A 113943-nucleotide genomic window follows, 5' to 3' on the forward strand; every position below is an offset into this window, starting at 1 on the left:
GCCCGCTCCCACAGTTGATTGCATTTCAAATTTCTAGCTGATTAAGCCAGCTTTTCGAACTTCAAATCCCACACCCCATGCCCGAGTCGCTCGCCGCGACGTTCGAACTTGGTGATCGGCCGCTCGGCCGGGCGTGGCACGCATTTGCCGTCTTCGGCCAGGTTGCGGTAGCCAGGCGCTACATCCATCACTTCCAGCATGTATTCGGCATACGGTTCCCAGTCGGTGGCCATGTGCAGGATGCCGCCCACTTTCAGCTTGCTGCGCACCAGTTCCGCGAAGGAGGCCTGGACGATGCGGCGCTTGTGGTGACGGGATTTGTGCCATGGGTCCGGAAAGAACAGCATCAGGCGGTCAAGGCTGTTGTCGGCGATGCAGCGGTTGAGCACTTCAATCGCGTCGCAGTCGTAGACCCGCAGGTTGGTCAGGCCTTGCGTCAGCACGCCATTGAGCAGCGCACCTACACCGGGACGGTGCACTTCAACGCCGATGAAATCCTGCTCCGGCGAGGCCGCAGCCATTTCCAGCAGGGAGTGGCCCATGCCGAAGCCGATTTCCAGGGAACGCGGGGCCGAACGGCCGAACACCTGGTCGTAGTCCACCGGCGTATCCGCCAGCGGCAACACGAACAGCGGCGTACCTTGCTCCAGGCCCTTTTGCTGGCCTTCGGTCATGCGACCGGCGCGCATCACAAAACTCTTGATGCGGCGGTGCTTGGACTCGTCGCCCTCTTCCACGGTGTTCGGCGTTTCGTTTGATTCAGTCATCATGGCTCTTACTTGATCAGACCATCCAGCGGCGAAGAGGCGCTGGCGTAGAGTTTTTTCGGCATGCGCCCGGCGAGGTAGGCCAGGCGGCCTGCGACGATCGCATGTTGCATGGCTTCAGCCATCATGATCGGTTGCTGGGCGTGGGCGATGGCCGAGTTCATCAGCACCGCGTCGCAGCCCAACTCCATGGCAATGGTCGCGTCGGAGGCAGTGCCCACGCCCGCATCCACCAGCACCGGGATCTTGGCTTCTTCAAGGATGATCTGCAGGTTGTACGGGTTGCAGATCCCCAGGCCGGAACCGATCAGGCCGGCCAGCGGCATCACGGCGATGCAGCCGATTTCGGCCAGTTGGCGGGCGATGATCGGGTCGTCGCTGGTGTAGACCATCACGTCGAAGCCTTCCTTGACCAGCGTCTCGGCGGCCTTGAGGGTTTCGATCACGTTGGGGAACAGGGTTTTCTGGTCGGCCAGCACTTCCAGCTTCACCAGGTTGTGGCCGTCGAGCAGCTCACGGGCCAGGCGGCAGGTGCGCACGGCTTCGATGGCGTCGTAGCAGCCGGCGGTGTTCGGCAGGAAGGTGTAGCGATCCGGCGACAGCACTTCGAGCAGGTTCGGTTCGCCTTCGATCTGGCCCAGGTTGGTGCGGCGCACGGCGAAGGTGACGATCTCGGCGCCCGAGGCTTCGATGGCCAGGCGGGTTTCTTCCATGTCGCGGTACTTGCCGGTGCCGACCAGCAGACGGGACTGGTAGGTACGACCGGCCAGGACGAAGGGCTTGTCGCTACGAACGATGCTCATGGGAAATCCTCGGAATGGGGTGAGGTTCTGCAGAATTCAGGAAGTTGCGCGACTAGCCGCCGCCAATGGCGTGGACCACTTCGATCTGGTCACCTTCGTTGAGCGCGGTCTCGGCGTGCAGGCTGCGCGGGACGATATCCAGGTTGAGCTCCACTGCGACGCGACGCCCGGTCAGGTCCAGGCGGGTCAGCAGGGCCGCAACGGTTTCGCCGTCGGGCAGTTCAAAGGGTTCGCCGTTCAACTGAATGCGCATGCCGCGGGCCGCCATCGTTTTTAGGGGCCAGCATTCTAGCCCGATCAACGTGGCTGACCCAAGTCCCTTGGTCAGGCGGCTTGCAAGCGGAACGCCGCCAGGCCCAGCAGGAACCAGCCGAGCAGGAACGCCAACCCACCAAACGGGGTGATGATGCCGAGCTTGCTGATGCCGGTCATGGTCAGCACATACAGGCTGCCGGAGAACAACAGGATGCCGACGGCAAACGAGACACCCGCCCAGGTGACCAGTCGCCCCGGCAGGTGCGCCGCCAGCAGAGCCACGCCGAACAGGGCCAGGGTGTGCACCAGTTGGTAGGTGACGCCGGTGTGGAAGATCGCCAGGTATTCGGCGCTCAGGCGGTTTTTCAGGCCATGGGCGGCGAAGGCGCCAAGGGCGACACCGGTGAAGCCGAAAAAGGCCGCCAACATCAGAAAGCCACGCAGCATGAGGAACTCCAGTCACAAGGGGCAGGGTCTGTATAATGGCCCGCTCAACGGGTTCGGCCAAGCCATCTCTATGCTGCGTCTCCTCTTCAGTCGTTTTCTCAAAGTCGTGAAATGGTTTGCCGTCGGCAGTGTCCTGCTGGCGCTGCTGTTGCGTGTCGTGCCGCCGCCGTTCACCGCGCTGATGGTGGAGCGCAAGATCGAATCCTGGTTCGACGGCGAGCCCATTGACCTGCAACGCACCTGGGTGCCGTGGGATGAGATCTCCGACGAGCTGAAAGTGGCGGTGATGGCCGGCGAAGACCAGCGCTTCCCGCAGCATTGGGGCTTTGACTTCGGCGCGATCCAGGCGGCGATCCTGCACAACGAGCGCGGCGGTTCGATTCGCGGCGCCAGTACCTTGAGCCAGCAGGTGTCGAAAAACCTGTTCCTGTGGGCCGGCCGCAGTTATCTGCGCAAAGGCCTGGAGGCCTGGTTTACCGGGTTGACCGAAATCCTGTGGCCCAAGCAGCGGATTCTTGAGGTGTACCTCAACAGTGTGGAATGGGATGAAGGCGTGTTTGGCGCAGAAGCGGCGGCGCGGCACCACTTTGGCGTAAGTGCCAAGGCGCTGTCCCGCCAGCAGGCCAGCTATCTGGCGGCGGTGTTGCCCAACCCAAGGGTGTGGAGTGCCAGCCATCCGACGGCGTATGTGGCACGGCGGGCGGCGTGGATTCGCCAGCAGATGAGTCAGTTGGGGGGTGATGGCTACCTGCTCGAACTCAACAACACTCGCAAAGCCCCTTGGTCCGACTGACACAACACAGAAACAACTGTGGGAGCTGGCTTGCCTGCGATAGCGGTCTATCAGCCAGCACATCTGTATCTGACAGACCGCTATCGCAGGCAAGCCAGCTCCCACAGGGACCGCGTGAAGACAAACAAAAATGCCCCGATCTTTCGATCGGGGCATTTTTTTGGTTTATCGCAGCGCTTTAGGCAGCGATCGACAGTTTCAGCTTGTTCATCGCGCTTTTCTCAAGCTGACGAATCCGCTCGGCCGAGACGTTGTACTTCTGCGCCAGGTCGTGCAGCGTGGCTTTGTCTTCTGCCAGCCAGCGCTGGTAGAGGATGTCGCGGCTGCGGTCGTCCAGCACTTCCAGCGCTTCGTGCAGGTTGTGGTTGGAGTTGTCGCTCCAGTCCGCATCCTCCAGTTGCCGCGCCGGGTCGTAGCGGTGGTCTTCCAGGTAGTTGGCCGGCGATTGGAAGGCGCTGTCGTCATCCGCTTCGGCGGCTGGGTCGAAGGCCATGTCATGGCCGGTCAGGCGGCTTTCCATCTCGCGCACTTCACGGGGCTCCACGCCGAGGCTTTCGGCCACGCGGTGGACTTCCTCGTTGTTCAGCCACGCCAGGCGTTTTTTCTGACTGCGCAGGTTGAAGAACAGTTTGCGCTGGGCCTTGGTGGTCGCGACTTTCACGATGCGCCAGTTGCGCAGGATGAACTCGTGGATTTCCGCCTTGATCCAGTGCACGGCAAACGACACCAGACGCACACCCATCTCAGGGTTGAAGCGTTTCACCGCCTTCATCAGGCCAACGTTGCCTTCCTGGATCAGGTCAGCCTGCGCCAGGCCGTAGCCGCTATAGCTACGGGCGATATGTACGACAAAACGCAGGTGGGCGAGCACCATCTGCCGAGCCGCCCCCAAATCCTGCTCATAGTAGAGACTCTCGGCCAGTTCACGCTCCTGCTCGGGCGTCAGCAATGGAATGCTGTTGACCGTGTGCACATACGCCTCCAGGTTCGCACCTGGGACCAGAGCATAAGCAGGTTGCAAAGAAGTGGTCATACGAAACCTCCGACTTACATAACTCGTGCAGTTCAGCACTGCGAAAATTGACCGGGAACCGTAGGACAAGTTCCCTAAACCGCTGATACGGTCAATACAAACGAAACCACATTAATCTGACATTAACTACTTCGGTGCCAGCTCGCGTAAATGACGAGCGACCGCAATCCAAGCACCGATATACCCCAACAGCACCGCGCCAAGCAAGAGACTCAGACCATCGGCTACCGGCACGCCCGCCAGGGCGAAATCACTGCCGTACAAGCCAGCCAGCCCGACAACCGCGTCGTTCAGCCAGTCCAAGCCAAATGCCAGCACGCCCCAGGACAAAATCCCGGCGCCGAAGCCATAAAGCGCGCCCATGTACAGAAAAGGCCGACGCACATAGCTGTCCGTGCCGCCGACCAGTTTAATCACTTCTATCTCGGTGCGACGGTTTTCAATATGAAGACGAATGGTATTACCTATCACCAAAAGTAATGCAGACACCAACAGCACCGTCAGGCCGAACACAAAGCGGTCACCCAGCTTGAGGATCGCTGCCAGGCGCTCCACCCAGACTAGATCAAGTTGCGCCTGTTGCACCTTGGGCATCTCTGCGAGTTTTTGTCGCAGGGCTTCCAATGCGGGCTTGTCGACTTCATTCGGCGTCACCAGCACCACGCCCGGCAGCGGGTTCTGCGGCAGCTCCTTGAGCGCCTCGCCCAGGCCGGATTGTTGCTGGAACTCCTCAAGGGCCTGGTCGCGGCTGATGTACTCGGCATCCGCTACGCCCGGCAGGTTCTTGATGTCGTCACGCAGGCCTTCGCCTTCCTTGGTGCTCGCATCGATATTGAGGTACAGCGAAATCTGCGCCGCACGCTGCCAGGAACCGCCCAGGCGCTCCACATTGTTCAGCAGCAGCGACAAGCCCATCGGCAGGCTCAAGGCCACGGCCATCACCAGGCAGGTGAAAAAGCTGCCGATCGGCTGCTTGCCCAGGCGACGCAGGCTGTCCAGCAGGCTGGCGCGGTGGCTTTCGATCCAGGCGCGCAGCAGCGTGCCGAAATCCGGGCCGTCATCTTCGTCGTGCTTTTTCTTTTTCTGCGGTTGCGGGTCGGCCGGTTTCGGCGCCACGCGTTCGGAGACTTTAGGGCTGCGGGTAGCACTCATACGCCAGCCTCCCCGTCACCGATCAGGCGGCCGCGTTGCAGGGTCAGCATGCGGTGGCGCATGCGAGCGATCAGTGCCAGGTCGTGACTGGCGATCAATACGCTGGTGCCCAGGCGGTTGATGTCTTCGAATACGCCCATGATTTCTGCGGCCAAACGCGGGTCGAGGTTACCGGTGGGTTCGTCCGCCAGCAGCAAGGCCGGGCGGTGGACGATGGCGCGGGCAATGCCGACGCGCTGTTGCTGGCCGGTGGACAGGTCGCCGGGGTAGAGGTCGGTCTTGTCCGACAGCGCCACGCGCTCCAGGGCCGAATCCACGCGTTTGACGATCTCGGCCTTGGACAGCCCGAGGATCTGCAATGGCAGGGCAATGTTGTTGAACACCGTGCGATCGAACAGCAGCTGGTGGTTCTGGAACACCACGCCAATCTGGCGGCGCAGGTACGGAATCTGCGCATTGCTGATGGTGGCCAGGTCCTGGCCGGCCAGCAGCAGTTTGCCGGTGGTCGGGCGTTCCATGGCCAGCAGCAGGCGCAACAAGGTGCTTTTACCGGCGCCAGAGTGCCCGGTGACAAACAAGAATTCGCCGCGACGCACTCGAAAGCTCAGCTCATGCAAGCCCACATGCCCGTTGGCATAGCGTTTACCGACCTGTTCGAATCGAATCATGAACGCTCCCGCTCGGCGAAAAGTGCCTGGACAAAGGGTTCGGCTTCAAAGGTACGCAGGTCGTCGATACCTTCACCGACGCCGATATAACGAATGGGCAGGCCGAACTGCTTGGCCAGGGCGAAGATCACGCCGCCCTTGGCCGTGCCGTCGAGCTTAGTCAATGCCAGGCCGGTCAGTTGCACCGTCTGGTTGAATTGTTTGGCCTGGCTGATGGCGTTCTGCCCGGTGCCGGCGTCGAGCACCAGCAATACTTCGTGCGGGGCGTCTGCGTCGAGCTTGCCGATCACGCGGCGGACTTTCTTCAGTTCTTCCATCAAATTGTCTTTGGTGTGCAGGCGACCGGCGGTATCGGCGATCAGCACATCAATGTTGCGCGCCTTGGCGGCTTGCACGGCATCGAAGATCACCGAAGCGGAATCGGCGCCCGTGTGCTGGGCAATCACCGGGATCTTGTTGCGCTCGCCCCACACTTGCAGCTGTTCTACCGCAGCGGCGCGGAAGGTGTCGCCCGCCGCCAGCATGACTTTCTTGCCTTCGGACTGCAGTTTCTTCGCCAGCTTGCCGATGGTGGTGGTCTTGCCGGCGCCGTTGACACCCACCACCAGGATCACGAACGGCTTGTTCGGGGTGATCACCAGCGGTGCTTCCACCGGCTTGAGCATCGCAGCCAGCTCGGCTTGCAGGGATTTGTAGAGGGCATCGGCGTCAGTCAGCTGCTTGCGCGCGACCTTCTGCGTCAGGCTCTGGATGATCACGGCGGTGGCTTCGACGCCCACGTCGGCGGTGAGCAGACGGGTTTCGATGTCTTCCAGCAGCTCGTCATCAATGACCTTTTTGCCGAGGAACAGGCTAGCCATGCCTTCGCCGATGCTGGCGCTGGTCTTGCTCAGGCCTTGCTTGAGACGGGCGAAGAAGCCGGTCTTGCTGGCTTCGGCGACAACGGGTTCGGGCTCGACCACAGCAGGAACGGCTGTTTCGACGACTGGCGCCGCTTCAACCACCACGGCCACCGGTTCAACCACGGCAGGGATCGGTGGTGCGACGTGTTCAGCCTGTACATCTTCAACCAGCGCCACTGGCTCTTCTGCCACTGGCAGCTCGGGCCAAGGCTTGTGCTCTGGCTCTGGCTCTGGCTCTGGCTCTGGCTCTGGCTCTGGCTCAACGACTGGCGCTGGCTCAGCCTCGACCACCGGCTGCAACACCGGTTCAACCAGCGGCAACACCACCGGCGCCGGGGTCTCTACGACCGGTTCGGCTTCTACGATAGGCTCTGGGATAGGCTCAGGTTGAACCTGTGGCTGTTCGACGACGGTTTCCTGCGGCTTTTTGCGCAGCCATCCGAACAGGCCTTTCTTCTCGCCAGCCGCAGCTGGGGTCTTCTTGTCGTCGTTGGAACCAAACATGGAGGACGGCTATCTCAAGGTAGCGACGCGCCAGAGGGGCGCGTCGGTAAATAAAATTCGATGCGTAACAGACTGTTTTTTAGCCAGCTCGTTCATGCGCAACATCTTGTAAGGCCTAAATCGGGCCTTAACAGGACTGCCGCAGTGGCCGTCCGTAAATCCGACCAGTATCCTAGCACCTCCTCGCCCGCCGACGCTAAGACCAAGCGGGCAGCCCAACAGGTTTAAAAACGAATGAATGCTCTAGCCCGCCGCGCCGCAGGCCTGCTGTTCAGCACAGTTTGTCTGCCTCTTTCAGCCTTGGCTGCCGATCCACAACCCACCCATGAATTCACCCTGGATAACGGCCTCAAGGTCGTCGTACGCGAAGACCATCGCGCGCCAGTGGTGGTTTCCCAGGTCTGGTACAAGGTCGGTTCCAGCTACGAAACCCCGGGCCAGACCGGTTTGTCCCACGCCCTGGAACACATGATGTTCAAGGGCAGCGCCAAGGTCGGCCCAGGCGAAGCCTCGCTGATCCTGCGCGACCTGGGCGCCGAAGAGAACGCCTTTACCAGCGACGACTACACCGCCTACTACCAGGTGCTGGCCCGCGACCGCCTGGGCGTCGCCTTCGAACTCGAAGCCGACCGCATGGCCAGCCTGCGCCTGCCGGCCGACGAGTTCAGCCGCGAAATCGAGGTCATTAAAGAAGAACGCCGTCTGCGCACCGACGACAACCCGATGTCCAAGGCCTTCGAGCGTTTCAAGGCCATGGCCTTCCCGGCCAGTGGCTACCACACGCCAACCATCGGCTGGATGGCTGACCTGGAGCGCATGAAGGTCGAAGAGCTGCGCCACTGGTACCAAGCCTGGTACGTGCCGAACAACGCCACCCTGGTGGTGGTCGGCGACGTCACCCCGGACGAGGTGAAGAACCTGGCCCAGCGCTACTTCGGCCCGATCCCCAAGCGTGACGTGCCACCGGCCAAGGTGCCGATGGAGCTGGCCGAGCCTGGCGAACGCCTGCTGACCATGCGTGTACAGACCCAACTGCCCAGCGTGATCCTCGGTTTCAACGTGCCCGGCCTGGTCACCGCCGAAGACAAACGCTCGGTCCAGGCCCTGCGCCTGATCTCCGCCCTGCTGGATGGCGGCTACAGCGCACGTATCTCCGAGCAGCTGGAGCGCGGTGAAGAGCTGGTTTCCGCCGCCTCCACCAACTACGACGCCTACACCCGTGGTGACACCTTGTTCACCCTGTCGGCCACGCCGAACCAGCAGAAGAAAAAGACCATCGCCCAAGCCGAAGCCGGCCTGTGGCGCCTGCTGGACGAACTCAAGGCCAAGCCACCGACCGCCGCCGAGCTGGAACGCATCCGCGCCCAGGTCATTGCCGGCCTGGTCTATCAGCGTGATTCCATCACCAGCCAGGCCACGGCCATCGGCTCCTTGGAAACCGTCGGCCTGTCCTGGAAGCTGATGGACACCGAGCTTGCCGACCTGCAAAGCGTGACCCCGGAAGATATCCAGAAAGCCGCGCGCACCTACTTCACCCGCGAACGCCTCAGCGTCGCCCATGTCCTGCCTGAGGAGACCGCTCATGAGTGATCGCAAAAGCAGCCGCCTGATCTTCCCCGGCCTGATCGCCGTCACCCTGATCGCCGCCGGCGCCGTGTACTTCCTGCGCCCGAGCGAATCCATCGCCAGCCCGGCGCTGGAAAAGGCCCAGTCGGCCAATAAGCTGCAATCCTTGGCCGAGCTGGACGGCAAGGCGCCGACCAACCGCAAGCTCGACGTGCAAACCTGGACCACCGCCGAAGGCGCCAAGGTGCTGTTCGTCGAAGCCCATGAACTGCCGATGTTCGACCTGCGTATCCTGTTCGCCGCCGGCAGCAGCCAGGACGGCAACGTGCCGGGCCTGGCGCTGATGACCAACGCCATGCTCAACGAAGGCGTGCCGGGCAAGGATGTTAGCCAGATCGCCCGCGACTTCGAAGGCCTGGGCGCCGACTTTGGCAATGGTGCCTACCGCGACATGGCGCTGGTGTCCCTGCGCAGTCTGAGCGCCGGCGACAAGCGTGATGCGGCCCTGTCGCTGTTTGATGACGTGATCGGCAAGCCGACCTTCCCGGCCGACTCCCTGGCGCGCATCAAGAACCAGATTCTCGCCGGCTTCGAATACCAGAAGCAGAACCCGGCCAAGCTGGCCAGCCTGGAGTTGTTCAAGCGCCTGTACGGCGACCACCCTTACGCGCATCCAAGTGAAGGCACGCCCGAGAGCGTGCCGAAGATCAACCTTGCGCAGTTGCAGGGCTTCCACGCCAAGGCCTATGCCGCTGGCAATGCGGTGATTGCGGTGGTCGGCGACCTGACCCGCGCCGAAGCCGAAGCCATGACGGCCAAGGTGTCGGCGTCGCTGCCCAAAGGCCCGGCACTGGCGAAGATCGCCCAGCCCACCGAGCCTAAAGCCGGCCTGAGCCATATCGAGTTTCCGTCCAAGCAGACGCACTTGCTGTTCGCCCAACTCGGCATCGACCGCGCCGATCCGGACTACGCGGCCTTGTCCCTGGGCAACCAGATCCTCGGCGGCGGTGGCTTCGGTACGCGCTTGATGAGTGAAGTGCGCGAGAAACGCGGCCTGACCTACGGCGTGTACTCCGGTTTCTCACCGATGCAGGTGCGCGGCCCGTTCATGATCAACCTGCAGACCCGCGCCGAAATGAGCGGCGGCACCCTGCGCCTGGTTGAGGAGGTGGTGGCTGACTACCTGAAGACCGGCCCGACCCAAAAGGAACTGGATGACGCCAAGCGCGAGCTGGCCGGCAGCTTCCCGCTGTCTACCGCGAGCAACGCCGATATCGTCGGACAGCTGGGCGCGATGGGTTTCTACAACCTGCCGCTGAGCTATCTGGAAGATTTCATGAAACAATCCCAGGCCCTGACCGTAGAGCAGGTCAAGGCTGCAATGAACAAACACTTGAGCGCCGACAAGATGGTCATCGTGACCGCCGGCCCGACCACTGCGCAAAAGCCACTACCGCCCCCCACTGATAAACCCGCCGAGCAGCCGCTCGGGGTTCCGGAGCATTAATGGCCAGTTCATCTCGCCCGAAAAAACCCGTCCACAACGTCCACAACGGTGTGGGCCAACTGCGCATCATTGGCGGTGAATGGGGCAGCCGCAAGCTGAGCTTCCCCGATGTCGTGGGCCTGCGCCCAACGCCAGACCGCGTGCGTGAAACCCTGTTCAACTGGCTCGCGCCGTACATCGGCGGGGCCAAGGTGCTGGACCCGTTCGCCGGCAGCGGCGCGCTGTTCCTCGAGGCGCTGTCCCGTGGCGCGGCCCAGGCCCAGGCGCTGGATGCAAGCAACGTGGCGGTGTCCAGCCTCAAGGAACACTTGGGCACCCTGCGCTGCACCAACGGCCAGGTGCAAACCGCCGATGCCCTGCGCTACCTGGAAACCCAGCCGGCCAGCGAGTACGACGTGGTGTTTCTCGACCCGCCGTTCAACCAGAACCTGCTGCCGACCGTGTGCGCACTGCTGGAAGAGCGCCAATGGCTGGCGCCGGATGCGTGGATCTACACTGAAAGCGAGACCGCGCCTTCCACCCTCGGCCTGCCGGGTGCCTGGCGCCTGCACCGGGAACAGAAGTCCGGTCGGGTGTATTACGCGTTGTGGCACCGCTTAGTCGAAAGCGCCGCCTAACCCTGTGGCGAGGGAGCTTGCTCCCGCTGGGGTGCGAAGCAGCCCTAAAACCGGCAACAGTGTTCTGACTGAATACATGCGGTGTTCTTGATGGGGCTGCTACGCAGCCCAGCGGGAGCAAGCTCCCTCGCCACAGTGAGTTCACTTGCCATCGAGAGTGTCATGCAGCCTTCTTCTGACCTGTTCACCCCCGCCTTCGGCCTCGGCAACCCCCACCTGCAAACGCTGTGGGGCCCGCTGTGGCGCCCCACCACCCACATCGAACGCCAACGCGAGCGCCTGTGGCTGGAAGACGGTGACTTCCTCGACCTCGACTGGCACGGCCCCCACGACGCGCAAGCGCCGTTGGTGCTGGTGTTGCACGGGCTGACCGGTTCATCCAACTCGCCCTACGTGGCCGGCCTGCAAAAAGCCCTCGCCAGCCGCGGCTGGGCGAGCGCCGCGCTGAACTGGCGTGGCTGTTCGGGGGAGCCGAATCTGTTGGCGCGCAGCTATCACTCCGGCGCCAGCGAAGACCTGGCAGCGGCGATTGCCCATCTGCGGGCCAAACGACCGTTGGCGCCGCTGTATGCGGTGGGTTATTCGCTGGGGGGCAATGTGTTGCTCAAACACCTGGGTGAAACCGGCGGGGCCTCGGGCTTGCAGGGCGCGGCGGCGGTGTCGGTGCCGTTTCGCCTGGATCAATGCGCGGATCGTATCGGCCTGGGCTTTTCGCGGGTTTATCAGAAGCACTTCATGCGTGAAATGCTGGCGTACATCCGCGTCAAGCAGCACCGGTTCTTGCAGGACGGCCGCGCGGACGGGCTGAAGACCCTGGAGGCCTTGGGTTCGCTGGAGAAGATGCGCACGTTCTGGGATTTCGATGGGCGGGTGACCGCGCCGTTGCATGGGTTCCTCAGTGCCGAGGATTACTATCGCCGCGCGTCGAGTCGCTATTACCTGGGTGAGATTCGTACGCCGACGCTGATAATTCATGCGGCGGATGATCCGTTTGTGTTTGCTCACAGCTTGCCGGAGGCTGGTGAGCTGTCGGATTGCACGGAGTTTGAATTACTGGAAAAAGGCGGCCACGTGGGTTTTGTCGGCGGATCGCTCAAGCGCCCAAGCTACTACCTTGAACACCGCATCCCCCAATGGCTACTGACACAACACGGTTAAAAATGTGGGAGCTGGCTTGCCTGCGATGGCAGACTGTCAGTTGATACATGTGTAGCTGACCCACCGCTATCGCAGGCAAGCCAGCTCCCACAGTTTGATTGGGTTTTCACCCTGGGGTTTTAGTCGCCTGTAGCGATTTCCCGCTGGGGGTCAGTAATCCACTCACTCCAAGACCCCGCATACAACTTGCCCAACGGATACCCCGCCAGGCTCAGGGCGAACAGGTTATGACACGCCGTCACCCCCGAACCGCAATAGGCCACCAGCTCATCCGGTGAACGGCCTTTCAACTGATCAGCAAACCGTTGCTTGAGCTGCTCAACCGGCAAGAAACGCCCATCGCTGCCCAGGTTTTCACTGAACGCCGCACACTGCGCCCCCGGAATATGCCCGGCGACCGGGTCGATAGGCTCCACCTCACCGCGAAAGCGCGGCTGGGCGCGGGCATCGATCAAGGTCAGGCCCGGCTGGCCCAGGCGCTTTTGCAGGTGTTCGGCGTCCAGCAACAAATGGTTATCCGGCGTGCCGGCAAACGTCCCGGGCTGGATCACCGGCGCATCCAGGCTCAATGGGAAGCCCGCGGCATGCCAGGCCTTGAGGCCGCCATCGAGGATAAACACACCGTCACGCTTGCCCAACCACGCCAGCAACCACCACGCCCGGGCGGCAAACGCGCCGGGGCCGTCGTCATACAGCACCACGTCGGTGTCGGCATTGATGCCCCAGGCCCGCAGTTGCTGCGCCAGCGTGTCCGCGACTGGCAACGGGTGACGACCGGTCACGCCCTTGGTCACCGGCCCGCTGAGGTGGCGCTCCAGGTCGGCGTATTGCGCGCCCTCGATATGCCCTTCGGCGTAGCTGCAACGCCCGTAATCCGGGTCTTCAAGGGCAAAGCGGCAATCAAGGATCACCAGCCCGGGCGACTGTTGGCGCTCGGCCAATGGCTGGGGGCTGATCAGTTGGGCAAGCGGCATGACGGACTCCTGTGGACAGATTCGGGAAAGGTCCTACTTCACTTCTTCCAGTGCCTGATTCAACGGCACGTAAAACTCTTTGAACAACGCGTCTACCGCGTCCTTGGCCTCGGGCGTGACAAACCCGGCCTCCAGCACCAGCACCTGGTACACCCCGCGCTTGATCGCCTCGGCGCTCAAGTGCGCGGAATTTTCGTTGGTGGTGCACAGGAAGCGTACCCACGACGTGAGGATGATCCACGCGTTGAGGGTCAGGGCTTCGGTCTGGATCGGGTCCATATTGAGGATGCCGGCATCGACAAACCCCCGGTAGATCGCATTGCCCTGGATCAGGCAGCGCTGAGAGAAACGCCGGTAGCCGGTGGCCAGTTCCGGGTCGCTTTCCAGCAGGTGTTCAAGGTCGCGGTGCAAGAAACGATAGCGCCACATGCCCGCCAGCAAGGCCTGCAAGTAGAAGCGTTTGTCCTGAACGGTGGCGGCGCGCCCCTGGGGCGGACGCAGGAAACTGTCCACCAGGGCTTCGTATTCGCGAAACAGCACGGCGATGATCGCCTGCTTGTTGGGGAAGTGGTAGTACAGGTTGCCCGGGGAAATTTCCATGTGGGCAGCAATATGGTTGGTGCTGATACTGCGCTCGCCCTGCTGGTTAAAAAGCTCCAGGCTGGTTTGCACAATGCGCTCGCTGGTCTTTACTCGTGGTGCCATAGGGGAATCAGCTTCTATACACGTGATGGGGCATCTTACGGCCTATCCAGGCCGGGATAAAACTGCATGTTGCTGCAATGTTATTTGACAATTTAGAGCAATGACTCTAAAAATCCAGGCAGACCTATAACAACCGGGAACTGCGCCATGTCTGCCAACGTTGCCTACCTGCAAGATTCCCAGGCGCTGGAACACCTCCAGGACCTGTTCGACGCCCAACAACGCGCCTACGCGGCCAACCCGATGCCGCCGGCAGGTCAACGCCAGCAATGGCTCAAGGCCCTGCGTGACCTGCTGAGCGACGAACGCCAGGCGTTGATCAACGCCATCAGCCAGGATTTCAGCCACCGCAGCGCCGACGAAACCCTGTTCGCCGAATTGATGCCCAGCCTGCATGGCATTCACTACGCCAGCAAACACCTCAAGGGCTGGATGAAACCTTCGCGCCGCGCCGTAGGCATTGCCTTCCAGCCCGCGTCCGCCAAAGTCATCTACCAACCGCTGGGCGTGGTCGGGGTGATCGTGCCGTGGAACTACCCGCTGTACCTGGCCATTGGCCCGCTGGTCGGTGCATTGGCGGCGGGTAACCGGGTGATGCTCAAGCTCAGCGAATCCACCCCCGCCACCGGCGAATTGCTCAAAACGCTGCTGGCGAAGATCTTCCCCGAAGACCTGGTGTGCGTGGTGCTCGGCGAGGCCGATATGGGCATCGCGTTTTCCAGGCTGCGCTTCGACCACCTGCTGTTCACCGGCGCCACCAGCATCGGCAAGCATGTGATGCGCGCGGCGGCCGAACACCTCACGCCGGTCACCCTGGAGCTGGGCGGCAAGTCGCCCGCCATCGTCTCTGCCGATGTACCGCTCAAGGACGCCGCCGAACGCATCGCCTTCGGCAAGGCCTTGAACGCCGGGCAAACCTGCGTGGCGCCGGACTACGTGCTGGTGCCGGAAGATCGCGTGGAGGGCTTCGTCGAGGCCTACACCCAAGCGATTCGCGGGTTTTACCCGACCCTGGCCGACAACCCGGACTACACCGCCATCATCAACGAACGGCAATTGGCGCGGCTCAACGCCTATGCCAAGGACGCCACCGACAAGGGCGCCACCCTGATCCCGCTGTTTGATCAGGGCCAGGCCCGGCGCATGGCCCACAGCCTGTTGCTGAATGTCAGCGATGACATGACGGTGATGCAGGACGAAATTTTCGGCCCGCTGCTGCCGATCGTGCCGTATCGCGGCCTTGACCAGGCGTTTGCCTACATCAACCAGCGCCCTCGCCCGCTGGCCCTGTATTACTTCGGCTACAACAAGGGTGAACAGAACCGCGTACTCCACGAGACCCATTCCGGCGGCGTGTGCCTGAACGACACCCTGCTGCACGTGGCCCAGGACGACATGCCGTTCGGCGGCATCGGCCCCTCGGGCATGGGCCACTACCACGGCCACGAAGGTTTCCTAACGTTCAGCAAAGCCAAGGGTGTGCTGGTGAAACAACGCCTGAACGCGGCGAAATTGATCTACCCGCCTTATGGCAAGGCGATCCAGACGTTGATCCAGAAGCTGTTTATCCGCTGATAACACCACTCTCGGGATAACAATAAAAATGAACCCCAGCCTGACTGAAACACCCGCGCTGTCACGGCGCGGCGTCTTGAAAATCGGCCTGTGCGCCAGCGCTTTCCTGGCCACCGCCGGGCTCGGCGCCAGCCTCAGCGGCTGCTCCAGCAGCACGCCCGCCAGCGGCTTTGTGATGTTGCGCAGCAGTGACCTGCCGTTCCTGCGCGCCGTGATCCCAGTGCTGCTCGAAGGCGTGGCCAGCGCCGAGGCCGTCGCCAGCGGCATCGAGGACACACTGAAAAAGCTCGATTTCAGCCTGCAACGCCTGTCGCCGGAGATGTTCAAGCTCACCCAGCAACTGTTTGACGTGCTGGGCATGGGCATCACCCGTGGGCCGCTGACCGGGATCTGGGGCAGTTGGGAAAACGCCAGCAGCGAACAGATCCGCAACTTTCTGCATCGCTGGGAGAACAGCTACCTGAACCTGCTGCGCATGGGCCAGGGTTCGTTGCTCAAGCTGGTGATCATGGCGTGGTATTTTCAGCCGGCGTCCTGGGCCCATTGCGGCTATCCCGGGCCTCCAAAGATCTAGCCTTGATAACCCAATCAAAACTGTGGGAGCGGGCTTGCTCGCGAAAGCGGTGGGTCAGTCAAATAATCCGTCACTGATACACCGCTTTCGCGAGCAAGCCCGCTCCCACATTTAGATCGCAACTTCGTAGCGACCGACACCTATAACAACAAGAGTGCACGCCCATGCCCGTACCCGATCTGTTCCGTGATGGCCTCGCCCGTGGCTGGAAAACCCACAACGGCGCCGCCCTCGACAGCGACCTGACCCTGGAAGCCGACGTCGCCATCATCGGCAGTGGCGCCGGCGGCGGCACCACCGCCGAGATCCTCAGCGCCGCCGGCTACAAGGTGCTGCTGATCGAAGAAGGCCCGCTCAAGACCAGCAGCGATTTCAAGCTGCTCGAGGACGAGGCCTACACCAGCCTGTACCAGGAAGGCATCGGCCGTATGAGCAAGGACGGCGCGATCACCATCCTGCAAGGCCGGGCGGTGGGTGGCACCACGTTGATCAACTGGACGTCGAGCTTTCGCACGCCGGACGCCACCCTTTCCCACTGGGCCAGCGAATACGCGGTGAAGGGCCACAGCAGCGCCGAGATGGCGCCGTGGTTCGAAAAAATGGAGCAACGCCTGGGCATCGCGCCGTGGGCTATGCCGCCCAACCCCAATAACGACGTGATCCGCAAAGGCTGCGAAAAGCTTGGCTACAGCTGGCATGTCATCCCGCGCAATGTGCGTGGCTGCTTCAACCTGGGGTATTGCGGCATGGGTTGCCCGGTCAACGCCAAGCAGTCGATGTTGGTGACCACCATCCCGTCCACCCTGGAAGCCGGCGGCGAGCTGCTCTACCTGGCCCGCGCTGAACGCCTGAAGTACAGCGGCGACACCATCAGCAGCCTGGAATGCGTGGCCATGGACGATCTGTGCGTGGCACCGACCGGTCGCAAGATTACGGTGAAAGCCAAGCACTACGTGCTCTCCGGCGGCGGTATCAACAGCCCGGCGCTGCTGATGCGCTCGGATGCCCCCGACCCGCATTCGCGGGTGGGCAAACGCACTTTTCTGCACCTGGTGAATTTCTCTGCGGGGCTGTTCGACGAAGTGATCAACCCGTTCTATGGCGCGCCGCAGTCGATCTATTCCGACCATTTCCAATGGCAGGACGGCACCACCGGCAAAATGTCGTACAAGCTCGAAGCGCCGCCCTTACATCCGGCGCTGGCCAGCACCCTGCTGGGCGGCTACGGCGAGCAGAACGCCCTGGACATGAGCCAATTGCCCAACACCCACGCCATGCTCGCGCTGTTGCGGGACGGTTTTCACCCCGACAGCCCCGGTGGCACCGTGGATTTGCGCGGTGATGGCACGCCGGTGCTCGACTATCAGGTTTCGGACTACGCCTGGGACGGCCTGCGCCGGGCCTTCCACAGCATGGCCGAGATCCAGTTCGCGGCGGGCGCCAAGTCGGTCAAGCCGCTGCACCACGATGCGCGCTACGTGAAAACCCTGGGCGAAGCCCGCGCAATGATCGACGACCTCAACCTGGAACTGCACCGCACCTGCCTGGGCAGCGCCCATGTGATGGGCGGTTGCGCCATGGGCGAAGACCCGAAAAACGCGGTGGCCGACAGCCTCGGGCGCCATCATCAATTGCGCAACCTGTCGATCCACGACGGTTCGCTGTTCCCCACCAGCATTGGGGCCAACCCGCAATTATCGGTGTATGGATTGACCGCGCAACTGGCGACCGCGTTGGCCGAACGTCTGAAAACGGCGTGAAAAAACACGGTCTATCGTGGTTTCTTCTACATAAGTTGACTTGGCCGACCGGGATGGCTGCGATACCATCCGGTTCCCCAACGGACTCCGCCAGGACGACGCGATGAACCGAGTGTTGTACCCAGGTACCTTCGACCCGATTACCAAAGGCCATGGCGATCTGGTCGAACGCGCCTCGCGCTTGTTCGACCATGTGATCATCGCGGTCGCAGCCAGCCCCAAGAAAAACCCGCTGTTTCCCCTGGAACAGCGCGTGGAACTGGCGCGCGAGGTCACCAAGCACCTGCCCAACGTGGAAGTGGTGGGTTTTTCCACGCTGCTTGCGCACTTCGCCAAAGAGCAGAACGCCAATGTGTTCCTGCGCGGCCTGCGCGCGGTGTCGGACTTCGAATACGAATTCCAGCTGGCCAACATGAACCGCCAACTGGCGCCGGACGTGGAAAGCCTGTTCCTCACGCCGTCGGAACGTTATTCGTTCATTTCCTCGACGTTGGTCCGTGAAATCGCCGCTTTGGGCGGAGATATCACCAAGTTCGTCCACCCCGCCGTGGCTGATGCGCTGACGTTGCGCTTCAAGAAGTAAGACTCACTGTGGCGAGGGAGCTTGCTCCCGCTGGAGTGCGCAGCGCTCCCAAGATTTTGGGGCCGCTTCGCAGCCCAGCGGGAGCAAGCTCCCTCGCCACAGGGACTGCGCTCGTCGCTAGGGTTTGCCACAGGCTCGCACTGCGGGCGCCAATGCGGCACAATTGCGCGCATTAGTTTTCAGATGCCCTGGCTGACAGCCCTGGCAGGAGTTTCCATGTCCCTGATCATCACCGACGATTGCATCAATTGCGACGTCTGCGAACCCGAGTGCCCGAACGCTGCCATTTCCCAAGGTGAAGAGATCTACGTGATCGACCCGAACCTGTGCACGCAGTGTGTCGGCCACTATGACGAACCTCAGTGCCAGCAGGTCTGCCCGGTGGATTGCATTCCGTTGGATGGGGCTCATCCGGAGACGGAAGAGCAGTTGATGGACAAGTACCGCAAGATTACCGGTAAGGCCTGAGGTTCTTTAGCGCCTGCCAGGGCCTCTTCGCGAGCAAGCCCGCTCCCACAGTTGACCGAGTTCCAACATGGGAATGCGGTCGAATGTGGGAGCGGGCTTGCTCGCGAAGGCGTCATCAGCCATCACCTAGCAATCAGCTCTGGCACCTAGGGCAAAACACACTCGCCCGCTGCCCCAGCATCACATTGCGCAACTCCGTCCCACAGACCTTGCACGCCTCGTTCCCCCGGCCATAAACAAACAGCTCCTGCTGGAAATACCCCGGCTGCCCATCCCCACCGATAAAGTCGCGCAATGTCGTACCGCCCCGCTCGATCGCGGCGGCCAGGATGCGCTTGATCTCGATCGCCAGCTTCAAATAGCGCCCACGGGAAATACCGCCCGCCTCACGCCGCGGGTCGATCCCCGCCGCAAACAGCGCTTCCGTCGCATAGATATTGCCCACGCCCACCACCACCGCGTTGTCCATGATGAAAGGCTTCACCGCCATCGAACGGCCACGGGACAGTTTGAACAGGCGCTCGCCATCAAACAGGTCGGTCAACGGCTCGGGCCCCAGGCGCAGCAGCAGTTCGTGGTTGTGCGGGTCCTGGCTCCAGAGCATGGCGCCAAAACGCCGTGGGTCGGTATAGCGCAGGGCCAGGCCGGATTCGAGTTCGATATCCACATGCTCATGCTTGAGCGCCGGCAGCCCGACTTCCACCAGCCGCAGGTTGCCTGACATGCCCAAATGGCTGATCAGCGTGCCCACTTCGGCGTTGATCAACAGGTACTTGGCCCGCCGCTCCACCAACACGATGCGCTGCCCGGACAGGCGCACATCAAGGTCTTCCGGGATCGGCCAGCGCAGGCGCCGCTCGCGCACGATCACGCGGCTGACGCGCTGGCCTTCCAGGTGCGGCGCAATCCCGCGCCGGGTGGTTTCGACTTCGGGCAACTCGGGCATAGGTACCTCGTAAACGGAAGGGTCAGTGCGCGCCCAGTTCGCGGATCGACAACTTCATGCTTTCGAAGTCGTAGTCCGACAGGCCCACGTAGTCCAGCACCAGATGGCTGATGGCATTCCACTCGTGATCCACCGCCTGGTTACCCAGCACGCGGTAGGACGAGCAGATGTGCTCGGCCATCTTGAGGATTGCCAGCAGGTTTTTCAGCTGCGGATTGCGCGACGATTCATCGCTGAAAATCGCCAGGGCGTTGTGGTGGTTGGCTATGGCGTCGGTCACATGCTGCGGCAGGCGCCAGGACTTGGCGGTGTAGTAGCCGACCACGGCATGGTTGGTGTTGAACGCGTTGTTCTCGGTATCCACCACGCGGCAGTCCGGGCCGGCGCTGGCATAGGCCTCTTCGAGCACCGCCATGTAATTGGGGAAACGCTTGAGCATCAGCGGCACGCCGCAATCGTGGAACAGGCCGAGGGCGTAGGCTTCGTCCACCGCCTGGGCGCCGGTGCGCTTGGCCAGGGTCAGGCAGGTCATGGCCACGTCCTGGGCGGTGTCCCAGAAGCGGTTGAGGGTGACGATGGTGTCGTCGCTCATCTCGCCCTTGATCGACAGCGCGTTGATCAGGTTGATGACCGAACGGCTGCCCAGCAGGTTCACGGCGCGCTGGATCGAGGCGATCTTGTTGCTCAGGCCGAAGTACGACGAGTTGACGACCTTCAGCAATGCGCCGGACAGGCCCGGGTCCTGGGCGATCAGCCGGGCGATCACTTCCAGGTCCGGGTCAGGCATGTACTGCTCCATCTGCAGATCTACCATGATCTGCGGCTGGGGCGGCACACTGATGCCTTGCAGGGCCTGTTGGATCTGTTCGGCGGATAGCTCTTGGGACATAAGTACTTACTCTGGACTAGGCGGGGATTCTAACCTCTATGGGAACCTGACCGACACCTCAAAAACCTGAACGGAAACCCGATCAAAGGGGGGAGCTGGCTTGTGTGGGAGCGGGCTTGCTCGCGAATGCGGTGGGTCAGCTTGCATATGTATTGACTGACCCACCGCGTTCGCGAGCAAGCCCGCTCCCACACAAGCCCGCCCCCACATGTCCGGCGGCACCGCCAATTCCTACACAACACGGTATACTCCCGCTCTTTTTTCCGGAGCGACGTCATGTCCCTGCCAAGCCTGCGTCTCAAAGCCAACGCCGATCGTCGTTTGCGCAACGGCCACCTGTGGGTCTACAGCAACGAAATCGACGTGGCCGCCACCCCACTTCACGGCTTCCAGGCAGGCGACCAGGCTATCCTGGAAGCGGCCGGCGGCAAGACCCTGGGCATCGTGGCCATGAGCCCGAACAACCTGATCTGCGCGCGCCTGCTGTCGCGCGACATCAAGTTGCCGCTGGACAAGTCGCTGCTGGTGCACCGCATCAACGTCGCCCTGTCCCTGCGTGACCGCCTGTTCGACAAGCCGTTCTACCGCCTGGTCTACGGCGACTCCGACCTGTTGCCAGGCCTGGTGGTTGACCGTTTCGGCGACATCCTCGTGGTGCAGATCGCTTCGGCGACCATGGAAGCCCATAAAGCAGACGTGATCGCCGCACTGACCCAAGTGCTCAAGCCAAGCGGCATTCTGTTCAAGAACGACTCCGCCGCCCGCGACGCCGAAGGCCTCAACCGCTACGTCGAAACCGTGTTCGGCCTGGTGCCAGAGTGGGTGGCGCTGGAAGAAAACGGCGTGAAATTCGAAGCCCCGGTGATTCAGGGCCAGAAAACCGGCTGGTTCTACGACCACCGCATGAACCGTGCGCGCCTGGCTCCGTATGCCAAAGGCAAACGCGTGCTCGACCTGTACAGCTACATCGGCGGCTGGGGCGTGCAAGCCGCGGCCTTTGGCGCCAGTGAAGTGTTCTGCGTCGACGCCTCCGCCTTCGCCCTCGACGGCGTGGAGCGCAACGCCGCGCTGAACGGTGTTGCCGAGAAGATGACCTGCATCGAAGGCGACGTGTTTGAAGCGTTGAAAGAACTGAAAGCCAGCGAAGAACGCTTCGACGTGATCGTCGCCGACCCACCGGCCTTCATCAAACGCAAAAAAGACATGAAGAACGGCGAAGGCGCCTACCGTCGCCTGAACGAGCAAGCCATGCGCCTGCTCAGCAAGGACGGCATCCTGGTCAGCGCTTCGTGCTCCATGCATTTGCCGGAAGACGACCTGCAAAACATCCTGCTGACCAGCGCCCGCCACCTGGACCGCAATATCCAGATGCTGGAACGTGGCGGCCAGGGCCCGGACCATCCGGTGCACCCGGCGATTGCCGAGACGCGCTACATCAAGAGCATTACGTGCCGCCTGCTGCCTAACAGCTAAGTAGAGTTAGAACGCAGATCAAAATGTGGGAGCGGGCCCGCTCCCACATTGTTTTGCGGCGCACGGAAGATCTCCTCACGGTTTTGATTGAATTCCATTTTCCGCAGACTAGTATCGGTTTCTGGTTCAACTCCGGAAAACAAAAACAATGTCTGGGCCCACCCTCTCGCGCTTCATCCTCATCACCTGCATCTCCCTGATCAGCTTCTTCCCGATCAATATCCTGCTGCCCTCCTTCCCCGCCCTGTCCGCCCATTTCGATACACCCACCGCCGACGTCGCGCTGTCCATCAGCCTGTTCACCCTGGTCTTTGCGATCTCCCAACTGGTCGCCGGCCCGCTGTCGGACAAATGGGAACGCAAGGAAGTGCTGATCGGCTGCATCAGCCTGTCGATCCTCGGCGCCATCGGTTGCGCACTGGCGCCGGATTACCTGAGCTTCCTGCTGTTTCGCTGTGTCCAGGCCATGGGCTGTGGATTTTTCGTGCTGGGCCACGCGTTGGTGGAGGACCTGTTCGATGAACAAGACCGTGCCCGCGTACGCCTGTACTACATGACCTTGAGCGGCTCGTTTGTCGCGCTGTCACCGCTGATCGGCTCCTGGCTGCAAACCACCTTCGACTGGCAAGGCAGCTTCTATGGGTTCGCGCTGATGGCCCTGGGCATGTTGATCCACGCGGCCTGCATCCTGCCGTCCAAGTCTGCCAGCCCGCACCGTGCCGCCGTTTCCATCATCGGCACGCTGAAAGCCGTCGGCAAAAACCGTGATTTCCTACGTTACTGGTGGATTGCCGCGCTGGTGTTCGCCTGCTACTTCGCGCTGATCAGCGTGACACCGCTGATCTTCATGGACACGCTGCAGCTCTCCGAATACCAATACGCGCTGGTGCTGATGGTGTACGGCGTGGCCTACCTGCTCGGCGGCGTCGCGGCGTCGTATTTGCAGAAGCGCATCACGCTGTCCCGGCAGATCAACATCGGCCTCGGCTTGCTGAGCATTGCCGGGTTACTGCTGACATTGATGGTCAGCCTGCACGCCATCACCACGGTGACCTTGCTGATCCCGATGCTGATCAGCGCGCTGGCCGTGACCCTGGTGCGACCCGCAGCCATTTCCGCAGCGATGCTGTTGTTTTCCAGCAGCGCCGGCACGGCGGCGTCGGCGGGCAACAGCATCATGTTCCTCACCGCCGCCGTCAGCAGCGCGGCGCTGGCCCAGGCGGGCGAACATCTGCTGCTGACCATCGCCCTCAGTTTTATCGTACTCAGCCTCTGGGGGCTGCTGACCAACCGGCAGACTACGGCTCACGCACTACCGGCGTGAGCAGCATGTCACTGGTCTGCAATTGCCGATAACGCGGCTTGACCAGCTCGATCCGGCCTATGCGGATGTCGTGGATCAGCGTCTCGGTGTCCACATAACCGTCCGGCAGTTGCGTCCAGACCAACGGGCCGCGATCGTCCCATTTGCCCTTCTCGTCCAGGGCAAAGATGCGCGGTGGCTTGAAGTCGTGGCGGTAGCCGGTGTTCGGAATCGCCAGCACTTCGGACTGGCCGTCCAGGTCGAGATCCACCGCCCACAACACACAGTTGGACTCGCACGGTGAGTCGGTATCCAGGCTCAGTTCGGCAAACTGTTCGCTGCCCTTGGGCTTGGGGCCGATCCATTCCAGTTCGGCCTTGGGCCGCTGGGCGCGCTCCTTGGCGTATTGCTCGCTGAAACTCAGCGCCGTGTCGTCCATCCGTTCACGCAAGACGCGACGGGAGTCCGCGTCGAGAATGCGCTCTTTATCCAGATCCTCCTGCAACCGGGCGTAAGCCTCCTCGCCGGCCTTCTCCAGGCCAAAACGCAGGTAGCGCGCGTCAAAGGCCTCAGCCTTGGTGCGTCCGTCGAGCAAGCGTTGCACCTGATCATTCACACTGATCTGTACCGGGTTGAGCAGTGGCGTGTTGATCAACACCACCAGCGCACAAAACAGCAACGCCAGTGCCGGGTTGGTCACGCGCAAGTTGCCCAGCCACACAGGCTTACGCAGCACCACCGCCCACACCGCCGCCAGGCCATACAAACCACACAGCAACGCCGCCGCCAGCGCGATGAAACGTTGCGGCGACAAGGCATATTGCTCGACCCGCAGCCAGCTCGAATAAAACGCCAGCGCCGCAAGGACCGGCAGGCACAACAGGCTCAACTCGATAAACCGCGTCAGCCACTGGGGATAGGGCCGCGGCTGCCGGCCATCCTGGAACACCCCATTGAGCAGGAACAACTGTGCACCGGCCAACACCAGCAAAATCGGCGTGGAGTAGCCCGTGGCCCAGATCCGCCCGAGCCCGGTAAACGGCAGGGCCAGGGTAAACAGCACACTGATCAGCGCGATCAACGGCAGCAGCAAACCGCAGGCGCTAAGCAGCATGCTGCGCATCTGGCCGATGACCTTCTCGCTGCGCGCCGCCAAATACATGCCGAGTGCGAACACCAGCGGCAGGGCGAAACACAGGAACAACTCACTCCAGAAGTGCCGCTCGAAAAACTCGATGCCCAGCATCAGGAACAGGCGGCTCCACAGCTTGAGCAACGCCATGAACAGCCCCACCAGGATCAGCGCGTAGAGCACGATAAACACGCTGTTCCAGGCTTGCTGGAACAGGTCTTCATAGCGCCAGCGCTGGCCTTTGGCCGAGGGCCAGGCAAACAGGAAACTGGCGCAGACGTAGCTCAGCACCACCACGCTGATAAACCACGAGTTGATCGCCCAACGCTTGTCGCCGATATGCTCGACGCCATAACACACCCACAGCGTCATGCCGCCCATCAGCAGGGTGAACACCAGCGTCGGCAACAGCGAACGCCAGTGTCGGACTTTTTCCCCGAGCAACTGCAACGTGGTGCCGCCTACCAGGACCAGGGTGTAGGTGACAAAAAACAGCGCTTCGTTTACGCGATAAAGCTGGTCGGAGTAATAGAAGGCGATTCCCTGGACCAGGCCGATCAGCAGATAGAACCCAAGAAAACGATTGAGACCGGGCATTCCAGTTCCTTTGGAGTGGGGAGGGACAAAAAAGGCCGCCAGTCTAAACAAAGCCGCAGGCCCTGTATTGCCCCGTTCCCTCCAGCCGCCAGCGGTGTAGAATCGGCCCTATTCATCGCCAGTCATCCCCCGGCGGGTTTATGAGCTCGAGGCCCAAGCAAGCGGCGATCCCGCGACGCGAGTGGCAACTTCCGGACACACGGCCATTTTTCGGGTGTTCCAGACGTCAATAGAAGCTCACTCCCTTTTGATACCGATTAGCCGCCCGGAGTGCTCCATGCCAGATTACCGCTCGAAAACATCCACCCACGGCCGCAACATGGCCGGCGCCCGCGCACTGTGGCGTGCCACGGGGATGAAGGATGACGACTTCAAGAAGCCGATCATCGCGATTGCCAACTCGTTCACCCAATTCGTACCGGGCCACGTCCACCTCAAGGACCTGGGCCAACTGGTCGCCCGCGAAATCGAACGCGCTGGCGGTGTAGCCAAGGAATTCAACACCATCGCCGTGGACGACGGCATCGCCATGGGCCATGACGGCATGCTGTATTCCCTGCCGAGCCGCGAGATCATCGCCGACTCCGTGGAATACATGGTCAACGCCCACTGCGCCGACGCCATCGTCTGCATCTCCAACTGCGACAAGATCACCCCCGGCATGCTGATGGCCTCCCTGCGCCTGAACATCCCGGTGATCTTCGTGTCCGGCGGCCCGATGGAAGCCGGCAAGACCAAACTGGCCTCCCACGGCCTCGACCTGGTGGACGCCATGGTCATCGCCGCCGATTCCAGCGCTTCTGACGAGAAAGTCGCGGAATACGAGCGCAGCGCGTGCCCAACCTGCGGTTCGTGCTCCGGCATGTTCACCGCCAACTCGATGAACTGCCTGGTGGAAGCCCTGGGTCTGGCCTTGCCGGGCAACGGTTCCACCCTCGCCACCCACAGCGACCGCGAGCAGCTGTTCCTGCAGGCCGGCCGCACCATCGTCGAGCTGTGCAAGCGTTACTACACCGAGAACGATGAGTCCGTGTTGCCGCGCAACATCGCCAACTTCAAGGCGTTCGAAAACGCCATGACCCTGGATATCGCCATGGGCGGTTCCACCAACACCATCCTGCACTTGCTGGCTGCGGCCCAGGAAGCCGAGATCGATTTCGACCTGCGCGACATCGACCGCCTGTCCCGCAACGTGCCGCAACTGTGCAAAGTCGCGCCAAACATCCAGAAGTACCACATGGAAGACGTGCACCGCGCCGGCGGGATCTTCTCGATCCTCGGCTCCCTGGCCCGTGGCGGCCTGCTGCACACCGACCTGCCAACCGTGCACAGCAAGACCCTCGCTGAAGGCATCGCCAAATGGGACATCACCCAGACTGACGACGAAGCCGTGCATCATTTCTTCAAGGCAGGCCCGGCCGGCATCCCGACGCAAACCGCGTTCAGCCAGTCGACCCGTTGGGACACCCTGGACGACGACCGTGAAAACGGCTGCATCCGCAGTGTCGAGCACGCCTACTCGCAAGAAGGCGGCCTGGCCGTGCTGTACGGCAACATCGCCCTCGACGGCTGTGTGGTGAAAACCGCCGGTGTGGATGAATCCATCCACGTCTTCGAAGGCCGCGCCAAGATCTACGAAAGCCAGGACAGCTCGGTTCGCGGCATCCTCGCCGACGAAGTGAAAGAAGGCGACATCGTGATCATCCGCTACGAAGGCCCGAAAGGCGGCCCGGGTATGCAGGAGATGCTCTACCCGACGTCGTACCTGAAGTCCAAGGGCCTGGGCAAAGCCTGCGCCTTGCTCACCGACGGCCGTTTCTCCGGCGGCACCTCGGGCCTGTCCATCGGCCACGCTTCGCCAGAAGCCGCTGCCGGCGGCGCGATTGGCCTGGTGCAAGATGGCGACAAGGTGCTGATCGACATTCCAAACCGTTCGATCAACCTGTTGATCAGCGACGAAGAACTGGCCGCGCGCCGGGTCGAGCAGGACAAGAAGGGTTGGAAGCCGGTGGAAAAGCGTCCGCGCAAAGTCACCACCGCGCTGAAGGCCTACGCCCTGCTGGCCACCAGTGCCGACAAGGGTGCTGTGCGTAACAAGGCGATGCTTGACGGCCTGTAAGCCCCGCCCATAAAAAATGCCCCGCCAAGTGCGGGGCATTTTTTTTCCCGATACAAATCCTCCAGAACACTGGAGATCAAAATGTGGGAGCGGGCTTGTGTGGGAGCGGGCTTGCTCGCGAATGCGGTACATCAGTCATGCATGTGTTGACTGACACTCCGCCTTCGCGAGCAAGCCCGCTCCCACACAAGCCAGCTCCCACAGGGGTTGTGGTGTAAGGCTTTAGAACTGCGGTGTGTAGGTCATGGTGAACATCACATTACGCGGGTCGCCATAGTAGTTACTGCCCCAATTCGCGTTATACGCCGGGATGTAATACTTCTTGTCGAACATATTGTTCAGGTTCGCCGCCACGGTGAATTCCTGGTTGATCTTGTACGCCACCCGCGAATCCCACAGCGCATTGCCCGGCACGCTGAACGTGCGGTCGTAGGCCTCGGTGCTGCTTTGCGCGGTCACGCCGGCGCCGACGCTGAATTTCTGCCAGTCACCCGGCAACTGGTAATCACCCCAGACCTTGAGCAAATGCTTGGGCGTCCAAGTGCTGAAGATCTTGCCTTCGTAGTCGTCGTCCTTGAGGAATTTGGTGGTGTTGTAGGTGTAGCTGGAATTGAGCTGCAACCCCGGCAGTACTTCGCCGCTCAACGTGGCTTCAAAACCCTGGCTGCGGACTTTGCCCGAGGCCACCGAGCAGTACCAACCGTTGCAGTTCATCGGCCCTTGCAGGTCCTGGGCGGCGCGGTTTTCCTGGTCGTAGCGGAAGATCGCAAACGAGGTGTTGAGGCGGCCATCGGCCAATTCGCCCTTGATCCCCAGCTCATAGTTCTTGCCTTCGATGGGCTTGAGGATCGCGTGGGACGTGGTTTGGTTGGTCTGTGGTTCAAACGCGTCGGCGTAGCTGGCGTAGGCCGACCATTGTTCATTCAGTTCATAGACCAGGCCGGTGTACGGCGTGACCTTGCCGTTGGTTTGGGTGGTGCTGGCTTCAGGCGCGCCATAAGTCCCCTTGATACCGCTCTGGCCGATATAGGAGAAGTCATACCAGCTGGTGCGCGCGCCGACGATCAGGGTCAACGGGTCCAGCAGCTTCACGCGCCAGGTGCCATAGATGCCTTTCTGGCGAACGTCATACCAGCTCTTGGACCCCCAACCGTCCCTGAACAGTTGGTATTTGTCGCGCTGCGGACGGTTGTGGTCGATGTTGAAGATATCCGCACCCGGCGTTGCCGCCCGCGCCCACAGGTCGTCGGTGGTGAGTTTGGAATAGTTGGCGCCCAGGATCATTTCCTGCTGGAAACCCAGGCCGTCGAACTTGCCATCGACGTACACATCTGCGCCGCGGCTCTTGGTGTTGAAGTCGGTGACCCAATCGATATAACGCACGCTGCCGCCGCCGTTGGGGATTGTGTCCCACGTCGCCTGGTAGGTTGCGTCGTTGTGCTCGTCCATGGCCACCAACGCGGCCTTCACCTTCCAATCATCGTTGAAGCGATGCTCCAAGTCAGCGAAGACTTGGGTCTGGTTGTTGACGTTGCGGTTCCAGCTGGCGCCGACAAAGGTCGAGCGCGGCAGGCCGATGTCGCTGCCGTCAGCGTAACGCGGCAACGACATGAAGTTAGGGCGCGAATGGCCTTTCTGGTTGCTGATGCCAACCCCGACGGTGGTGTCTGCCGTGAAGTCGTAGTCCACCGCCGCGTAGACCGTCTGATTCCAGCCGCCGGCGTAGTCGACAAAGGAGTTGGTGGTGTCGTAATCCGCCACAAAGCGGCCGCGCAAGGTGCCTTCGGCATTCATCGGGCCGCCGACGTCGACTTGAGTGCCGTAGTGGTCCCACGAACCGGCCTTGGCGGTGATGGTCACCGTGGGCGCCTGCTGGCCGCGTTTGCGCACCAGGTTCATGGTGCCGCCGGGGCTGTTGGCGCCTTGCAGCAACGCGGCCGGGCCACGCAGGGTTTCGACGCGGTCGTAGATCGCCATGTTTTCGGTGAGGTAACTGCCCAGGGTGTAGGTGTTACGCGGGATGCCGACGCCATCGTATTGCAGGGTGCCGATCTCGAAACCCCGGGAGAAGATAAACATGCCGGGACCGGGGGATTTGGTCGCCGTCAGGCCGGGGGTGCGCTTGACCACTTCGGACAGTTTGGTGGTGTTCTGGTCATCCATTTGCTTGCGGGTCATGACGCTGACCGATTGCGGGATGTCCTTGAGTTTCTGCTCGCCCTTGCCCAGGGTCACCGCGCCGGTGGTGTAGGAACCCGTACCTTCAGTGGTAGCCCCGAGGCGTTCGGCGCTGATAGTGGTGGCGCCGACTTCAAGGGCACCGCCGCTGGCCACGGGTTTTTCCAGGGTCACGGTATCGGCATTGATAAACGCCGCGTTCAACCCTGTGCCGCCCAACAGCAAGCCAAGGGCCTCGCGTTGGCCCAAGTTGCCGCGCACACCTGGGGATGTCACACCTTGGGTCAACTCACCGGACACCAACACCTGAATCCGCGTCACCGCCGAAAACGCCGCCAACGCGCCGTCCAGGCTTTGCCCTGGGATATCGAAGCGGTAAGTCTGGGCCTGGGTGGTCTCAGCGGCCTGCAAGTACAGCGGTGCAATGCCGCTGGCCATGGAAATGGCCAGTGCCAGCAAGGGCCGTGCGGCGTATCGGTGTGCCATGGATGGTGCTCCCCGGTGCAAAAAAAGTCGGTGATCGGCGCCGCACTACTTGAGAGTGCTTACTATTTACGCCTCAGTGATCAAGGACGATGCCCTGTGGGAAAACCCTGAAAATATTTTGAGAAAGTTGCACTCAGGACGCTTTGCCTTCGCGCAACACCAGTAAATACGGGGTGTAATGCTCGGCGCGCAGGTTGAGGGTGTATTCCAGCGCCTTGATCACCGCGTCGGGCTTGTCGATTTCAAACACGCCGGAGACCACGCGATTGCGCAGCGCATCGCCGAGCACCAGGGTCTTGCCAGGCCAGTAGCGGTTCAACTCGCTGACCACCTCCGACAGCGGTTGCTGGCGGAATACCAACTGCCGCTGGCGCCAGGCAAAACCGCTGGCCGGGTCGAAGCCGTGGACTTCGGCAAGGTGCTGACCCTGATACTCCACCGCCCGCCCTGGCTCCAGATACACCGCCGTGCCGCTACCCGCACTGACCTGCACCTTGCCCTGGGCCACTTGCACCCGCGTCTGCGCATCGCGCCGCGCCACGCTGAACTGGGTGCCGACCACCTTGACCCAGCCATCACCGGACTGCACCACGAAGGGCCGAGCCGGATCTTTGGTCACGCTGAAAAAACCTTCGCCCCTCAGCAGACGAATCTGACGCTCACCGCCGCTCATGCGCACTTGAATCGCGCTGTCGGTGTTGAGTTGCAGCTGGGAGCCATCGGCCAATTCCACCGTGCGCGACTCGCCGGTGCCGGTGGCGTAGTCCGCGCGCAGGCGGTCGAGCCAGGGCGTGTTTTGCACGGTCAGCCCAACCGCCAGCAACACAGCGGCGGCACAGGCCCAACGTCGCAGCGGTTTGCGCCAGGCGGCCTGTTCGGCGCGGCGGATCACCCGGGCCGGCTCACGCAGGCCGCCGAGCAGCGCCTGCACTTCCTGCCAGGCGTCATCCTGGGCCGGACCTTGCCCGAGCCAAGCGGCGAAGGCGTCCATTTCAGCCGGTGTCACGTCCTCGGCCTGTAGGCGGAAATACCAGCCGGACGCCTGTTCAAACAGCGCGTCGGCAGTGGGTGTGGCGGTCATGTCCGACGTCCTTGTGCATCGCAGGCAAGCCGCGTCTTGATGTACGCGCGGCATTCAATCAAGGCGCGACGCAATTGGTATTCCACACTGCGCGGGGTGATCGACAGACGTTCACCAATCTCGCGGTAGGAAAGTTCGTCGACATGATAGAGCAGGAAGATCTGCCGAGTCGCTTCGGGCAAGGCCAGGATCGCGTCCTGCATCAGTTGTTCCTGTTGGTAGGCGGCCAGTTGTTCGTCGGCACCGGGGTTGCTGCACGGCAGTTCTTCGCTGGGCTCGCCGGCGTCCAGGCGCTCACGGCGGATGGCCTGGCGCTGGTGATCGCGCACCAGGTTGCTGGCGATGGTGAAGAGAAAGGCTGGGAGGTTGTCGATCTTCTCGCCGGAGTCCAGGCGCGCCAGGCGCAGGAAGGATTCCTGGGTCAGGTCCGCGGCCACCTGGGCACTGCCGGTACGGCGGGTGACGAAGGCTTCGAGGGCTTTCTTCTGCTCCGCGAACAGGCGCGCGATCTGCGAATTCCAGGAGAGCACGGCACTACCTTGAGAGGAACGGGGGGGTTCAGGAGGTGTGCACGCTAGCAGAGGATGAGATTGGTTCGCAATTGATATCTATTTTTTACTGTGGGTTATGCGGTGTTTTTGAGGCCGTCTTCGCGAGCAAGCCCGCTCCCACAGTTGACCGCATTCTCATGTTGAAACGCGGTCAAAATGTGGGAGCGGGCTTGCTCGCGAATGCAGGCGACTCGGTCTTACTGAATGTCGTCAGGCTTCACAATCACCCAATTCTTGTCCGCCGTCACCGCCAACCCTTCCTTGGCCTGCGCCGCCGCATGCTTGGCGATCATGCCATTGAGTTGGGTCATGTATTTGTCCTTGCGGTTGATCCACAAATGCACGCCCCCCTTGGCCACGTCCACATCGTGAAACAGCATGTAGCCATCGCTCGTTGGCGTGTCGCCGCCCACCAGCACCGGTTTTTTCCATTCGTCGATGTAGGTGAGGATCGCCGCATGCTTGCCGGCCATCCAGGTCGCTGGAGTCCACAGGTAAGGCGTGAGTTCCAGGCCAAGGTTGGCCTTCTCGTCGTATTTACCGGCGCTGATCTGTTTGCGTGCGGTGGTCAGCTCGCCGGTCTTGCGGTCCTTGAGCAAGGTAGTCACGCCGATGACGTTCTCGGGTTTGACGTTGTAGCCGTACTTCGGATCAGCCGCGACCATGCGCACCAGCTCTTCGGAGGCGGCGGTCATCACGTACACGTCGATGCCGTTTTCCATCAGCTTGTTGTACAGCTCCTGCTGGCCGGTGAAGATTTTTGGCGGCTGCACTTCGGATTTTTTCACCACATCGCCTTCGAAATAGCTGACCGGCACCGGTTTGCCGGAGGCCATCAGCTCGTCGACCTGGACCTTGAGTTCCTTGAGGGTGAAGCCGGAAAACACCTGGGCGACCCACGGGTAGCAGACCATGTCGTCCACTTCGCAGAGGCGATAGTAGTAACTGAACAGGCTCTCTTTATGTTCGGCAGTGTCTTTGAACGGCATCAACTTGAGCGACGGATCGAGGCTGTCGCGGGTGATCAGGCCCTTGTTTTCCATGTAGGGCAACAGGGATTCTTCAAGGTCGTAGCGGTAACTGGTGTTGTCCATGTCGAACACCGCGAAGTTACCCTTGTTGGCGTTGGCGGCGATCATCTCGTCTAGTTGCTTGGCCGCCGGGGCAGGCCAGTGTTTCAACTCGGTGGCGGCCATGGCGTGGCCGGCGAGGCCCAGGCACAGTGCGGCGGCAAACAGTCTCGAAGCGAGCTTCATATGCGTTTTCTCCCTGAGTGAAAGACATCGACGCTAACAAATCCGTGTGACAGCCATCACCCGAGCACGACCGCCTGCATCGCAATTGCGCCAACGCCATATGCCTGAGCGTCAAATGCTTATTCCAAAAACGACAGTCACCATTCCATATCGGTATTAAATCAATATATTTCAAGCTGTTAGGCTTTCCGGTTCGCAATCGCAGGCTCACGCGATTGGCAGCCTCTGACGGAGCTTCAATGAATCTGCCCCTGATTCTCAACTTACTGGTGTTCGTGGCCCTGTTACTGGGCCTGGCACAAACCCGCCGCACAAACTGGAGCCTCGCCAAGAAGGTGTTGTTCGCCCTGGCCCTGGGCGTGGCGTTTGGTGTGGCGCTTCATACCATTTACGGCGCCGGCAACCCGGTGCTCAAGGCGTCCATCGGCTGGTTTGACCTGGTCGGCAATGGCTACGTGCAATTGCTGCAAATGATCGTGATTCCGCTGGTATTTGCCTCGATCCTCAGCGCTGTGGCCCGCCTGCACAACGCCGCGTCCCTGGGCAAGATCAGCTTCCTGACCATCGGCACCCTGCTGTTCACCACTGCGATTGCGGCGTTGATCGGTATCGGCCTGACCAACCTGTTCGGCCTCACCGCCGAAGGTCTGGTGGCCGGCACCCAGGAAATGGCGCGCCTGCAAGTGATCCAGAGCGATTACGCGGGCAAGGTCGCTGACCTGAATATCCCGCAGTTGCTGCTGTCGTTCGTGCCGTCCAACCCGTTCGCCGACCTGGCGCGGGCCAAGCCGACGTCGATCATCAGCGTGGTGATTTTCGCTGCATTCCTGGGGGTTGCCGCGCTGCAACTGCTCAAGGATGACGTGGAAAAAGGCCAGAAAGTCCTCAACGCCATCGACACCCTGCAAGCCTGGGTGATGCGCCTGGTGCGCCTGGTGATGAAACTCACGCCCTACGGCGTATTGGCGCTGATGACCAAGGTGGTCGCCGGCTCCAACCTGCAAGACATCATCAAGCTCGGCAGTTTCGTCGTGGTGTCGTACCTGGCCCTGGGCCTGATGTTTGTGGTGCACGGCCTGCTGCTGTCCCTGGCCGGGATCAACCCGCTGCGCTTCTTCCGTAAAGTGTGGCCGGTGCTGACGTTTGCCTTCACCAGCCGCTCCAGCGCGGCGGCGATCCCGTTGAGCATCGAGGCGCAGACCCGTCGCCTGGGCATCCCGCAGTCCATCGCCGGCTTTGCCGCCTCGTTTGGCGCGACCATCGGCCAGAACGGTTGCGCGGGTCTTTATCCGGCGATGTTGGCGGTGATGGTAGCGCCTACCGTCGGCATCAACCCGCTGGACCCGCTGTGGATCGCGACCCTGGTGGCGATTGTGACCTTGAGCTCGGCCGGTGTGGCCGGCGTGGGCGGCGGTGCGACGTTTGCCGCGCTGATCGTGCTACCGGCGATGGGCTTGCCGGTGTCACTGGTGGCGTTGCTGATTTCCGTGGAGCCGCTGATCGACATGGGCCGCACGGCGCTGAACGTGAACGGTTCGATGACGGCGGGGGCGATTACCAGCCAGATCATGGGGCAGACGGATAAGGCGTTGTTGGATGCGGATGAGCATGCTGAGTTAGTGCAGGTCTGATGGACCGCATTCGCGAGCAAGCCCGCTCCCACATTTTGACCACATTCTCATGTTAGAACTCGGTCAAATGTGGGAGCGGGCTTGCTCGCGAAGCTCTTAAGCTCTTTCCCAAACCTCAAAGTTGTAAGCAGGCTTATCACCTTCAGCCGGGTTCTCCTGATTGGAGACCAGTTTCCACTGGCCCTGATCAAACTCCGGAAACCAAGCATCCCCTTCCGGGCTCAACCCCACCCGCGTCAAATACAGGCGATCCGCCTGCTCCAGCCCCTGCGCATACAACTGCGCCCCACCGATCAGCATCAGCTCATCCACGCCCTGAGCCAACGCCCATTCTTCGGCACGCTCCACCGCCGCTTCCAGCGACGGAAAAACTTCCGCACCTTCAAGCGCCAGATCGGTCTGACGGCTGACCACAATGTTCAAGCGCCCCGGCAACGGTCGACCGAGGGAGTCCCAGGTCTTGCGCCCCATAATGATCGGCTTGCCGAGGGTCGTGGCCTTGAAATATTTGAAATCCCCCGGCAAATGCCAGGGCATGCTGTTGTCGACGCCGATCACGCGGTTTTCACCGAGGGCTGCGATCAGGCTTAAAGGGAGAGTTTTTTTCATGGCGACGAGAATACCAGAGCCACGAGCCAGGGGTTATGCTCCAGGCTCACCAACACAACAGGACGGCGCGTGACTCCCCTGCACACACTCTGGCTGACGGAAACAGTGCGCCTGCGTGAAGAACACGCCGGCCCCCTGGAAGACCAGGAAGCCAACCGCCTGGCCCGCGCGGCCGGTGGCGACCTGCCGACGCGCATCCAGCAGCGCGCCCTGCACCTGGCCGAGCGCGATGGCCTGACCGTCGCCCTGACCCGCTGGCTGCAAGGCGCACGCCTGGCGCTGGTGTTGCTGGCAATCGTCGCGGTGATCAGCGGCGCCGGGCTGGCGTTTGCGGCATTGGGCAACGGCCTGACGCCGGTCAACGTGTTCTGGGCGCTGGGCAGCTTGCTCGGGTTGAATCTCATCTTGTTGATCAGTTGGGCCCTGGGCTTGCTGTTTGCCGGCGAACACGGCGCCAGCCTCGGGCGCTTGTGGTTGTGGCTCAGCGAAAAGCTCGCCCGCGACGCCAAGGCCGCGCAACTGGCGCCGGCGCTGCTGTTGCTGCTGCAACGCCAGAAACTCAATCGCTGGGCCGTGGGCGTGCTGGTCAACGGCCTGTGGCTGCTGGCATTGCTCAGTGCGCTGGTGATTCTGCTGACGCTGCTCGCCACCCGCCGCTACGGTTTCGTGTGGGAAACCACCATCCTCAGTGCCGACACCTTCGTCGCCGCGACCCAGGCCCTGGGCAGCCTGCCCGCCCTGCTCGGCTTCAACGTGCCCACTGTCGAGATGATCCGCGCCAGCGGCGATTCCGCCCTGAACATCGAAAGCGCCCGCCAAGCCTGGGCCGCGTGGCTGGTCGGCGTGTTGCTGGTCTACGGCCTGCTGCCGCGCCTGATCCTCGCCCTGCTCTGCCTGTGGCGCTGGAAACGCGGGCGCGCCGCCCTGCGCCTGGACCTCAACCTGCCCGGCTACAGCCAACTGCGCGAACGCCTGATGCCCAGCAGTGAGCGCCTCGGCGTCAATGACGCCGCCCCGGACCAACTGCACCAGGTCAGCAGCGGCGTCAGCGAACTGGAAAGCGACGGCGCCCTGCTAGTGGCCATCGAACTGGACGATCAACACCCGTGGCCGCCCAAGCTGCCGGCCAACGTGAAAGATGCCGGCATCCTCGACAGCCGCGAATCGCGGCACAAACTGCTGGAGCAACTCACACGCTTCCCGCCCGCGCGCCTGGCCATCGCCTGCGACCCACGGCGCTCGCCGGATCGCGGCAGCCTGGCGTTGATCGCCGAGCTTGCGCGCAGCGCCAGCGCAACCCGCGTATGGTTGCTGCAAGCCCCGCCCGGCCAGGCGCTGGACGCCGAACGCCTGGGCGACTGGCACACCGCGCTGCAACAGCTGGAACTGCCCTTCGCCGACTGCGTACCGCTGAACTGGTTGGAGACCGGGCATGACTAAACCGCTGAAACTCGCCGTGGTCGGCCACACCAATGTCGGCAAGACCTCGCTGCTGCGCACGCTGACCCGCGACGTGGGCTTTGGCGAAGTGTCCCATCGCCCCAGCACCACGCGGCATGTCGAAGGTGCGCGCTTGTCGGTGGACGGCGAAGCGCTGCTGGAGCTGTACGACACTCCCGGCCTGGAAGATGCCATCGCCCTGCTCGACTACCTGGAACGCCTGGATCGCCCGGGCGAACGCCTCGACGGCCCGGCGCGCCTGGCCCGGTTCCTCGACGGCAGCGAAGCGCGCCAACGTTTCGAACAGGAAGCCAAGGTGCTGCGCCAACTGCTGGCCTCGGACGCCGGCCTGTATGTGATCGACGCCCGCGAGCCGGTGCTGGCCAAGTACCGCGACGAGCTGCAAGTGCTGGCCAGTTGCGGCAAGCCATTGCTGCCGGTGCTCAACTTCGTCAGCAGCAGCGACCACCGCGAGCCGGACTGGCGCGAAGCCCTGGCCCGCCTGGGCCTGCATGCGCTGGTGCGTTTCGACAGTGTGGCGCCACCGGAAGACGGCGAACGGCGCCTGTATGAAAGCCTCGCCCTGCTGCTGGAAAGCGCACGGCCGCAACTGGAACGCTTGATTCTCGACCAGGAAGCCCAGCGCCAGGCCCGTCAGCAAAGCGCTGCACGCTTGATCGCCGAACTGCTGATCGACTGCGCCGCGTGCCGGCGCAGCGTGGTGCCCGCAGACGAACCGCAAGCCATCAACGACCTGCGCAAAGCCGTGCGCCAACGTGAACAGAAGTGTGTGGAGGCCCTGCTCAAACTGTTCGGTTTCCGCCCGCAGGACGCCGCCGCCAGCGACTTGCCGCTGCTGGATGGCCGCTGGGGCGATGACCTGTTCAACCCGGAAACCCTCAAGCAACTCGGCGTGCGCGTCGGCGGCGGGATCGCCGCAGGCGCGGCCGCCGGGGCCGGTGTAGATCTGCTGGTCGGCGGCTTGACCCTGGGCGCCGCGGCCTTGGCCGGGGCGATTGCCGGTGGTGCGCTGCAAACCGCGCGCAGCTACGGCGGCCGCCTGCTGGGCAAGATCAAGGGCCAGCGCGAACTGACCGTGGACGACGGTGTGCTGCGCCTGCTCGCCCTGCGCCAACGCCAGTTGCTCAAGGCCTTGAACCAGCGCGGGCATGCGGCGATGCACAGCATCAAGGTCGACACGCCCCAGGACAAAAGCTGGCGCGAAGGCAAGTTGCCGGACGCACTGCACAAGGCTCGTGCCCACCCGCAATGGTCGTCCCTCAACCCTCATGCCAAGCTCAGCCAGGCCGAACGCCAGGAGCAGGTCGAAGCCTTGGCCCAGCGCCTCGACGAAACCTAAGCCGCCAGCACTTGCCGCGCCTTGGCCTTGAGCAGTTCAAGGTCGAGCACCGGGACGTGCATTGCCTTGGCCTGCTCATCCCAATAACGCATGCGCAGGCTGACGGCGCAGAGCGGGTCTTGTTCGAACGCATGGGCTTCTTCGGCGCTCATCACACCGCCTTGATAGCCCAACGTGCGGCGGCTGGCTTCGCTCAGGCGCGCGTAGTAATCCGGCTGGCTGAACGTCAGATAACGCTTGGCCTGCACGTGGTATTCCACCAGCTTGGCCAGGCGCTCGCTGAACCCTGCGCGGCGCAGGTAATCCGCCCCCAGTCGTTCATGGCTGACCACGCCGTAGCCGCCCATGTTCTCGCCGCCTTGGCCGCAGAGATGGCCGATGTCGTGGAAAAACGCCGCCAGCACCACTTCATCGTCAAAGCCTTCGGCCATCGCCCACTGCGCGGCCTGGGACATGTGCTCGATCTGCGACACCGGCTCGCCGATGTAATCCGCCGTGCCGTGCCTCTCATACAAGCCGAAGACCTCGGCAATCGCCTGTTCCGGGCTCATCACGCTGCGCCCCACAACAGGCTGATATTGCGCTCGGCCAGCGCCGGCCCGACGCTCATGCCCACACCGGTGTGCATCAACGCCGCGTTCACCCCGGATGCCGCCCGCAGGAACGAAAACGGCCCCGGCCCGCGTGAGCCGTACACGCCCTGCCAGCGCTCGACCACCTGGATCTTGCACCCCAGGGTCTGTTCCGCCAGTTCGATCATCCAGTCATCCACCTGCTCGGCATTGAACGGCGAGGCATCGCTGCCATAGTCGTGGGAGTCGCCGATGATGAGTTCGCCATGGGGCGTGGGGCTGATCAGCAAGTGGATGCCGTGTTCATGCAGCTGCGGTGCTTCACGCAGGATTTGCGCCTGCACGGCGGCGGCCTCGGGCAGGTCGGCGAAAGCGCCGTAGTGCACGCAACTCAAACCGGTGAGCAACGCATGTTGCAGGTTCAAGTTCGCCGCTGGCCGCGCGCGCAGCATTTGCAGGCGGCAGATGCTCGGGTTGAGCTCTGCCATCGCGTCGGCCAGCAGGGTTTGGTAGTCATGCCCGGAGCACACGATGATCTGCTCACCGCGAAAGCTGCCCGCCGTGGTGTGCACCAGGCCGGGTTCGACATCGCGCACCAGGGTGGAAAAATGAAACTCCACCTGCAGTTCGTTGCGCAGGTAGTGGATCAACGCCGGGATCGCTTCGCGCGAATACAGTTGCTGATCGTCCCGGCCATGCAGCGCGGCGCGGTGATGGCGGAACTGGCCGCCGTACAGGTCATTCAGCGCGGCGCCTTGCAGCAGTTCGACGTGGTAGCCGTGCTCCTTGGCGCGACCGGTGCAGAAGGCTTCCAGCAGATGCTCTTCGGCCTCGGTACGGGCGAACAGGTACGAGCCGTTGCACTTGAGTTGCAGGCCGGCGACCTGGGCCCAGTGCCCCCAGATTTCGCGGCTTTCCCGCGCCAGGTCAAGCATCGGGCCAGGCGGTTGGCCGGTGACCAGGGCCTGGCCGAAGTTGCGCACCGAGGCGCCCAGCGGGGTGGCGCTGCGTTCGAAGACCTTGACCTTGAGGCCGCGTTTGGCGGCGGCATAGGCGTGGGACAGGCCGAGGATGCCGGCGCCGACAATTAGCAGGTCGGTGGGGTGTGTCATGGAGTGATGTCCTGAATTCAAGGCCGCCTTCGCGAGCAAGCCCGCTCCCACATTTTGATTTGTGAACACATTCAAATGTGGGAGCGGGCTTGCTCGCGAAGAGGCCAGCAGCCCTAACGAAAAAATTACTGACCAGCAACCTTCTCCGACTTGCCGTCATAGCGCTTACGCCATTCGGTCAGGATGCTGTCGCGATTCTTCGACGCCCAGGCAAAGTCATTCTTGATCAGGCGCTGCTCATAGTCCGCTGGCAACTCGGTCTGCGGCTTGGCGATCCCCGGCTGGGCGAGGACGGCGAAGTTGTCCTTGTACAAATCCATTGCAGCGGCGCTTGCCGAGAAGTCAGCGAGCTTTTTCGCCGCGTCCGCATGGGCGGTGCCCTTCATCACTGCCGTGGCTTCGATGTCCCAACCCAGGCCCTCTTTCGGCAGGATGATGTCCAGCGGCGCGCCCTGGCGTTTCAGCTGCACCGCCGGGTATTCAAAGGAAATCCCAATCGGGAATTCACCCGACGCCGCCAACTTGCACGGCTTGGAGCCGGAGTGAACGTATTGGCCGATGTTCTGGTGCAGGTCGTCCATGTACTGCCAGCCTTGCTTCTCGCCGTAGGTCTGCAACCACGCGCTCACATCCAGGAAGCCGGTGCCGGACGACGCCGGGTTGGGCATGACGATCTTGCCCTTGTACTCAGGCTTGGTCAGGTCCTGCCAGCTCACGGGTTTGCTCAGGCCTTGCTTCTCGGCTTCGACGGTGTTGAAGCAGATGGTCGCGGCCCAGACGTCCATGCCCACCCAGGCCGGAGGGTTGGCAGGGTCGCGGTAGTTCTTGCCGATCTTGTCCAGGTCCTTGGGTGCGTAGTTGTCCAGCATGCCTTGCTGGTCGAGGATCGCCAGGCTGGACGCCGCCAGGCCCCAGACCGCGTCGGCCTGCGGGCGGTCTTTCTCGGCCAGCAGCTTGGCGGTGATGATGCCGGTGGAGTCGCGCACCCACTTGATCTCGATGTCCGGGTTGGCCTTTTCGAAGGCCTGCTTGTAGGTCTTCAACTGCTCGGCTTCGAGGGCCGTGTACACAGTGAGGTCGGTCTTGGCGAAGGCATTCAGGCTGAATGCAGACAGTACGGCAGCGACCAGCGCCAGGGGCTTGAACATGGAACACCTCCTATCGGGATTATTGGCCGGGCGCGGTCTGGCGCCAGGCTTGGGAGCGACGCAGGGCGCCACGGGAAGCCCACGCCAGCAGCAGCGAGACGCCGGCCGAGGTGAGCAGGATCAGGGTGGACATGGCCGCCGCACCGCCCACGTTGCCGGCGTCGTCCATGTTCAACACGGCGACGGCGGCGAGGATGGTGTCGGGGCTGTAGAGAAAGATCGCAGCAGACACCGTGGTCATCGCCGACACAAACAGGTAGCGCACGATGTCCAGCAACGCCGGCAGGCAGATCGGCACCGTGACTTTCAGGTAATGGCGGTACAGCGGCGCCTTGAGGGACAGCGCGGCGGCTTCGAACTCGGCGTCCAGTTGGCGCAACGCGGTGGTGGCGGTCATCTGTGCGGTGGTCAGATAGTGCGCAATGGTGCACACCACCAGCAGGGTCATGGTCCCGTAGAACACATGCAGCGGGTTGCCGTTGAGGTTGAAAAAGAACACGTAGCCCAGGCCCAGCACCAACCCCGGCACGGCCATCGGCACAAAGCTGAGCATGCGCAGCGCGAGGTTGAGGCCCTTCTGGCCCTTGGTCTTTTCCATCAGGTAGGCGCCGGTGAAGATCAGCACGCTGCCGATCAACGCGGTGCACAAGGCCATGGTCAGGCTGTTGCGGTAGGCCAGCCAGCCGCCGCCGGCGGTGTCTTCGAACTGGTAGTGGTTCAGCGACAGCGACAGGTTGTACGGCCAGAATTTCACCAGCGAGGAGTACACCGCCATGCCGAACACCAGCAGCAATATGGCGCAGATCAGCAGGACGATGGCCAGGTAGCAGCCGTCCCTCAAGCGCGATGGCACCGGCTGGAACACTTGGGCGCGGCCGCTCATCGCATCGCCGTGACGGCGGCGCAGCCACGCATCCACGCCAAAGCTGAACAGCGCCGGCAGCAGCAACACCATGCCGATCAACGCGCCGCGACCGAACTGCTGCTGGCCGACCACTGCCTTGTAGGCTTCCAGTGCCAGCACTTGATAATCACCGCCCACCACCACGGGCACGCCGAAGTCGGTGATGGTCAGGGTAAACACCAGGCAGAACGCGGCGAACACGGCCTGGCGCGTGGCCGGCCAGGTGATGCTGCGAAACGCCCGGGCCGGGCTGGCGCCCATGCTGGAGGCAGCGTCGAACAGGCGCGCATCCGCCAGGGACAGCGCCGACAGCAGGATCATCAGAGCGTGTGGGAAGGTGTAGATCACTTCGCCGAGAACGATGCCCCAGAAGCCGTAGATATTTTCCGAGAGCAGCCCAAGCAGCATGCCTTGGTTGCCGAACAGATAAACCAGCGCAATCCCCGGCAGCATCGACGGCGCCATCAAGGGCAGCAGGGACAGGCCGCGCCAGATCGCCTTGCCGGGAATCAGCGTGCGTTGCAGCGCGTAGGCAAACAGGTAGGCCAGCGGTACGACAATGGCCGCGACGCTGAGGGAAACTTTCAGACTATTGCCGAGCAGCCAGTGGAAGTTGGCGCTGCTGATCAATGCTTGAGCAGCGACGAGGCCGCCGCCCTGCCCGGCTTCGCTGCTGAAACCGCGCCAGAAGATCGCCAGCAACGGTAGCAAGACGGCGACGCCCAGCAAGCACAGCCAGAGCAGTTTGCCGCCGACCACAAACAGGCGGTCGCCGAGTTCGGCACGGGAAGCCTGGCGCGCGGCCGGCAAGGTCATGACAGCCCCCATCTCAGGCAAACACCTGCAGGCTGCGCGGCGGCAAGGCCACCCAGATGTCCTGGGCGCCCAGGCGTGGCATGGCTTCCGGCGCCAGTTCGGCGAGCAATGCGTGGCCGGGAAGTTGCTCCAGTTCGAAGCTCATGCGGCAGCGATTGCCGAGAAAGGTGATCTCGCGAACCTTGGCCGGGAACAGGTTTTCTTCATGCACCGGCGGGTTGACGCTGATGGCTTCCGGGCGGCAGAACAGACGCCCGGACCTGGCCACGCCGGCATCATCGGCCAGGCGCATGTTCATCCCGCCGACCTGGGCATGGCTGGCGCTGTTGCGGCTGAAGGGCAGCCAGTTGCCCTGGCCGACAAACTCCGCCACAAACGGCGTGGCCGGGCGGTCGTAGATTTCCTGGGGCGTGGCGTATTGCTCGACCTTGCCGTTGTTCATCACGGCGATGCGATCGGCCATCAACATGGCCTCGTCCTGGTTGTGGGTGACCATCAGCGTGGTGATGCCCAGGCGCCGTTGCAGTTGGCGCAGCTCGGTACACAGATGCTCACGCACGCGGGCGTCGAGGGCCGACATTGGCTCATCCAGCAGCAACAACGAAGGGGCCGGCGCCAAGGCGCGGGCCAGGGCGACACGTTGTTGCTGGCCGCCGGAGAGTTGGCCGGGGTATTTCTTTTCGCTGCCCAGCAGGCCGACCAGCTCCAGCATCTGCCCGACGCGCTGGCGCACTTCGTCGCGGCCGCTGCCGGTGAGGCCGTAGCCGATGTTCGCTTCGACGGTCAGGTTGGGAAACAGCGCGTAGGACTGGAACAAGATGCCGTAGTCCCGCGCCTGGGGCGGCAGCAGGGAAACGTCGCGGTTGCCCAGGTAAAGTTCACCGCTGTCCTGGCGCTCCAGGCCGGCGATGCAGCGCAGCAAGGTGGTCTTGCCACAGCCGGACGGGCCCAGCAGGCACACCAGCTCACCGGCGGCGACATCCAGGGACACGTTGTCCAGCGCAGTGAAAGCGCCGAAGCGTTTCTGGACATTGCGCACCTTCATCGGTGCGCCGGGTTGGGTCAGGGCAGTGTTCATGCAAGGCACCTCATCAAACGGATGAAGGCCATGCTAGGCAGGGAATGCGTCGCTGGTGTGGCAGGAAGGCAAAAGGTGGTGATAGTGGTATTGGTGGATTTGGGTAGGGGTCAAAGAGATGTGGCGGCTGGTCTACCGCTTTCGCGAGCAAGCCCGCTCCCACATTTTGACCGCATTCTCATGTTGGAACTCGGCCAAGTGTGGGAGCGGGCTTGCTCGCGAAGAGGCCCTCACAGCCACCGCAAAAACTCAGAGGGGCGACATTTCCTGCGCCAACCCCAGAAACGCCGCCGGCAACCGCGCGCCCTTGCGTTCCTTGAGGCAGTACAAATACTCCGGGATCTGCGGCGCATTCTCGATGGTCAGCACGCGCAACTGCGGGTCATGGGGCACTTCCTGGCGCGCAATGATGCTGATGCCGATATTGCGTAACACCGCCTCGCGGATCGATTCGCGGCTGCCGATTTCCAGCAACGGCCCGTAGCTCACATTGGCACCATGCAACATCGCTTCCGTCAGCCGCCGTGTGGTCGAGCCCGCTTCGCGCATCAACAAGGTGTGCCCGGCCAGTGCGCTGAGGGGCACATGGTCGAGCTTGGCCAGGGGATGGTCGCGATGTACGGCCAGCACCAGCGGGTCGGTGCCGAGCACGCGGCGGACCAGGCGCGGGTCTTCGAGCAGTTGCGAGGATGCAGCGACATCGACGCGGTAATCGTCCAGCGCTTCCAGCACCTGCTGGGAGTTGCCGATTTCCACCGACACTTCCACTTGCGGCAAGCGTTCGCGAAAGGCTTTGACCAAATCGAGGATGTAGTACGGCGCCGTCGCGGCGATGCGCAAGGCACCCTGGACCTGGCCGTTGTTGCGCAGGAAAAACTCGATGTCCGCTTCCTGTTGCAACAGGGCCTTGACCATCGGCAGCAGCCGCGCGCCCTCGTCGCTGACGGTGAGGCGGCGCCCGCCTCGGTAGAACAGCTCGACGCCGTACTGGCTTTCCAGGTTGCGGATCTGCGTGGTGACGGTGGGCTGGCTGAGGCCGAGTTTTTTCGCCGCCTGGGTAATGCTGCCCAATCGCGCGACCATGAAAAACGCCTTTAGCTCAGCACTCAGCACACCACCCTCACATCATCTATTTGCGCAGCAGGCGCAGGCCATTGAACACCACCAGCAGGCTCACGCCCATGTCGGCGAACACCGCCATCCACATGGTGGCCATGCCCAGGAAGGTCACGGCCAGGAAGATCGCCTTGATCACCAGCGCCAGGGCGATGTTCTGCTTGAGGATACTCGACGTTTGCCTGGAGAGCCGAATGAATGCCGGGATCTTGCGCAAATCATCGTCCATCAGCGCCACGTCGGCGGTCTCGATAGCCGTGTCGGTGCCCGCTGCGGCCATGGCAAAACCGATCTCGGCGCGGGCCAGGGCCGGGGCGTCGTTGATGCCGTCGCCGACCATGCCGACGCGATGGCCTTGGCCGTAGAGGGTTTCGATGGCTTGCAGTTTGTCGGTGGGCAGCAGGTCGCCACGGGCCTGATCGATGCCGACCTGGGCACCAATCGCCTGGGCCGTGTGGGTGTTGTCGCCGGTGAGCATCAGGGTCTTGATGCCCAGTTCGTGCAACTGCTGGATGGCTTCGCGGCTGCTGTCCTTGACCGTGTCGGCCACCGCGAACAGCGCCAGCGGGCCGGACTTGTCGAGCAGCAGCACCACGGACTTGCCTTGTTTTTCCAGGGCGAAGAGTTTTTCTTCCAGCTCCGGCGAGCACAGGCCGAGGTCTTCCACCAGGCGGTGGTTGCCCAGGTGGTAGGTTTCGCCGTTGATATCACCGCGCACACCGCGACCGGCCAGGGCCGCAAAGTTATCCACAACGTGGCTCGGCAGGTTTTTATCCACAGCCGCATTGGCGATGGCCAGGGACACCGGGTGGTCGGAACGCCCGGCCAAACTGGCGGCCAGGGCGGGAGCGCTGTCTTCGACGTTGGGGAACAACGCCAGGTAATCGGTTTGCACCGGCTTGCCGTGGGTGATGGTGCCGGTCTTGTCGAGGGCCAGGTAGTCGAGCTTGTAACCGCCCTCCAGGTACACGCCGCCCTTGATCAGGATGCCTTTGCGCGCCGCTGCCGCGAGGCCGCTGACGATGGTCACCGGGGTGGAGATCACCAGCGCACACGGGCAGGCCACCACCAGCAGCACGAGGGCGCGGTAGATCCAGTCGAACCACGCACCGGCCATGAACAGTGGCGGAATCAGCGCCACACCGAGAGCAAACAGGAACACCGCCGGGGTGTAGATTTTCGAGAAACTGTCGACAAAACGCTGGGTCGGCGCGCGGGCGCCCTGGGCCTGTTCCACGGCGTGGATGATGCGCGCCAGGGTGGAATTGTCGGCCGCTGCGGTGACCTTGTACTCCAAGGCGCCGGCCTGGTTGATGGTGCCGGCGAAGACTTTGTCGCCGACGGTCTTTTCAATCGGCAAGCTTTCACCGGTGATCGGCGCCTGGTCGATGGTGGATTGGCCGGCGGTGACTTCACCGTCCAGACCAATGCGCTCACCTGGTTTTACCCGCACGATGGCGCCCAATTCAATGCTTTTGACCTCTTGTTCAACCCACGAACCGTCCGCCTGCTGCACCGTGGCCTGTTCCGGGGTCATCTGCATCAAGCCGCTGATGGCATTGCGCGCACGGTCCAGGGACTTGGCTTCGATCAACTCGGCAACGGTGAACAGGAACATCACCATCGCCGCTTCCGGCCACTGGCCAATCAGCACCGCGCCGGTGACGGCGATGCTCATCAACGCGTTGATGTTCAGGTTGAGGTTCTTCAGGGCAATCCAGCCCTTTTTATAGGTGGTGAGGCCGCCGCTGAGGATCGACACCAGCGCCACCAGCGCAATCACCCACGTCGGGGCGGCGTCTGTGAAGTGCAGCACTTCGGCGCCTAACGCACCCACGCCGGACAACGCCAGCGGCCACCAGTGCTTCTTGGCGGGCGGCGCGGCAGCCGGGGTACCTTCTTCGATGGGGTCGGCCTGCATGCCGATGGCCTTGATCGCATCGATGATCGGCGCGGTGCTCGGCAGGTCGTGGGTGACGCCGAGGATGCGGTTGATCAGGTTGAATTCCAGCTGCTGCACACCGGCGAGCTTGCCCAGTTTGTTCTGGATCAGCGTTTGCTCGGTGGGGCAGTCCATGGCTTCGATGCGGAACGTGCTCAGGCGCGAGCCGGCGGTGGGCGCTTCGTTGAGCGTCACCTTGGCCGGGGCCGGGCTGCCGGAACAGCAGGAGCCACCGTGGTTATGCACAGGCGTGAGTTTTTTCTCGCCATGATCGTGGTCGTGTTTGTGCGGGGTGTGGATGGAATCGCTCATTCTGTCGCGTCCGTAGAGGTGCCTGTTGCCAAGTAAAGACCCTGTAGCCACTATAGGGTCAAGCACCCATTTGGAGATTGCTGCGATGAAGATCGGCGAACTGGCCAAACTGACCGACTGCCCGGTGGAAACCATCCGTTATTACGAGAAGGAAGGCCTGCTGCCGCCTCCGGCACGTACCCACGCCAATTACCGCGTGTACACCCAGGCGCACACCGAGCGGCTGGTCTTTATCCGCAACTGCCGCAGTCTGGACATGACCCTGGAAGAAATCCGCAGTTTGCTGGGGCTGCGCGATAGCCCGCAGGACCAGTGTGAAAGCGTGAATGCGCTGATCGACGAGCATATCCACCATGTGAAAGCGCGGATTGATGGGTTGCTGGCGTTACAGGAGCAGTTGCTGGACTTGCGTCAGCGCTGCGGCGGTGGGGAACAGTGCGGGATTTTGCAGCGGTTGGAGGTCAGTGGGAGTGTGGCGGCCAGTGAGGCCGAGCCTTCCCATGTGGGCAGAAGCCACGGCCACTAAATCAAGTGAGCACGGACTAAATGTGGGAGCGGGCTTGCTCGCGAAAACGGTGTGTCAGTCAAAGATGTTCCAACTGAACCACCGCATTCGCGAGCAAGCCCGCTCCCACACAAGCTCGATCCCACATTGATCAGATGGCGACGTCAGCCTTGATGCTCGGATCGGCGTCATACCCCACAATCTCGAAGTCTTCAAACTTGTACTCATAGATCGACGCAGGCTTACGCTTGATCACCAGCTCCGGCAGCTTTTTCGGCGTACGCGCCAGCTGGGTCTGGATCTGTTCCATATGGTTGCTGTACGCGTGGGTGTCGCCGGTGGTGACGATGATCTCGTGGGGGATCAGGTCGCACTGCTGGGCCAGCATATGGGTGAGCAGCGCCAGCGCGGCGGTGTTGTACGGCAGGCCGAGGAACACGTCGGAACTGCGGATATACAGCTGCATCGACAGGTGACCGTCGTGCACGAAGGCCTGGTACAGCAGGTGGCACGGAGGCAGGGCTTGCTTGCCGTTGCGCGCGTTTTCCTGGGGGCTCTTGGTTTCGTCGGGCAGGTACTCGACGTTCCAGCCGTGGAACAGGATGCGGCGGCTGTTGGGGTTGGTCTTCAACGTCTCGACCATGTAGTCGATCTGGTTGATCTTGCCGCCGTCCTTGGTGGGCCAGGCGGTCCACTGCTCGCCGTACACCGGGCCGAGGTCACCGTCTTCGGTGGCCCATTCGTCCCAGATCTTCACGCCGTTTTCGTTCAGCCACTTGATGTTGGTGTTGCCGCTCAACATCCAGATCAGTTCGTTGGCGATGCTCTTGAAGTGAAGCTTCTTGGTGGTCAACAGCGGGAAGCCGTCGGCCAAGTTATGCCGATACTGACGGGCGAACACGGCTTTGGTGCCGGTGCCGGTGCGGTCGCCCTTGGTCAGGCCATTGGTCACGACGTCGTTCAGTAGTTCGAGATATTGCTTCATTTAAGTACCCGTATCGTTGAAGCCGAGGCTGCTCGACAGCCTCGGCATTCGAATTTAAAGCGTCGCGTTCTTCAGCGGTTGCGGACGGTTGTACGCCCACCACAGCAGGCCCAGGCCGGCGAGGATCATCGGAATGCTGAGGATCTGCCCCATGGTCACCCAGCCCCACGCCAGGTAGCCCAGTTGTGCATCCGGCACCCGCACGAACTCGACGATGAAACGGAAGATCCCGTAGAACAACGCGAACATGCCCGACACCGCCATGGTTGGGCGTGGCTTGCGCGAGAAGATGTAGAGGATAAGGAACAGCGCCACACCTTCCAACGCAAACTGGTAGAGCTGCGACGGATGGCGCGGCAGTTGCGCCGGGTCGCTGAACGGTGGGAACACCATCGCCCATGGCACGTCGGTCGGCTTGCCCCACAACTCGGCGTTGATGAAGTTGCCGATGCGCCCAGCGCCCAGGCCGATCGGCACCAGCGGCGCGACGAAGTCCATCAGTTGGAAGAACGATTTGCCGTTGCGACGGCCGAACCACCAGGCAGCGATCATCACGCCGATAAACCCGCCGTGGAAGGCCATGCCGCCCTTCCAAACCTCGAAGATCAGCGTCGGATTGGCGATGTACGCCGACAGATCGTAGAACAACACATAACCGAGTCGCCCGCCGACGATCACCCCCATCGACAGCCAGAAGACCATGTCGGAGAGTTTCTCCTTGGTCCAGGTCGGGTCGAAACGGTTCAGGCGCCGGGAGGCCAGCAGCCAGGCGCCGCCGATGCCGATCAGGTACATCAACCCGTACCAGTGGATTTTCAGCGGACCGATGGCCAGGGCCACCGGGTCGATCTGCGGGTAAGGCAGCATTGCGACTCCTCGTTAATCATTCGTTATAGCGCCCGGACCATGCCGGGCTGCGATTAAGCCTGCGTTACAGCAAAAAATTCAAACCGACGCAAAACAGCAAAGCGGCGAACAGCCGCTTGAGCAAACGCGGCGACAACTTATGCGCCAGGCGCGCGCCGAAGCGGGCAAACACCATGCTGGTCAGGGCAATGCCCAGCAGCGCCGGCAAATACACGAACCCTAGACTATGAGCGGGCAGCAGCGGGTCATGCCAGCCCAGAATCATGAAACTTAATGCACTTGCCAAGGCGATCGGCAGGCCGCACGCCGAGGACGTCGCCACCGCCTGTTGCATCGGCACGCTGCGCCAGGTCAAAAACGGCACGGTCAGCGAACCGCCGCCAATCCCGAAAATCGCCGAAGCCCAGCCGATCACCGTGCCGGCCAGGGTCAAGCCGAGCTTACCGGGCACCGTGCGGCTGGCCTTGGGCTTGACCTCCAGGGCCAGTTGCAGGGCGATCACCAGGGCAAACACACCGATAACCTTCTGCAAGTGCGGGCCGGAGATCGCCTCGGCGGTCAGCGCGCCGAAACCGGCACCGATCAGGATGCCCACGGTCATCCACACAAAGATCGGCCAACGCACCGCGCCACGCCGGTGGTGCTCACGCACGGCGTTGATCGAGGTAAAGATGATGGTCGCCAGGGACGTGCCCACGGCCAGGTGGGTCAGCACCTGCGGGTCGAAGCCCTGCAAGGTGAAGCTGAACACCAGCACCGGCACGATGATGATGCCGCCGCCCACGCCAAACAGCCCGGCGAGTACGCCTGCACAGGCGCCCAGCGCCAAATACAGCAAAAATTCCATGGGAGCCCCCCAAACAAGTCCGGCATGTTAACGGATGGAAGGCATGCGACCCAACTGGTGACGATGGAACGCCTGCGCTTGAGTGCGTAGAGTGGCAAAAAACACAAAAGGGATCGCCTGATGTGCCTGATTGTTTTCGCCTGGCGGCCAGGGCATGCCCAACCGCTGATCGTCGCGGCCAACCGTGATGAGTTCTACGCCCGCCCCAGCCTGCCGCTGGCCCAGTGGCCGGATGCGCCCGAGGTCTACGCCGGGCGTGATCAGGAAGCCGGCGGTACCTGGCTGGGGGTGAATGCCGATGGGCGCTTTGCCGCCCTGACCAACATCCGCGACCCGCACCAGCCGCCAGCCCGCAAGTCCCGCGGGGAACTGGTGGCGCGTTTTCTCAATGGAACCCTGCCGATTGACGACTATTTAGCCGACGTTAACGGCCGTTCGATTGAATATGCCGGGTTTAACCTGTTGGTAGGTACGCCGGATGAGTTGTGGCATTACAACGCCAATCACACCGAGCCGACGCGCTTGCAGGCCGGCGTGTATGGGTTATCCAACGCCGGGCTGGATACGCCGTGGCCCAAGTTGCTCAAGGCCAAGGCGGCGTTGAGTGCGGTGCTGGATGACCCGCAGCCGGAGGCGTTGCTGGAGATTTTGAGTGATCCGCTGACAGCGCCGTTTGCCGATTTGCCGGATACCGGGGTGGGGTTGGCGACGGAGAGTCTGTTATCCAGCGTGTTTATTGCCAGCCCCAGTTATGGGACGCGGGCGAGTACGGCGTTGATTGTGAATGCGGATGGGACGCGAAGGATGGTGGAACGCAGTTTTGGGCCTCATGGGGGGCGGCTGGGTGAGGTAGAACTGGAGATTTAGCGGTGTTTGGGCTGGCGCTATCGCAGCGATGCGGCGACCCGACAAGCCAGCTCCCACAGGGGAATGCATTCCAAATGTGGGAGCTGGCTTGCCTGCGATGGCCGCGCCTCGGTCTAGAGGGTTTTGGCCGAGGCCGGGTTGATCATCCGCGTCAGCCCCAGGTTCTTCAGCGCCAATTGCAACGAGCTGTGGATAACTTGCGGGTTATCAATGGTCATCAACTCCGCCAGCAGGTCCTTGGCCATGCCCAGGTCAACCTGGCGCAGCATCCACTTCACCTTTGGCAAGTTGGTGGCGTTCATCGACAGGCTGTCAAAGCCCATCGCCATCAACAGCACCGCTGCCGCCGGATCGCCGGCCATCTCACCGCAGATGCTTACCGGCTTGCCTTCGGCATGGGCGTCGCGCACCACGTGTTGCAAGGCTTGCAGCACCGCCGGGTGCAGGTAGTCATAGAGATCGGCCACCCGTGGGTTGTTACGGTCCACGGCCAGCAGGTATTGGGTCAGGTCGTTGGAGCCCACCGAGAGGAAGTCCACCTGGCGCGCCAATTCCTTGGCCTGGTACACCGCTGCCGGAATTTCGATCATCACGCCAATCGGCGGCATCGGTACGTCGGCGCCTTCGTCGCGTACTTCGCCCCAGGCGCGGTGAATGAGGTGCAGCGCCTCCTCCAGCTCATGGGTGCCGGAGATCATCGGCAGCAGGATGCGCAGGTTGTTCAGGCCTTCGCTGGCCTTGAGCATGGCGCGGGTTTGGACGAGGAAAATTTCAGGGTGGTCGAGGGTCACGCGGATACCGCGCCAGCCGAGGAAGGGGTTGTCTTCCTTGATCGGGAAATACGACAGTGACTTGTCGCCGCCGATATCCAGGCTGCGCATGGTCACCGGTAACGGGTGGAAGGCCTGCAGTTGCTCGCGATAAATCGCCAGCTGCTCCTTCTCGCTCGGGAAACGCTGGTTGATCATGAACGGCACTTCGGTGCGGTACAGCCCCACCCCTTCAGCGCCACGCTGTTGCGCGCGGGCCACATCGGCCAGCAGGCCGGTGTTGACCAGCAGCGGTACGCGATGGCCGTCGGTGGTCACGCATGGCAGTTCGCGCAAGGAATCGAGGCCCAGCGCCAGTTGTTTCTCTTCTTCCACCACTTCGGCGTATTGCTTGCGCAGCACGTCGCTGGGGTTGGTAAACACTTCGCCGCGATGGCCATCGACGATCATGTCGATGCCGTCGACCTTGGCGTACGGCAGGTCCACCAGGCCCATCACCGTCGGGATACCCATGGCCCGAGCCAGGATCGCAACGTGGGAGTTGCCCGAACCCAATACGGAGACCAGGCCCACCAGCTTGCCTTCCGGCACTTCGCCCAGCTGGGTGGCCGTCAGTTCTTCACTGACCAGGATGGTGTTGTCGGGGAAGACCATGTTGGTAGAGCGGTCTTCCTGCAAGTAGGCCAGCAGACGGCGACCCAGGTCGCGCACATCCGAGGCGCGCTCGCGCAGGTAGTCGTCGTCCATCATTTCGAAGCGGGTGACGTGATCGCTGACCACTTGGCGCAGCGCGCCCTGGGCCCACTGGCCGGTCTTGATCACGGTCTTGACTTCGTTACCCAGGGACGCGTCGTCGAGCATCATCTGGTACACGTCGAACAGCGCGCGCTCTTCGGGGCGCAGCTGGGTGGCCAGCTTGTTCGACAGGTTGCGCATGTCGGCGCGCACGCCTTCCAGGGCGGTCTTGAACAGTTTGATTTCGGCGTCGATGTCTTTGACGGTCTTGTCCGGCACCACATCCAGGTCTGCTGGCGGCAACATGACCACCGCCGTACCGACCGCAGCGCCCGGCGAACCGGGTACGCCGACGAACTTGGCTTCCTGGATGCCCTTGCCCTCGCGCCCCAGGCCGCGAATCGAGCCGGTGGCCTCGGCGTGGGCGATTACGCCGGCGAGCTGCGCGCTCATGGTCACGAGGAAGGCTTCTTCACCTTCGTCGAACTGGCGGCGTTCTTTCTGCTGGATGACCAACACGCCGACAACGCGGCGGTGGTGAATGATCGGCGCACCGAGGAACGAGGCGTAACGCTCTTCACCGGTTTCGGCAAAGTAGCGGTAACGCGGGTGATCGGCCGCGTTTTCAAGGTTCAGGGGTTCTTCACGCGTCCCCACCAAGCCCACCAGACCTTCATTGGGCGCCATGCTGACCTTGCCGATGGAGCGCTTGTTCAAGCCCTCGGTGGCCATCAGCACAAAACGGTTGGTCTCGGGGTCCAGCAGGTAAACCGAGCAGACCTGGCTGCCCATGGCTTCCTTGACGCGCAACACAATAATCCCCAACGCCGCCTTGAGATCCTTGGCGGAGTTAACTTCCTGGACGATCTTGCGCAGCGTATTGAGCATGGCTCGGGGTCGAACTCCGTCGTCAGTCGCGCGCTAAAAGGCGCGGGGCAAGCTCTTTGAGAGCGCGACGGTAAACCTCGCGCTTGAATGTCACCACCTGGCCCAACGGGTACCAATAGCTGACCCAGCGCCAGCCATCGAACTCCGGTTTACCGGTCAAATCCATCCGCACCCGCTGCTCGTTGGAGATCAGGCGCAGGAGAAACCATTTCTGCTTCTGGCCGATACACAGCGGTTGGCTGTGGGTACGCACCAGGCGTTGCGGTAAACGATAACGCAACCAGCCACGGGTACAGGCCAGAATCTGTACATCTTCGCGCTCAAGGCCGACTTCTTCGTTCAACTCACGGTACAAGGCGTCTTCAGGGGTTTCGTCGGGGTTGATCCCACCTTGAGGAAACTGCCAGGCATCTTGGTTGATTCGGCGAGCCCATAGCACCTGTCCGGCATCATTCGTAAGAATAATCCCGACATTAGGACGGAAACCATCGGGGTCGATCACGGCAACAACCTCGCAAACGCATGTCGCCGCATTGTTCCACAAAGGTTGTTGCAGCGGCAACGAGGCTTCTTACCTTATGTGCACTCTTGTGAAAAGACCGTATTCTGGACGCCTTTTTACAGACTTTTCAGCGAGTAACTGCAATGCGCCTGGCTTTATTCGACTTGGACAACACCCTTCTCGGCGGTGACAGCGATCACGCGTGGGGCGATTACCTCTGTGAACGCGGGATTCTCGACCCCATCGCCTACAAGGCCCGCAACGACGAGTTCTACCAGGATTACCTGGCCGGCAAGCTGGACAACGCCGCTTATCTGAACTTCAGTCTGGAAATCCTCGGCCGCACCGAGATGGCCCAACTCGACGAGTGGCATCGTGACTTCATGCGCGACTGCATCGAACCGCTGATGCTGCCAAAGGCCGTGGAATTGCTGGCCAAGCACCGCGCTGCCGGTGACACGCTGGTGATCATCACCGCCACCAACCGTTTCGTCACCGCGCCGATTGCCGCACGCCTGGGCGTGGAAAACCTGATTGCTACCGAATGCGAGATGGAAAACGGCCGCTATACCGGGCGCAGCACGGATGTGCCGTGCTTCCGTGAGGGCAAGGTGACGCGTTTGAATCGTTGGTTGGAAGAGACTGGGTTCAGCCTGGAAGACAGCTATTTCTATAGCGATTCGATGAATGACCTGCCGCTGTTGGAGCAGGTGACGCATGCGGTGGCGGTGGATCCGGACCCGAATTTGCGGGCTGAGGCTGAGAAGCGTGGGTGGCCGGTGGTTACATTGCGCAGCTGATGGCCCCTTCGCGAGCAAGCCCGCTCCCACATTTTGACCGCCTTCTCATGTTGGAACTCGGTCGAGTGTGGGAGCGGGCTTGCTCGCGAATGCAGACGACTCGGTCTTGAGCCCTAAACCGGCTTGGCGCCCATGAGCCCCGCAATCGCCACAAACCCCACCAGGCTGACCACCGCCAGCACCAGGGTGAAATTCAGGCTACCGCCCTCGCCTTTACGCAGGCGGTTAAGCCGCGCCACCAGCCAGAACCACGCCAGCGCCGCCACAGTGTAGAGAATGCTGGAACCCAGGATCCACGTCTGCCCCAGCGGCCAGCCAACCAAATGCACCAGCCACCAGCCGGTAAACGGCATGCTGACCACGCAAATCCCCATCAACAACCACACAAACACCCACGGGCGCTGCACGGTGACCGCCGGGCCGGCGCTGCGTTTGCGCCAGGCCAGCAGCGCCAGGCCCAGGCCGCTGAGCAGCAGCAACACCGTCGCCGCAATGTGGATAACTTTCAGGGTGATCAGGGTTTCCATCTCTCGTATTCCTTAAAGGCCGCCCCAATCAGCGTAGTCGCTCAACCGAGGAACAGTTTGTAGGCCGGGTTATCGCTTTCATCCCAGTACGGGTAGCCGATGGCTTCGAGGGCTGCCGGTACCAAGTGACGCTCGTTCGCCGGCACTTGTAGGCCAGCGACCACACGGCCGTCAGCTGCGCCGTGGTTGCGATAGTGGAACATCGAGATGTTCCAGCGCCCGCCTAATTTGTTAAGAAAGTTGAACAAGGCTCCCGGACGCTCCGGGAACTCAAAGCGAAACACCACTTCATTGCTGACGTGCGCCGCATGGCCGCCAACCATATGGCGGATGTGCAGCTTGGCCAGTTCGTTCTCGGTCAGGTCCAGCACCGGAAAACCCTGGCCGGTCAGGCTGGCGATCAGCGCGCTGCGGGGGTCGGTGTCGGGGTGGGTCTGCACGCCAACAAAGATGTGCGCCTCGCTGCCGGAGTGGAAGCGGTAGTTGAATTCGGTGATCTGGCGCTTGCCCACGGCCTCGCAGAACGCCTTGAAGCTGCCCGGCTTCTCGGGAATGGTCACGGCGATGATCGCTTCGCGGCCTTCACCCAGCTCGGCGCGCTCGGCCACATGGCGCAGGCGGTCGAAGTTGACGTTGGCGCCGGAGTCGATGGCCACCAGGGTCTGCCCGGTGACGCCACGGGTTTCCACGTATTTCTTGATGCCCGCCACGCCCAGCGCGCCCGCAGGCTCGGTGATGGAACGGGTGTCGTCGTAGATGTCCTTGATCGCCGCACAGATTTCATCGGTGCTCACGGTGATCACTTCGTCGACATAGTCTTTGCAGATATCAAACGTGTGCTGGCCGATCTGCGCCACCGCCACGCCGTCGGCAAAGATCCCCACCGTCGGCAGCACCACGCGCTCACCCGCCGCCATGGCGGCTTGCAGGCAGTTGGAGTCGTCCGGCTCGACGCCGATGATCTTGATCTCCGGGCGCAGGTATTTCACGTACGCCGCAATCCCGGCGATCAGCCCGCCGCCGCCCACCGGGACAAAAATCGCGTCCAAAGGCCCCGGATGCTGGCGCAGGATTTCCATCGCCACGGTGCCCTGCCCGGCAATGGTGTGCGGATCATCGTAGGGATGAATGTAGACGTAGCCTTTTTCGTCGACCAGTTTCAGCGAGTAGGCCAGGGCTTCCGGGAAGGAATCGCCATGCAGCACCACTTTGCCGCCACGGGAACGCACGCCTTCGACCTTGATCTCCGGGGTGGTCTTGGGCATCACGATGGTGGCTTTCACCCCCAGCACCTTGGCCGCCAGGGCCAGGCCCTGGGCGTGGTTGCCCGCCGAGGCCGTGACCACGCCGCGCGCACGCTCTTCAGCAGTGAGCTGGGTCAGCTTGTTATAGGCGCCGCGAATCTTGAACGAGAACACCGGCTGCAAGTCTTCGCGCTTGAGCCAGACCGTATTGCCCAGCCGCTCGGAGAGCTGGCGCGCGGTCTGCAAGGGGGTTTCTACGGCAACGTCGTAAACGCGCGAGGTGAGGATCTTTTTGACGTACTGTTCAAGCATCGGCGGGCTTCTACTTTCACGGTTTGGCAGGGCCAAGGAGTCTAACCCGGCTTTTGGCCGGGCGACCACACGAATCCCGAGGTTTTGTTGGGTTATACTCGCGCCCCTCGATAACTCCCCGCCCGTTCCGGAGCCCGCATGACCCAGGATCAACTCAAACAGGCAGTGGCCCAGGCCGCCGTCGATTTAATCCTTCCCAAACTCGACGACAAAAGCATCGTCGGCGTCGGCACCGGCTCCACCGCCAACTGCTTCATCGATGCACTGGCCCAGCACAAGGGCGCATTCGACGGCGCCGTGGCCAGCTCCGAAGCCACCGCCGCGCGCCTCAAAGGCCATGGCATTCCGGTGTATGAGCTCAACACCGTGAGCGACCTGGAGTTCTACGTCGACGGCGCCGATGAAAGCGACGCGCACCTGAACCTCATCAAAGGCGGCGGCGCGGCCCTGACCCGCGAGAAGATCGTCGCGGCCGTGGCCAAGACCTTTATCTGCATCGCCGACGCCAGCAAGCTGGTGCCGGTACTCGGCGCGTTCCCGCTGCCGGTGGAAGTGATCCCGATGGCCCGCAGCCACGTGGCCCGCGAGCTGGTGAAACTGGGCGGCGACCCGGTATACCGCGAGGGCGTGTTGACCGATAACGGCAACATCATTCTCGACGTGTTCAACATGCAGATCACCAACCCGGTGGAGCTGGAAACCCAGATCAATGCCATCGTCGGCGTGGTCACCAACGGTTTGTTCGCTGCGCGTCCGGCGGATGTACTACTGCTGGGCACCGCTGAAGGTGTGAAAACCCTCAAGGCATAAGGCTTAACCCCTTGCTGTGAATGTGGGAGCTGACCAGCTCCCACATTTATTTCCATTGTCCAAAAGTTCTGTGTAACAAAAACGCTACTTTTCGCAGCACCCCTCGCCAAAATCGTGCGCCAAGTCACGACACTCAACACCGCCGCTGGTATCAAATCCGTTACAAATTACAGCCAGGCGACTCCCCCGTTTAACAATGCGCCAAATCACAATCGCCCAGGGAATGAGGCGCACATTGTGCAAAGGGTCTCGGCTTGAAAATCCCCATCACCTCAAGGAAGACCTTGTGATAAAGCCCCTAGCCCTTGCTATCAGCGCGGCCTGCGCCCTACTGCCGACCCACCTCCTGGCCTACGACTACGGCGAACACGCCAACACCACCCTGGAAAAACTGATCAACGACTACCCCGGCCGTTATCGCGGCACAGCCAACTTCGCCGGTGCCGCCGATTGGATGCAGAACCAGATGGGCACGGCCTACAGCATCAGCCGCCAGGACTTCACCTGGAACAACGGCAGTCGCGCGTCGCAAAACGTGGTGGCCTACGCCGCCGGCACCAAACCGCAGTACGTGGTGATTGGCGCACACTTCGACACCTTCTTCGGCCGCCCAACCCTGCAAGGCCTGGACGACAACGGCTCCGGCGCCAGCGTGCTGACCGAGGTGGCGAAGAACCTCGGCGGCCTGCAACTGGAAAACGGCTTGCAGATCGTCGGCTTTGGCGCCGAAGAGGAAGGCCTGCGTGGTTCCCGGGCCTTCGTCGACTCGCTGAGCGCCAGCCAGCGCGCGAACATGCTGGCGATGATCAATCTCGACAGCCTGATCACCGGCGACATGATGTACGCCCATGCTGGCCAGAACAGCACCGCCAACCCGGCCTTGGCGTCGTTGCGCGAGCACACCTTCCAGATCGCCAAGGAGTTGAACATCCCGCTGTTCACCAACCCCGGCCTGGACCCGCAATACCCGATAGGCACCGGCTGCTGCAGCGATGGCGAGCCCTTCGAGCCGCTGAACATCCCGATCCTGTATATAGAAGCCACCAACTGGGAACTCGGCGACCTCGACGGCTACACCCAGACCGACAACCCGAAGATCCCCGGGGGCTCGACCTGGCACGATCCCGCCGAAGACAACAAGGCCGTGCTCACCGACGCTTTCGGCCAGGCGCGCATCGACCAGCGCCTGCGCGACTATTCGCGCCTGCTCAGCCGCCTGGTGCTGGAATTGACCAACGCCGACCTGATGGCCTCCACCGCCTCAGGCGGCGCTGTTGCGCGCAATATGCAGGACAACCTGCAACGCCAGCACCAAGCCATGGTGCGCCTGCATGACCGGCGCTGGCTGACCTTGCAGTCGGCCAGCCGCGAGGTTGGCAGCTTTGATGGCGAGATCGGCGTGGATGGCGAATACAACCCGGACAGCGGCTTCGACACGGCCCCCAACCCCGAAGCGCGACGCGTGGGCTTGCATGCGCTGGGCGACTATCAGCTCACCCCGAGCCTGAACATCGGCGCCAGCCTCAGCTACCTCAACGGCAGCGACAAGCTGGAACACCGTGGCAAGCTGGACAGCGACACCTGGCAAGCGGCGGCCTATGCCCTGCTCAACGATGGCGGGCCAAGCTGGCTGGCCGGCGACCTGAGCATCGGCCACAGCCGCTTCGAGTCCAAGCGCAACCTGCTGATCCAGGCGAATGGCGGACCGGTCCTGCTCAACCAGCAACTGACCAGCAACACCGACGCCCTGACCCTGGGTGCGCGCGTGCTGGGCGGCTACGACTTTGACTTCGGCGCCATCAAGAGCGGGCCTTTTGCGGGCCTGGACTACAGCCACTCGCGTATCGATAAATTCCGCGAAAAGCAGGACCTGCGCACGGCCCTGACGTACGAAGAACAGTCTTTCGATTCCCTGGAAGCCAGCCTCGGCTGGCGCGTGCGTGGCGCTGTCGCCCTGCCCTACGGCCTCAACCTGATGCCTTACGGCGACATCGCCTGGGTCAAGGAACTGGGCGACGGCCGCCTGGACGACCTGCAACTGACCGCCCGCGCCGACGGCCAGGCGCGCACCGCCAAGCTGGGCTCAGCCGATAAGAGCTTTGGTCGCGCGCAAGTCGGCAGCCAATTGGCGATCACCCCGCAGCTGGGGGTATTTGCCGAGGTCAACGGCCGCCTGGGCCACAGCGAAGGCAGCCAGACCGGCTACTCGCTGGGTGTGCAATGGATGTTCTGATCAGGGCTTCTTGAACACGTAGAACAGGTTCGGCTCACTGGTCAGGTACAACGTACCGTCATCGTCCATGGCGATCCCTTCGGCCTGAGGCACGCGTTTTTTCAGGCCATGGCGCCCGTTGAGCAGCGACAAACTGCTCAACGGGCGACCATCGATATCCAGTTCCAACACCAGGAACGACTCATCCGACAGCGCCAGCAGATGGCCGCTGCGCTCATCGTATTGCAAGCTCGACAGGTCACGCACAAACAACCCGGCATCCCGCTTGGGGTTGTTGACCACGTGCACCGAGTAGGTTTTTTCCGGTTTGAAATGGGGGAACCCATGGATCTCATAGATCAGCATCGGGTCGCGCTCCTTGGCCACGAACAGGCGCTTGCCCACCGAGTCATAGGCCAGGCCTTCAAAGCCCTTGTTGCTGCCGACATGCAAGCCCAAGGTCATCTGTTCCGCATCCGCAGCATCGAGGAATTGGGTATCGTCGTCCACGCGCACCTTGATCAGCCGCTGCTCGCGCTCATCGCTGATCACATAGATGCCTTCGCTGATGAACTCGACCGCCTCGGCATCGCCAAAGCCCACCAGGGCAATGCGCCGCAGGATCTTGCCGTCCAGTGACAGCTCGATCAGCTCGGGGTTTTTATTGGTGACGGTAAACAGGCTTTTGCGCACCGGGTCGAAGGTCAAGGCCGACACGTCGCTATCAAGGCCTTCGATGACCTGGGCTTCAAGGACTACGCGGTAGTCGGCCAGGCCAATGGAGGCCTCACCGACAGGCTGGCGCAACGCCTGGAGGTTGAACCAGGCGCGCTCGAACAGGCGAAAGTGTTGCGCAACCACCCCGGCGCTGACCAAGGCGATCAGCACAAGCATGAAAAGAACGGGTTTGGGGCGGACAAGTCGGCGCATCGGGCGTGCTCAAAGTCAAAAGTGGCGTATGAATATCACGCCCGTCTGAATTTAAACTTAAACACGCCCTATTGTCTGGCGAACGCCGTTCTTAGAGAACTATCCGACGTAACCAGTGTGCTATTTCTGCTTTTCGAAGCGATAGAACAGGTTTGGCTCACTGACCATGTACAGGTTGCCCTCCTCGTCCATGGTCACGCCTTCCGCCCGTGGAATGGTGTCCTTGAGCCCGTTGAAACCACCCAGCAGGGTCATGAAGCTGACTTGCTCGCCCTTTTCATCCAGTTCCAGCAGCAGATGGGAATCGGCCGACAGCACCAGCAAGTGCCCGGTGCGTGGGTCCACCGCCAGGGCCGACAGGTTGCGCATGTCCAATTCGGTGCTGGTCAGCTTTTGTTTGTCGCCCACCAGGGTCTGGCTGCCGTCGCTTTTCCAGGTGAACAGCGCCGGTGGACGCTCTTCGCCCAGCACGATCTGCTGGTTGCGCTTGTCCCAGGTGATGCCTTCAAAGGCTTTGTTCTGGTTTTTCGACGGGCCCAGGTCATAGCTCGGGAAATCGGCCTTGTTCAACTGGGTGGTACTGGCATCGAGCTTGACGATGGTCAGGCTGTGTTCGCGCTCATCGACCACGGCCATCAAACCGTTTTCCAGCACCGTCAAGCCTTCCGGGTTGCTCCAGCCGTTCAGCGGCATTTTGCGCAGCACGTCGCCTTGCAGGCTCAACTCGACGAGAAACGGGTTTTTGCCCATGACAGAAAACAGGGTTTTGGTCTGCGGATTGTAAGAGACGTCCGACGCTTCATCCTTCTCCATCCCCGGCAACAGCTTGCCATCGATCACCGCGTGATAGTCCGGCAGCCACACACTCTGTTGGCGTTCGGCGGGGGTTTCAAAGCGTTCCAGCACCCACAGCACACCGCGATCGTCCCAGTGCATGGCCCAGGCCACGCCGTAGGAAATCACACCCACCAATAGCAGCCAGGAATACCAGCGCAGGGCAAAGCGGGAACGCGGCTTGGAGGTACTGCTGGGCAGGGTGACGGCCATGGGGCGCTTATTCCGGAAAGTCAGCGTTAGGTGATAGCACAGGATCAGGAAGCCCGCGCGCAAGAGGCTGAGGATTATCCGGATGGGGTGTGAAAAAAATGCAAAGAACTGGAGATTACCGATACACAGAGAATCCATGTGGGAGCGAGCCCGCTCCCACACAAGCCCGCTCCCACATTTTGACCTCACCGGTCTTGGGTCAGCGAACCACGCTTTCGAAGCGATTCACACCCGACAACTCCAGCACCAGCTCATCGCCCACATTCAGCGGGCCCACGCCGACCGGGGTGCCGGTGAGGATCACGTCGCCCGCTTGCAGCGAGAAGCAGCCGGCCATGTACTGGATCATCGGCACGATCGGGTTGAGCATGATCGCGCTGTTGCCGTCCTGGCGCACTTCGCCATTGATGGTCAGGCGAATGCCGATGTCGGTGACGTCCGGGAAGGTGCTGCTGACCACGAACGGTGCGATCACCGCCGCGCCATCAAAGGACTTGGCGACTTCCCACGGCAGGCCCTTGGCTTTCAGCTCGGCTTGCTTGTCACGCAGGGTCAGGTCCAGCGCCGGGGCGAAGCCGGAGATGGCATCCAGCACTTCTTCACGGCTCGGCTTGGTCGACAACGGCTTGCCGATCAGTACCGCGATTTCCGCTTCGTAGTGCACCGAACCGCGCTCGGTAGGGATGGCAAAACCGCCTTCCAAAGCCACCACGCAGCTGCCTGGCTTGATGAACAGCAACGGTTCGGTAGGCACCGGGTTGTCCAGTTCCTTGGCATGTTCGGCGTAGTTACGCCCGATGCACACCACTTTGCCCACCGGGAAGTGGATGTTGGTGCCGTCGACATACTTGTGCTGGTAGCTCATGGAACGACTCCTTCAGGGGCGATTAAACAGCGAAGATCTTGCCAGGGTTCATGATCCCGTTCGGGTCGAACACGGCTTTGACGGCTTTCATGTACTCGATTTCAACCGGCGAACGGCTGTACGTCAGGTAATCGCGCTTGGTCATGCCCACGCCGTGTTCGGCAGAGATCGAACCGTTGTACTTCTCGACGGTTTCAAACACCCACTTGTTCACGGTGGCGCACTTGGCGAAGAACTCGTCCTTGCTCAGGTTTTCTGGCTTGAGGATGTTCAAGTGCAGGTTGCCGTCGCCGATGTGGCCGAACCAGACGATTTCGAAGTCCGGATAGTGTTCGCCGACGATCGCGTCGATTTCCTTCAAGAACGCCGGCACTTTCGACACAGTGACCGAGATGTCGTTCTTGTACGGGGTCCAGTGGGAAATGGTCTCGGAGATGTACTCGCGCAGTTTCCACAGGTTGTGCAGCTGGGTTTCGCTCTGGCTCATCACGCCATCCAGCACCCAGCCCTGCTCCACGCAATGCTCGAAGGTTTCCAGGGCGTGGTTGGCGACTTCTTCGGTGGTGGCTTCGAATTCCAGCAGGGCGTAGAACGGGCACTCGGTTTCGAACGGCGCCGGCACATCGCCACGGCCAAGGACTTTGGCCAGGGCCTTGTCGGAGAAGAACTCAAAGGCAGTCAGGTCGAGCTTGCTCTGGAACGCGTGCAGCACCGGCATGATCGAGTCGAAGTCGGTGGTGCCGAGGACCATGGCGGTGAGGTTTTTCGGCGCACGGTCCAGGCGCATGGTGGCTTCCACCACAAAGCCCAGGGTGCCTTCCGCGCCGATAAACAGCTGGCGCATGTCGTAGCCGGTGGCGTTCTTGATCAGGTCGCGGTTCAGTTCCAGCACGTCGCCCTTGCCGGTGACGACTTTCATGCCGGCCACCCAGTTGCGGGTCATGCCGTAGCGAATCACCTTGATCCCGCCGGCATTGGTGCCGATATTGCCGCCAATCTGGCTGGAACCGGACGACGCGAAGTCCACCGGGTAGTACAGGCCGTTTTCTTCGGCGACGTTCTGCAATTGCTTGGTGACCACGCCCGGCTGGCACACGGCGGTGCGGTCGGTGAGGTTCACATCGAGTATCTGGTTCATATAGTCGAACGACACGACCACTTCGCCATTAGCGGCCACGGCGGCGGCGGACAGGCCGGTACGGCCACCGGATGGCACCAGTGCCACCTTGTGCTCGTTGGCCCAACGCACAATGGCCTGGACCTGCTCGATGGTCTTGGGGAAGACAATGGCGGTCGGCGCAGGTGCGAAGTGCTTGGTCCAATCCTTGCCGTAAGCCTCCAGGGAGTCTGCATCGGTCAGCACTTTGCCAGGCTCAACCAGGGTCTTCAGCTCATCAATCAGGGCAGGATGGGTCATCGACAGAACTCTCGAACAATTCATGGTCATCCTGAGAACGCTTCACGTCGCAGGAATAGGTGTTTAGCGGGGCGCGTATGCTAGCATACCGCCCCCGCAGGACAGAGCCCAAGGGCGTTTCTGCGGTGACGGCTTTCCTGCCGTCCGGGTCAGCTTGTGCTGCTCGATTCCCTGCCATTTTTCTCCGGGATACAGGTTTACGCAGATGAGCAAGACTTCTCTCGATAAGAGCAAGATCAAGTTCCTTCTTCTGGAAGGCGTCCACCCATCGGCTGTCGACGTTCTGAAAGCCGCCGGGTACACCAGCATTGAGTACATCACCAGTTCTCTGCCGGAAGCCCAACTCAAGGAAAAGATCGCCGACGCGCACTTCATCGGCATTCGCTCCCGCACTCAGCTGACCGAAGAAATCTTCGATCACGCCAAGAAACTCGTGGCAGTCGGCTGTTTCTGCATCGGCACCAACCAGGTCGACCTCAACGCAGCGCGCGAGCGCGGCATCGCGGTGTTCAACGCACCGTACTCCAACACCCGTTCCGTTGCGGAGCTGGTGCTGGCCGAGGCGATCCTGCTGTTGCGCGGCATTCCTGAGAAGAACGCTTCCTGCCACCGTGGCGGCTGGATCAAAAGCGCAGCCAACTCCTTCGAAATCCGCGGCAAGAAGCTGGGTATCGTCGGTTACGGCTCGATCGGCACTCAACTGTCGGTCCTGGCTGAAGGCCTGGGCATGCAGGTGTTCTTCTACGACACCCTGACCAAGCTGCCATTGGGCAACGCCACGCAAGTGGCCAGCCTGACTGAGCTTTTGGGCATGTCCGACATCGTCACCCTGCACGTCCCGGAAACCGCTGAGACCCAGTGGATGATCGGCGAGAAGGAAATCCGCGCCATCAAGAAAGGCGGCATCCTGATCAACGCTGCCCGTGGCACCGTGGTCGAGCTGGACGCCCTGGCCGACGCGATCAAGGACAAGCACCTGATCGGCGCGGCCATCGACGTGTTCCCGGTGGAGCCACGCTCCAACGACGACATCTTCGAAAGCCCGCTGCGTGGCCTGGACAACGTGATCCTGACCCCGCACATCGGCGGTTCCACTGCCGAAGCCCAAGCCAACATCGGCCTGGAAGTGTCGGAGAAGCTGGTCAAGTACAGCGACAACGGTACCTCGGTATCGTCGGTGAACTTCCCGGAAGTGGCCCTGCCGGCTCACCCTGGCAAGCACCGTCTGCTGCACATCCACCAGAACATCCCTGGCGTGATGATGGAGATCAACAAGGTCTTCGCGGAAAACGGCATCAACATCTCCGGTCAGTTCCTGCAGACCAACGAGAAGGTCGGCTACGTGGTAATCGACGTCGACGCCGAGTACTCGGACCTGGCGCAAGAGAAGCTGCAGCACATCAAAGGCACGATTCGTAGCCGCGTGTTGTTCTAAGGTTTCAACGGCACCACAAAAAAGGGAGCCCCTCGGGGCTCCCTTTTTTTGCATCTGAACAAATCTTACTTAACGTTAACCGTGATCACTTTCGAGGCTACAGTAGGCTCGAACTGGCGGTGTACGTTATCGCCTGCCACCAGCTGCAGGGTGTGCTTGCCTGGGGTGAGGGTCAGTTCGGTTTCGGTTTGGGCCTTGCCGAAGTGGATCGAGGTGGCATCGGCCGGAATGGGCTCATCGGCCTTGAGCGACTGCACATCGCGATCTACCAGCAGGTGATGGTGACCAGCGCCATGCACTTGCTTGTCGATGGGCTCCAGGTCCAGCCCCTTGACGCCGAATTTGACGGTGAAGGTCTTGTCGACAGTCGCGCCGTCTTTAGGCGAGACGATAAACACTTCAGCACCTGCAGGCGCAGGGGTACGCGGCAGGTCTGCGGCGCTGGCCATCATCGAGGCACCCAGCAGCAGGCTGGCAATCGTTGCACGGGACAAAAGGGTCTTCATTCACTTCTCCAGTTTTTCGGTGAAATCTGTAGGGTTATGACAACTTCGCGACAAATTGCTGTCCAAGGCACTCAACACCATAGCAAAGCGATGCTGAACGGCGCCTCGCACATAAAAATTCTCTAGGAGTGACCATGCGCTTTTCGCCTGGCCTGTTACTTGTGCTGCCCCTGATGAGCCCCTTGGCTCACGCCGAACTGGTCGATGACGTATTTGACCGTGGCGAACTGCGTATCGCCCTTGAAGCCAACACCCCGCCGTTCAACTTCAAGGAAGGCGACAAACTCACCGGGTTTGAAGTGGAACTGGGTGAGCAACTGGCCAAGGAGATGGACGTACGCCCTTCGTTTATCACCACCGATGACGCCGATCTGCTGCCAGGGGTGGAAACCGGCAAGTACGACGTGGCCATCAACCATATCGCTATGACTGCCCTATTGCAGGATCGGTTCGATTTCAGTGAGGCGTACAACGAGAAGCCGGAGCTGGCGATACCGTTCCAGAAGGGCAACCCGGCGTTCAAGGCGAGTTTGGACAAGGCGTTGCAGCGGGTGAAGGAGGATGGGCGGTTGAAGGCGTTGGCTAAGAAGTGGCTTGAAGGTGAGACATCGGCAGTCCAGGCACAGTGAATCAACTGTGGGAGCGGGCTTGCTCGCGAAAGCGGTGTGTCAGTCACCGGATGAGTTGGCTGAACCACCGCTTTCGCGAGCAAGCCCGCTCCCACATTTTTGATCTACGTAAGGCTTGAGAGATGGGCCAGGGCCACTGCAGCTTCTGGCAACTCCAGCTCGCTGAAGACCTGTACCCCATGACGCTTTAGCAACGCCGCTGTTACGCCTTCGCCAGTGACCTTCACACCAGAGAAAGTCCCGTCATACGTCAGCAAATTCCCACAAGACGGGCTATTCGCCTTCAGCACAGCAATGCGGATACCGTGACGCCGCACCAACGCCAACGCCTGCCGTGCACCGTCAAGAAAGGCCGCGCTAAAATCCTCGCCCTCCGCCGTCAACACCTGCGCACGCCCTTCCCACACCTCCACGCCCTGCCCGCCTGGAATTTCGGCGGGCGGACGCGGCGTCGGCAAGCCACCAGACACTTCCGGGCAGATCGCAACCACCCGCCCTTCGGCCTGCCATGCCGCCAATTGATCGAACGGCCCGCTGGCGCCACCGTCGTAGCGCACCTTGTGCCCGAGCAGACAGCGGCTGATCAGAATCTTTTCCATGCTTAAAATGGCTCGTTGCCGCGCCGGCGGAACCAGCCGGTGAGGGACAGGCGTTCGCGCGTGGCGGGCATGACTTCGTGGGGCACCTCACCGGACAGGAACACCACCAGGCAACCACCGGTGGGCACCACGTCGTATTCGACGGCGTCCTTGAGGTACATGCGCAACTGGCCGCCATGCTCGGGCAGCCAGGCGTCGTTCAAGTAGATCACCGCCGAGACCATGCGCCGATCATCGTCGCGGAAACGGTCCAGGTGCTTGAGGTAAAACGCCCCCGGTGGGTACATCGCGAAGTGGCTTTCGAAGTCTTCCAGGCCGAGGAACAGGCTGCGGTTCATCGCCAGGCGCAGGCTGTCCATCAAGGCCATGTAAGTGCCGCAGACAGCCGCGTCGCCCTCTTCCAGCCACTGGATATGGTCACCGCGAATGCCTTCGCGAATCTCCTGGGTTGGTCCGCGTCCTACCGCCGCTGGAGCCAATTCACCTTCGGCTGCACGTTTACGGCACTCAGCCGCCAGTTCCAGGGTCAGAGCCTGGGGCAGGAAGCCGTCCTGACGCGACCAGCCCTTCTCGGCGAGGTCGTCGACAATACGTTGCAACAGCGGGTGATCGAAGGGTATTTGCATGGCGCGCATAGTATCCATACGCCTGTGAATCCGACAGAGCCGCCGAGCGTCTGAATACACTTTAGTCAGGTGACCGATAGGACTTCTCGACAAATCCTACGCCCGACACGGACAATAGTGGCCGACTGACAGGAGTCCCTAATGCGTCGTTTGTTTTTATCCTTGCTGATGTTCTGCGTTTTGCCCGCCTGGGCAGACGGCCATGACCAGTTGTACAAGGTCGCCGGCTGGGCCGAACAACGTGCGCATTTCAACGACGCCCTCAGCGCCGCCCAACAACGCTACCGCAATAGCTTGCCGCCGGCGGTGTACCAGGCGCTGGTGGACAACAGCAATAAACGTTTCGCCGCCCAGGCCATGGACCAACGTGCCGAAGCTCAATTGCGCAAGAACCTGGCGGACCCGGCACCGGCCCTGGCCTTTTTCCAATCGCCGTTGGGCCGCAAGATCGTCGCCGCCGAGTTGCTGGCCACGCGCCGCGACCAGTTGGCGAAAAACGCCCAGGGCCTGCCGAAAATCGAAGCCGACGCTACGCGTAGCCTGATCATTGGTCATTTGGCGCAAGCGTTGCCCGCCCGTGAAGCCGGTGCGGAAGTCAGCCTGGCGATTGCCGGCGTGGCGGCCGACAGCCTGAGCCAGATGATTCCCGGCCTGCTCGGCGGCGGTCAGGCGCAAGGCATGCTGAATGGCCAGCGTGAGCGGTTGATGCAGCAGATTGGCAATGATCTGAACAATACGTTGCTGTACGTCTATCGGGATTTGTCTGACCCGGAGCTGGAAGAATTCGCCACGTTTGCGGAGTCGGCGGAGGGGAAGGCGTATTACCAGGCTGCATTAGCCGCGATCCGCGCCGGACTTGCTGTGGGCCAAAGCACCTCCAGCCTGACGCAATAACCAATGTGAAATGGGCTTATGTGGGAGCGGGCTTGCTCGCGAATGCGGCGGATCAGTCGAAACATCTGTGACTGACACACCGTATTCGCGAGCAAGCCCGCTCCCACATTTTGAACTGCATTACTTCAGTTGGTCCGTGAGAAAACTGAAGTACTCCTCGCGAATCTCCGAAATTTCATTCGCCAAATGATGCCTGCCCCGCGCCAGCATCAACACTTCGGGCTGATCGAACTTACCCCGCAGCACCTGCAAGTTGTGCTGCCAGTCCACCGTCATATCTTCCTCACCTTGCACGATCACCGGCCGCCGTGGGCTGCGTGGTGCGGCTTCGATGTGTTTGATCCAGCGCGCCAAGGCGCCGACCCAGGCGGTGGGCAATTGGCGGGGCTGCAATGGGTCGGCTTCGAGGAACGGCCTGAATGCCGGGTCGTGGGTGTTGTCGCTGAACCGCCGCGCGATGCCTTTGACGAACGGCCGCAGCAGGTAATAGCTGAGTTGTGACCAACCCCACGCCCGTGGCCGTACCAGCGGCGACAGCAGGAACGTCTTGCCCTGGGCCGGGCTGTCCGCGCCCTGGTTGAGCAGGTGATCCACCACCACGGCGCCGCCGGTGCTCTGCCCGAACAAGTGCCAGGGTTGCGGCAGTTGCAGCGCTTTCGCCTCGGCAAACAGCGCCTGCACGACCTGCTGGTACACCGCAAAATCGTCGATGCTGGCGCGCACGCCGCTGGATAGCCCGTGGCCCGGCAGATCGCAGGCGATCACCACAAAGCCCTGGTCCAGCGCCCACCTCACCACATGGCGATACAGCCCCATGTGGTCGTAAAAGCCGTGGTACATGAACATCGTCGCCACTGGAACAGCCGGCCACCACACTTGCGCAACCACCTGAAACCCCGCCACCTCGAAACGCCCCAGGCGACTCACGGCCTGATCAAGCCCGTAGAAACGCTGGTAGACCCGCGCCTCGGCGGACAGCGCTTGCGCCGCCATCAGGGGCTGCAAGCTTTCGCGCAGATGATCGGGGTCAAAGGTGACGGGCATAAAGGCTTCCAGACTACGGCGCGGATGAATATCGAGCTGCGATATTCATCTGTCAGGACAAGCATGGCAAGCTACGCGACCTTCGAGGATACATCTGAATGCGACCGCCCTACCGTTCCGCCCTGTTCGCCAGCCTGCTCCTGGTCCTCTGCGCCGGCGTGCTGTGGGCGGCGTATGACTGGTTCCAGGGCCGCTACCTGCGCGCCTTCAGCGAACACACGGCGGTGTTTTCCGGTGACCCGTTGAAGCTGCCCGCCGACCTCGCCGGCCCCGGCCCGATCCGCCTGGTGCACTTCTGGGACCCGGCCTGCCCGTGCAACGTCGGCAACCAGCAACACCTGGGCGAGTTGATCGAACACTACGCACCCCAGGGCGTCGAGTTCTATGCCCTGCAAAAACCCGGCAGCCACGGCCAACTGCCCGACAACCTGCGCCAGATGAAAATCCTCACCGCCCTGCCCGGCGCCGATCAGGTGCCGGCCAGCCCTGCCGTGGGGATCTGGGATCGCACGGGCAAACTCGCGTATTTCGGGCCCTACAGCGAAGGGCTGACGTGCAATTCCAGCAACAGTTTTATCGAGCCGATCCTGCAGGCGCTGGAAGACGGCCGCGAGGTGAATGCCACGCACACCCTGGCGGTGGGCTGCTATTGTTCGTGGCCTAAAGAGCAGTAGTCCGTTACCCATTCTGGCTAAGGAAAGTTCATGAAGCGCGTCTTGCAGGTTCTCGCGGTTCTGCTGGTGTTGGTCGCCGTTGGCGCCGGCGTGTACCTCTACAGCAAGCAGCCGACCCGCCAGGGCACGGTGACGCTGGCCAACCTGCAGGGTTCGGTCACGGTGCGTTATGACGACCGTGGCGTGCCGCATATCCGCGCCGAGAACGAGACCGACCTGTATCGCGCCCTGGGCTTCGTGCATGCCCAGGACCGTCTGTTCCAGATGGAGATCATGCGGCGCCTGGCCCGTGGCGAGCTGGCCGAAGTGCTCGGGCCCAAGGTGCTGGAGACCGACAAGCTGTTCCGCAGCCTGCGCATTCGCGACCGCGCCGCCACTTACGTCGCGCAGCTGGACCATGAGTCCGCGCACTGGAAGGCCCTGCAAGCCTATCTGGACGGGATCAATCAATATCAGGACAGCCACGCCAGCCCGGTGGAGTTCGACGTGCTGGGCATCCCCAAGCGGCCGTTTACCGCCGAAGACACCATCAGCGTCGCCGGGTACATGGCCTACAGCTTTGCCGCCGCCTTTCGTACAGAGCCCTTGCTGACTTACGTACGCGACCAACTGGGCAGCGACTACCTCAAAGTCTTCGACCTCGACTGGCAACCCAAGGGCGCGCTCAACCTGGCCGCCAGCGATTGGCAGACCCTCGGCGCCCTCGCATCCCTGAGCGAACAGGCCCTGGCCGACAACGGCCTGCCGCAGTTCGAAGGCAGCAACGCCTGGGCCGTCAGCGGCAACCGCACCAAGAGCGGCAAACCGTTGCTGGCGGGCGACCCGCATATCCGCTTCTCGGTGCCGTCGGTGTGGTACGAGGCGCAGTTGTCGGCGCCGGGCTTTGAGTTGTATGGCTATCACAACGCGCTGGTGCCGGTGGCGTTCCTGGGGCACAACCTGGACTTCGGCTGGAGCCTGACCATGTTCCAGAACGATGACCTCGACCTGATCGCCGAAAAGGTCAACCCGGACAATCCCAACCAGGTCTGGTATCACGACGCCTGGGTCGACATGACCAGTACCGAGCAACAGATCGCGGTCAAGGGCCAGGCCCCGGTCAGCCTCACCCTGCGCCAATCGCCCCACGGCCCGATCATCAATGACGTGCTCGGCGACAACGCCGGCAAGACCCCGATTGCGATGTGGTGGGCGTTCCTCGATACGCAGAACCCGATCCTCGAAGGTTTCTACCAGCTCAACCGCGCCGACACCCTGGCCAAGGCCCGCGCGGCGGCGGCCAAGGTCTCGGCGCCGGGCTTGAACATCGTGTGGGCCAATGCCAAGGGCGACATCGGCTGGTGGGCGGCGGCGCAGTTGCCGATCCGCCCGGCCGGGGCCAACGCCGGGTTTATCCTCGATGGCAGTACGGCCCAGGCCGACAAGCTGGGTTTCTACCCGTTCAGCGCCAACCCGCAGGAAGAGAACCCGGCGCGCGGTTATGTGGTGTCGGCGAATGCCCAGCCGGTGTCGCCCATCGGCCTGGAGATCCCCGGCTATTACAACCTGGCCGACCGCGGCCAGCAGTTGAACGCGCAGTTGAGCGACAACAGCGTGAAGTGGGAAGTCACCAACAGCCAGGCCTTGCAACTGGGTACTACCACGGCCTTTGGCCCACGCCTGCTGGCGCCGCTGTTGCCGGTGCTGCGCGGGGTGGTCAAGGACCCGGCGCAATTGCAGCTGGTTGAACAACTGGCCGCCTGGAAAGGCGATTACCCGCTGGATTCCACCAGCGCCACACTGTTCAACCAGTTCCTGTTCAACCTCGCCGACGCGGCGTTCCACCCCAAGCTCGGCGACGGCATGTTCAAGACCCTGCTCAGCACCCGCGTGATCGACGCCGCGCTGCCACGCCTGGCGGCAGCCCCGGACTCACCGTGGTGGAACGGCCAGCGCGCCGAGACCGTCAAGCGCGCCTGGGACAACAGCCTCGCCCACCTCAAGCGCACCTTCGGCGATGACCCGAGCCAGTGGCAATGGGGCAAGGCCCACACCCTGACCCACGGCCATCCATTGGGCATGCAGAAGCCATTGGACCTCGTATTCAACGTCGGCCCGTTCCCGGCACCGGGCAGCCATGAGGTGCCGAACAACCAATCGGCGAATATCGGCCCGGCGCCATGGCCGGTGACCTACGGGCCCTCCACCCGCCGCCTGATCGACTTTGCCGACGTGGCCCACGCCCTGACCATCAACCCGGTGGGGCAAAGCGGTGTACCGTTTGACCGGCATTATGGGGATCAGGCGGAGACCTATATCGAGGGTGGTTATGAGCAGGCGCACTTCACCGATGAAGAAGTCACGGCCAATACCCGTGGCACCTTGAAACTGCTGCCAGCCCGCTAGCTGCTTGGAACTCGGTCAAAATGTGGGAGCGGGCTTGCTCGCGAATGCGGTGGATCAGTAGAAACATCTGTAACTGACACACCGCATTCGCGAGCAAGCCCGCTCCCACAAAAGCCAGCTCCCACAGTTGGTCCGAGTACAGCTTCAGACCGGTGCCGCAAAATTGAGCCGGAACTGCTGTGGCGTCACCCCAAGCCGGCGGTTGAACACACTGCGCATATGCTGGGCATCACGAAAACCGCACTGATAAGCCACGGTCTTGAGCGGTGCGTGGCTGCTTTCAAGCATCACCCGCGCCGCATCCACCCGCGCCCGTTCGACAAATTCCGCCGGGGTGATACGCGCCTCACGGGCAAACACCCGGGAGAAATTGCGCGCGCTCATATTGGCCGCCTTGGCCAGGTCGGCGATGGTCAGATCCCCAGTCAGGTTCGCCAACACATACAGCTGCACCAACGCCACCGCCGAGGTGGTTTCGGCGTGGGGCGTGAGAAACGGGCTGAACTGCGACTGCCCGCCCGCGCGCTGGGTAAACACCACCAGGCGCTTGGCCACGCTCAGCGCGACTTCCGGGCCATGGTCCTGGGCCAGCAAATACAGGGACAAGTCGATACCCGCCGTGACCCCCGCCGAGGTGTAGAGGTTGCCGTCCTGCACGTAGAGACGGTCGGCCTCGACCTGGGCCGTGGAGCACAGGCGCGCCAGGTCGACGGCGTCGTTCCAGTGAGTGGTGACGGTTTTGCCATCCAGCAAACCGGCGCGGGCGAGCATGAAGGCACCGTTGCAGATGGAACCGAAGCGGTGTGCCCTTTCGGTGGCGTCGCGCAGCCAAGCATCGAACGCCGGGCCGAAATCCTCAAAGGGCAACTGCGGGCCACCGGCGACCAGCAGCAGGTCATAGGCTTGCAGGGCTTCACTGAAATGCCGGTGGGCCTGCAATGACAGGCCGTTGGAGGCGGCCATGTTGCCGTGCGCGAGGCCGATGACTTCCAGCTGGTAATGGTCCTGGGTGGGCAGGAAGCGGTTGGCCTCGCAGAACACATCCATGGGCCCGGTGACATCCAGCGACTGGACGCCGGGGAAGATCAGGATGGCGACGGTTTTGCTCATGAATGGTTAGCCTTGGTTAACTGAATGAACACAGATCCCCTGTGGGAGCGGGCTTGCTCGCGAATGCGGTCTGTCAGTTGATACATGCATTAACTGACAGACCGCATTCGCGAGCAAGCCCGCTCCCACATTTGATCTTCTCAGGCCTCAAGAGAGTATCCCTTCTGGCATGAAGTGACGGCACATTGGCCGGGATCGCACCCTCGCAACGATGGCCCCGCCACGGGCACGCGACCAGACTGGAATCCTTCCACAGGAGAACCACCATGACCACCATCGCCGGCATCCAGATCCCCGACAGCGCCCTCGCCAAGGCCACCACCGAATACATCCGCGACGTCGAATCCGACCTGCTCTACCACCACTCCCGCCGGGTATTCCTGTTCGGCGCGTTGAGCGGTGAGCGCAAGCAACTGGCCTACAACCCGGAGCTGCTCTACGTGGGCGCGATGTTCCACGACCTCGGCCTGGTGGCCGGCCATCGCAGTGACAACGAGCGTTTTGAAGTGGACGGCGCCAATGCAGCGGCGGCCTTCCTCAAGCCTTACGGGCTGAGCGATGACGATATCGAACAGGTGTGGTTGTCCATCGCCCTGCACACCACGCCGGGCGTGCCGCAGCATCTGCGCCCGACTGTAGCCTTGGTGACGGCGGGTGTGGAGATGGACGTGCTGGGCATGGACTACGCGGCCTTTTCCACCGTGCAGCGCGAAGCGGTGGTGCATGCGCATCCACGGGGTGAAGGGTTCAAGGAGTGCATCATCTGCGCGTTTGCCGACGGCTTGCGCCATCGTCCGCAGACTACGTTCGGGAATGTGAAGACGGATGTGCTGGTGGATCAGGAGCCAGGGTTCAGGCCGATGAATTTTGTCGAGGTCATCCGCAAATCCCCCTGGACTGCCTGAAACACTCCCTGACAAACACCACAAAACCACTGTGGGAGCTGGCTTGCCTGCGATAGCGGTGTATCAGTAAACAAATCAGTCACTGATACACCGCTATCGCAGGCAAGCCAGCTCCCACATTTTGACCCCGTTCCGGCCTTTAGACCGGTGCGGGTGCTCTACGCTTATCCGGCTGTTGCCAGCCATCTGCCGCCGCTTCTTCAATCGCTTGCTGGATCGCCTTCTTGCGCTTCTCTTCGGCACGACGGCTGAAGAACCACACCAGGAAGGTCACCAGCGACACCGCCAACAGAATCAAGCTGGCCACGGCGTTGATCTCGGGTTTAACCCCCAGGCGCACCGCCGAGAACACTTCCATCGGCAACGTGGTCGAACCCGGCCCCGACACGAAACTGGCAAGTACCAGGTCATCGAGAGACAGCGCAAACGACATCATGCCGCCCGCCGCCAACGACGGCGCGATCATCGGGATGGTGATCAGGAAGAACACCTTCCACGGCCGCGCACCGAGGTCCATCGCCGCTTCTTCGATCGACAGGTCCAGTTCACGCAAACGCGCCGACACCACCACCGCCACATACGCCGCGCAGAACGTGGTGTGGGCGATCCAGATGGTGACGATGCCACGCTCTTGCGGCCAGCCGATCATCTGCGCCATCGCCACGAACAGCAGCAACAGCGACAGGCCGGTGATCACTTCCGGCATCACCAGCGGCGCCGTCACCAGGCCGCCGAACAGCGTGCGGCCCTTGAACTGGCTGATACGGGTCAGCACGAATGCCGCCAACGTACCCAGCGCTACCGCCGCCACCGCCGTGTAGCAGGCGATTTCCAGGGAGCGCATCACCGAGCCCATCAACTGGGTGTTGTCCAGCAAGCCCACGTACCACTTGATCGACCAACCGCCCCACACCGTCACCAGCTTGGATTCGTTGAACGAGTAGATCACCAGGATCAGCATCGGCAGGTAGATGAACACCAACCCCGCCACCAGCATGAAGCTTGAGAAACTGACGCGCTTCATATCTTGCCCTCCATCTCTTTGGCTTGGCTGCGGTTGAACAGGATGATCGGCACGATCAGGATCGCCAGCATCACCACCGCCAGGGCAGAGGCCACCGGCCAGTCACGGTTGTTGAAGAATTCTTGCCACAACACTTTACCGATCATCAGGGTTTCCGGGCCGCCCAGCAGTTCCGGGATCACGAACTCGCCCACCACCGGGATAAACACCAGCATGCAGCCGGCGATGATGCCGTTCTTGGACAGCGGCACGGTGATCTTCCAGAAGCTGTTGAAGGTGCTCGACCCCAGATCGGACGCGGCTTCCAGCAGGCTCTGGTCGTGCTTCACCAGGTTGGCGTACAGCGGCAGGATCATGAACGGCAGGTACGAATAGACCACGCCGATATACACCGCGATGTTGGTGTTGAGGATCTGCAGCGGCTCGTTGATCAACCCCATGGACATCAGGAAGCCGTTGAGCAGACCGTTGTTGCTGAGGATGCCCATCCACGCATACACGCGGATCAGGATCGCGGTCCAGGTCGGCATCATGATCAGCAGCACCAGCACGGTCTGCATCTCTTTGCGCGCGGTGGCAATGGCGTAGGCCATCGGGTAGCCGATCAGCAGGCACAACAGCGTGCTGAAGAACGCCATTTTCAGCGAGCCCAGGTACGCGGCGATGTACAGCTCGTCGCCCGCCAGCAAGCTGTAGTTCGCCAGGTTCAGCACCACTTGCAGCTTCTGCTCAACGTAGGTGTAGATCTCGGTGTACGGCGGGATCGCTACGTCGGCTTCGGCAAAGCTGATTTTCAGAACGATGAAAAACGGCAAGGCGAAGAACAGGAACAGCCACAGGAACGGAATCCCGATGACCACCTGCTTGCCGCTGGGGACGAGGCGGTTCAAGCGCCGCTTGAGTTTTTTTGTGTTCATGAGCGCAGTACCACGCCGCTGTCGTCTTCCCACCACACGTACACCTGGTCACCCCAGGTTGGGCGCTGGCCACGGCGTTCGGCGTTGGCGACGAAAGACTGCACCAGCTTGCCGCTTGGCAGCTCCACGTAGAACACCGAGTGGCCGCCGAGGTAAGCGATGTCGTGCACCTTGCCACTGGACCAGTTGTGCTCGCAGGTCGGCATTTCGGTGGTGACCAGCAGCTTTTCCGGGCGGATGGCGTAGGTCACCGACTTGTCTTCCACCGCAGTAGCGATGCCGTAGCCCACGTAGATATCGCGGTCCAGGTCCGGGCACTTGAGCACCGCGTGGCCTTCGGCGTCGTCCACCACCTGGGTGTCGAAGATGTTGACGTTGCCGATGAACTCGCACACCAGGCGGCTGGTCGGGGTTTCGTAGATGTCGATCGGGCTGCCGATCTGGGCGATCCAGCCCAGGTGCATGATCGCGATGCGCTCGGCCATGGTCATGGCCTCTTCCTGGTCGTGGGTCACCATCACGCAGGTCACGCCGACGCGCTCGATGATTTCCACCAGCTCCAGTTGCATCTGCGAGCGCAGCTTCTTGTCGAGGGCGCCCATCGGCTCATCGAGCAGCAGCAGTTTCGGGCGCTTGGCAAGGGAACGAGCCAGGGCCACACGCTGACGCTGGCCGCCGGACAACTGGTGCGGCTTGCGCTTGGCGTACTGGCTCATCTGCACCAGCTTGAGCATCTCGGCCACGCGGGCGTCGACCTCGGCCTTGGGGATCTTGTCCTGTTGCAGGCCGAAGGCGATGTTCTGCGCCACGGTCATGTGTGGGAACAAGGCGTAGGACTGGAACATCATGTTGATCGGCCGCTCGTAGGGCGGCATATCGGTGATGTCCACGCCGTCGAGGTAGATGCGGCCCTCGGTCGGGCGCTCAAAACCTGCGAGCATGCGCAGCAAGGTGGACTTGCCCGAACCCGAACCGCCGAGCAAGGCGAAGATCTCGCCTTTCTTGATTTCCAGGGACACATCGTCCACGGCAATCGTCTCGTCGAACTTCTTCGTGACCCGGTCGATTTTGACCAGCACCTTTTTCGGTGTCTGGTCGCCCTCGAGGGCTTTCTTATAGGCGCCGGAGGCAACTGCCATTTACGAAACTCCCAACAAAAATGTCTGTTCGCCCGAAGCAGGCAAACCTTGGATAGTTTGGGCTTTACTTGCCCGTCTTGACCTTGGTCCAGCTACGGGTCATTAAACGCTGCACTTTCGGGGGTAGCTCGAAGTTGACAAATGTCCGGTCGAGAACCGCCTGCGGTGGGTAAACCGCTTCGTCGGTGCGTATCGATTGCTCCATCAGTTTGTCCGCCCCTGGATTAGGGTTGGCATAACCGACGTAATCACTGACCTGAGCGATCACCTCAGGCTGCAGCAAATAGTTTATGAAGGCGTGGGCTTCCTTGACGTTGGTGGCATCCTTGGGGATCGCCAGCACGTCAAACCACAGGTTGCCGCCTTCTTTCGGAATCGCGTAGGCGATGTTCACGCCTTTGCCAGCCTCGGCCGCGCGGGCCTTGGCCTGGAACACATCGCCGGAGAACCCGGCGGCCACGCAGATATTGCCGTTGGCCAGGTCGGAGATGTATTTCGAAGAATGGAAATAGGTCACGTAGGGCCGCACTTTCAGCAGCTTTTCTTCGGCCTTCTTGTAGTCGTCCGGGTTGGTGCTGTTCGGGTCCAGCCCCATGTAGTTGAGCACTGCCGGCAGCATTTCATCCGCCGAATCCATGAACGACACACCACAGGTGGCCAACTTCTTCATGTTTTCCGGCTCGAACAGCACGGCCCAGGAGTCGATCTTGTCCACGCCCAGTACTTCCTTCACTTTATCGACGTTGTAACCGATGCCGTTGGTGCCCCACAGGTACGGCACGGCGTACTGGTTGCCCGGGTCGTTCTTTTCCAGGCGCTTGAGCAGCGCCGGGTCGAGGTTGGCGTAGTTGCTCAACTGCGCCTTGTCGATCTTCTGGAACGCGCCCGCCTTGATCTGCTTGCCCAGGAAGTGGTTGGACGGCACGACCACGTCATAGCCGGTGCGCCCGGCCAGCAACTTGCCTTCCAGGGTTTCGTTGGAATCAAACACGTCATACACGGGCTTGATACCGCTGGCCTTTTCGAAGTTGGCCAGGGTGTCGGTGCCGATGTAGTCCGACCAGTTATAAATATGCACCGTCGGTGCGGCCTGCACGCTCAGCGTCAGCGTGATACCTGCACCCACCAGCATGGCTTGGCGAAATAAAGAAATTGGCAAGTGGAGGTCCTCTTAAATAGTTGGGCCTTGAAGTTGTTGCCCGGCAACAAAACCGGCGCGCAACTTACCCTCGATAAACCGATCCGGCAAAACTTTCTGTCATTTAATGTGTTGGCGCTGGTTTATGTGGGAGCGGGCTTGCTCGCGAAGGCGGTGTATCAGTTGATACATGCACCGGCTGACACACCGTCTTCGCGAGCAAGCCCGCTCCCACACAAGCTCACTCCTACAGGTCCTACGGGTTATTTACCCGACTTGATCTTGGTCCAGCTGCGCGTCATGTCACGCTGAGTAGCGGCTGGCAGGTCGGCAATCGCGTAGAGCTTGGCTTGCACCTCTGCCGACGGATAGATGCCCGGGTCGCTGGTGATGTCTTTGTCGACCAGAGCGGTGGCTTTCTCGTTACCGTTCGGGAAGCGCACGCTGTTGGTGATCGAAGCCATGACTTCCGGCTTGAGCAGGTAGTTCATGAACTTGTAGGCGGCGTCGACGTTTTCGGCATCTTTAGGGATGGCGACCATGTCGAAGAAGCTACCGGCGCCTTCTTTCGGAATGTCGTAGGCCACCTTGACCTTGCCACCGGCTTCAGCCGCGCGGGACTTGGCCTGCTGGATGTCACCCGAGTAACCCACGGCGACGCAGATGTTGCCGTTGGCCAGGTCGGAAATGTACTTGGACGAGTGGAAGTAGCCGATCGAAGGACGGATCTTGAGGAACAGGTCCTCAGCTTGCTTGAGGTCCGGTTTCTTTTGGCTGTCGGTCGGCAGACCGAGGTAATGCAGGGCGATCGGCAACATTTCGGTTGGCGAATCGAGGAAGCTCACGCCGCAGCTTTTCAGCTTGGCGATATTCTCAGGCTTGAGCAGCACGTCCCACGAGTCGATCTTGTCCACGCCCAGCGCGGCCTTGACCTTCTCCGGGTTGTAGCCGATGCCGATCGAACCCCACATGTACGGGAAGGCGTGCTTGTTGTCCGGGTCGCTGACCGACACGGCTTTAAGCAGGGACTTGTTCAGGTTGTCGTAGTTGGACAGCTTGGACTTGTCCAGCTCCTGGTAAACACCAGCCTTGATCTGCTTGGCGAGGAAGTTGTTCGACGGCACGACGATGTCGTAGCCGGACTTGCCTGCCAGCAACTTGGCTTCCAGGGTTTCGTTGCTGTCAAAAACGTCGTACACCACTTTGATGCCCGACTCTTTTTCAAAGTTGGCAATGGTGTCCGGTGCAATGTAGTCGGACCAGTTGTAGACGTGCAGCACTTTATCGTCGGCCTGGGCCGCGCCCGCCATTGCGCCCATCAGGGACAAGGCGAGGAGGGTCTTGCCAGCGTTCTTCAAACCTAATGCCTTCATTTGGTGATGCTCCAATTTTTCTTTTTTGGGCCACGTTCTTACTAAGTCCTGCGGCCCGTCTAAAGGGCAACAAAACAGGGCGACAGTCTGGCAAGTTCAGGGGCCGGCTTTCAACCAAAGCCCCTACATTTATAACCGCCCGGAAGCAGCGCCTAGGGCCACTGCTTCCTGAGCCTAGCACTTAGCCCTGCAATGCCGCCAAAGTCAGGTCCAGGCACTGGCGAGCCTTGGTGACCAGCTCGTCGATTTCCGCTTCGCTGATCACCAGCGGTGGCGAAATGATCATGGTGTCGCCCACGGCGCGCATGATCAGGCCATTTTCGAAGCAGAACGTGCGGCAGATCATGCCAGCGCCGCGGCCTTCGTAGCGCTTGCGCGTGGCCTTGTCCTGCACCAGCTCGATTGCGCCCAACATGCCCACACCGCGCACTTCACCCACCAGCGGGTGATCCGCCAGTTCCCTCAGACGTTTCTGCAAATACGGTGCCGTTTCGTCGTGCACGCGCTTAACGATTTTTTCATCACGCATGATGCGGATGTTTTCCAGGGCCACCGCTGCGGCCACCGGGTGACCGGAATAAGTGAAGCCGTGGTTGAAATCGCCGCCTTCATTGAGCACGGCCACCACTTCATCGCGCACGATCAGGCCGCCCATAGGGATGTAGCCGGAGGTCAGGCCCTTGGCGATGGTCATCATGTCGGGCTTGAGGTCGTAGAAATCGCTACCGAACCACTCACCGGTACGGCCGAAACCGCAGATCACTTCGTCCGCCACAAACAGGATGTCGTACTTGGCGAGGATTTCCTTGATGCGCGGCCAGTAGCTGGCGGGCGGCACGATCACGCCACCGGCGCCCTGGATCGGCTCGGCAATAAAGGCACCGACGTTGTCCACGCCCAGTTCGAGGATCTTCTCTTCCAACTGGTTGGCGGCCCACACGCCGAATTCTTCCGGGCTCATGTCGCCGCCTTCGCCAAACCAGTACGGCTGGGCGATGTGGCTGATGCCTGGGATCGGCAGGTCGCCCTGCTCATGCATATAGGTCATGCCGCCCAGGCTGGCGCCGGCCACGGTGCTGCCGTGGTAGCCATTCTTGCGGCTGATGATGGTTTTCTTGTTCGGCTGGCCTTTGATCGCCCAGTAGTGGCGGACCATGCGCAACATGGTGTCGTTGCCTTCGGAGCCGGAACCGGTGAAGAACACGTGGTTCATGCCGGCAGGCGCGATGTCGGAAATGGCCTTGGCCAGTTCCAGCACCGGCGGGTGAGCGGTCTGGAAGAACAGGTTGTAGTACGGCAGTTCTTTCATTTGCCTGGCGGCGGCGTCAGCCAGTTCATCGCGACCGTAGCCGATCGCCACGCACCACAGGCCGGCCATGCCGTCGAGGATCTTGTTGCCTTCGCTGTCCCACAGGTAAACGCCGTGGGCTTTGGTAATGATGCGCGGGCCTTTCTCTTTCAATTGCTTGAAGTCGCTGAACGGCGCCAGGTGGTGCTCACTGCTCAAGGCTTGCCATTCACGGGTTTGCGGGTTGTTGCTGGACATACCAATCTCCTAGACTTTTCAGTGAAGGGCGCGCCGTTTAAAGGGCGCGCCCGGCGCATCAGACGGCGAAGAGCAGGAATTCCCGCTCCCACGAACTGATCACGCGCTTGAAGTTTTCATGCTCGGCCCGCTTGACCGCGACGTAGCCTGTGATGAATTTCTGACCCAGGTATTTCTCGATGGTCTTGCTGTTTTCCATGCGTTCCAGGGCGTCTTCGATGGTCAACGGCAGGCGCAGGTTGCGTCGCTCGTAACCACGACCGACGACCGGCGCGCTCGGGTTATGGCCTTCGACCATGCCGATGTAGCCGCACAACAAGCTGGCGGCAATCGCCAGGTACGGGTTGGCATCGGCGCCCGGCAGGCGGTTTTCCACACGACGGTTCTGCGGGCCGGCATCCGGTACGCGCAGGCCGACGGTGCGGTTTTCTTCGCCCCATTCCACGTTGACCGGCGCCGAGGTATCGGGCAGGAAGCGGCGGAACGAGTTCACGTTGGGGGCAAACAGCGGCAGCAATTCCGGGATGAATTTCTGCAAGCCACCAATGTGGTTGAGGAACAGTTGACTCATGGTCCCGTCTTCATTGGAGAAGACGTTCTTGCCGGTGGCGATGTCGATGATGCTCTGGTGCAGGTGCATTGCGCTGCCGGGCTCGCCGGTCATCGGCTTGGCCATGAAGGTGGCCGCCACGTTGTGCTTGAGCGCGGCTTCACGCATGGTGCGCTTGAACACCAGGATCTGGTCGGCCAGGGACAGTGCATCGCCGTGACGGAAGTTGATTTCCATCTGCGCGGTGCCGTCCTCGTGGATCAGGGTGTCGAGGTCCAGCTCCTGCAATTCGCACCAGTCGTAGACATCTTCGAACAACGGGTCGAACTCGTTCGCGGCTTCTATAGAGAAGGACTGGCGACCGGTCTCCGGGCGCCCGGAACGGCCGATCGGCGGTTGCAGCGGGAAATCCGGGTCTTCGCAGCGCTTGGTCAGGTAGAACTCCATCTCCGGCGCCACGATGGGCTGCCAGCCTCTGTCGGCGTAGAGCTGCAGGACTTTCTTGAGCACGTTGCGCGGCGACAGCTCGATGGGGTTGCCTTGCTTGTCGTAGGTGTCGTGGATCACCTGGGCGGTCGGCTCGATGGCCCACGGCACCAGGTATACCGCGTTCTGGTCGGGGCGGCAGATCATGTCGATGTCGGCCGGGTCGAGCAATTCGTAATAGATGTCGTCTTCGACATAGTCGCCGGTCACGGTCTGCAACAGAACGCTCTCGGGCAGGCGCATGCCTTTTTCGGCGATGAACTTGTTGGTCGGCGAGATCTTGCCCCGGGTGATGCCCGTGAGGTCGCCAATCATGCATTCGACTTCTGTGATCTTGTGGTCTTTCAACCAATCGGTGAGCTGGTCGAGGTTGTTACTCATAAATGCCTCTGGGCTGGGTTTCCTGACATCCATTAAAGGTCAGGCGTTGGTTGACGCAGCATCCGCGTCGCGTTGCATCGCCCGCTTTCGACAGGCGGTGCCAAATGCCTGGAAGATCGCGAGATAGTGCGGGTTAGAGCTTACCTGCCATTCGGGGTGCCATTGCACTCCTAAAGCAAAAGCCTTGCCCGCTGTAACAGAAAAAGCCTCGATCAAGCCATCCGGCGCGGTGGCTTCGACTTGCAAACCGGGCGCCAGGCGGTCAACGCCCTGGCTGTGGATCGAGTTGACCTGAATCGTCGACGGCAAGCCCAGGCTGGCCAATACGCCGTTCGGCGCGATCGCCACGGCATGTGCCGGGCCGTACTGGACTGCCAGCGGCTGGGTGTCGTCTTCGCGGTGGTCCATCATGCCCGGCACTTCATGAACCTTCTGGTGCAGGCTGCCGCCAAAGGCCACGTTCATCTCCTGGAAGCCCCGGCAGATGCCCAGCACCGGCACGCCCGCCGCAATCGCGGCACGCAGCAGCGGCAGCGTGGTTTGGTCCCGTGCAGAATCATGAGCAGTCCCGGGCGCGCTGGCCGGACCGTCGTAGTGAAAGGGTTCGATATTGGAGGGGGAGCCGGTAAATAGAATGCCGTCCAGACCGTCAAGAATATTGGCCGGTTCGAGCACATCCCCAAGGGACGGAATAATCAATGGCAAGCCCTTGGCAGCGGTGGCCACTGCACGGACGTATTTGTCGCCACTGATGTGATAAGCATGCAGACCGACCTGTTTGGAGCAGGCGGTGACGCCGATTAACGGCAGGCGAGACATGAAGCACCCCGGTATTATTGCTGTTATGGGTTTGAATCGAGCTTAGCCTTGTTCATTTTTTTACACAACACCCCCGTAAAAAATACAACACGGCCCGCTCAAGCCCGCGAGTCCTACTCGCTTCAAACCGATAAAACCGCCCCAAAACGCCGCAAAAATGCCCTCGTGGCGCTTTTTTAGGGCAAAAAAGGCCTCGCTTGACTTCGGCATGCCGTTCGGGTTGACTGAAACCAGAAAAGATCAATGATTGATATTTTTAACAACAAAGGTGTTGCATCATGTCGGTACCCCCGCGTGCCGTTCAGCTTAACGAAGCGAACGCGTTCCTTAAGGATCATCCTGAGGTTCTGTACGTAGACCTTCTAATTGCGGATATGAATGGTGTGGTGCGCGGCAAGCGCATCGAACGCACCAGCCTCCACAAGGTTTACGAGAAGGGCATTAACCTGCCTGCCTCTTTATTTGCCCTGGATATCAACGGCTCGACGGTGGAAAGCACCGGCCTGGGTCTGGACATCGGTGATGCTGACCGAATCTGTTATCCGATCCCTGACACCCTGTGCAATGAACCCTGGCAAAAGCGCCCAACCGCGCAACTGCTGATGACCATGCACGAACTTGAAGGTGAACCTTTCTTCGCCGATCCGCGCGAAGTGCTCCGCCAAGTTGTAAGCAAATTTGACGACCTCGGTCTGACCATCTGCGCCGCCTTCGAGCTTGAGTTCTACCTGATCGACCAGGAGAACGTGAACGGCCGCCCACAACCGCCCCGCTCGCCGATCTCCGGCAAACGCCCGCACTCGACACAGGTCTACCTGATCGACGACCTCGACGAATACGTCGATTGCCTCCAGGACATCCTGGAAGGTGCCAAAGAGCAAGGCATCCCGGCCGACGCCATCGTCAAGGAAAGTGCCCCGGCGCAGTTCGAAGTGAACCTGCACCACGTCGCCGATCCGATCAAGGCCTGCGACTACGCGGTACTGCTCAAGCGCCTGATCAAGAACATCGCCTACGACCATGAGATGGACACCACCTTCATGGCCAAGCCTTACCCAGGCCAGGCAGGCAACGGTTTGCACGTGCACATCTCCATTCTGGACAAGGACGGCAAGAACATTTTTGCCAGCGAGGATCCCGAGCAGAACGCCGCATTGCGTCACGCAATCGGCGGTGTGCTGGAGACCCTACCCGCCCAAATGGCGTTCCTGTGCCCCAACGTCAACTCCTACCGTCGTTTCGGCGCACAGTTCTACGTGCCGAACTCGCCGTGCTGGGGCCTGGACAACCGCACCGTGGCGATTCGCGTACCGACCGGCTCGTCCGACGCCGTACGTATCGAACACCGTGTCGCCGGCGCCGACGCCAACCCTTACCTGCTGATGGCTTCGGTGTTGGCAGGCGTGCACCACGGCCTGACCAACCAGATCGAGCCAGGCGCACCGGTGGAAGGCAACAGCTACGAGCAGAACGAACAAAGCCTGCCAAACAACCTGCGCGATGCATTGCGCGAGCTGGATGACAGCGAGGTGATGGCCAAGTACATCGATCCTAAATACATCGATATCTTCGTCGCCTGTAAGGAAAGTGAGCTGGAAGAGTTTGAACACTCCATCTCCGACCTTGAGTACAACTGGTACCTGCATACCGTCTAAACGGCGGCTGCATTAAAGAACGCCGCAGGCTTTTGGTCTGGGGCGTTTTTTTATGGGTTTCTTCCAAGGGACCGAGGTGGCCTCTTCGCGAGCAAGCCCGCTCCCACATTTGACTGCATTCCAAAGTTGGAACTCGGTTAAATGTGGGAGCGGGCTTGCTCGCGAAGGCGGCCTTAAAGACAACACAGATTCCTGCTCATACAATGCCCGCTGCCTTGTAGGAGACATCCATGACCACCCGCCCCGCCACCCCTCGCAAACCCCGCGCCCGCAGCCAGGCGCGGATCGACGCGATCCTCGACGCCGCCCGCACCTTGCTGGCCGCCGAAGGCGTGGCCAGTTTGTCGATCTACAGCGTGGCCGAGCGCGCGCAGATTCCGCCGTCGTCGGTGTATCACTTTTTCGCCAGCGTGCCGGCGCTGCTGGAAGCATTGACTGCGGATGTCCACGCCGCCTTTCGCGCGGCGATTCAGGCGCCCATCGACCATGCTTCACTCAAGCATTGGCGGGACCTGTCCTACATCGTTGAACAACGCATGCTGACGATCTACGACCACGACGCTGCCGCGCGCCAGTTGATCCTGGCGCAGCATGGGCTGACAGAAGTGACCCAGGCGGATCGTCAGCATGATCTGGAATTAGGCGACCTGATGCTGACCGTGTTCAACCGCCACTTTGACGTGCCGACACTGCCAAGCGATGTGGATGTGTTTGCGCTGGCGCTGGAGCTGAGCGACCGCGTGTATGCGCGCTCGGTGCATCAGCATGGGCTGATTACGCCGCGCATGGCGGAGGAAGGGATGCGGGTGTTTGATGCTTACGTGGGGCTGTATTTGCCGGCTTACCTGCCTAAGCGTTGAGTTTTTTGGTGGCTGGGCTGGCCTCTTCGCGAGCAAGCCCGCTCCCACACTTGACCGAGTTCCAACTTTGGAATGCAGTCAAATGTGGGAGCGGGCTTGCTCGCGAAGACGGCCTACAGAGCACCGCTAATCTCAGTCACAACTTGGCAATCGACACCTCAGTCGATTTCACAAACGCAATCACCTCACTGCCAATCACCAATTCCAGCTCTTTGACCGAGCGAGTGGTGATCACAGAAGTCACGATGCCAGACGCCGTCTGCACATCGATTTCCGACAGTACGTCGCCTTCGACGATTTCCTTGATGGTGCCTTTGAACTGGTTACGTACGTTGATCGCTTTAATAGTCATGTCGTTCTCTCTTCGTGGGACGCGTGAGTTATTGAGCCCAACGCAATTGCGTCGGCAGCGGTGAAACAGGTTCGGGTTCCGGGGGCGTGCCGGGCAGCGACAGCACACGGTTGAGCACTTCGGCTTCCAGCGCCGCCAGGCGGTACGAGCCACGGGCCCGTGGGCGTGGCAGGTCAACCAGCAGGTCGAGGCCGATTTCGCCGTCTTCGATCAGGATCACCCGGTCGGCAATGGCCACGGCTTCGCTGACGTCGTGGGTCACCAGCAACACGGTGAAACCGTGCTTGAGCCAGAGGTTTTCGATCAGTTGCTGCATCTCGATACGGGTCAAGGCATCCAGTGCGCCCAACGGTTCGTCGAGCAACAGCAGGCGCGGCTGGTGAATCAACGCGCGGGCCAGAGCCACGCGTTGCTTCTGGCCACCGGACAAGGCCGCCGGCCATTCATCGGCACGCTCGGCCAGGCCCACCGCTTCCAGGGCTTCCAAGGCCTTGGGCCGCCAGTTGCCCTTGAGGCCCAGGCCGACGTTGTCGATGATCTTTTTCCACGGCAGCAGGCGCGCTTCCTGGAACATCAACCGCGTGTCTTCCAGCGCTTCGCTCAACGGCGCGGAGCCGGCCAGCAACTCGCCGCCGCTGGCTTTGTCCAAACCGGCCAACAGGCGCAGCAAGGTACTTTTGCCGCACCCGCTACGGCCGACCACGGCCACGAACTGGCCAGCCGGAATATGCAGATCAATCTCTTTGAGCACTTCCCGCGCACCAAAGGCTTTGCGCAGTTTGCGCACCGCCAACGGGATGCCCTTGAGCAGGCGCGGAGGTTGTTGAGCGGTCATGCCGCACCTCCTTTATTCACTTGATACGCCGGATGCCAGCGCAACCACACACGTTCCAGGCCGCGGGCAGCGAGGTCGGCGAGCTTGCCGAGGATGGCGTACATGACAATCGCCAGCACCACCACGTCGGTCTGCAGGAATTCCCGGGCGTTCATCGCCAGGTAACCGATACCGGAGCTGGCCGAAATGGTTTCCGCCACGATCAGCGTCAGCCACATAAAGCCCAGGGCAAAGCGCACGCCCACGAGGATCGACGGCAGCGCGCCCGGCAGGATCACCTGGCGGAACAGGCTGAAGCCGGACAAGCCGTAGCTGCGCGACATCTCCACCAACGCCGGGTCGACGTTGCGGATGCCGTGGTAGGTGTTCAGGTAGATCGGGAAGAGCGTGCCGAGGGCCACCAGGAAAATCTTCGCCGTCTCATCAATGCCGAACCACAGAATCACCAACGGGATCAGTGCCAAATGCGGCACGTTGCGGATCATCTGCACCGAGCTGTCCAGCAGGCGCTCGCCCCACTTCGACAGGCCGGTGATAAAGCCCAGGGCCAGGCCGATGCTGCCGCCAATCACAAAACCCAGGCCCGCGCGCCAGCCACTGATGGCCAGGTGCGTCCAGATCTCGCCGCTGGCCACCAAGTGAACGCCAGCTGCGATCACCGCACTCGGCGCCGGCAAAATGCGCGTGGACAACCAACCGGCCGACACCGACAACTGCCAGATCGCCAGCAACAGAATCGGCAGCACCCAAGGCGCCACGCGATGGCTCAATTTTTCATAGTTCATGGGCTGCCTCAGCTCGCCGACGCAGCTTTGGGAAGGATGTCGTTGGCGACCATCTCGCCGAACGGGCTCACATACCCGGCGCCTTTGGGCAGCTCGGGACGCTCGATATCCAAGTGGGGGAACAGCAATTCGGCGACGCGGTACGACTCTTCCAGGTGCGGATAACCGGAGAAGATAAAGGTGTCGATGCCCAGCGCCGCGTATTCATTCACCCGCGCCGCCACGGTTGGGCCATCGCCCACCAGCGCGGTGCCGGCACCGCCACGCACCAGGCCGACGCCGGCCCACAGGTTGGGGCTGACTTCGAGGTTGTCGCGGCTGCCGCCGTGCAAGGCGGCCATGCGCTGCTGGCCCACGGAGTCGAAGCGCGACAGCGAGGCCTGGGCGCGGGCGATGGTGTCGTCGTCCACGTGGGAGATCAGTTTGTCGGCGGCTTGCCACGCCTCTTCGTTGGTTTCGCGCACGATCACATGCAGGCGGATACCGAAGCGCAGGGTGCGTCCGAGGTTCTCGGCCTTGGCCCGCACCTGGGCGATTTTTTCTGCGACGGCTGCTGGCGGCTCGCCCCAGGTCAGTACCATTTCCACCTGTTCAGCCGCCAGATCCTGGGCCGCTTCGGAAGAACCGCCAAAGTACAGTGGCGGACGTGGTTGCTGGATCGGCGGATAGAGCAACTTGGCGCCTTTGACGCTGATGTGCTCACCGTCGTAATCCACGGTTTCGCCTTCCAGCACGCGGCGCCAGATGCGGGTGAATTCCACGGAGGCCTGATAACGCTCTTCGTGGCTGAGGAACAAGCCATCGCCCGCCAGTTCTTCCGGGTCACCGCCGGTGACCAGGTTGAACAACGCACGGCCACCGGACAGGCGGTCGAGGGTTGCGGCCTGACGCGCGGCCACCGTCGGGGAAATGATCCCGGGACGCAGGGCAACCAGGAATTTCAAGCGCTGGGTCACCGGGATCAGCGACGCAGCCACCAGCCACGAGTCTTCGCAGGAGCGCCCGGTGGGGATCAGCACCCCACCGAAGCCCAGGCGATCAGCGGCCTGGGCCACTTGCTGCAAATAACCGTGATCAACGGCGCGAGCGCCTTCGGCGGTGCCAAGGTAATGGCCGTCGCCGTGGGTAGGCAGGAACCAGAAAATATTGAGGCTCATGGAGTTGTCTCCTGAAGTAGTCGGATTACGGCGCTTTGGCAACGGCGGCGGGTGGTGTCCAGATCACGTCCTTGATGCTCAAGGGTTTGGGGATCAATTTGAGTTGGTAGAAGGTGTCGGCGATTTTCTGCTGGGCAGCGACCACGGCCGGGGTCAGGAACAGCGCGCCGTAGCCCTGGCGTTTCACCGAGGTCAGGGTGATGTCAGCCGGCAGGCCGAGCAGCGGTGCGACTTGATCGGTGACTTCCTGCGGGTTGGCCTTGGACCATTCGCCCACGGCGCGCACTTCCTCGATCAGGGCCTTGACCACTTCCGGGTGTTTTTCGGCATAGGGCTTGGTGGCCAGGTAGAACTGATGGTTGTCGGCGATGCCGGTGCCATCACGCAGGGTGCGCGCTTGCAGTTGTTTCTCGGCGGCTGCCTGGTACGGGTCCCAGATCACCCAGGCGTCCACGCTGCCACGTTCGAACGCGGCGCGGGCATCGGCGGGCGGCAGGAATACGGTCTGCACGTCGGTGTATTTGAGGCCGGCATCTTCCAGAGCACGTACCAGCAGGTAGTGCACGTTGGAGCCTTTGTTGAGCACGATTTTCTTGCCCTTGAGCTCGGCCACCGATTTGATCGGCGAGTCTTTCGGCACCAGGATCGCTTCGCTGGTCGGCGCAGGCGGCTCGTAGGCGACGTAGAGCAGATCGGCGCCAGCCGCCTGGGCAAACACCGGTGGGGTTTCGCCGGTGACGCCAAAGTCGATGGAGCCGACGTTGAGGCCTTCGAGCAATTGCGGGCCGCCTGGGAACTCGGTCCACTGCACGTTCACGCCCTGGGCGGCGAGCCGCTTCTCCAGCGTGCCCTTGGCCTTGAGCAGCACCAGCGTGCCGTATTTCTGATAACCGATCCGCAGGGTTTCGGCGGCTTGGGCTTGAACAATGGCGCCGAAGGACACAGCCGCAGCAAACAGTGCGACCAGACCACGACGCAAGATGACAGTGCGCATGGCGCGCTCTCCAATCAATGCGTTTAGGGGGTTGGCTGCACCTGCTTGGCCGTTGGCGGCTGAGTAAGGTGAGTACTTCCAGGTTTCGATGTGGCTTAAATGCTCCAGCGAGCACTCAACAAACGTTCATTCAACACATGGGGGTCCAGCGGTTTCGGGCGGCGGGCCATGGCGCCGTAAAGCGTTTCCAGGGCTTCGTGCAAACGGTGTTCGAGCACCGGCACCAACTGCGCCTGGGCGCTGCCTTCGGCGTAGGCGATCTGGCTGTCTTCGGCAAAGATGCCGTGGAGCAACTCCTGGGCCTTGAGCGCCGACAGCACCGGCTTCAAGGCGTAATCCACCGCGAGCATGTGGGCGATGCTGCCGCCCGTGGCCATCGGCAATACGATCTTGTGGGCCAGGGCGCGCTCGGGCAGCAGGTCGAGTACGGTCTTGAGCGCGCCGGAGAACGACGCCTTGTACACCGGCGTGGCGATCACCAGGCCGTCGGCGTTGGCGACTTGCTGCAACAGGTCGATGACCTTGGGGCTGTCGAAGCGGGCGTGCAGCAAGTCTTCAGCCGGGAAGTCCCGTATCTGGTAACTCACCACTTCCACGCCTTTGTCTTGTAGCCACTGACGGGTTTTTTCCAGCAAGACCCCGGAGCGGGAACGCTGGCTGGGACTGCCTCCAAGTGTTACGACCAACATGCAGGAATTCCTTGAGCTAGTGCCGGCGGTTCGCTGTGTGGCGATGGCGCCAAGATGGAACAGACCATATCAGCAGATTTATATATCTTTAAATCTTATTTTTTCATGTGTTTATTCTTTAAATGCATATGGGCTTTATGAAACGCCGGGCGAAAAAAAAGGCCGTGAAAACGGCCTGAAAACCCCTGCATTGTGAGCCTTGAAATGCGATCTAAATGTGAGAGATGGCTTGTGTGGGAGCGGGCTTGCTCGCGAATACGGTGTGTCAGTCACAAATTCTTCAACTGATCCACCGCCTTCGCGAGCAAGCCCGCTCCCACACAAGCCCGCTCCCACATTGGTTCTGCGTTAGCGGTTGGGTTGTGGGGTCAGGCGCAGGTACGGTTTCACTGCACGATACCCCTTCGGAAAGCGCTTCTTGATCTCGTCCTCATCCTTGAGCGACGGCACGATCACCACTTCATCTCCATCCTGCCAGTTGGCCGGCGTGGCGACTTTGTAGTTGTCGGTCAGCTGCAACGAGTCGATGACCCGCAGGATTTCATGGAAGTTACGGCCAGTGCTCGCCGGGTAGGTAATGGTCAGGCGGATCTTCTTGTTCGGATCAATCACGAACAGGGAACGCACGGTGAGGGTGTCACTGGCGTTCGGGTGGATCAGGTCGTACAGGTCCGACACTTTGCGATCGGCATCGGCCAGGATCGGGAAGTTGACGGTAGTGTTCTGGGTTTCGTTGATGTCTTCGATCCACTTATGGTGCGAATCCACCGGGTCGACGGACAGGGCGATGGCCTTGACGCCGCGCTTGGCGAACTCGTCCTTGAGCTTGGCGGTGAAGCCCAGCTCAGTGGTGCACACCGGGGTGAAGTCCGCCGGATGGGAAAACAGCACGCCCCAGCTATCGCCCAGCCATTCGTGGAAACGAATCTTGCCGGCGCTGGAATCCTGTTCGAAGTCGGGGGCGATGTCGCCCAGTCTTAGGCTCATGGTGTGGCTCCTGGTGAGTGCTTATGGAGCCTACTGTGCATGGATTGCAGATTATTTAAAAAGAATAAATATCGATTTATCTAGACGATAAAGGAATATTAAAAATCTGTTCATTGGACGCCACAACGGGCGAGGAGCACCATCCGCTTCAAGGTTCGAGAAGGCCTTGAGACGCTGTACAAAGAGGGGTTCAGGAAGGGCTTGCGGGGGTTTAGCCCGACTTGAAAGTAAAACGCCTTGCCCGGCGTCGCGCCGGGCAAGGTTTTACAACCAGTCTTACAGGATCGGCAGGGTGTAGCTGACGATCAGACGGTTTTCGTCTTGGTTACGCTGGGAAGCTACGTCGGAACGCAGCGAAGCGTTTTTCCAGGCAACGCCCAGACCTTTGAAAGTGCCTTCCGGTACTACGTAGCCCAGGTTGAAGTCACGTTCCCACTCGCCTTTGTCACCGGTCGCAGTGGCAACGTTGTCGCCCTTGAGGTACATGACGGAAGTGGTCAGGCCTGGCAGGCCGACAGCAGCGAAGTCATAGGCGTACTGGGCCAACCAGGTGCGCTCGCCGGCACGTTGGAACTTGCCGATCTGCACGTCGGTGATCAGGTACGAAGAAGCACCGTCACCCTGGTTGAGGAACGGGAAGTCGCTCGTGCCGTTTACGCGCTGGTAGCCGGCGCTGATCGCGTGGCCTTGCAGGGCGTAGGTGAACTTGGCGCTCCAGGTGCGGTTATCGACTTCACCGTTGTTCTGGTAGCCAGAAGCGCGGTAGCCGGCAACACGACCTTCCTGGCTGGCGTTCTTGCCATCGGAGTCACTGTTGAAGTAACGCAGGTCGGTCTTGAACACGCCCACTGGCAGTGCCCAGTTGTGGGACAGGCCCAGGAAGTGCTGCTTGTAGAAGTCGGACAGGTTGCCGTAGTAGTACTGGGCAGTCAGGTCCTTGGTGATCTTGTAGTCACCACCGGCGTAGTAGAACTCGTTGCTGCGGGCGTTGGCGGTGGCGGTGCGGGTAGCGCCGTTGGAGCCAGCGATGGTCAGCGAGTCGTTGTTCGACGAGTTACGGCCTTTGGCGTGTTCCAACTTACCGCCAACCAGGGTCAGGTTGTCGATGTCGTTGGAGGTGATCTGGCCACCTTCAAAGGTTTGTGGCAGCAGACGACCGTCGTTGGAGGTCACAACCGGCAGTTTTGGCTGCAGGGTGCCCAGCTTCAATTCAGTCTTGGAGATCTTGACCTTGCCGGTCAGGCCAATGCTGCCGAAATCGTTCACCGCACGACCGTCGCTGTCGCTTGGGAACACAATACCGCCCTTGTTGGCGCTATTGTTGTTGTAGGCAGTGCCTTTACCGGAGTCCAGACGCACGCCGTACAGGCCAATGGCGTCAACACCAAAACCAACGGTGCCTTGGGTGTAGCCGGAAGCGAAGTTGAAGATGAAGCCTTGGCCCCATTCTTCTTGCTTGTTCGGCTTGGCGGTGCCGTCACGGTTGTCTTGGTTGATGTAGAAGTTGCGCGCAGTAACGCTCGCCTTGCTGTCTTCGATGAAACCGGCAGCGCCTGCTTGCTGGGCGATTGCGCCCAAAGCTACAGCCAAAGCCAAGGTGGACTTATTCATGTACCGCTCCTCTCATTTCTAATTTTTGTATTTCTTTGGTCTCGGGTCTGACGCCCTCGATCCACAGATGCGCGATTAGCACCGGATAGTGACTGACAAGTCAATCGTAACCTTGTGTGTCTACTACCTTCGTCTAACAGCAGTTAGATTTGGTCCTTGCAGGGTAATGAGTTTTTCATACACCCAAAAAGAATTGTTTCATCCTTTTTCATACGATTTGGGAATAAGCCTTTGCATGGCACGAATGGGTCAGGGTAGACGCCCCGCTCCGCAAGCTAATTCCTAAAGGGTATTTTTTTGCGCTTTTTTAGATCGCCTAGTGTGGCCGTAGGGCTTCATACGTCACCCACGATCAAAAAGGCGACGCCATCATGGCCAAACGCGCATCCTCCCGTCAATTTGTTACAGTTTTTGTATCGCTTATATTTTATTTTGCTGTCCAAGCCGCCGATTTGACGATGGACCGCGAGTTGTAACCGCTGGGCGCAATCTACCCGTCGTCGCGTTTATCGTATCGGCGCAGATCAATACTTCTGAAGCATTGGCAAGGCGATTGGACGGACGGCGACGTTCTTGAAGGAACAGGGGAAAGTTGATGCGGTGTGGCCGGATTATTCGGCGTTTGTGAGCGACACATTTATAACTGAATAAATGCAATCAAATGTGGGAGCGGGCTTGCTCGCGAAAGCGGTGGCTCAGACAACACATCAGTGACTGAAAGACCGCATTCGCGAGCAAGCCCGCTCCCACATTTTTAGATCTGCTTCGTTGCCAAAACCGGATTACAGGGCCTTTTCGAAGATCTTCGAATTGCGCTGGTAGTTATACAGCGACGCCCGCGCCGACGGCAGGCGGTCCACGCTGCTCGGCACAAAACCACGCTCACGGAACCAGTGCGCAGTGCGCGTCGTCAGCACGAACAAAGTCTTCAAGCCTTGCGCCCGTGCACGGGTCTCGATGCGTTCCAGCAACACATCGCCGCGCGCGCCGTGGCGGTATTCCGGGTTCACTGCCAGGCATGCCAACTCGCCGGCGTCCGAATCGGCGATCTGATACAGCGCCGCACAGGCGATGATCATGCCTTCACGCTCGACCACGCTGAACTGCTCGATCTCGCGCTCCAGCACTTCCCGCGAACGGCGCACCAGAATGCCCTGCTCTTCCAGCGGGCTGATCAAATCGAGCAAGCCGCCGACGTCTTCAATCGCCGCTTCACGCACCTGCTCGAATTGCTCCTGGGCTACCAGCGTACCGCCGCCATCCCGGGTAAACAGTTCGGTGAGCAACGCGCCATCTTCGGCGTAACTGACGATATGGCTGCGCCCTACCCCACCACGGCACGCTTCGGCGGCGGCATCGAGCAGTTCGGCCTGGTAGTTGCTGCCCAGGCGTTGCAGATGCGCCGGCACTTGTTGCGGGCGCAACTCACGCACCAGGCGACCGTTTTCATCGATCAGGCCCTTGTCCGCGCCAAACAGCAGCAGCTTGTCGGCGCCCAGGTCGATGGCGGCGCGGGTGGCGACGTCTTCGCAGGCCAGGTTGAAGATTTCACCGGTGGGCGAATAGCCCAGCGGCGACAGCAGCACGATGGAGCGCTCGTCCAGCAGGCGGCCGATACCCTTGCGGTCAACCCGGCGCACTTCGCCGGTGTGGTGGTAGTCCACGCCTTCCAGCACGCCAATCGGCCGTGCCGTCACCAGGTTGCCGCTGGCCACCCGCAGGCGCGAGCCCTGCATCGGCGACGAGGCCATGTCCATCGACAAGCGTGCTTCGATGGCGATACGCAGATGGCCGACCGCGTCGATCACACACTCAAGCGTCGCTGCATCGGTGATGCGCAGGCCTTCGTGGTAAGCCGGGGTCAGGCCACGGGCTTCAAGACGGGTTTCGATTTGCGGGCGCGAACCGTGGACCAGCACCAGCCGCACGCCCAGGCTGTGGAGCAGCACCAGGTCGTGGACGATATTGCCGAAGTTGGGATGTTCCACGCCGTCGCCGGGCAACATGACCACAAAGGTGCAGTCGCGGTGGGCGTTGACGTAAGGAGAAGCGTGACGAAGCCAATTAACGTAGTCGGGCATAACACCTGGGCCTGTAATAAAAAGCAGCCGAAAAAGGATCAATCATGAAAGCGCACAGCGGGCTGATGGTTATCGTCGGAACAGGCTTGGCGACACGCTCACTCTCCTTCATATGTACGAACAGGCAGGGGTTAATTTATGCGGGTTTCAGGCAGTAGTGTTCGATCAGTTCCCGCAATAGACGCACTGTAGGCGTCAAGCGTGACATTTCGAGGTACTCGCCCGGCTGGTGGGCGCAGGCGATATCGCCAGGGCCGAGCACCAGGGTTTCACAACCAAGGCGCTGAAGATAAGGCGCTTCGGTGCCGAACGCTACTGCTTCGGCACGATGACCGGTCAAACGTTCCGCAACCCGCACCAGTTCGGCGTCTTCAGGCTGTTCGAACGGCGGCACTTCGGGGAACAGCGGCGCGTAGTCGATCTGCACCTGATGGCGCTCGGCAAGAGGTTCGAGCTTCTGGCGGATGGCGGCGCGCAACACCTCCGGATCCATGCCCGGCAGCGGACGCAGGTCGAACTCCAGGGAGCACTGGCCGCAGATGCGGTTGGGGTTGTCGCCACCATGGATGCAGCCGAAGTTCATCGTTGGCTGCGGCACGCTGAATTGCGGGTTGCGGTACTGGCCCTGCCACACCTGGCGCAAGCCGCGCAGCTCGCTGATGGCATCGTGCATGGCTTCCAGGGCGCTGTGGCCCAGGCTCGGGTCCGACGAATGGCCGCTGCGACCGAGGATGTCGATGCGCTCCATCATCACGCCTTTATGCAGGCGGATCGGCTTGAGGCCGGTGGGCTCGCCGATCACCGCCGCACGCCCCAGCGGGCGCCCGGCTTCGGCCAGCGCGCGGGCGCCGGACATGGAGCTTTCTTCATCGCAGGTGGCGAGGATCAGCAACGGTTGCTTGAACGGCTGATCCAGCAGCGGCAGCACGGCTTCAATCACCAGCGCGAAAAAGCCCTTCATGTCGCAACTGCCCAATCCTACCCAGCGGCCGTCAACCTCCGTCAGCTTGAGCGGATCGGTCTTCCACAGCGCCGCGTCGTAAGGCACGGTATCGCTATGCCCCGCGAGCACCAGGCCGCCGGGGCCGCTGCCAAAGCTGGCGAGCAGGTTGAACTTGCCGGGGCTGACCTGCTGGATGTCGATGGCGAAACCCAGATCCCCCAGCCAACTGGCGAGCAAGTCGATCACCGGGCGGTTGGTCTGGTCGAGAGACGCCTGGGTGCAACTGACCGACGGCGCGGCAATCAACGCGGCGAACTGCTCTTTCATGGACGGTAATGGCATGCGCGGTCTCTCAACTTCCCGGATGAAGCCCACTATAGAGCCATCTGCACGACACAATAAACCGTTGCGGCGCGTTGCCGGGCTCAGTCCTGTACACTGCACGGCCTTGGCAGCCACTCTTTTTCCCGGCTGCGCTCCCGATCCTGGATTTTCCGGCCATGCAGAAAGAAACCGAAATCAAGCTCCGCGTCAGCCGCGAAACCCTCGCCGCGCTGCGTGAGCACCCGCTACTGAAAAAACGCAACAAAAGTGGCTGGGAACGCCGTGAGTTGATGAACCAGTATTTCGACACCCCCGAGCGCGACCTGGCCCAGGCCAAAGTCGCCCTGCGCCTGCGCAAGGACGGTGACGAGATCATCCAGACCCTCAAGACCCGTGGCCAGAGCGTCGCCGGCTTGTCGGAACGCAACGAGTACAACTGGGACCTGCCCAAAGCCAAGCTCGATGTGAAGAAGCTCGACGGCGAATGCTGGCCCGAGCAACTGGCCGAACTGGACAAAAAGACCCTCAAGCCGATCTTCACCACCGACTTCGTGCGTGAACGCGCCGAAATCGCCTGGGGCCGTGGCAAGGCCAAGGTGGTGATCGAAGCCGCCCTGGATCTGGGCCACGTCGTGGTCGGCAAGCAGAAAGAAGAAATCTGCGAACTGGAACTGGAGCTGCGCGAAGGTGAACCGGCCGCCCTGCTGGAACTGGCCGCCGAATTGGCCGCGACCCTGGCGTTGATGCCGTGTGACATCAGCAAGGCCGAGCGCGGCTACCGTCTGTATGACGCCAGCAGCTACTCCCTGAGCCTGCCAGCGCCGCAGATCCACGCCGAAATGCCGCTGGACGACGCCTTCGCCGCGATCATGTGGCACCTGCTCGGCAGCAGCCAGCGCCTGGCCGAGCAATACCGTTTCAATGGCCACTGGCGCCTGCTGCAAGACTGGGTCGAGAACCTCGGCGAACTGCGCGCCCTGATCGGCAGCCTCGGCCAGGCCGCCCCGCGCCAATCCACCAGCGAACTGCGCAGCGCACTGGATGCCCTGCTGGAAGACTGGCGCCCACTGGTACAAGCCGGTGATGACGACGAAGACATCCGCAAAGCCGCACCCGAGCAATTCATTGAAGAATTGGACGACGTGCGCTGGGGTCTGTTCTCACTGAACACCTCGCGTTGGTTGCTGGCCCGCGCCTGGACCGCCGAGCGTAACGTGCGTGGCAACCGCCAGGGCGCCGCGCAAATCACCAACTGGCTGCCGCGCCTGCTGGCCGACGACGCCGTTGCCCTGCAACTGCCGCGCTACCAGCAACAGCCGGAAGACCTGGCCGAGCAACTGCCGCGCATCGAACGCATCCAGGCGTGGCTGCACCATGCCCGCCATGTGGTGGACATCCCGGAAATGGACCGTCTGTACGGCGAGCTGAACAAGCTGGCGCAACTGGCCAACCAGCCGATCACCGATGAGTCGCTGGATGCGCGCATGCACCAGGCGATTGCGGTGTATCAGAACCGGGCGTGGAAGACCTTGTTGCGTCTGTAATCCAAATGTGGGAGCGGGCTTGCTCGCGAAAGCGGTGTGTCAGTCACAAGTTTTACAACTGATCCACCGCCTTCGCGAGCAAGCCCGCTCCCACACAAGCCCGCTCCCACAGGGTCAGCGCAACACTGGCAAGCTGGTAGTGGACTTGATCTCCGACAACGCCACAATCGAATTGACCTCCTGAATCCCCGGCACCATCGACAACTTCTCAAAGAAAAACCGCTCGTACGCCTCGATATCCGCTGTAACGATGCGCAGCAGAAAATCCACCGCCCCCATCAGCACATAACACTCCAAGACTTCTGGAAACCCGCGAATCGCGTCGGTGAACTCAGTGAAGTTGGAGCGCCCGTGAGCGTTGAGTTTGACCTCGGCGAAAATCTGCGTATTGAGGCCGATCTTCTTGCGGTCCAGCAGTGTCACCTGCGCGCGAATCACGCCCTCCTCCTTGAGCCGCTGAATGCGCCGCCAGCACGGCGACTGGGACAGGCCGACCTGTTCGGCAATCTGCGCGCTGGAGAGCGAGGCGTCCTCTTGCAGCAAGGCCAGGATGCGACGGTCGTAGGCGTCCAGCTCACTGTGCATATAAATACCTTCTATGGCGCTTATCTTGAATTGGATGATTCGAAATATCGAAATATCGGCTCATCTTAGATAAGAAATCTCCGTTGGCGAATGTAAAAATTTCTCCAGTCGAATCTGGAGAATTCCCATGCACGCCGTCGAAACCAGCCACTCTGTTACCCGCGCCGATGTGTGGGCCGTCAACAGCGCCCACTGCCAGGCGCATTACCAGATCGTCGCCGAAGCGGAACCGGATGTGCTGTGCCGGGTGCTCAACTATTTCGCCCTGCAATTCCTCACGCCACAGCAGGTGACGGTGAACCGCGAACACGACCTGCTGACGATCGACATCACCCTGGACGGCCTGAGCTGGCACCGTGCCCAGGTGATCGGTGAAAAGATTCGAAACCTTATCAGCGTGTGTTCGCTGGAACTGTGGCCGACTGATGCGGTGCGGGCTGCGGCGCTGGTGGCGGCGGCTCAGTAAAAGTCTGCAATACACCCTGGGAGGCAGATTGGCAGGGGCTGGCTAGCCTGGGATTACGCCCACCACCCCCCAGGAAACCCTTGATGCCTGCTGATCAACGCTTGGAATTGCTGCCGTTGTTGCCGCCCTTGATCGACGCGGGGCTGGTGACCGCCGACATGGCAAAGCGCCTGTCTGCGCTTGCGACCAGCAACACCCTGCATCCCCTGGAAAGCATCGCCGCCCTGGGGCCATCGCTGGAGAGTCTGACCCAGTGGCTGGCCGGCCATGCCGGGCAACCGTATTGGCGTATCGACCCGCTGAAGATCGACGTCGCCGCCGTCGTCCCCTTGATGTCCCACGCCTTCGCCCAACGCCACGCCATTCTTGCCGTGGCGGTGGATGCGCACACCGTCACCATCGCCAGTGCCCAGCCGTTCGTCACCAGTTGGGAAGCAGGGTTGGCCCAGGTCCTCAAGCGCTCGATCAAACGCGTGGTGGCCAACCCCCAGGACATCCAACGCTGCATGGGCGAGTTTTTCCGGCTGGCAAAGTCCGTCAGCGGTGCCGATCAAAAGATGACGGCACCGGGCCCTTTCGAGCTGCTCAACCTCAACGCCAGCGACCAGGAGCCCGATGCCAACGACGCCCATATCGTCAATATCGTCGACTGGCTGTTGCAGTACGCCTTTGCCCAGCGCGCCAGCGATATCCATATAGAACCGGGCCGAGAACAGGGCCGCGTACGCTTTCGCATCGATGGGCTGCTGCACGACGTCTACCAATTTCCGCACCAGGTGACGATGGCGGTCGTCAGCCGCCTCAAAAGCCTGGGACGGATGAACGTGGCGGAGAAACGCAAACCTCAGGACGGCCGGGTCAAGACCAAAAGCCCAACAGGCACCGAAGTGGAATTACGCCTTTCAACCCTGCCCACCGCGTTTGGCGAAAAACTGGTGATGCGCGTTTTCGACCCGCAGGTCCTGCTCAAGGATTTCGACCAGTTGGGCTTATCCGCCGAGGACCAGCGACGCTGGCACACCATGACGTGCCAGGCCCACGGCATCATCCTGGTCACCGGCCCTACCGGTTCCGGCAAGACCAGCACGCTCTACACCACGCTCAAGCAACTGGCGACCCGCGAGGTCAACCTGTGCACGGTGGAAGACCCTATCGAGATGGTCGAACCGGCGTTCAACCAGATGCAGGTCCAGCACAACATCGACCTGACCTTCGCCAGCGGCATCCGCGCACTGCTGCGCCAGGACCCGGACATCATCATGATCGGCGAGATCCGCGATCAGGAGACCGCAGAAATGGCGATCCAGGCGGCACTGACCGGGCACTTGGTGCTGGCCACCCTGCACACCAACGACGCACCCAGCGCGGTCGCCCGATTACAGGAACTGGGGATTGCTCATTATTTGATCAGGGCTACCCTTATAGGGGTGATGGCGCAACGCTTGGTGCGACTGTTGTGCCCGCACTGCAAACGAATGCGCGAAGACGCCCATGAGGCCGTTGGCTGCGGGGAATGTCGAAACAGCGGTTACCGGGGCCGTGCCGGCGTCTATGAAATCATGGTGCTGGACGAACACCTCAAGGCGTTGATCACCCCCGGCACCGACGTGCAGGCCCTGCGCCGGAGCGCGATAGCCCAAGGCATGTGCAGCCTGCGCATGGCCGCCACGGAAAAGGCCGGCGCCGGCCTGACAACCATGACCGAAGTATTGCGGGTCACACCCGGGGATTCAGAAACAAATCCTTTGTATTGTTACGGCGTGAAACCGTTTTTATCAGTGGCAACATCGTTACACTCCGCTCACTGACAACATCGGATAGGGAATCGCTATGCAGATCGGAACCGTACTGCTTATTTTCGTGGGCTTGGCCGTGGCCTTGCTCATCATGGGCTTCAAGGTGGTGCCCCAGGGCTACCAATGGACGGTCGAGCGTTTCGGCCGCTACACCAACACCCTCAAGCCCGGCCTGAACATCATCATCCCGGTCATGGACCGCATCGGTCGCAAGATCAACGTGATGGAAAGCGTGCTGGATATCCCGCCACAGGAAGTCATCACCGCCGATAACGCCACCGTGCAGATCGACGCCGTGTGCTTCTTCCAGGTGGTCAATACCGCCCAGGCCGCCTACGAGGTCAACAACCTCGAACACGCCATCCGCAACCTGCTGCAAACCAACATCCGTACCGTCCTCGGCTCCATGGAGCTGGATGCGATGCTCAGCCAGCGTGACGGCATCAACGAAAAGCTGCTGCGTACCGTCGATGAAGCCACCGCGCCATGGGGCATCAAGATCACCCGTATCGAGATCAAGGACATCAGCCCGCCAGCTGACCTGATGGCCGCCATGTCCGGCCAGATGAAAGCCGAGCGGATCAAGCGTGCACAGATCCTTGAAGCCGAAGGCCTGCGGGCATCGGCGATCCTGACTGCCGAAGGCAAGAAGCAGGCGCAGATCCTGGAGGCCGAAGGTAGCCGCCAGGCAGCGTTCCTCGAATCCGAAGCCCGTGAGCGTCAGGCCGAAGCGGAAGCGCGCGCAACACAAGTGGTGTCGGAAGCGATCGCCTCGGGCAACGTGCAGGCGGTCAACTATTTCGTCGCGCAAAAATACATCGACGCCCTCGGCAAACTGGCCTCGGCCAACAACAGCAAGGTGATCCTGATGCCGCTGGAAGCCAGCCAGGTGATCGGCGCGGTCGGCGGCATCGGCGAGATCGTCAAGGCGACCTTCGACAGCAAGAAAGGCTGAGGCAATCACCATGTGGGATTTCCTGCAGCATCTGTCGTTCTGGGATTGGCTGGCACTGGGCACGGTGCTGCTGATTCTTGAGGTCTTCGGTGCCGGCGGTTACCTGTTGTGGATGGGTATCGCAGCGGCTGCCGTGGGTGTGATCAAGTTTCTGGTGCCGTCCCTGGGGCTGGAATGGCAACTGCTGCTGTTTGCGGTGCTGTCGCTGCTGACGGCGCTGGCGTGGTGGAAACGCCTGCGCAGCAGCGCCAAGCCCAGCGACCAACCCGGGCTCAATGAACGGGGTTCGGAGCTGGTTGGGCGCATCTTCGTGGTGCATCAGCCGATTATCGATGGCCGGGGCAAGGTCAAAGTCGGCGATGGCGTCTGGATGGTGACCGGTCCTGACAGCCCTGCGGGCGCTCAAGTCCGGGTGATTGGCCAGGATGGGGTGATTTTGAAGGTTGAAACTGTTTAGTCACTGATGGAACTCGGGAGGCCTGACTACAATCATAAAGTACAGATAACCACCCGGAGTCACCCATCATGCGTCTCAAATATGCTGTCGCAACCCTCGCTGTGCTTTCCCTCCCTGTCGGTTCAGCCATGGCCGACAGTTTCTGGCGCAATGTCATCTCGTCGGGCGCCACTACCGGCTCGACGTACCTGACCTTCAAGGACCACAAGCTGGTGGTCGCTGCGCAAGATGACGCGGGCAGCTTTGTTGCCAGCGACGGCGGCATCCGCGGTCCGTACCTGGAAGCCGCAATGCAGAAAGTCCGCGCCGACAACCCTGGCCTGCAGGCCACGGACATGGAGCTGGCCAACGCCATCCTCGCGAAAAATGCCGTCACCGAGTAACACTCGGCCCATAAAAAATGCCGCTTTTAAGCGGCATTTTTGTATTCGTTCTTACAGCAGTCAGTGCTGATAACTACACATACATTCTGCTTTTCCCCAGTAGATCGGGATAGGTCCTGTCGTGACGAGCGTGGGCCAGATCACAAGCTATGGATTCCTTTTATACAAAGCGAATCACCGCCCATGCAAAAGCTCGTCTACGCGATACTTCTCGCTGCATTCACAACCTCCCACGCTCAAGCAGAAAGCTGGTACGGGTCGGCCAAACTCAATAACGCTCGCCAAAACCTTTCGAGTGCGTTGCTGACCAGCCCCCGTGTCACCGAGCGAGTGCAAGCCCCCGATAGCACCAAGTCACTCGTCGCCTCGTTTGCAGTGGGTTATGCCTTTACCGATGGCTGGCGCGTGGAAGGGGAATACACGATGCCAAACAGCTCTGCGTTCAAATCCTACTGGGCGCCCTTCAATGCCAACGTCAACAACCTGCAGGTCAACAGCCAGCGCTTGATGCTCAATGGCTACAAGGACATCCCGATCAACCATTGGCTGTCGTTTTACGGCATGGCTGGGATGGGGGTTGCACGGGTTGAAGCCGAGGGCTACCAAACCGTTGATACCCGCCGCTTCGCCAATAACCGCCAGCATAATTTCGCCTACAGTGTGGGCATGGGCCTGGAAGCCAAGGCCACCGAACAACTCACCCTGGGCGCCGGATACCGATACGTCGCCATGGGCGATGTAGAAACCGGCTACAACACCTTCGCCAACCGAATAAATGCCCGGGATGAACAGCTCAAAGGCAAACTCAAGGAGCAAAATGTATTTCTGGAGGCGCGTTTGTCTTTCTGATTTGCCACAAGGAATGCCGCTCATAAAGCGGCATTTTCGCCGTCATCATGACGATTCATTCACGGGCGACAGGCTATATTCAGTCGAGCCGTGCAACCATGCCGGTTCTGATAAGCCTTTTCTCATCGCCAATCTGAAACGGATGCCTTCGTCGTCATGAGCCAACAGCCCTTCCTGCCGTTCTCCAAACCCACCATCGACGAAGCCACTATCTCGGCAGTCGGCGATGTACTGCGCTCGGGCTGGATCACCAGCGGGCCGAAAGTGCAGGCATTCGAAGCCCAGCTGTCGGAATATTTTGGCGGCCGGCCGGTGCGCACGTTCAACTCGGGCACCTGCACCATGGAGATTGCCCTGCGCATCGCCGGGGTCGGCCCGGGCGATGAGGTCATCACCACGCCGATCTCCTGGGTCGCCACGGCCAACGTAATCCTGGAAGTGGGTGCTACGCCGGTGTTCGCCGACATCGATCCGGTCACTCGCAATATCGATCTGGCTCAGGTCGAAGCGGCGATTACACCGCGCACCAAGGCGATCATCCCGGTTTACCTGGCAGGCCTGCCACTGGATATGCCGATGCTTTACGCACTGGCCAACAAGTACAACCTGCGCATCGTCGAAGACGCCGCCCAGGCCCTGGGTTCCAGCTGGGATGGCGAACGCATCGGCGCCTCTGGGGACTTCGTGTCGTTCAGCTTCCAGGCGAACAAGAACATCACCTCCTCCGAAGGCGGCTGCCTGGTGTTGAACAACACCGAAGAAGCGCGCCTGGCCGAGAAGTACCGCCTGCAAGGCGTGACCCGTACCGGCTTCGACGGCCTGGATGTGGATGTGTTGGGCGGCAAGTTCAACATGACCGATATCGCGGCGGCCATCGGCCTGGGGCAGTTTGCCCATATCGAGAAGATCACCGCCCATCGCCAGAACCTGGCGCGGCACTATTTCAAATGCTTCGGCAGCGACTTTGAAGAGACATACGGCGCGCAACTGCCACCGGCGGATTTCGAAAACAGCAACTGGCACCTGTTCCAACTGGTGCTGCCGGAGCGTCAGGACGGCCTGCCAGCCCGGGCCACGTTCATGGAGCAGATGCAGGCCCACGGCGTCGGCATTGGCTATCACTACCCGCCGATCCACCTGCTCAGCCTTTATCGGGCACAGGGATTCAAGGAAGGCATGTTCCCGGTGGCGGAAAAGGTTGGGCGCTTGATCGTGTCGTTGCCGATGTTCACGGCGATGACCGAGGCGGATGTGGAGCGTTCGGTGGCGGCAGTGAAAGCCGTGTTGAAAGCGAGCTGAAAAACCTGGCTCACCCCAATCAAATGTGGGAGCTGGCTTTTGTGGCGAGGGAGCTTGCTCCCGCTGGGCTGCGTAGCGGCCCCAAAATCTTGGGAGCGCTTCGCACTCCAGCGTGAGCAAGCTCCCTCGCCACAGCAAGCCACACAGTGCGTACTACTTACTCGCCGATGGCAGCCTTGTAGCCAGCAGCATCCAGCAGTTTGTCCAGGTCAGCCGGGTTGCTTGGCTTGAGCTTGAAGATCCAGGCGCCATACGGGTCAGAGTTCAACAACTCAGGCTCACCGCTCAGGGCCTCGTTCACCGCAATCACTTCGCCAGCAATTGGCGAGTAGATATCCGAAGCGGCTTTCACCGACTCAACCACACCCGCCTGATCAGCTGCGGCAAACACGTTGCCCACTTCGGTCAACTCGACAAACACCACATCACCCAGCGCTTCCTGGGCATGGTCGGAGATACCAACGGTCACGGTGCCGTCAGCTTCCAGTCGGGCCCATTCGTGACTTTCGGCAAAACGCAGGTCGGCAGGGATATCGCTCATAGTCTGTGTCCTCAAGAAGTAATGTCAGCGGCCTTCGGCCTGCCGGAAATAGGTTAGATCAAGGTTTTGCCATGGCGCACGAAGGTCGGCTTGACCACTCGAACCGGATACCACTTGCCGCGGATTTCCACTTCGGCCCGATCGGCCGTCGCCGTCGGTACACGCGCCAAGGCAATGGATTTGCTCAACGTAGGAGAGAAACTACCACTGGTGATCTCTCCTTCGCCAACATTGGCGATACGAACCACCTGGTGAGCGCGTAAAACCCCGCGTTCTTCCAGCACCAGCCCGATCAATTTGAACTGCACACCGGCCGCCAATTCGGCTTCCAGCGCGGCGCGGCCGATGAAATTGCGCCCGGCAGGCTCCCAGGCAATGCTCCAGGCCATGTTGGCGGCGAGCGGGGAAATCTCCTGGTGGATGTCCTGGCCGTACAGGTTCATGCCGGCTTCAAGGCGCAGGGTATCGCGGGCACCGAGGCCGATGGGGGAAATGCCGGCGCCCACCAGGTCGTTGAAAAAACCCGGGGCCTGATCGGCAGGCAACACAATCTCCAGGCCGTCTTCGCCGGTATAACCGGTGCGGGCGATAAACCAATCGCCATCGGCCAGGCCTTCGAAGGGCTTGAGCTGGTGAATCAGGGCGCTGCGGGACTGGGTGACCAGCTCGGCGATCTTCTGCCGGGCGTGGGGGCCCTGGATGGCGAGCATGGCCAACTCGGACCGCTCATTGAGCTGCACCTGGAAGCCGCCCAATTGCGCCTGCATCCAGGCCATGTCCTGGTCGCGAGTGGCGGCGTTGACCACCAGCCGGTAGCCGGCGTCGGTACGGTAGACGATCATGTCGTCCACCACGCCGCCCTTGTCGTTGAGCATGGCGCTGTACAACGCACGGCCGCAGCCATGCAGACGCTCGACATCATTGGCCAGCAGGTGCTGGAGCCATTCCTTGGCCTGGGGGCCGGTGACATCGATTACGGTCATATGAGATACATCGAACACCCCGCAGTCGCGTCGCACCTGATGGTGTTCTTCAACTTGCGAGCCGTAATGCAGAGGCATATCCCAACCGCCAAAATCGACCATTTTCGCGCCGAGGGCGAGATGCAGGTCATACAGAGGCGTACGCTGTCCCATGGGTTTCTCCTTCCGGGCTTGGCGAAGGTGCGCAGCGTTGACATACGCGCTGAATGCCTTGAGTTACAAGGCCTGTAGCCACATATAGCAACCCAGCCAGTAAGGCGGAGCGCACCGAATGCCGCGCATTGTAGCCGCAAGCCGTGGGCCTGGCACCTAAGCGATTTGTCGAGCAGAGCGCCGAATCAAGCCGATCACCGGCAACAGGCCGACCAACACCAGCGTCAGCGCCGGCAATGACGCCCGCGCCCACTCGCCTTCGCTGGTCATTTCAAAGATCCGAACCGCCAGGGTGTCCCAGCCAAACGGGCGCATCAGCAAGGTCGCGGGCATTTCCTTGAGCACGTCGACGAACACCAGCAACGCCGCGCTCAGCGTCCCCGGCAGCAATAACGGCAGATACACTTTGCAAAACAGTCGCGGCCCACTCACCCCCAGGCTGCGGGCAGCTTCCGGCAACGACGGGCGGATGCGCGCCAGGCTGTTTTCCAGCGGCCCATAGGCCACCGCCAAAAAGCGCACCAGATACGCCAGCACCAGCGCCGACAGGCTGCCCAGCAGCAATGGCTTGCCCGCACCACCCAACCAGCCGGACAGCGGCACCACCAGTTCGCGGTCCAGGTAGCTGAACGCCAACATGATCGACACCGCCAGCACCGAACCTGGCAAGGCGTACCCGACGTTGGCCAGACTGATGCCGGAGCGGATCGCCCGGGTCGGCGCCAGGCGGTTGGCGAACGCCAGCACCAGCGCCACGCTGACCGTGATCAATGCGGCGATGCCGCCCAGGTAAAGGGTATGGACGATCAGGCCCGAATAGCGCTCATCCAGGTCGAAACGACCGCGCTGCCAGAACCACGCGACCAGCTGCAGCATCGGGATGACAAACGCGCAGGCAAACACCAACCCACACCAACTGCTGGCCGCTGCGGCCTTGAACCCGCGCAGGTGGTACAGCGCCTTGCCCCGTGGCCGCTCGTTACTGGGCCGGCTGGCGCCCCTGGCACGGCGCTCGCCGTACAGCACCAGCATCACCACCAGCAGCAACAGGCTGGCCAACTGCGCCGCACTCGACAGGCTGAAAAAGCCGTACCAGGTTTTATAAATGGCGGTGGTGAAGGTGTCGAAGTTAAACACCGAGACCGCGCCGAAATCCGCCAGGGTCTCCATCAGCGCCAACGCCACACCCGCCCCGATTGCCGGCCGCGCCATGGGCAGAGCGACGCGCCAGAACGCTTGCCAAGGCGACTGCCCCAACACCCGCGCGGCCTCCATCAGCCCTTTGCCCTGGGCGAGAAACGCGGTGCGCGCCAGCAGGTAGACGTAGGGATAGAACACCAGCACCAGGACGACGATCACGCCGCTGGTGGACCGCACACGCGGCAGGCGCAGGCCGCTGCCGAACCAGTCGCGCAAGAGGGTTTGCACCGGGCCGGCGAAGTCCAGCAGGCCGACAAACACAAAGGCCAGCACATAAGCCGGAATCGCGAAGGGCAGCATCAGTGCCCAATCCAGCCAGCGCCGTCCGGGGAATTCGCAGAGGCTGGTGAGCCAGGCCAGGCTGACGCCAAGCAAGGTCACGCCGACGCCGACGCCGAGCACCAGGGTCAGGGTGTTGCCCAACAGGCGCGGCATCTGGGTTTCCCAGAGGTGGGACCAGATCTGCGCATCGATGCTTTGCCAGGACAGCAACAGCACGCTCAGCGGCAGCAGCACCAGGGCGGCGACGGTGAAGACCGGCAGGTACCAGCGGCGTTGGGCGGGGTGGGCCAAAGTCAGTTCTCAGTGGATGAATATCTGGGCGTCACCACACTCCAAATGTGGGAGCGGGCTTGCTCGCGAAGGCGTCGTGTCAGTCGATACATGTGTGACTGATACGCCGCCTTCGCGAGCAAGCCCGCTCCCACATTTTAGGGCTGCGGTGCCCGGCAGAGTGTACTTAGTTCCAGCCAGCGCGATCCATCAGGCGGATCGCCTCGGCCTGGCGCTTGCCTGCCACTTCCACCGGCAAGGTGTCCGCCACGAACTTGCCCCAGCTCGCCACTTCCGCCGACGGCGGTACCGCAGGGTTGGCCGGGAATTCCTGGTTCACGTCGGCAAAGATCTTCTGCGCCTCAGGCGTGGTCATCCACTCCACCAGCGCCTTGGCGGCTTCCGGGTGCGGTGCGTGTTTGGTCAGGCCGATGCCCGACAGGTTCACATGCACGCCACGGTCGCCCTGGTTTGGCCAGAACAGCTTCACTGCCAGCTTCGGGTTCTGCTTGTGCAGGCGCCCGTAGTAGTAAGTGTTGACGATACCCACGTCGCATTGCCCGGCGTTGATCGCTTCGAGCACCGCGATGTCATCGGAGAACACGTCGGTGGACAGGTTGTTGACCCAACCCTTGACGATTTCTTCGGTCTTGGCCGCGCCATGGGTTTCGATCAGGGTGGCGGTCAGCGACTGGTTGTAGACCTTCTTCGCCGTGCGCAGGCACAGGCGACCTTCCCACTGTTTGTCGGCCAGGGCTTCGTAGGTGGTCAGGTCATCCGGTTTCACCCGGTCGGTGGAATAGGCGATGGTCCGCGCGCGCAGGCTCAGGCCAGTCCAGGCATGGTTGGAGGAGCGGTATTGCAGGGGAATGTTCTTGTCGATCACCGGCGAGGTGAACGGTTGCAGGATGCCCATTTGCTCGGCCTGCCAGAGGTTGCCGGCATCGACGGTGAGCAGCAGGTCGGCGGTGGCGTTTTCGCCCTCGGCCTTGATGCGCTGCATCAGCGGGGCTTCCTTGTCGGTGATGAACTTCACCTGCACGCCGGTCTTTTTGGTGTAGGCGTCGAATACCGGCTTGATCAGTTCGTCGATGCGCGAGGAGTAGACCACCACTTCGTCGGCTGCCTGCACGGTGGTGCTGCCGATCAGGGTGAGTGCCAGGGCAGTCAGGAGGCGCTTGGGTGCCAACATGGGTGCGGTCTCTCATTTGCAAAAAGAGGGCAAATGATAAGGACTCACATTTGCTGGTGCTTGATGGAGGCGTTACCAGATGTTGCATGACAGTGTGTGCGGCGACTGATTTCCCTTGTGGGAGCGGGCTTGCTCGCGAAAGCGGTTCATCAGAAACCTATTCAGTGACTGACACTCCGCTTTCGCGGGCAAGCCCGCTCCCACAGGGGACTGTATTTCAAGGTCAGGGTTTGGCCAGGTCTGGGAGGTCGCCGGTCAGGCCGAGAGCTTGGCGTACAAACACGGCCTTGGCTTCGGGCATCTGGTCGACCATCTTGAGGCCGGCATTGCGCAACCAGCGCAGCGGCAGTTGGTCGGCCTGGAACAAGCGCTCAAAACCCTCCATCGCGGCCATCAACGCCAGGTTGTGCGGCATGCGCCGGCGCTCATAGCGGCTCAGCACTTTGGCATCCGCCAGGCGCTCGCCGCGTTCGGTGGCTGACAACAGCACTTCGGCCAGTGTCGCCGCGTCGAGGAAGCCCAGGTTCACGCCCTGCCCCGCCAACGGGTGGATCACGTGGGCCGCGTCGCCGATCAACGCCAGGCCTTCGGCCACGTAGCGTTTGGCGTGGCGCTGGCGCAAGGGCACGCAGACGCGCGGGTCGGCGCTGATCACCGTGCCCAGGCGACCTTCAAAGGCACGCTCCAGTTCGCGGCAGAAGCTTTCATCATCCAATGCCATCAGGCGTTCGGATTCAGCCGGTGTGGTCGACCAGACGATCGAACACCAGTCCTCCTGCCCGTCGCGTACCAACGGCAAGAACGCCAGTGGGCCTGTGTCGGTAAAGCGCTGCCAGGCCGTGCGCTGGTGCGGTTGGCTGCTGCGTACGCTGGTGACGATGGCGTTGTGCAGGTAGTCCCATTCGCGGGTCGCGGTGCCGGTGAGGCGGCGCACGGCGGAGTTGGCGCCGTCGGCCGCCACCACCAGCGGCGCGCGCAAGGTGCGGCCATCGGCCAGGGTCAGCAGCCAGTCATCGCCGGAGCGGCGCATCTGTTCCAGGCGCGCATTGGCCAAAAGGCCGAGGTCGCAGTCGTGCAAACGCTCGAGCAAGGCATCCTGGACCACGCGGTTTTCGACGATATGCCCGAGCACTTCGGCATGCACGCTGGCCGCCGAAAAATGGATCTGCCCAGTGCCGCTGCCGTCCCACACTTGCATCTCGCCGTAAGGGCTGGCGCGGCGCTCGACAATGCCATCCCACACGCCAAGGCGTTCGAGGATGCGCTGGCTGGCCGCCGACAACGCGCTCACGCGGGGTTCAAAGGCCGCGTCACGGTCGAAGGGTTTGACACTCAGCGGGCTGCCGTCCAGCAGCAGCACTTGCAGGCCACTGCCCTGCAACGCCAGCGCCAGGGCGCTTCCGACCATTCCGGCCCCGACAATCAGCACATCTGCGCGCATGTCCATGGTTTAAGCCTGTCTCGCTGGCGGCTTGCGCCGCACGTAAAGGGTTTTATCGACGCGCGCCACCAGGGTGCCGGCGCCGTCATAGATCTGCACCTTGAGGTGGGGCAAGTACTTCTCGCCCCCTTCGGTCTGCCGGCGGATCTCGTCCAGCAAGGCGTCGTCGATGGAAAACTCGGCAAACACCGGGCCTTTGCCCGGCGAGATAAAGTCGATGCTCGCGGCCTTGTCCCAGACGATGTAGTCGCGGCCCAGGTTCTCCATGAGCATCAACATGTAGAACGGATCGACCATCGAATACAGGCTGCCGCCGAACTGCGTGCCGACGTAGTTGCGGTTGTACCAGCCCAGGCCCATGCGCACTTTGACGTGACGAAAATCGGCGCTCATCTGCTGCACGCTGACGCCCGCACCCAGGTAGGGCGGGTACAGGGTCATGATCCAACGCAACAGGCGCGCCTTGCCCAGGCGCTCGATCAACCACTTACGCATCGGGACGCGTGCCCAGGCCCATGGCCTGACGGGCGAACCAGCGTTTGGCCGGCGGCAACAGGTCGAGGCCCAGCAGGCCCATATTGCGGCCCAGGGCAACCAGCGGCTGGGCGCTGCCAAACAGGCGCGTGACCTGGTCGGAGAAGCCCACGGTCAACTTCTGATCCAGGCGCTGGCGTTCGCGATAGCCCTGCAAGGTCGCCAGGTCACCCGGCACTTGCGGCCCGGCCAGCAAGGCTTCGGCCAGGGCAACGGCATCGCGCAGGGACAGGTTGAAGCCCTGCCCGGCAATCGGGTGCAGGCTGTGGGCGGCATTGCCGAGGATCGCCAGATGGGAGCGCACTTGTTCTTCGGCTTCCACCAGGGTCAACGGATACAGGTGACGCGCGCCGACTTGTTTCAGCGTGCCCAGGCGGTAGCCAAACACGCCCTGCAATTCGCTGAGGAAACTGCGCTCATCGAGATTGGCCAAGCGCTGGGCGTCCATGCCGATGCGCGTCCATACCAGCGCGCAACGGTTGTCCGGCAGCGGCAACAGGGCCATCGGGCCGTCATCGGTGAAGCGCTCGAAGGCTTCGCCGTTGTGGGCTTCGCTGGGGGTGATGTTGGCGATCAGCGCGCTCTGGTTGTAGGGGCGGGTCTTCACGCCGATCCCCAGTTGCTCGCGCAGGCCGGAGCGGCCGCCGTCGGCCAGCACGGCGAGGTCGCATTCCAGCACGGTTTCATCGTTGAGGGTCAGGCGATAGCCGTCGGGCAGCGGTTCCATGCGCGTGACTTCGGCCGGGCAACGCCAGCTGACCACGTCTTTATCCAGGCCTTGCCACAGGCATTGGCCGAGCCAGGCGTTTTCGACCACGTAGCCGAGGGCCGGCACGCCTTCTTCCATGGCGGACAGGCGCGCCGTGGAGAAACGCCCCCGGTCCGACACATGGATCTGCTTGATCGGCTCGGCGCGGCGGGAAATCTCCTGCCAGAGGCCCAGGCGTTGATAGATCTGCTTGGCGCCGTAGGACAGCGCCGACGAACGCGCATCGTAGCTCGGCTGGTAGCTGTCGCCCGGGGCGAACGGCTCGATCATCAGGATCTTCCAGCCACGGGCCTTGGCCCCGGCCTGCAAGGCCAGCGCGAGGCTGGCGCCCACCAGGCCGCCGCCGATAATCGCCAGGTTGACCCGGCTCATCGGGCAGCCGCCATCAGCGCTTCGATGTCGGCGACGGTCTTGGGCACGCCGCCGGTCAGGATTTCACAGCCTTGCTTGGTCACTACCACGTCGTCCTCGATGCGTACGCCAATGCCACGCCATTTCTTTGCCACGTTCGGGTTGTCCGGCGCGATGTAGATCCCCGGTTCCACGGTCAAGGCCATGCCGACTTCCAGCACCCGCCATTCACCGCCCACTTTGTACTCGCCCACGTCATGCACATCCATACCCAGCCAGTGGCCGGCGCGGTGCATATAGAAGGCTTTATAGGCTTCGCTGGCGATCAGGTCGCCGACGTCGCCCTGCAACAACCCCAGCTTGACCAGCCCGGCGGTGATGACACGCACCGTGGCCTCGTGGGCCTGGTTCCAATGTTTGTTGGGGGCGATCTCGGCAAAGGCGGCTT

Annotated in this window: 106 protein-coding genes and 2 pseudogenes (1 of these 108 only partly in view); 40 read left to right on the plus strand and 68 right to left on the minus strand. The window is 61.6% G+C overall.

Annotated elements, in window-relative coordinates; translation table 11 throughout:
- Positions 1–41 precede the first annotated feature (41 nt).
- From trmB to DBR46_RS14575, 4 genes are all read right to left on the minus strand, one after another.
- Positions 42–767: a tRNA (guanosine(46)-N7)-methyltransferase TrmB gene (gene trmB / locus DBR46_RS14560; RefSeq protein WP_124526765.1), complete on the minus strand. Its 726-nt coding sequence runs from the start codon at positions 765–767 to the stop codon at positions 42–44.
- 8 nt (positions 768–775) lie between these two features.
- On the minus strand, positions 776–1570 hold the full coding sequence (locus DBR46_RS14565) for a thiazole synthase (protein WP_003234615.1): 795 nt from the start codon (positions 1568–1570) through the stop codon (positions 776–778).
- Between the two features lie 52 nt (positions 1571–1622).
- A complete protein-coding gene (gene thiS, locus DBR46_RS14570; protein ID WP_177414059.1) occupies positions 1623–1823 on the minus strand; it encodes a sulfur carrier protein ThiS in 201 nt (66 codons plus the stop codon).
- A 71-nt stretch (positions 1824–1894) separates the two neighbouring features.
- Positions 1895–2272, minus strand: coding sequence for a DUF423 domain-containing protein (locus DBR46_RS14575; protein ID WP_017737954.1), 378 nt, complete (start codon positions 2270–2272; stop codon positions 1895–1897).
- A gap of 70 nt (positions 2273–2342) precedes the next feature.
- Here DBR46_RS14575 and mtgA point away from each other — a divergent pair, with 70 nt between their 5' ends.
- Positions 2343–3065: a monofunctional biosynthetic peptidoglycan transglycosylase gene (gene mtgA, locus DBR46_RS14580; RefSeq protein WP_124526767.1), complete on the plus strand. Its 723-nt coding sequence runs from the start codon at positions 2343–2345 to the stop codon at positions 3063–3065.
- A gap of 178 nt (positions 3066–3243) precedes the next feature.
- Here mtgA and rpoH read toward each other — a convergent pair whose 3' ends face one another.
- From rpoH to ftsY, 4 genes are all read right to left on the minus strand, one after another.
- On the minus strand, positions 3244–4098 hold the full coding sequence (gene rpoH, locus DBR46_RS14585) for an RNA polymerase sigma factor RpoH (protein WP_016972967.1): 855 nt from the start codon (positions 4096–4098) through the stop codon (positions 3244–3246).
- A gap of 126 nt (positions 4099–4224) precedes the next feature.
- Positions 4225–5250 (minus strand): permease-like cell division protein FtsX, encoded by a 1026-nt coding sequence (ftsX, locus tag DBR46_RS14590; RefSeq protein WP_017737951.1) that lies wholly within the window; start codon positions 5248–5250, stop codon positions 4225–4227.
- Entirely contained in the window at positions 5247–5918 is a 672-nt protein-coding gene (gene ftsE, locus DBR46_RS14595; protein ID WP_017737950.1) for a cell division ATP-binding protein FtsE, read from the minus strand. Before ftsE ends, ftsX begins: the two co-directional genes overlap by 4 nt.
- Positions 5915–7324, minus strand: a complete 1410-nt coding sequence (gene ftsY / locus DBR46_RS14600) for a signal recognition particle-docking protein FtsY (RefSeq protein WP_124526768.1) — start codon at positions 7322–7324, stop codon at positions 5915–5917. Before ftsY ends, ftsE begins: the two co-directional genes overlap by 4 nt.
- Before the next feature lie 234 nt (positions 7325–7558).
- Here ftsY and DBR46_RS14605 point away from each other — a divergent pair, with 234 nt between their 5' ends.
- The 4 genes from DBR46_RS14605 to DBR46_RS14620 all read left to right on the plus strand — a co-directional run bounded on the left by DBR46_RS14605 (position 7559) and on the right by DBR46_RS14620 (position 12172).
- Entirely contained in the window at positions 7559–8914 is a 1356-nt protein-coding gene (locus DBR46_RS14605) for a pitrilysin family protein (RefSeq protein WP_124526769.1), read from the plus strand.
- Complete coding sequence (locus tag DBR46_RS14610) at positions 8907–10397, plus strand: pitrilysin family protein (RefSeq protein WP_124526770.1); 1491 nt, start codon at positions 8907–8909, stop codon at positions 10395–10397. Before DBR46_RS14605 ends, DBR46_RS14610 begins: the two co-directional genes overlap by 8 nt.
- Entirely contained in the window at positions 10397–11014 is a 618-nt protein-coding gene (rsmD, locus tag DBR46_RS14615; protein ID WP_124526771.1) for a 16S rRNA (guanine(966)-N(2))-methyltransferase RsmD, read from the plus strand. Before DBR46_RS14610 ends, rsmD begins: the two co-directional genes overlap by 1 nt.
- A 162-nt stretch (positions 11015–11176) precedes the next feature.
- A complete protein-coding gene (locus DBR46_RS14620) occupies positions 11177–12172 on the plus strand; it encodes a hydrolase (RefSeq protein ID WP_124526772.1) in 996 nt (331 codons plus the stop codon).
- A 119-nt stretch (positions 12173–12291) separates the two neighbouring features.
- Here DBR46_RS14620 and DBR46_RS14625 read toward each other — a convergent pair whose 3' ends face one another.
- Both DBR46_RS14625 and DBR46_RS14630 read right to left on the minus strand, forming a co-directional pair.
- A complete protein-coding gene (locus tag DBR46_RS14625) occupies positions 12292–13146 on the minus strand; it encodes a sulfurtransferase (RefSeq protein WP_124526773.1) in 855 nt (284 codons plus the stop codon).
- A gap of 33 nt (positions 13147–13179) precedes the next feature.
- Positions 13180–13851 (minus strand): TetR/AcrR family transcriptional regulator, encoded by a 672-nt coding sequence (locus tag DBR46_RS14630; protein WP_124526774.1) that lies wholly within the window; start codon positions 13849–13851, stop codon positions 13180–13182.
- A gap of 147 nt (positions 13852–13998) precedes the next feature.
- Between DBR46_RS14630 and DBR46_RS14635 the strand changes: the two genes are divergently transcribed.
- The 5 genes from DBR46_RS14635 (at position 13999) to DBR46_RS14655 (ending at position 18811) form a co-directional block, all read left to right on the plus strand.
- Complete coding sequence (locus DBR46_RS14635) at positions 13999–15426, plus strand: coniferyl aldehyde dehydrogenase (RefSeq protein WP_124526775.1); 1428 nt, start codon at positions 13999–14001, stop codon at positions 15424–15426.
- 28 nt (positions 15427–15454) lie between these two features.
- Positions 15455–16000, plus strand: coding sequence for a twin-arginine translocation pathway signal protein (locus DBR46_RS14640; protein WP_124526776.1), 546 nt, complete (start codon positions 15455–15457; stop codon positions 15998–16000).
- Between the two features lie 164 nt (positions 16001–16164).
- Complete coding sequence (locus tag DBR46_RS14645; protein WP_124526777.1) at positions 16165–17760, plus strand: GMC family oxidoreductase; 1596 nt, start codon at positions 16165–16167, stop codon at positions 17758–17760.
- Positions 17761–17863: 103 nt separating this feature from the next.
- The gene (gene coaD / locus DBR46_RS14650) at positions 17864–18343 is read left to right on the plus strand and encodes a pantetheine-phosphate adenylyltransferase (RefSeq protein WP_003176711.1); all 480 of its coding nucleotides are present in this window, start codon (positions 17864–17866) and stop codon (positions 18341–18343) included.
- A gap of 216 nt (positions 18344–18559) precedes the next feature.
- The gene (locus tag DBR46_RS14655) at positions 18560–18811 is read left to right on the plus strand and encodes a YfhL family 4Fe-4S dicluster ferredoxin (protein ID WP_124526778.1); all 252 of its coding nucleotides are present in this window, start codon (positions 18560–18562) and stop codon (positions 18809–18811) included.
- A 133-nt stretch (positions 18812–18944) separates the two neighbouring features.
- On the opposite strand, the gene mutM is transcribed toward DBR46_RS14655, so the two are convergent.
- Both mutM and DBR46_RS14665 read right to left on the minus strand, forming a co-directional pair.
- Positions 18945–19757 carry a bifunctional DNA-formamidopyrimidine glycosylase/DNA-(apurinic or apyrimidinic site) lyase gene (mutM, locus tag DBR46_RS14660; RefSeq protein ID WP_124526779.1) on the minus strand — a complete coding sequence of 271 codons (813 nt, stop codon included), beginning with the start codon at positions 19755–19757 and terminating at the stop codon, positions 18945–18947.
- Between the two features lie 22 nt (positions 19758–19779).
- The gene (locus tag DBR46_RS14665; RefSeq protein ID WP_177414073.1) at positions 19780–20592 is read right to left on the minus strand and encodes an HDOD domain-containing protein; all 813 of its coding nucleotides are present in this window, start codon (positions 20590–20592) and stop codon (positions 19780–19782) included.
- A gap of 330 nt (positions 20593–20922) precedes the next feature.
- Here DBR46_RS14665 and DBR46_RS14675 point away from each other — a divergent pair, with 330 nt between their 5' ends.
- Entirely contained in the window at positions 20923–22119 is a 1197-nt protein-coding gene (locus tag DBR46_RS14675) for a class I SAM-dependent rRNA methyltransferase (protein WP_017734765.1), read from the plus strand.
- Positions 22120–22267: 148 nt separating this feature from the next.
- Positions 22268–23443, plus strand: a complete 1176-nt coding sequence (locus tag DBR46_RS14680) for an MFS transporter (RefSeq protein ID WP_124526782.1) — start codon at positions 22268–22270, stop codon at positions 23441–23443.
- Here DBR46_RS14680 and DBR46_RS14685 read toward each other — a convergent pair.
- Positions 23418–25151: a DUF4153 domain-containing protein gene (locus DBR46_RS14685; protein ID WP_124526783.1), complete on the minus strand. Its 1734-nt coding sequence runs from the start codon at positions 25149–25151 to the stop codon at positions 23418–23420. The genes DBR46_RS14680 and DBR46_RS14685 overlap by 26 nt on opposite strands.
- Before the next feature lie 277 nt (positions 25152–25428).
- Here DBR46_RS14685 and ilvD point away from each other — a divergent pair, with 277 nt between their 5' ends.
- On the plus strand, positions 25429–27270 hold the full coding sequence (ilvD, locus tag DBR46_RS14690; protein WP_124526784.1) for a dihydroxy-acid dehydratase: 1842 nt from the start codon (positions 25429–25431) through the stop codon (positions 27268–27270).
- Positions 27271–27492: 222 nt separating this feature from the next.
- Here ilvD and DBR46_RS14695 read toward each other — a convergent pair whose 3' ends face one another.
- The 4 genes from DBR46_RS14695 to DBR46_RS14710 all read right to left on the minus strand — a co-directional run bounded on the left by DBR46_RS14695 (position 27493) and on the right by DBR46_RS14710 (position 32762).
- Complete coding sequence (locus DBR46_RS14695; RefSeq protein ID WP_124526785.1) at positions 27493–29934, minus strand: TonB-dependent siderophore receptor; 2442 nt, start codon at positions 29932–29934, stop codon at positions 27493–27495.
- Positions 29935–30067: 133 nt separating this feature from the next.
- On the minus strand, positions 30068–31015 hold the full coding sequence (locus DBR46_RS14700) for a FecR family protein (RefSeq protein ID WP_124526786.1): 948 nt from the start codon (positions 31013–31015) through the stop codon (positions 30068–30070).
- Positions 31012–31545 carry an RNA polymerase sigma factor gene (locus tag DBR46_RS14705; protein ID WP_124526787.1) on the minus strand — a complete coding sequence of 178 codons (534 nt, stop codon included), beginning with the start codon at positions 31543–31545 and terminating at the stop codon, positions 31012–31014. Before DBR46_RS14705 ends, DBR46_RS14700 begins: the two co-directional genes overlap by 4 nt.
- A 218-nt stretch (positions 31546–31763) precedes the next feature.
- The gene (locus tag DBR46_RS14710; protein ID WP_177414075.1) at positions 31764–32762 is read right to left on the minus strand and encodes a haloacid dehalogenase-like hydrolase; all 999 of its coding nucleotides are present in this window, start codon (positions 32760–32762) and stop codon (positions 31764–31766) included.
- 299 nt (positions 32763–33061) lie between these two features.
- On the opposite strand from DBR46_RS14710, the gene DBR46_RS14715 reads away from it, so the two are divergent.
- Entirely contained in the window at positions 33062–34453 is a 1392-nt protein-coding gene (locus DBR46_RS14715; protein ID WP_124526789.1) for an L-cystine transporter, read from the plus strand.
- Between the two features lie 96 nt (positions 34454–34549).
- Here the strand turns inward: DBR46_RS14715 and DBR46_RS14720 are convergent, their stop codons facing one another.
- Complete coding sequence (locus DBR46_RS14720) at positions 34550–35062, minus strand: dihydrofolate reductase (RefSeq protein WP_124526790.1); 513 nt, start codon at positions 35060–35062, stop codon at positions 34550–34552.
- Between the two features lie 69 nt (positions 35063–35131).
- Here DBR46_RS14720 and DBR46_RS14725 point away from each other — a divergent pair, with 69 nt between their 5' ends.
- Entirely contained in the window at positions 35132–36502 is a 1371-nt protein-coding gene (locus DBR46_RS14725; RefSeq protein WP_124526791.1) for a DUF2868 domain-containing protein, read from the plus strand.
- Complete coding sequence (locus DBR46_RS14730) at positions 36495–37862, plus strand: DUF3482 domain-containing protein (protein ID WP_124526792.1); 1368 nt, start codon at positions 36495–36497, stop codon at positions 37860–37862. The genes DBR46_RS14725 and DBR46_RS14730 overlap by 8 nt, the downstream gene beginning before the upstream one ends.
- Here the strand turns inward: DBR46_RS14730 and DBR46_RS14735 are convergent.
- The 7 genes from DBR46_RS14735 to DBR46_RS14765 form a co-directional block, all read right to left on the minus strand.
- Entirely contained in the window at positions 37859–38413 is a 555-nt protein-coding gene (locus DBR46_RS14735; protein WP_124526793.1) for a phosphonate degradation HD-domain oxygenase, read from the minus strand. The two genes, DBR46_RS14730 and DBR46_RS14735, sit on opposite strands and share 4 nt — an antisense overlap.
- Positions 38413–39546, minus strand: coding sequence for a TIGR03364 family FAD-dependent oxidoreductase (locus tag DBR46_RS14740; RefSeq protein ID WP_124526794.1), 1134 nt, complete (start codon positions 39544–39546; stop codon positions 38413–38415). The genes DBR46_RS14735 and DBR46_RS14740 overlap by 1 nt, the downstream gene beginning before the upstream one ends.
- A gap of 125 nt (positions 39547–39671) precedes the next feature.
- Complete coding sequence (locus DBR46_RS14745; protein ID WP_124526795.1) at positions 39672–40694, minus strand: putative 2-aminoethylphosphonate ABC transporter substrate-binding protein; 1023 nt, start codon at positions 40692–40694, stop codon at positions 39672–39674.
- A gap of 19 nt (positions 40695–40713) precedes the next feature.
- Positions 40714–42426 carry a putative 2-aminoethylphosphonate ABC transporter permease subunit gene (locus tag DBR46_RS14750; protein WP_124526796.1) on the minus strand — a complete coding sequence of 571 codons (1713 nt, stop codon included), beginning with the start codon at positions 42424–42426 and terminating at the stop codon, positions 40714–40716.
- A 1-nt stretch (position 42427) separates the two neighbouring features.
- Positions 42428–43492, minus strand: coding sequence for a putative 2-aminoethylphosphonate ABC transporter ATP-binding protein (locus tag DBR46_RS14755; protein WP_124526797.1), 1065 nt, complete (start codon positions 43490–43492; stop codon positions 42428–42430).
- Positions 43493–43741: 249 nt separating this feature from the next.
- On the minus strand, positions 43742–44605 hold the full coding sequence (locus DBR46_RS14760; RefSeq protein ID WP_124526798.1) for a LysR family transcriptional regulator: 864 nt from the start codon (positions 44603–44605) through the stop codon (positions 43742–43744).
- Between the two features lie 16 nt (positions 44606–44621).
- Positions 44622–46862, minus strand: coding sequence for a heavy metal translocating P-type ATPase (locus tag DBR46_RS14765; protein WP_124526799.1), 2241 nt, complete (start codon positions 46860–46862; stop codon positions 44622–44624).
- An 85-nt stretch (positions 46863–46947) separates the two neighbouring features.
- Here DBR46_RS14765 and cadR point away from each other — a divergent pair, with 85 nt between their 5' ends.
- Positions 46948–47388 (plus strand): Cd(II)/Pb(II)-responsive transcriptional regulator, encoded by a 441-nt coding sequence (gene cadR, locus DBR46_RS14770; protein WP_124526800.1) that lies wholly within the window; start codon positions 46948–46950, stop codon positions 47386–47388.
- A 130-nt stretch (positions 47389–47518) separates the two neighbouring features.
- On the opposite strand, the gene DBR46_RS14775 is transcribed toward cadR, so the two are convergent.
- From DBR46_RS14775 to DBR46_RS14785, 3 genes are all read right to left on the minus strand, one after another.
- On the minus strand, positions 47519–48352 hold the full coding sequence (locus DBR46_RS14775) for a thymidylate synthase (protein WP_124526801.1): 834 nt from the start codon (positions 48350–48352) through the stop codon (positions 47519–47521).
- Positions 48353–48406: 54 nt separating this feature from the next.
- The gene (gene lgt / locus DBR46_RS14780; RefSeq protein WP_124526802.1) at positions 48407–49219 is read right to left on the minus strand and encodes a prolipoprotein diacylglyceryl transferase; all 813 of its coding nucleotides are present in this window, start codon (positions 49217–49219) and stop codon (positions 48407–48409) included.
- Positions 49220–49283: 64 nt separating this feature from the next.
- On the minus strand, positions 49284–50066 hold the full coding sequence (locus tag DBR46_RS14785; RefSeq protein ID WP_124526803.1) for a sulfite exporter TauE/SafE family protein: 783 nt from the start codon (positions 50064–50066) through the stop codon (positions 49284–49286).
- Between the two features lie 120 nt (positions 50067–50186).
- Between DBR46_RS14785 and DBR46_RS14790 the strand changes: the two genes are divergently transcribed.
- Entirely contained in the window at positions 50187–50933 is a 747-nt protein-coding gene (locus tag DBR46_RS14790) for an NRDE family protein (RefSeq protein ID WP_124526804.1), read from the plus strand.
- Between the two features lie 113 nt (positions 50934–51046).
- On the opposite strand, the gene ptsP is transcribed toward DBR46_RS14790, so the two are convergent.
- Together ptsP and DBR46_RS14800 are read right to left on the minus strand one after the other, a co-directional pair.
- Positions 51047–53326 (minus strand): phosphoenolpyruvate--protein phosphotransferase, encoded by a 2280-nt coding sequence (gene ptsP / locus DBR46_RS14795; RefSeq protein WP_124526805.1) that lies wholly within the window; start codon positions 53324–53326, stop codon positions 51047–51049.
- 22 nt (positions 53327–53348) lie between these two features.
- Entirely contained in the window at positions 53349–53828 is a 480-nt protein-coding gene (locus DBR46_RS14800) for an RNA pyrophosphohydrolase (protein ID WP_003176750.1), read from the minus strand.
- Positions 53829–53971: 143 nt separating this feature from the next.
- Here DBR46_RS14800 and DBR46_RS14805 point away from each other — a divergent pair, with 143 nt between their 5' ends.
- Positions 53972–54628, plus strand: coding sequence for an HAD family phosphatase (locus DBR46_RS14805; RefSeq protein ID WP_124526806.1), 657 nt, complete (start codon positions 53972–53974; stop codon positions 54626–54628).
- 113 nt (positions 54629–54741) lie between these two features.
- On the opposite strand, the gene DBR46_RS14810 is transcribed toward DBR46_RS14805, so the two are convergent.
- Both DBR46_RS14810 and ilvA read right to left on the minus strand, forming a co-directional pair.
- Positions 54742–55155 (minus strand): DUF2269 family protein, encoded by a 414-nt coding sequence (locus tag DBR46_RS14810; protein ID WP_124526807.1) that lies wholly within the window; start codon positions 55153–55155, stop codon positions 54742–54744.
- Positions 55156–55196: 41 nt separating this feature from the next.
- Positions 55197–56741, minus strand: coding sequence for a threonine ammonia-lyase, biosynthetic (ilvA, locus tag DBR46_RS14815; protein WP_256659320.1), 1545 nt, complete (start codon positions 56739–56741; stop codon positions 55197–55199).
- Positions 56742–56849: 108 nt separating this feature from the next.
- On the opposite strand from ilvA, the gene rpiA reads away from it, so the two are divergent.
- Together rpiA and DBR46_RS14825 are read left to right on the plus strand one after the other, a co-directional pair.
- Positions 56850–57521: a ribose-5-phosphate isomerase RpiA gene (gene rpiA / locus DBR46_RS14820; RefSeq protein WP_017736692.1), complete on the plus strand. Its 672-nt coding sequence runs from the start codon at positions 56850–56852 to the stop codon at positions 57519–57521.
- A 286-nt stretch (positions 57522–57807) separates the two neighbouring features.
- Entirely contained in the window at positions 57808–59754 is a 1947-nt protein-coding gene (locus DBR46_RS14825; protein WP_124526809.1) for an autotransporter domain-containing protein, read from the plus strand.
- Here the strand turns inward: DBR46_RS14825 and DBR46_RS14830 are convergent, their stop codons facing one another.
- The 4 genes from DBR46_RS14830 to DBR46_RS14845 form a co-directional block, all read right to left on the minus strand.
- Positions 59755–60663, minus strand: a complete 909-nt coding sequence (locus tag DBR46_RS14830; RefSeq protein WP_124526810.1) for an SdiA-regulated domain-containing protein — start codon at positions 60661–60663, stop codon at positions 59755–59757.
- A gap of 120 nt (positions 60664–60783) precedes the next feature.
- Positions 60784–61710 carry an SdiA-regulated domain-containing protein gene (locus tag DBR46_RS14835; protein ID WP_124526811.1) on the minus strand — a complete coding sequence of 309 codons (927 nt, stop codon included), beginning with the start codon at positions 61708–61710 and terminating at the stop codon, positions 60784–60786.
- A 199-nt stretch (positions 61711–61909) separates the two neighbouring features.
- Complete coding sequence (locus DBR46_RS14840; RefSeq protein ID WP_124526812.1) at positions 61910–62575, minus strand: fumarylacetoacetate hydrolase family protein; 666 nt, start codon at positions 62573–62575, stop codon at positions 61910–61912.
- A gap of 22 nt (positions 62576–62597) precedes the next feature.
- Positions 62598–63992: an FAD-binding oxidoreductase gene (locus tag DBR46_RS14845; RefSeq protein ID WP_124526813.1), complete on the minus strand. Its 1395-nt coding sequence runs from the start codon at positions 63990–63992 to the stop codon at positions 62598–62600.
- 205 nt (positions 63993–64197) lie between these two features.
- Between DBR46_RS14845 and serA the strand changes: the two genes are divergently transcribed.
- Positions 64198–65427, plus strand: a complete 1230-nt coding sequence (gene serA / locus DBR46_RS14855) for a phosphoglycerate dehydrogenase (RefSeq protein ID WP_017736698.1) — start codon at positions 64198–64200, stop codon at positions 65425–65427.
- Between the two features lie 65 nt (positions 65428–65492).
- Here serA and DBR46_RS14860 read toward each other — a convergent pair whose 3' ends face one another.
- Positions 65493–65933, minus strand: a complete 441-nt coding sequence (locus tag DBR46_RS14860) for a DUF4399 domain-containing protein (protein WP_124526814.1) — start codon at positions 65931–65933, stop codon at positions 65493–65495.
- 134 nt (positions 65934–66067) lie between these two features.
- Here DBR46_RS14860 and DBR46_RS14865 point away from each other — a divergent pair, with 134 nt between their 5' ends.
- Positions 66068–66562 carry a transporter substrate-binding domain-containing protein gene (locus DBR46_RS14865; protein ID WP_124526815.1) on the plus strand — a complete coding sequence of 165 codons (495 nt, stop codon included), beginning with the start codon at positions 66068–66070 and terminating at the stop codon, positions 66560–66562.
- A 104-nt stretch (positions 66563–66666) separates the two neighbouring features.
- Here the strand turns inward: DBR46_RS14865 and DBR46_RS14870 are convergent, their stop codons facing one another.
- Both DBR46_RS14870 and DBR46_RS14875 read right to left on the minus strand, forming a co-directional pair.
- Positions 66667–67161 (minus strand): DUF523 domain-containing protein, encoded by a 495-nt coding sequence (locus DBR46_RS14870; protein WP_124526816.1) that lies wholly within the window; start codon positions 67159–67161, stop codon positions 66667–66669.
- Positions 67162–67163: 2 nt separating this feature from the next.
- The gene (locus tag DBR46_RS14875) at positions 67164–67796 is read right to left on the minus strand and encodes a 2OG-Fe(II) oxygenase (protein ID WP_124527115.1); all 633 of its coding nucleotides are present in this window, start codon (positions 67794–67796) and stop codon (positions 67164–67166) included.
- Between the two features lie 132 nt (positions 67797–67928).
- Between DBR46_RS14875 and DBR46_RS14880 the strand changes: the two genes are divergently transcribed.
- Complete coding sequence (locus DBR46_RS14880; RefSeq protein WP_124526817.1) at positions 67929–68681, plus strand: DUF2059 domain-containing protein; 753 nt, start codon at positions 67929–67931, stop codon at positions 68679–68681.
- A gap of 120 nt (positions 68682–68801) precedes the next feature.
- Here DBR46_RS14880 and DBR46_RS14885 read toward each other — a convergent pair whose 3' ends face one another.
- Complete coding sequence (locus DBR46_RS14885) at positions 68802–69725, minus strand: alpha/beta hydrolase (RefSeq protein WP_124526818.1); 924 nt, start codon at positions 69723–69725, stop codon at positions 68802–68804.
- A 98-nt stretch (positions 69726–69823) separates the two neighbouring features.
- On the opposite strand from DBR46_RS14885, the gene DBR46_RS14890 reads away from it, so the two are divergent.
- Complete coding sequence (locus tag DBR46_RS14890) at positions 69824–70399, plus strand: DUF6436 domain-containing protein (protein WP_124526819.1); 576 nt, start codon at positions 69824–69826, stop codon at positions 70397–70399.
- Between the two features lie 30 nt (positions 70400–70429).
- Positions 70430–72784: a penicillin acylase family protein gene (locus tag DBR46_RS14895; RefSeq protein WP_124526820.1), complete on the plus strand. Its 2355-nt coding sequence runs from the start codon at positions 70430–70432 to the stop codon at positions 72782–72784.
- 144 nt (positions 72785–72928) lie between these two features.
- Here the strand turns inward: DBR46_RS14895 and DBR46_RS14900 are convergent, their stop codons facing one another.
- Complete coding sequence (locus DBR46_RS14900) at positions 72929–73894, minus strand: GlxA family transcriptional regulator (RefSeq protein ID WP_124526821.1); 966 nt, start codon at positions 73892–73894, stop codon at positions 72929–72931.
- 266 nt (positions 73895–74160) lie between these two features.
- Between DBR46_RS14900 and DBR46_RS14905 the strand changes: the two genes are divergently transcribed.
- The gene (locus DBR46_RS14905) at positions 74161–74799 is read left to right on the plus strand and encodes an HD domain-containing protein (protein WP_124526822.1); all 639 of its coding nucleotides are present in this window, start codon (positions 74161–74163) and stop codon (positions 74797–74799) included.
- 139 nt (positions 74800–74938) lie between these two features.
- Here the strand turns inward: DBR46_RS14905 and DBR46_RS14910 are convergent, their stop codons facing one another.
- The 8 genes from DBR46_RS14910 to DBR46_RS14945 form a co-directional block, all read right to left on the minus strand.
- Positions 74939–75823, minus strand: a complete 885-nt coding sequence (locus DBR46_RS14910) for an ABC transporter permease subunit (RefSeq protein WP_124526823.1) — start codon at positions 75821–75823, stop codon at positions 74939–74941.
- A complete protein-coding gene (locus DBR46_RS14915; RefSeq protein ID WP_032884234.1) occupies positions 75820–76740 on the minus strand; it encodes an ABC transporter permease subunit in 921 nt (306 codons plus the stop codon). Before DBR46_RS14915 ends, DBR46_RS14910 begins: the two co-directional genes overlap by 4 nt.
- Entirely contained in the window at positions 76737–77879 is a 1143-nt protein-coding gene (locus DBR46_RS14920; RefSeq protein ID WP_003176776.1) for an ABC transporter ATP-binding protein, read from the minus strand. The genes DBR46_RS14915 and DBR46_RS14920 overlap by 4 nt, the downstream gene beginning before the upstream one ends.
- 64 nt (positions 77880–77943) lie before the next feature.
- Complete coding sequence (locus tag DBR46_RS14925) at positions 77944–79038, minus strand: polyamine ABC transporter substrate-binding protein (protein WP_026137085.1); 1095 nt, start codon at positions 79036–79038, stop codon at positions 77944–77946.
- 242 nt (positions 79039–79280) lie between these two features.
- Positions 79281–80375 (minus strand): polyamine ABC transporter substrate-binding protein, encoded by a 1095-nt coding sequence (locus DBR46_RS14930; protein ID WP_124527116.1) that lies wholly within the window; start codon positions 80373–80375, stop codon positions 79281–79283.
- Between the two features lie 196 nt (positions 80376–80571).
- Positions 80572–81936, minus strand: a complete 1365-nt coding sequence (locus tag DBR46_RS14935) for an aspartate aminotransferase family protein (RefSeq protein WP_124526824.1) — start codon at positions 81934–81936, stop codon at positions 80572–80574.
- Between the two features lie 58 nt (positions 81937–81994).
- Positions 81995–83353 (minus strand): glutamine synthetase family protein, encoded by a 1359-nt coding sequence (locus DBR46_RS14940; protein ID WP_017739040.1) that lies wholly within the window; start codon positions 83351–83353, stop codon positions 81995–81997.
- A gap of 39 nt (positions 83354–83392) precedes the next feature.
- Positions 83393–84172: a gamma-glutamyl-gamma-aminobutyrate hydrolase family protein gene (locus DBR46_RS14945; protein WP_124526825.1), complete on the minus strand. Its 780-nt coding sequence runs from the start codon at positions 84170–84172 to the stop codon at positions 83393–83395.
- Between the two features lie 278 nt (positions 84173–84450).
- Here DBR46_RS14945 and DBR46_RS14950 point away from each other — a divergent pair, with 278 nt between their 5' ends.
- Positions 84451–85827 carry a glutamine synthetase family protein gene (locus DBR46_RS14950; RefSeq protein ID WP_026137087.1) on the plus strand — a complete coding sequence of 459 codons (1377 nt, stop codon included), beginning with the start codon at positions 84451–84453 and terminating at the stop codon, positions 85825–85827.
- A gap of 230 nt (positions 85828–86057) precedes the next feature.
- Entirely contained in the window at positions 86058–86687 is a 630-nt protein-coding gene (locus DBR46_RS14955) for a TetR/AcrR family transcriptional regulator (RefSeq protein ID WP_124526826.1), read from the plus strand.
- A 136-nt stretch (positions 86688–86823) separates the two neighbouring features.
- Here the strand turns inward: DBR46_RS14955 and DBR46_RS14960 are convergent, their stop codons facing one another.
- The 6 genes from DBR46_RS14960 to ssuE all read right to left on the minus strand — a co-directional run bounded on the left by DBR46_RS14960 (position 86824) and on the right by ssuE (position 91499).
- Positions 86824–87039, minus strand: coding sequence for a molybdopterin-binding protein (locus DBR46_RS14960; protein ID WP_003213899.1), 216 nt, complete (start codon positions 87037–87039; stop codon positions 86824–86826).
- Between the two features lie 28 nt (positions 87040–87067).
- Positions 87068–87874, minus strand: a complete 807-nt coding sequence (gene ssuB, locus DBR46_RS14965) for an aliphatic sulfonates ABC transporter ATP-binding protein (RefSeq protein ID WP_124526827.1) — start codon at positions 87872–87874, stop codon at positions 87068–87070.
- On the minus strand, positions 87871–88659 hold the full coding sequence (ssuC, locus tag DBR46_RS14970) for an aliphatic sulfonate ABC transporter permease SsuC (RefSeq protein WP_017739045.1): 789 nt from the start codon (positions 88657–88659) through the stop codon (positions 87871–87873). The genes ssuB and ssuC overlap by 4 nt, the downstream gene beginning before the upstream one ends.
- Positions 88660–88667: 8 nt before the next feature.
- The gene (gene ssuD / locus DBR46_RS14975; protein ID WP_017739046.1) at positions 88668–89816 is read right to left on the minus strand and encodes an FMNH2-dependent alkanesulfonate monooxygenase; all 1149 of its coding nucleotides are present in this window, start codon (positions 89814–89816) and stop codon (positions 88668–88670) included.
- A gap of 25 nt (positions 89817–89841) precedes the next feature.
- Positions 89842–90810 carry a sulfonate ABC transporter substrate-binding protein gene (locus tag DBR46_RS14980; protein ID WP_124526828.1) on the minus strand — a complete coding sequence of 323 codons (969 nt, stop codon included), beginning with the start codon at positions 90808–90810 and terminating at the stop codon, positions 89842–89844.
- A gap of 95 nt (positions 90811–90905) precedes the next feature.
- Positions 90906–91499, minus strand: coding sequence for an NADPH-dependent FMN reductase (gene ssuE / locus DBR46_RS14985; RefSeq protein WP_124526829.1), 594 nt, complete (start codon positions 91497–91499; stop codon positions 90906–90908).
- Between ssuE and DBR46_RS14990 the strand changes: the two genes are divergently transcribed.
- On the plus strand, positions 91498–91695 hold the full coding sequence (locus DBR46_RS14990; RefSeq protein WP_124526830.1) for a hypothetical protein: 198 nt from the start codon (positions 91498–91500) through the stop codon (positions 91693–91695). The two genes, ssuE and DBR46_RS14990, sit on opposite strands and share 2 nt — an antisense overlap.
- Before the next feature lie 152 nt (positions 91696–91847).
- Here the strand turns inward: DBR46_RS14990 and DBR46_RS14995 are convergent, their stop codons facing one another.
- Both DBR46_RS14995 and DBR46_RS15000 read right to left on the minus strand, forming a co-directional pair.
- Entirely contained in the window at positions 91848–92486 is a 639-nt protein-coding gene (locus DBR46_RS14995; protein ID WP_124526831.1) for a peroxiredoxin, read from the minus strand.
- Between the two features lie 276 nt (positions 92487–92762).
- Entirely contained in the window at positions 92763–94097 is a 1335-nt protein-coding gene (locus DBR46_RS15000; protein WP_017739050.1) for an OprD family porin, read from the minus strand.
- 371 nt (positions 94098–94468) lie between these two features.
- On the opposite strand from DBR46_RS15000, the pseudogene tauA (DBR46_RS30545) reads away from it, so the two are divergent.
- Both tauA (DBR46_RS30545) and tauA (DBR46_RS30550) read left to right on the plus strand, forming a co-directional pair.
- Positions 94469–94641 (plus strand): annotated as a pseudogene (tauA, locus tag DBR46_RS30545) (taurine ABC transporter substrate-binding protein); the annotation flags it as partial.
- Positions 94642–94643: 2 nt separating this feature from the next.
- Positions 94644–94748: pseudogene (tauA, locus tag DBR46_RS30550) on the plus strand (taurine ABC transporter substrate-binding protein); the annotation flags it as partial.
- A 131-nt stretch (positions 94749–94879) separates the two neighbouring features.
- On the opposite strand, the gene argA reads toward tauA (DBR46_RS30550), so the two are convergent.
- Positions 94880–96178, minus strand: coding sequence for an amino-acid N-acetyltransferase (gene argA, locus DBR46_RS15015; RefSeq protein WP_124526832.1), 1299 nt, complete (start codon positions 96176–96178; stop codon positions 94880–94882).
- 136 nt (positions 96179–96314) lie between these two features.
- Positions 96315–97463, minus strand: a complete 1149-nt coding sequence (gene argE, locus DBR46_RS15020; protein ID WP_124526833.1) for an acetylornithine deacetylase — start codon at positions 97461–97463, stop codon at positions 96315–96317.
- 158 nt (positions 97464–97621) lie between these two features.
- Between argE and DBR46_RS15025 the strand changes: the two genes are divergently transcribed.
- Positions 97622–98989 (plus strand): inorganic triphosphatase, encoded by a 1368-nt coding sequence (locus tag DBR46_RS15025; RefSeq protein ID WP_124526834.1) that lies wholly within the window; start codon positions 97622–97624, stop codon positions 98987–98989.
- Between the two features lie 114 nt (positions 98990–99103).
- On the opposite strand, the gene DBR46_RS15030 is transcribed toward DBR46_RS15025, so the two are convergent.
- On the minus strand, positions 99104–99574 hold the full coding sequence (locus DBR46_RS15030; protein ID WP_017739054.1) for an Lrp/AsnC family transcriptional regulator: 471 nt from the start codon (positions 99572–99574) through the stop codon (positions 99104–99106).
- A gap of 127 nt (positions 99575–99701) precedes the next feature.
- Here DBR46_RS15030 and DBR46_RS15035 point away from each other — a divergent pair, with 127 nt between their 5' ends.
- The 7 genes from DBR46_RS15035 to DBR46_RS15065 all read left to right on the plus strand — a co-directional run bounded on the left by DBR46_RS15035 (position 99702) and on the right by DBR46_RS15065 (position 105779).
- Positions 99702–100040 (plus strand): hypothetical protein, encoded by a 339-nt coding sequence (locus tag DBR46_RS15035; RefSeq protein ID WP_124526835.1) that lies wholly within the window; start codon positions 99702–99704, stop codon positions 100038–100040.
- 83 nt (positions 100041–100123) lie between these two features.
- Complete coding sequence (locus DBR46_RS15040; protein ID WP_124526836.1) at positions 100124–101848, plus strand: GspE/PulE family protein; 1725 nt, start codon at positions 100124–100126, stop codon at positions 101846–101848.
- A 22-nt stretch (positions 101849–101870) separates the two neighbouring features.
- Positions 101871–102791: an SPFH domain-containing protein gene (locus tag DBR46_RS15045; protein WP_017739057.1), complete on the plus strand. Its 921-nt coding sequence runs from the start codon at positions 101871–101873 to the stop codon at positions 102789–102791.
- 10 nt (positions 102792–102801) lie between these two features.
- Entirely contained in the window at positions 102802–103248 is a 447-nt protein-coding gene (locus tag DBR46_RS15050; protein WP_124526837.1) for an NfeD family protein, read from the plus strand.
- A gap of 68 nt (positions 103249–103316) precedes the next feature.
- The gene (locus DBR46_RS15055) at positions 103317–103631 is read left to right on the plus strand and encodes a DUF2388 domain-containing protein (protein ID WP_003176799.1); all 315 of its coding nucleotides are present in this window, start codon (positions 103317–103319) and stop codon (positions 103629–103631) included.
- 183 nt (positions 103632–103814) lie between these two features.
- On the plus strand, positions 103815–104480 hold the full coding sequence (locus tag DBR46_RS15060) for an outer membrane protein (protein ID WP_124526838.1): 666 nt from the start codon (positions 103815–103817) through the stop codon (positions 104478–104480).
- 156 nt (positions 104481–104636) lie between these two features.
- Complete coding sequence (locus DBR46_RS15065) at positions 104637–105779, plus strand: DegT/DnrJ/EryC1/StrS aminotransferase family protein (protein WP_124526839.1); 1143 nt, start codon at positions 104637–104639, stop codon at positions 105777–105779.
- A gap of 157 nt (positions 105780–105936) precedes the next feature.
- Here the strand turns inward: DBR46_RS15065 and gcvH are convergent, their stop codons facing one another.
- The 8 genes from gcvH to pepP form a co-directional block, all read right to left on the minus strand.
- Positions 105937–106320: a glycine cleavage system protein GcvH gene (gene gcvH, locus DBR46_RS15070; protein WP_124526840.1), complete on the minus strand. Its 384-nt coding sequence runs from the start codon at positions 106318–106320 to the stop codon at positions 105937–105939.
- 53 nt (positions 106321–106373) lie between these two features.
- Positions 106374–107456, minus strand: a complete 1083-nt coding sequence (gene gcvT / locus DBR46_RS15075; protein ID WP_124526841.1) for a glycine cleavage system aminomethyltransferase GcvT — start codon at positions 107454–107456, stop codon at positions 106374–106376.
- A gap of 156 nt (positions 107457–107612) precedes the next feature.
- Positions 107613–109229 carry an iron ABC transporter permease gene (locus DBR46_RS15080; RefSeq protein WP_124526842.1) on the minus strand — a complete coding sequence of 539 codons (1617 nt, stop codon included), beginning with the start codon at positions 109227–109229 and terminating at the stop codon, positions 107613–107615.
- Positions 109230–109395: 166 nt separating this feature from the next.
- Entirely contained in the window at positions 109396–110400 is a 1005-nt protein-coding gene (locus DBR46_RS15085) for an extracellular solute-binding protein (RefSeq protein WP_124526843.1), read from the minus strand.
- Between the two features lie 223 nt (positions 110401–110623).
- Positions 110624–111841, minus strand: a complete 1218-nt coding sequence (locus DBR46_RS15090; RefSeq protein ID WP_177414077.1) for a 2-octaprenyl-3-methyl-6-methoxy-1,4-benzoquinol hydroxylase — start codon at positions 111839–111841, stop codon at positions 110624–110626.
- 9 nt (positions 111842–111850) lie between these two features.
- Complete coding sequence (locus DBR46_RS15095; protein ID WP_017739068.1) at positions 111851–112336, minus strand: DUF4442 domain-containing protein; 486 nt, start codon at positions 112334–112336, stop codon at positions 111851–111853.
- The gene (ubiH, locus tag DBR46_RS15100) at positions 112329–113516 is read right to left on the minus strand and encodes a 2-octaprenyl-6-methoxyphenyl hydroxylase (protein WP_124526845.1); all 1188 of its coding nucleotides are present in this window, start codon (positions 113514–113516) and stop codon (positions 112329–112331) included. Before ubiH ends, DBR46_RS15095 begins: the two co-directional genes overlap by 8 nt.
- On the minus strand, positions 113513–113943 hold the 3' portion of the coding sequence (gene pepP / locus DBR46_RS15105; protein WP_124526846.1) for a Xaa-Pro aminopeptidase. The gene runs 892 nt beyond the window's last position; 431 of the gene's 1323 nt are visible here — the last part of the coding sequence; the start codon falls outside the window, past its right edge; the stop codon is at positions 113513–113515. The genes ubiH and pepP overlap by 4 nt, the downstream gene beginning before the upstream one ends.

Source organism: Pseudomonas sp. KBW05 (assembly GCF_003852405.1).
Taxonomy (GTDB): domain Bacteria; phylum Pseudomonadota; class Gammaproteobacteria; order Pseudomonadales; family Pseudomonadaceae; genus Aquipseudomonas.

What these genes read in the sequence shown, in the direction of transcription:
- trmB (WP_124526765.1), bottom strand. Translation starts at nt 767, where the DNA reads ATGACTGAATCAAACGAAACGCCGAACACCGTGGAAGAGGGCGACGAG.
- DBR46_RS14565 (WP_003234615.1), bottom strand. Translation starts at nt 1,570, where the DNA reads ATGAGCATCGTTCGTAGCGACAAGCCCTTCGTCCTGGCCGGTCGTACC.
- thiS (WP_177414059.1), bottom strand. Translation starts at nt 1,823, where the DNA reads ATGCGCATTCAGTTGAACGGCGAACCCTTTGAACTGCCCGACGGCGAA.
- DBR46_RS14575 (WP_017737954.1), bottom strand. Translation starts at nt 2,272, where the DNA reads ATGCTGCGTGGCTTTCTGATGTTGGCGGCCTTTTTCGGCTTCACCGGT.
- mtgA (WP_124526767.1), top strand. Translation starts at nt 2,343, where the DNA reads ATGCTGCGTCTCCTCTTCAGTCGTTTTCTCAAAGTCGTGAAATGGTTT.
- rpoH (WP_016972967.1), bottom strand. Translation starts at nt 4,098, where the DNA reads ATGACCACTTCTTTGCAACCTGCTTATGCTCTGGTCCCAGGTGCGAAC.
- ftsX (WP_017737951.1), bottom strand. Translation starts at nt 5,250, where the DNA reads ATGAGTGCTACCCGCAGCCCTAAAGTCTCCGAACGCGTGGCGCCGAAA.
- ftsE (WP_017737950.1), bottom strand. Translation starts at nt 5,918, where the DNA reads ATGATTCGATTCGAACAGGTCGGTAAACGCTATGCCAACGGGCATGTG.
- ftsY (WP_124526768.1), bottom strand. Translation starts at nt 7,324, where the DNA reads ATGTTTGGTTCCAACGACGACAAGAAGACCCCAGCTGCGGCTGGCGAG.
- DBR46_RS14605 (WP_124526769.1), top strand. Translation starts at nt 7,559, where the DNA reads ATGAATGCTCTAGCCCGCCGCGCCGCAGGCCTGCTGTTCAGCACAGTT.
- DBR46_RS14610 (WP_124526770.1), top strand. Translation starts at nt 8,907, where the DNA reads ATGAGTGATCGCAAAAGCAGCCGCCTGATCTTCCCCGGCCTGATCGCC.
- rsmD (WP_124526771.1), top strand. Translation starts at nt 10,397, where the DNA reads ATGGCCAGTTCATCTCGCCCGAAAAAACCCGTCCACAACGTCCACAAC.
- DBR46_RS14620 (WP_124526772.1), top strand. Translation starts at nt 11,177, where the DNA reads ATGCAGCCTTCTTCTGACCTGTTCACCCCCGCCTTCGGCCTCGGCAAC.
- DBR46_RS14625 (WP_124526773.1), bottom strand. Translation starts at nt 13,146, where the DNA reads ATGCCGCTTGCCCAACTGATCAGCCCCCAGCCATTGGCCGAGCGCCAA.
- DBR46_RS14630 (WP_124526774.1), bottom strand. Translation starts at nt 13,851, where the DNA reads ATGGCACCACGAGTAAAGACCAGCGAGCGCATTGTGCAAACCAGCCTG.
- DBR46_RS14635 (WP_124526775.1), top strand. Translation starts at nt 13,999, where the DNA reads ATGTCTGCCAACGTTGCCTACCTGCAAGATTCCCAGGCGCTGGAACAC.
- DBR46_RS14640 (WP_124526776.1), top strand. Translation starts at nt 15,455, where the DNA reads ATGAACCCCAGCCTGACTGAAACACCCGCGCTGTCACGGCGCGGCGTC.
- DBR46_RS14645 (WP_124526777.1), top strand. Translation starts at nt 16,165, where the DNA reads ATGCCCGTACCCGATCTGTTCCGTGATGGCCTCGCCCGTGGCTGGAAA.
- coaD (WP_003176711.1), top strand. Translation starts at nt 17,864, where the DNA reads ATGAACCGAGTGTTGTACCCAGGTACCTTCGACCCGATTACCAAAGGC.
- DBR46_RS14655 (WP_124526778.1), top strand. Translation starts at nt 18,560, where the DNA reads ATGTCCCTGATCATCACCGACGATTGCATCAATTGCGACGTCTGCGAA.
- mutM (WP_124526779.1), bottom strand. Translation starts at nt 19,757, where the DNA reads ATGCCCGAGTTGCCCGAAGTCGAAACCACCCGGCGCGGGATTGCGCCG.
- DBR46_RS14675 (WP_017734765.1), top strand. Translation starts at nt 20,923, where the DNA reads ATGTCCCTGCCAAGCCTGCGTCTCAAAGCCAACGCCGATCGTCGTTTG.
- DBR46_RS14680 (WP_124526782.1), top strand. Translation starts at nt 22,268, where the DNA reads ATGTCTGGGCCCACCCTCTCGCGCTTCATCCTCATCACCTGCATCTCC.
- DBR46_RS14685 (WP_124526783.1), bottom strand. Translation starts at nt 25,151, where the DNA reads ATGCCCGGTCTCAATCGTTTTCTTGGGTTCTATCTGCTGATCGGCCTG.
- ilvD (WP_124526784.1), top strand. Translation starts at nt 25,429, where the DNA reads ATGCCAGATTACCGCTCGAAAACATCCACCCACGGCCGCAACATGGCC.
- DBR46_RS14695 (WP_124526785.1), bottom strand. Translation starts at nt 29,934, where the DNA reads ATGGCACACCGATACGCCGCACGGCCCTTGCTGGCACTGGCCATTTCC.
- DBR46_RS14700 (WP_124526786.1), bottom strand. Translation starts at nt 31,015, where the DNA reads ATGACCGCCACACCCACTGCCGACGCGCTGTTTGAACAGGCGTCCGGC.
- DBR46_RS14710 (WP_177414075.1), bottom strand. Translation starts at nt 32,762, where the DNA reads ATGGCCGCCACCGAGTTGAAACACTGGCCTGCCCCGGCGGCCAAGCAA.
- DBR46_RS14715 (WP_124526789.1), top strand. Translation starts at nt 33,062, where the DNA reads ATGAATCTGCCCCTGATTCTCAACTTACTGGTGTTCGTGGCCCTGTTA.
- DBR46_RS14720 (WP_124526790.1), bottom strand. Translation starts at nt 35,062, where the DNA reads ATGAAAAAAACTCTCCCTTTAAGCCTGATCGCAGCCCTCGGTGAAAAC.
- DBR46_RS14730 (WP_124526792.1), top strand. Translation starts at nt 36,495, where the DNA reads ATGACTAAACCGCTGAAACTCGCCGTGGTCGGCCACACCAATGTCGGC.
- DBR46_RS14735 (WP_124526793.1), bottom strand. Translation starts at nt 38,413, where the DNA reads ATGAGCCCGGAACAGGCGATTGCCGAGGTCTTCGGCTTGTATGAGAGG.
- DBR46_RS14740 (WP_124526794.1), bottom strand. Translation starts at nt 39,546, where the DNA reads ATGACACACCCCACCGACCTGCTAATTGTCGGCGCCGGCATCCTCGGC.
- DBR46_RS14745 (WP_124526795.1), bottom strand. Translation starts at nt 40,694, where the DNA reads ATGTTCAAGCCCCTGGCGCTGGTCGCTGCCGTACTGTCTGCATTCAGC.
- DBR46_RS14750 (WP_124526796.1), bottom strand. Translation starts at nt 42,426, where the DNA reads ATGGGGGCTGTCATGACCTTGCCGGCCGCGCGCCAGGCTTCCCGTGCC.
- DBR46_RS14755 (WP_124526797.1), bottom strand. Translation starts at nt 43,492, where the DNA reads ATGAACACTGCCCTGACCCAACCCGGCGCACCGATGAAGGTGCGCAAT.
- DBR46_RS14765 (WP_124526799.1), bottom strand. Translation starts at nt 46,862, where the DNA reads ATGAGCGATTCCATCCACACCCCGCACAAACACGACCACGATCATGGC.
- cadR (WP_124526800.1), top strand. Translation starts at nt 46,948, where the DNA reads ATGAAGATCGGCGAACTGGCCAAACTGACCGACTGCCCGGTGGAAACC.
- DBR46_RS14775 (WP_124526801.1), bottom strand. Translation starts at nt 48,352, where the DNA reads ATGAAGCAATATCTCGAACTACTGAACGACGTCGTGACCAATGGCCTG.
- lgt (WP_124526802.1), bottom strand. Translation starts at nt 49,219, where the DNA reads ATGCTGCCTTACCCGCAGATCGACCCGGTGGCCCTGGCCATCGGTCCG.
- DBR46_RS14785 (WP_124526803.1), bottom strand. Translation starts at nt 50,066, where the DNA reads ATGGAATTTTTGCTGTATTTGGCGCTGGGCGCCTGTGCAGGCGTACTC.
- DBR46_RS14790 (WP_124526804.1), top strand. Translation starts at nt 50,187, where the DNA reads ATGTGCCTGATTGTTTTCGCCTGGCGGCCAGGGCATGCCCAACCGCTG.
- ptsP (WP_124526805.1), bottom strand. Translation starts at nt 53,326, where the DNA reads ATGCTCAATACGCTGCGCAAGATCGTCCAGGAAGTTAACTCCGCCAAG.
- DBR46_RS14805 (WP_124526806.1), top strand. Translation starts at nt 53,972, where the DNA reads ATGCGCCTGGCTTTATTCGACTTGGACAACACCCTTCTCGGCGGTGAC.
- DBR46_RS14810 (WP_124526807.1), bottom strand. Translation starts at nt 55,155, where the DNA reads ATGGAAACCCTGATCACCCTGAAAGTTATCCACATTGCGGCGACGGTG.
- rpiA (WP_017736692.1), top strand. Translation starts at nt 56,850, where the DNA reads ATGACCCAGGATCAACTCAAACAGGCAGTGGCCCAGGCCGCCGTCGAT.
- DBR46_RS14830 (WP_124526810.1), bottom strand. Translation starts at nt 60,663, where the DNA reads ATGCGCCGACTTGTCCGCCCCAAACCCGTTCTTTTCATGCTTGTGCTG.
- DBR46_RS14835 (WP_124526811.1), bottom strand. Translation starts at nt 61,710, where the DNA reads ATGGCCGTCACCCTGCCCAGCAGTACCTCCAAGCCGCGTTCCCGCTTT.
- DBR46_RS14840 (WP_124526812.1), bottom strand. Translation starts at nt 62,575, where the DNA reads ATGAGCTACCAGCACAAGTATGTCGACGGCACCAACATCCACTTCCCG.
- DBR46_RS14845 (WP_124526813.1), bottom strand. Translation starts at nt 63,992, where the DNA reads ATGACCCATCCTGCCCTGATTGATGAGCTGAAGACCCTGGTTGAGCCT.
- serA (WP_017736698.1), top strand. Translation starts at nt 64,198, where the DNA reads ATGAGCAAGACTTCTCTCGATAAGAGCAAGATCAAGTTCCTTCTTCTG.
- DBR46_RS14860 (WP_124526814.1), bottom strand. Translation starts at nt 65,933, where the DNA reads ATGAAGACCCTTTTGTCCCGTGCAACGATTGCCAGCCTGCTGCTGGGT.
- DBR46_RS14865 (WP_124526815.1), top strand. Translation starts at nt 66,068, where the DNA reads ATGCGCTTTTCGCCTGGCCTGTTACTTGTGCTGCCCCTGATGAGCCCC.
- DBR46_RS14870 (WP_124526816.1), bottom strand. Translation starts at nt 67,161, where the DNA reads ATGGAAAAGATTCTGATCAGCCGCTGTCTGCTCGGGCACAAGGTGCGC.
- DBR46_RS14875 (WP_124527115.1), bottom strand. Translation starts at nt 67,796, where the DNA reads ATGCGCGCCATGCAAATACCCTTCGATCACCCGCTGTTGCAACGTATT.
- DBR46_RS14880 (WP_124526817.1), top strand. Translation starts at nt 67,929, where the DNA reads ATGCGTCGTTTGTTTTTATCCTTGCTGATGTTCTGCGTTTTGCCCGCC.
- DBR46_RS14885 (WP_124526818.1), bottom strand. Translation starts at nt 69,725, where the DNA reads ATGCCCGTCACCTTTGACCCCGATCATCTGCGCGAAAGCTTGCAGCCC.
- DBR46_RS14890 (WP_124526819.1), top strand. Translation starts at nt 69,824, where the DNA reads ATGCGACCGCCCTACCGTTCCGCCCTGTTCGCCAGCCTGCTCCTGGTC.
- DBR46_RS14895 (WP_124526820.1), top strand. Translation starts at nt 70,430, where the DNA reads ATGAAGCGCGTCTTGCAGGTTCTCGCGGTTCTGCTGGTGTTGGTCGCC.
- DBR46_RS14900 (WP_124526821.1), bottom strand. Translation starts at nt 73,894, where the DNA reads ATGAGCAAAACCGTCGCCATCCTGATCTTCCCCGGCGTCCAGTCGCTG.
- DBR46_RS14905 (WP_124526822.1), top strand. Translation starts at nt 74,161, where the DNA reads ATGACCACCATCGCCGGCATCCAGATCCCCGACAGCGCCCTCGCCAAG.
- DBR46_RS14910 (WP_124526823.1), bottom strand. Translation starts at nt 75,823, where the DNA reads ATGAAGCGCGTCAGTTTCTCAAGCTTCATGCTGGTGGCGGGGTTGGTG.
- DBR46_RS14915 (WP_032884234.1), bottom strand. Translation starts at nt 76,740, where the DNA reads ATGAACACAAAAAAACTCAAGCGGCGCTTGAACCGCCTCGTCCCCAGC.
- DBR46_RS14920 (WP_003176776.1), bottom strand. Translation starts at nt 77,879, where the DNA reads ATGGCAGTTGCCTCCGGCGCCTATAAGAAAGCCCTCGAGGGCGACCAG.
- DBR46_RS14935 (WP_124526824.1), bottom strand. Translation starts at nt 81,936, where the DNA reads ATGTCCAGCAACAACCCGCAAACCCGTGAATGGCAAGCCTTGAGCAGT.
- DBR46_RS14940 (WP_017739040.1), bottom strand. Translation starts at nt 83,353, where the DNA reads ATGAGTAACAACCTCGACCAGCTCACCGATTGGTTGAAAGACCACAAG.
- DBR46_RS14945 (WP_124526825.1), bottom strand. Translation starts at nt 84,172, where the DNA reads ATGTCTCGCCTGCCGTTAATCGGCGTCACCGCCTGCTCCAAACAGGTC.
- DBR46_RS14950 (WP_026137087.1), top strand. Translation starts at nt 84,451, where the DNA reads ATGTCGGTACCCCCGCGTGCCGTTCAGCTTAACGAAGCGAACGCGTTC.
- DBR46_RS14955 (WP_124526826.1), top strand. Translation starts at nt 86,058, where the DNA reads ATGACCACCCGCCCCGCCACCCCTCGCAAACCCCGCGCCCGCAGCCAG.
- DBR46_RS14960 (WP_003213899.1), bottom strand. Translation starts at nt 87,039, where the DNA reads ATGACTATTAAAGCGATCAACGTACGTAACCAGTTCAAAGGCACCATC.
- ssuB (WP_124526827.1), bottom strand. Translation starts at nt 87,874, where the DNA reads ATGACCGCTCAACAACCTCCGCGCCTGCTCAAGGGCATCCCGTTGGCG.
- ssuC (WP_017739045.1), bottom strand. Translation starts at nt 88,659, where the DNA reads ATGAACTATGAAAAATTGAGCCATCGCGTGGCGCCTTGGGTGCTGCCG.
- ssuD (WP_017739046.1), bottom strand. Translation starts at nt 89,816, where the DNA reads ATGAGCCTCAATATTTTCTGGTTCCTGCCTACCCACGGCGACGGCCAT.
- DBR46_RS14980 (WP_124526828.1), bottom strand. Translation starts at nt 90,810, where the DNA reads ATGCGCACTGTCATCTTGCGTCGTGGTCTGGTCGCACTGTTTGCTGCG.
- DBR46_RS14990 (WP_124526830.1), top strand. Translation starts at nt 91,498, where the DNA reads ATGCAGGAATTCCTTGAGCTAGTGCCGGCGGTTCGCTGTGTGGCGATG.
- ssuE (WP_124526829.1), bottom strand. Translation starts at nt 91,499, where the DNA reads ATGTTGGTCGTAACACTTGGAGGCAGTCCCAGCCAGCGTTCCCGCTCC.
- DBR46_RS14995 (WP_124526831.1), bottom strand. Translation starts at nt 92,486, where the DNA reads ATGAGCCTAAGACTGGGCGACATCGCCCCCGACTTCGAACAGGATTCC.
- DBR46_RS15000 (WP_017739050.1), bottom strand. Translation starts at nt 94,097, where the DNA reads ATGAATAAGTCCACCTTGGCTTTGGCTGTAGCTTTGGGCGCAATCGCC.
- argA (WP_124526832.1), bottom strand. Translation starts at nt 96,178, where the DNA reads ATGCCCGACTACGTTAATTGGCTTCGTCACGCTTCTCCTTACGTCAAC.
- argE (WP_124526833.1), bottom strand. Translation starts at nt 97,463, where the DNA reads ATGCCATTACCGTCCATGAAAGAGCAGTTCGCCGCGTTGATTGCCGCG.
- DBR46_RS15025 (WP_124526834.1), top strand. Translation starts at nt 97,622, where the DNA reads ATGCAGAAAGAAACCGAAATCAAGCTCCGCGTCAGCCGCGAAACCCTC.
- DBR46_RS15030 (WP_017739054.1), bottom strand. Translation starts at nt 99,574, where the DNA reads ATGCACAGTGAGCTGGACGCCTACGACCGTCGCATCCTGGCCTTGCTG.
- DBR46_RS15035 (WP_124526835.1), top strand. Translation starts at nt 99,702, where the DNA reads ATGCACGCCGTCGAAACCAGCCACTCTGTTACCCGCGCCGATGTGTGG.
- DBR46_RS15040 (WP_124526836.1), top strand. Translation starts at nt 100,124, where the DNA reads ATGCCTGCTGATCAACGCTTGGAATTGCTGCCGTTGTTGCCGCCCTTG.
- DBR46_RS15045 (WP_017739057.1), top strand. Translation starts at nt 101,871, where the DNA reads ATGCAGATCGGAACCGTACTGCTTATTTTCGTGGGCTTGGCCGTGGCC.
- DBR46_RS15050 (WP_124526837.1), top strand. Translation starts at nt 102,802, where the DNA reads ATGTGGGATTTCCTGCAGCATCTGTCGTTCTGGGATTGGCTGGCACTG.
- DBR46_RS15055 (WP_003176799.1), top strand. Translation starts at nt 103,317, where the DNA reads ATGCGTCTCAAATATGCTGTCGCAACCCTCGCTGTGCTTTCCCTCCCT.
- DBR46_RS15060 (WP_124526838.1), top strand. Translation starts at nt 103,815, where the DNA reads ATGCAAAAGCTCGTCTACGCGATACTTCTCGCTGCATTCACAACCTCC.
- DBR46_RS15065 (WP_124526839.1), top strand. Translation starts at nt 104,637, where the DNA reads ATGAGCCAACAGCCCTTCCTGCCGTTCTCCAAACCCACCATCGACGAA.
- gcvH (WP_124526840.1), bottom strand. Translation starts at nt 106,320, where the DNA reads ATGAGCGATATCCCTGCCGACCTGCGTTTTGCCGAAAGTCACGAATGG.
- gcvT (WP_124526841.1), bottom strand. Translation starts at nt 107,456, where the DNA reads ATGGGACAGCGTACGCCTCTGTATGACCTGCATCTCGCCCTCGGCGCG.
- DBR46_RS15085 (WP_124526843.1), bottom strand. Translation starts at nt 110,400, where the DNA reads ATGTTGGCACCCAAGCGCCTCCTGACTGCCCTGGCACTCACCCTGATC.
- DBR46_RS15090 (WP_177414077.1), bottom strand. Translation starts at nt 111,841, where the DNA reads ATGCGCGCAGATGTGCTGATTGTCGGGGCCGGAATGGTCGGAAGCGCC.
- DBR46_RS15095 (WP_017739068.1), bottom strand. Translation starts at nt 112,336, where the DNA reads ATGCGTAAGTGGTTGATCGAGCGCCTGGGCAAGGCGCGCCTGTTGCGT.
- ubiH (WP_124526845.1), bottom strand. Translation starts at nt 113,516, where the DNA reads ATGAGCCGGGTCAACCTGGCGATTATCGGCGGCGGCCTGGTGGGCGCC.